The sequence below is a fragment of the Streptomyces flavofungini genome (assembly GCF_030388665.1).
Lineage (GTDB): Bacteria > Actinomycetota > Actinomycetes > Streptomycetales > Streptomycetaceae > Streptomyces > Streptomyces flavofungini_A.
Map to the genome: position 1 here is coordinate 7,008,672 of NZ_CP128846.1, position 114,238 is coordinate 7,122,909.

At 72.5% G+C, this 114,238-nt stretch carries 98 protein-coding genes and 1 tRNA gene (2 of these 99 only partly in view); 53 read left to right on the top strand and 46 right to left on the bottom strand.

From position 1 onward, the window contains the following. The 5 genes in view from rbsK to QUY26_RS30015 are tightly spaced (each overlapping or abutting the next) and all read right to left on the bottom strand, a layout consistent with a single transcriptional unit that may run on beyond the window. Window positions 1-446, bottom strand: the 5' end (the start) of a protein-coding gene (gene rbsK, locus QUY26_RS29995) for a ribokinase (protein ID WP_289952059.1). The gene continues 460 nt to the left of window position 1, outside the view; the window shows 446 of its 906 coding nt (coding positions 1-446); the start codon lies at window positions 444-446; the stop codon falls past the left edge of the window. Continuing rightward, the gene (locus QUY26_RS30000) at window positions 443-1,891 is read right to left on the bottom strand and encodes an ADP-ribosylglycohydrolase family protein (RefSeq protein ID WP_289952061.1); all 1,449 of its coding nucleotides are present in this window, start codon (window positions 1,889-1,891) and stop codon (window positions 443-445) included. The genes rbsK and QUY26_RS30000 overlap by 4 nt, the downstream gene beginning before the upstream one ends. After that, the gene (locus QUY26_RS30005; RefSeq protein WP_289952062.1) at window positions 1,888-3,084 is read right to left on the bottom strand and encodes an ADP-ribosylglycohydrolase family protein; all 1,197 of its coding nucleotides are present in this window, start codon (window positions 3,082-3,084) and stop codon (window positions 1,888-1,890) included. The genes QUY26_RS30000 and QUY26_RS30005 overlap by 4 nt, the downstream gene beginning before the upstream one ends. Then, window positions 2,981-4,486, bottom strand: coding sequence for an ADP-ribosylglycohydrolase family protein (locus tag QUY26_RS30010; protein ID WP_436840430.1), 1,506 nt, complete (start codon window positions 4,484-4,486; stop codon window positions 2,981-2,983). Before QUY26_RS30010 ends, QUY26_RS30005 begins: the two co-directional genes overlap by 104 nt. After that, a complete protein-coding gene (locus QUY26_RS30015; RefSeq protein WP_289952067.1) occupies window positions 4,483-5,487 on the bottom strand; it encodes an ADP-ribosylglycohydrolase family protein in 1,005 nt (334 codons plus the stop codon). Before QUY26_RS30015 ends, QUY26_RS30010 begins: the two co-directional genes overlap by 4 nt. A 327-nt stretch (window positions 5,488-5,814) precedes the next feature. Here QUY26_RS30015 and QUY26_RS30020 point away from each other — a divergent pair, with 327 nt between their 5' ends. From QUY26_RS30020 to QUY26_RS30065, 10 genes are all read left to right on the top strand, one after another. Continuing rightward, window positions 5,815-6,546, top strand: coding sequence for a VIT1/CCC1 transporter family protein (locus QUY26_RS30020; protein WP_289952070.1), 732 nt, complete (start codon window positions 5,815-5,817; stop codon window positions 6,544-6,546). 394 nt (window positions 6,547-6,940) lie between these two features. After that, the gene (gltB, locus tag QUY26_RS30025; protein WP_289956170.1) at window positions 6,941-11,497 is read left to right on the top strand and encodes a glutamate synthase large subunit; all 4,557 of its coding nucleotides are present in this window, start codon (window positions 6,941-6,943) and stop codon (window positions 11,495-11,497) included. After that, the gene (locus QUY26_RS30030; RefSeq protein ID WP_289952072.1) at window positions 11,490-12,950 is read left to right on the top strand and encodes a glutamate synthase subunit beta; all 1,461 of its coding nucleotides are present in this window, start codon (window positions 11,490-11,492) and stop codon (window positions 12,948-12,950) included. Before gltB ends, QUY26_RS30030 begins: the two co-directional genes overlap by 8 nt. 275 nt (window positions 12,951-13,225) lie before the next feature. Continuing rightward, complete coding sequence (locus QUY26_RS30035; protein ID WP_289952073.1) at window positions 13,226-14,536, top strand: sugar ABC transporter substrate-binding protein; 1,311 nt, start codon at window positions 13,226-13,228, stop codon at window positions 14,534-14,536. Window positions 14,537-14,567: 31 nt separating this feature from the next. Beyond that, entirely contained in the window at window positions 14,568-15,560 is a 993-nt protein-coding gene (locus QUY26_RS30040; protein WP_289956172.1) for a carbohydrate ABC transporter permease, read from the top strand. Further along, window positions 15,557-16,429, top strand: coding sequence for a carbohydrate ABC transporter permease (locus QUY26_RS30045; RefSeq protein ID WP_289952075.1), 873 nt, complete (start codon window positions 15,557-15,559; stop codon window positions 16,427-16,429). The genes QUY26_RS30040 and QUY26_RS30045 overlap by 4 nt, the downstream gene beginning before the upstream one ends. Before the next feature lie 188 nt (window positions 16,430-16,617). Next, on the top strand, window positions 16,618-16,836 hold the full coding sequence (locus QUY26_RS30050; protein WP_289952076.1) for a hypothetical protein: 219 nt from the start codon (window positions 16,618-16,620) through the stop codon (window positions 16,834-16,836). 18 nt (window positions 16,837-16,854) lie between these two features. Then, window positions 16,855-17,955, top strand: a complete 1,101-nt coding sequence (locus QUY26_RS30055; RefSeq protein ID WP_289952077.1) for a hypothetical protein — start codon at window positions 16,855-16,857, stop codon at window positions 17,953-17,955. Between the two features lie 379 nt (window positions 17,956-18,334). Further along, window positions 18,335-19,087 (top strand): alpha/beta fold hydrolase, encoded by a 753-nt coding sequence (locus QUY26_RS30060; protein WP_289956173.1) that lies wholly within the window; start codon window positions 18,335-18,337, stop codon window positions 19,085-19,087. A gap of 34 nt (window positions 19,088-19,121) precedes the next feature. Beyond that, complete coding sequence (locus tag QUY26_RS30065) at window positions 19,122-19,943, top strand: VWA domain-containing protein (RefSeq protein ID WP_289952078.1); 822 nt, start codon at window positions 19,122-19,124, stop codon at window positions 19,941-19,943. On the opposite strand, the gene QUY26_RS30070 is transcribed toward QUY26_RS30065, so the two are convergent. Continuing rightward, the gene (locus tag QUY26_RS30070) at window positions 19,874-20,803 is read right to left on the bottom strand and encodes a tyrosine-protein phosphatase (RefSeq protein WP_289952080.1); all 930 of its coding nucleotides are present in this window, start codon (window positions 20,801-20,803) and stop codon (window positions 19,874-19,876) included. The genes QUY26_RS30065 and QUY26_RS30070 overlap by 70 nt on opposite strands. A gap of 281 nt (window positions 20,804-21,084) precedes the next feature. On the opposite strand from QUY26_RS30070, the gene QUY26_RS30075 reads away from it, so the two are divergent. The 4 genes from QUY26_RS30075 to QUY26_RS30090 all read left to right on the top strand — a co-directional run bounded on the left by QUY26_RS30075 (window position 21,085) and on the right by QUY26_RS30090 (window position 23,630). Further along, window positions 21,085-21,312 carry a hypothetical protein gene (locus QUY26_RS30075; RefSeq protein WP_289952081.1) on the top strand — a complete coding sequence of 76 codons (228 nt, stop codon included), beginning with the start codon at window positions 21,085-21,087 and terminating at the stop codon, window positions 21,310-21,312. Window positions 21,313-21,318: 6 nt separating this feature from the next. Continuing rightward, window positions 21,319-21,477 (top strand): hypothetical protein, encoded by a 159-nt coding sequence (locus QUY26_RS30080; protein ID WP_289952083.1) that lies wholly within the window; start codon window positions 21,319-21,321, stop codon window positions 21,475-21,477. Window positions 21,478-21,736: 259 nt separating this feature from the next. After that, window positions 21,737-21,940: a cold-shock protein gene (locus QUY26_RS30085; RefSeq protein ID WP_030362889.1), complete on the top strand. Its 204-nt coding sequence runs from the start codon at window positions 21,737-21,739 to the stop codon at window positions 21,938-21,940. Between the two features lie 91 nt (window positions 21,941-22,031). Next, the gene (locus tag QUY26_RS30090; RefSeq protein WP_289952091.1) at window positions 22,032-23,630 is read left to right on the top strand and encodes a DEAD/DEAH box helicase; all 1,599 of its coding nucleotides are present in this window, start codon (window positions 22,032-22,034) and stop codon (window positions 23,628-23,630) included. Between the two features lie 113 nt (window positions 23,631-23,743). Here the strand turns inward: QUY26_RS30090 and QUY26_RS30095 are convergent, their stop codons facing one another. Next, window positions 23,744-24,664, bottom strand: coding sequence for a hypothetical protein (locus QUY26_RS30095; RefSeq protein WP_289952093.1), 921 nt, complete (start codon window positions 24,662-24,664; stop codon window positions 23,744-23,746). A 234-nt stretch (window positions 24,665-24,898) separates the two neighbouring features. Here QUY26_RS30095 and QUY26_RS30100 point away from each other — a divergent pair, with 234 nt between their 5' ends. The 4 genes from QUY26_RS30100 to QUY26_RS30115 all read left to right on the top strand — a co-directional run bounded on the left by QUY26_RS30100 (window position 24,899) and on the right by QUY26_RS30115 (window position 31,178). Beyond that, a complete protein-coding gene (locus QUY26_RS30100; RefSeq protein ID WP_289952094.1) occupies window positions 24,899-25,696 on the top strand; it encodes a S1 family peptidase in 798 nt (265 codons plus the stop codon). Between the two features lie 192 nt (window positions 25,697-25,888). Next, window positions 25,889-26,569 (top strand): response regulator, encoded by a 681-nt coding sequence (locus QUY26_RS30105; protein WP_289952096.1) that lies wholly within the window; start codon window positions 25,889-25,891, stop codon window positions 26,567-26,569. Further along, on the top strand, window positions 26,566-27,777 hold the full coding sequence (locus QUY26_RS30110; RefSeq protein WP_289952098.1) for a sensor histidine kinase: 1,212 nt from the start codon (window positions 26,566-26,568) through the stop codon (window positions 27,775-27,777). Before QUY26_RS30105 ends, QUY26_RS30110 begins: the two co-directional genes overlap by 4 nt. Window positions 27,778-28,070: 293 nt before the next feature. Next, entirely contained in the window at window positions 28,071-31,178 is a 3,108-nt protein-coding gene (locus QUY26_RS30115; RefSeq protein ID WP_289952100.1) for an endo-alpha-N-acetylgalactosaminidase family protein, read from the top strand. Between the two features lie 80 nt (window positions 31,179-31,258). Here the strand turns inward: QUY26_RS30115 and QUY26_RS30120 are convergent, their stop codons facing one another. The 4 genes from QUY26_RS30120 to QUY26_RS30135 form a co-directional block, all read right to left on the bottom strand. Then, window positions 31,259-32,113: an NAD(P)H-binding protein gene (locus QUY26_RS30120; protein WP_289952103.1), complete on the bottom strand. Its 855-nt coding sequence runs from the start codon at window positions 32,111-32,113 to the stop codon at window positions 31,259-31,261. A gap of 181 nt (window positions 32,114-32,294) precedes the next feature. Continuing rightward, entirely contained in the window at window positions 32,295-34,799 is a 2,505-nt protein-coding gene (pepN, locus tag QUY26_RS30125) for an aminopeptidase N (protein ID WP_289952105.1), read from the bottom strand. Window positions 34,800-34,925: 126 nt separating this feature from the next. Then, window positions 34,926-35,282, bottom strand: a complete 357-nt coding sequence (locus tag QUY26_RS30130; RefSeq protein ID WP_289952107.1) for a chorismate mutase — start codon at window positions 35,280-35,282, stop codon at window positions 34,926-34,928. An 11-nt stretch (window positions 35,283-35,293) separates the two neighbouring features. Next, entirely contained in the window at window positions 35,294-36,214 is a 921-nt protein-coding gene (locus tag QUY26_RS30135; protein WP_289952109.1) for a helix-turn-helix domain-containing protein, read from the bottom strand. Between the two features lie 158 nt (window positions 36,215-36,372). Between QUY26_RS30135 and QUY26_RS30140 the strand changes: the two genes are divergently transcribed. The 3 genes from QUY26_RS30140 to QUY26_RS30150 all read left to right on the top strand — a co-directional run bounded on the left by QUY26_RS30140 (window position 36,373) and on the right by QUY26_RS30150 (window position 41,343). Further along, window positions 36,373-38,169 (top strand): glycoside hydrolase family 35 protein, encoded by a 1,797-nt coding sequence (locus tag QUY26_RS30140; protein ID WP_289952110.1) that lies wholly within the window; start codon window positions 36,373-36,375, stop codon window positions 38,167-38,169. Between the two features lie 337 nt (window positions 38,170-38,506). Further along, window positions 38,507-39,898 (top strand): pyridoxal phosphate-dependent decarboxylase family protein, encoded by a 1,392-nt coding sequence (locus QUY26_RS30145; protein ID WP_289952111.1) that lies wholly within the window; start codon window positions 38,507-38,509, stop codon window positions 39,896-39,898. Then, entirely contained in the window at window positions 39,895-41,343 is a 1,449-nt protein-coding gene (locus QUY26_RS30150) for a lysine N(6)-hydroxylase/L-ornithine N(5)-oxygenase family protein (protein WP_289952112.1), read from the top strand. The genes QUY26_RS30145 and QUY26_RS30150 overlap by 4 nt, the downstream gene beginning before the upstream one ends. Here QUY26_RS30150 and QUY26_RS30155 read toward each other — a convergent pair. Beyond that, a complete protein-coding gene (locus tag QUY26_RS30155) occupies window positions 41,333-41,758 on the bottom strand; it encodes a hypothetical protein (protein WP_289952113.1) in 426 nt (141 codons plus the stop codon). The genes QUY26_RS30150 and QUY26_RS30155 overlap by 11 nt on opposite strands. Before the next feature lie 17 nt (window positions 41,759-41,775). Next, entirely contained in the window at window positions 41,776-43,587 is a 1,812-nt protein-coding gene (locus QUY26_RS30160) for a bifunctional metallophosphatase/5'-nucleotidase (protein ID WP_289956174.1), read from the bottom strand. A gap of 145 nt (window positions 43,588-43,732) precedes the next feature. Between QUY26_RS30160 and QUY26_RS30165 the strand changes: the two genes are divergently transcribed. Then, a complete protein-coding gene (locus QUY26_RS30165; RefSeq protein ID WP_289952115.1) occupies window positions 43,733-44,446 on the top strand; it encodes an SIMPL domain-containing protein in 714 nt (237 codons plus the stop codon). 198 nt (window positions 44,447-44,644) lie between these two features. Beyond that, entirely contained in the window at window positions 44,645-46,081 is a 1,437-nt protein-coding gene (gene pyk / locus QUY26_RS30170) for a pyruvate kinase (protein WP_289952117.1), read from the top strand. 14 nt (window positions 46,082-46,095) lie between these two features. Here pyk and QUY26_RS30175 read toward each other — a convergent pair whose 3' ends face one another. Both QUY26_RS30175 and QUY26_RS30180 read right to left on the bottom strand, forming a co-directional pair. Further along, window positions 46,096-46,881, bottom strand: a complete 786-nt coding sequence (locus QUY26_RS30175) for a helix-turn-helix domain-containing protein (protein WP_289952118.1) — start codon at window positions 46,879-46,881, stop codon at window positions 46,096-46,098. 86 nt (window positions 46,882-46,967) lie between these two features. Continuing rightward, window positions 46,968-47,051 (bottom strand) — tRNA-Leu (locus tag QUY26_RS30180). A 105-nt stretch (window positions 47,052-47,156) separates the two neighbouring features. Between QUY26_RS30180 and QUY26_RS30185 the strand changes: the two genes are divergently transcribed. After that, window positions 47,157-47,810: an ANTAR domain-containing response regulator gene (locus tag QUY26_RS30185; protein ID WP_030362911.1), complete on the top strand. Its 654-nt coding sequence runs from the start codon at window positions 47,157-47,159 to the stop codon at window positions 47,808-47,810. Between the two features lie 130 nt (window positions 47,811-47,940). Here the strand turns inward: QUY26_RS30185 and QUY26_RS30190 are convergent, their stop codons facing one another. The 8 genes from QUY26_RS30190 to QUY26_RS30225 all read right to left on the bottom strand — a co-directional run bounded on the left by QUY26_RS30190 (window position 47,941) and on the right by QUY26_RS30225 (window position 57,873). Next, complete coding sequence (locus tag QUY26_RS30190; RefSeq protein ID WP_030362912.1) at window positions 47,941-48,657, bottom strand: ABC transporter ATP-binding protein; 717 nt, start codon at window positions 48,655-48,657, stop codon at window positions 47,941-47,943. After that, window positions 48,654-49,610, bottom strand: coding sequence for an ABC transporter ATP-binding protein (locus tag QUY26_RS30195; RefSeq protein ID WP_289952127.1), 957 nt, complete (start codon window positions 49,608-49,610; stop codon window positions 48,654-48,656). Before QUY26_RS30195 ends, QUY26_RS30190 begins: the two co-directional genes overlap by 4 nt. Continuing rightward, a complete protein-coding gene (locus QUY26_RS30200; RefSeq protein ID WP_289952128.1) occupies window positions 49,607-51,451 on the bottom strand; it encodes a branched-chain amino acid ABC transporter permease in 1,845 nt (614 codons plus the stop codon). Before QUY26_RS30200 ends, QUY26_RS30195 begins: the two co-directional genes overlap by 4 nt. A 5-nt stretch (window positions 51,452-51,456) precedes the next feature. After that, window positions 51,457-52,386 (bottom strand): branched-chain amino acid ABC transporter permease, encoded by a 930-nt coding sequence (locus QUY26_RS30205; protein WP_289952129.1) that lies wholly within the window; start codon window positions 52,384-52,386, stop codon window positions 51,457-51,459. A 91-nt stretch (window positions 52,387-52,477) separates the two neighbouring features. Then, complete coding sequence (locus QUY26_RS30210) at window positions 52,478-53,710, bottom strand: branched-chain amino acid ABC transporter substrate-binding protein (protein ID WP_289952131.1); 1,233 nt, start codon at window positions 53,708-53,710, stop codon at window positions 52,478-52,480. Between the two features lie 713 nt (window positions 53,711-54,423). Further along, entirely contained in the window at window positions 54,424-54,825 is a 402-nt protein-coding gene (locus tag QUY26_RS30215; RefSeq protein ID WP_289952133.1) for a hypothetical protein, read from the bottom strand. A gap of 188 nt (window positions 54,826-55,013) precedes the next feature. Next, entirely contained in the window at window positions 55,014-55,511 is a 498-nt protein-coding gene (locus QUY26_RS30220; RefSeq protein ID WP_289952134.1) for a PaaI family thioesterase, read from the bottom strand. 82 nt (window positions 55,512-55,593) lie between these two features. Further along, window positions 55,594-57,873: an FdhF/YdeP family oxidoreductase gene (locus QUY26_RS30225; protein ID WP_289952136.1), complete on the bottom strand. Its 2,280-nt coding sequence runs from the start codon at window positions 57,871-57,873 to the stop codon at window positions 55,594-55,596. Between the two features lie 228 nt (window positions 57,874-58,101). Between QUY26_RS30225 and polA the strand changes: the two genes are divergently transcribed. The 4 genes from polA (at window position 58,102) to QUY26_RS30245 (ending at window position 64,391) form a co-directional block, all read left to right on the top strand. Continuing rightward, entirely contained in the window at window positions 58,102-60,771 is a 2,670-nt protein-coding gene (gene polA / locus QUY26_RS30230) for a DNA polymerase I (RefSeq protein ID WP_289956175.1), read from the top strand. Between the two features lie 495 nt (window positions 60,772-61,266). Further along, complete coding sequence (locus tag QUY26_RS30235) at window positions 61,267-63,054, top strand: lytic transglycosylase domain-containing protein (protein ID WP_289952138.1); 1,788 nt, start codon at window positions 61,267-61,269, stop codon at window positions 63,052-63,054. A gap of 192 nt (window positions 63,055-63,246) precedes the next feature. Then, on the top strand, window positions 63,247-63,381 hold the full coding sequence (locus QUY26_RS30240) for an SPW_0924 family protein (RefSeq protein ID WP_289952140.1): 135 nt from the start codon (window positions 63,247-63,249) through the stop codon (window positions 63,379-63,381). Window positions 63,382-63,392: 11 nt separating this feature from the next. Then, the gene (locus QUY26_RS30245) at window positions 63,393-64,391 is read left to right on the top strand and encodes a DUF3068 domain-containing protein (RefSeq protein WP_289952142.1); all 999 of its coding nucleotides are present in this window, start codon (window positions 63,393-63,395) and stop codon (window positions 64,389-64,391) included. Window positions 64,392-64,421: 30 nt separating this feature from the next. Here the strand turns inward: QUY26_RS30245 and QUY26_RS30250 are convergent, their stop codons facing one another. After that, window positions 64,422-67,232, bottom strand: coding sequence for an ATP-dependent RNA helicase (locus QUY26_RS30250; RefSeq protein ID WP_289952144.1), 2,811 nt, complete (start codon window positions 67,230-67,232; stop codon window positions 64,422-64,424). A gap of 125 nt (window positions 67,233-67,357) precedes the next feature. Then, window positions 67,358-68,191, bottom strand: coding sequence for a class I SAM-dependent methyltransferase (locus QUY26_RS30255; protein WP_289952146.1), 834 nt, complete (start codon window positions 68,189-68,191; stop codon window positions 67,358-67,360). Between the two features lie 389 nt (window positions 68,192-68,580). Between QUY26_RS30255 and rpsA the strand changes: the two genes are divergently transcribed. Next, complete coding sequence (gene rpsA, locus QUY26_RS30260; protein ID WP_289952149.1) at window positions 68,581-70,086, top strand: 30S ribosomal protein S1; 1,506 nt, start codon at window positions 68,581-68,583, stop codon at window positions 70,084-70,086. A 234-nt stretch (window positions 70,087-70,320) separates the two neighbouring features. On the opposite strand, the gene QUY26_RS30265 is transcribed toward rpsA, so the two are convergent. Then, window positions 70,321-71,295, bottom strand: a complete 975-nt coding sequence (locus QUY26_RS30265) for a NosD domain-containing protein (RefSeq protein ID WP_289952151.1) — start codon at window positions 71,293-71,295, stop codon at window positions 70,321-70,323. Between the two features lie 335 nt (window positions 71,296-71,630). Here QUY26_RS30265 and QUY26_RS30270 point away from each other — a divergent pair, with 335 nt between their 5' ends. From QUY26_RS30270 to QUY26_RS30285, 4 genes are all read left to right on the top strand, one after another. Further along, window positions 71,631-72,569 (top strand): PAC2 family protein, encoded by a 939-nt coding sequence (locus QUY26_RS30270; RefSeq protein ID WP_289952152.1) that lies wholly within the window; start codon window positions 71,631-71,633, stop codon window positions 72,567-72,569. Window positions 72,570-72,627: 58 nt separating this feature from the next. Continuing rightward, window positions 72,628-73,239, top strand: coding sequence for a dephospho-CoA kinase (coaE, locus tag QUY26_RS30275; protein WP_289952154.1), 612 nt, complete (start codon window positions 72,628-72,630; stop codon window positions 73,237-73,239). Window positions 73,240-73,280: 41 nt separating this feature from the next. After that, window positions 73,281-73,661, top strand: coding sequence for a DUF3592 domain-containing protein (locus tag QUY26_RS30280; RefSeq protein WP_289952156.1), 381 nt, complete (start codon window positions 73,281-73,283; stop codon window positions 73,659-73,661). Window positions 73,662-73,756: 95 nt separating this feature from the next. Beyond that, window positions 73,757-74,152: a tetratricopeptide repeat protein gene (locus QUY26_RS30285; protein WP_289952158.1), complete on the top strand. Its 396-nt coding sequence runs from the start codon at window positions 73,757-73,759 to the stop codon at window positions 74,150-74,152. Between the two features lie 72 nt (window positions 74,153-74,224). On the opposite strand, the gene QUY26_RS30290 is transcribed toward QUY26_RS30285, so the two are convergent. Further along, a complete protein-coding gene (locus QUY26_RS30290; protein ID WP_289952160.1) occupies window positions 74,225-74,482 on the bottom strand; it encodes a DUF6343 family protein in 258 nt (85 codons plus the stop codon). A gap of 78 nt (window positions 74,483-74,560) precedes the next feature. Here QUY26_RS30290 and QUY26_RS30295 point away from each other — a divergent pair, with 78 nt between their 5' ends. Beyond that, a complete protein-coding gene (locus tag QUY26_RS30295) occupies window positions 74,561-75,589 on the top strand; it encodes an acyltransferase domain-containing protein (RefSeq protein WP_289952162.1) in 1,029 nt (342 codons plus the stop codon). Between the two features lie 105 nt (window positions 75,590-75,694). Here QUY26_RS30295 and QUY26_RS30300 read toward each other — a convergent pair whose 3' ends face one another. After that, window positions 75,695-76,153 carry an RNA-binding S4 domain-containing protein gene (locus QUY26_RS30300; RefSeq protein WP_289952164.1) on the bottom strand — a complete coding sequence of 153 codons (459 nt, stop codon included), beginning with the start codon at window positions 76,151-76,153 and terminating at the stop codon, window positions 75,695-75,697. Between the two features lie 145 nt (window positions 76,154-76,298). Here QUY26_RS30300 and QUY26_RS30305 point away from each other — a divergent pair, with 145 nt between their 5' ends. The 4 genes from QUY26_RS30305 to QUY26_RS30320 all read left to right on the top strand — a co-directional run bounded on the left by QUY26_RS30305 (window position 76,299) and on the right by QUY26_RS30320 (window position 81,564). Beyond that, complete coding sequence (locus QUY26_RS30305; protein ID WP_289952165.1) at window positions 76,299-77,687, top strand: M20/M25/M40 family metallo-hydrolase; 1,389 nt, start codon at window positions 76,299-76,301, stop codon at window positions 77,685-77,687. Beyond that, complete coding sequence (locus tag QUY26_RS30310) at window positions 77,684-79,213, top strand: YfcC family protein (RefSeq protein WP_289952167.1); 1,530 nt, start codon at window positions 77,684-77,686, stop codon at window positions 79,211-79,213. The genes QUY26_RS30305 and QUY26_RS30310 overlap by 4 nt, the downstream gene beginning before the upstream one ends. A 103-nt stretch (window positions 79,214-79,316) precedes the next feature. After that, complete coding sequence (gene pip / locus QUY26_RS30315; RefSeq protein ID WP_289956179.1) at window positions 79,317-80,273, top strand: prolyl aminopeptidase; 957 nt, start codon at window positions 79,317-79,319, stop codon at window positions 80,271-80,273. Window positions 80,274-80,517: 244 nt separating this feature from the next. Next, a complete protein-coding gene (locus QUY26_RS30320; protein ID WP_289952169.1) occupies window positions 80,518-81,564 on the top strand; it encodes a glycoside hydrolase family 6 protein in 1,047 nt (348 codons plus the stop codon). Here the strand turns inward: QUY26_RS30320 and QUY26_RS30325 are convergent. The 5 genes from QUY26_RS30325 to QUY26_RS30345 all read right to left on the bottom strand — a co-directional run bounded on the left by QUY26_RS30325 (window position 81,546) and on the right by QUY26_RS30345 (window position 85,962). Continuing rightward, a complete protein-coding gene (locus QUY26_RS30325; RefSeq protein ID WP_289952176.1) occupies window positions 81,546-82,052 on the bottom strand; it encodes a GNAT family N-acetyltransferase in 507 nt (168 codons plus the stop codon). The genes QUY26_RS30320 and QUY26_RS30325 overlap by 19 nt on opposite strands. Continuing rightward, window positions 82,049-82,486 (bottom strand): RidA family protein, encoded by a 438-nt coding sequence (locus QUY26_RS30330; protein WP_289952179.1) that lies wholly within the window; start codon window positions 82,484-82,486, stop codon window positions 82,049-82,051. The genes QUY26_RS30325 and QUY26_RS30330 overlap by 4 nt, the downstream gene beginning before the upstream one ends. Window positions 82,487-82,567: 81 nt before the next feature. Next, window positions 82,568-83,578: a TolB family protein gene (locus QUY26_RS30335; RefSeq protein WP_289952180.1), complete on the bottom strand. Its 1,011-nt coding sequence runs from the start codon at window positions 83,576-83,578 to the stop codon at window positions 82,568-82,570. Further along, window positions 83,575-84,972, bottom strand: a complete 1,398-nt coding sequence (locus tag QUY26_RS30340; RefSeq protein ID WP_289952181.1) for an MFS transporter — start codon at window positions 84,970-84,972, stop codon at window positions 83,575-83,577. The genes QUY26_RS30335 and QUY26_RS30340 overlap by 4 nt, the downstream gene beginning before the upstream one ends. 21 nt (window positions 84,973-84,993) lie before the next feature. Continuing rightward, window positions 84,994-85,962 carry a metallophosphoesterase family protein gene (locus tag QUY26_RS30345; protein WP_289952185.1) on the bottom strand — a complete coding sequence of 323 codons (969 nt, stop codon included), beginning with the start codon at window positions 85,960-85,962 and terminating at the stop codon, window positions 84,994-84,996. Window positions 85,963-86,286: 324 nt separating this feature from the next. On the opposite strand from QUY26_RS30345, the gene QUY26_RS30350 reads away from it, so the two are divergent. The 3 genes from QUY26_RS30350 (at window position 86,287) to QUY26_RS30360 (ending at window position 92,145) form a co-directional block, all read left to right on the top strand. Further along, a complete protein-coding gene (locus QUY26_RS30350) occupies window positions 86,287-89,433 on the top strand; it encodes a DEAD/DEAH box helicase (protein ID WP_289952188.1) in 3,147 nt (1,048 codons plus the stop codon). Beyond that, the gene (locus QUY26_RS30355) at window positions 89,430-91,634 is read left to right on the top strand and encodes an SWIM zinc finger family protein (RefSeq protein WP_289952191.1); all 2,205 of its coding nucleotides are present in this window, start codon (window positions 89,430-89,432) and stop codon (window positions 91,632-91,634) included. The genes QUY26_RS30350 and QUY26_RS30355 overlap by 4 nt, the downstream gene beginning before the upstream one ends. 76 nt (window positions 91,635-91,710) lie before the next feature. Then, window positions 91,711-92,145, top strand: a complete 435-nt coding sequence (locus QUY26_RS30360; protein ID WP_289952193.1) for a hypothetical protein — start codon at window positions 91,711-91,713, stop codon at window positions 92,143-92,145. Window positions 92,146-92,242: 97 nt separating this feature from the next. Here QUY26_RS30360 and QUY26_RS30365 read toward each other — a convergent pair whose 3' ends face one another. Then, on the bottom strand, window positions 92,243-92,716 hold the full coding sequence (locus QUY26_RS30365) for a DUF3574 domain-containing protein (RefSeq protein ID WP_289952197.1): 474 nt from the start codon (window positions 92,714-92,716) through the stop codon (window positions 92,243-92,245). A gap of 363 nt (window positions 92,717-93,079) precedes the next feature. On the opposite strand from QUY26_RS30365, the gene QUY26_RS30370 reads away from it, so the two are divergent. Continuing rightward, entirely contained in the window at window positions 93,080-94,150 is a 1,071-nt protein-coding gene (locus tag QUY26_RS30370) for a phosphatidylinositol-specific phospholipase C domain-containing protein (protein WP_436840539.1), read from the top strand. An 18-nt stretch (window positions 94,151-94,168) separates the two neighbouring features. Here the strand turns inward: QUY26_RS30370 and QUY26_RS30375 are convergent, their stop codons facing one another. Continuing rightward, the gene (locus QUY26_RS30375; protein WP_289952198.1) at window positions 94,169-95,134 is read right to left on the bottom strand and encodes an endonuclease/exonuclease/phosphatase family protein; all 966 of its coding nucleotides are present in this window, start codon (window positions 95,132-95,134) and stop codon (window positions 94,169-94,171) included. Between the two features lie 234 nt (window positions 95,135-95,368). Between QUY26_RS30375 and QUY26_RS30380 the strand changes: the two genes are divergently transcribed. From QUY26_RS30380 to QUY26_RS30395, 4 genes are all read left to right on the top strand, one after another. Then, window positions 95,369-96,730 (top strand): amidohydrolase, encoded by a 1,362-nt coding sequence (locus QUY26_RS30380; RefSeq protein ID WP_289952200.1) that lies wholly within the window; start codon window positions 95,369-95,371, stop codon window positions 96,728-96,730. Window positions 96,731-96,799: 69 nt separating this feature from the next. Then, a complete protein-coding gene (locus QUY26_RS30385; protein WP_289952202.1) occupies window positions 96,800-98,008 on the top strand; it encodes a cytochrome P450 family protein in 1,209 nt (402 codons plus the stop codon). A gap of 162 nt (window positions 98,009-98,170) precedes the next feature. After that, window positions 98,171-98,881 carry a DUF899 domain-containing protein gene (locus tag QUY26_RS30390; RefSeq protein WP_289952203.1) on the top strand — a complete coding sequence of 237 codons (711 nt, stop codon included), beginning with the start codon at window positions 98,171-98,173 and terminating at the stop codon, window positions 98,879-98,881. Between the two features lie 196 nt (window positions 98,882-99,077). Continuing rightward, window positions 99,078-99,266: a hypothetical protein gene (locus QUY26_RS30395; protein ID WP_289952204.1), complete on the top strand. Its 189-nt coding sequence runs from the start codon at window positions 99,078-99,080 to the stop codon at window positions 99,264-99,266. Between the two features lie 58 nt (window positions 99,267-99,324). Here the strand turns inward: QUY26_RS30395 and QUY26_RS30400 are convergent, their stop codons facing one another. Both QUY26_RS30400 and QUY26_RS30405 read right to left on the bottom strand, forming a co-directional pair. After that, complete coding sequence (locus tag QUY26_RS30400; protein ID WP_436840431.1) at window positions 99,325-99,678, bottom strand: hypothetical protein; 354 nt, start codon at window positions 99,676-99,678, stop codon at window positions 99,325-99,327. A gap of 150 nt (window positions 99,679-99,828) precedes the next feature. Beyond that, window positions 99,829-100,296, bottom strand: a complete 468-nt coding sequence (locus QUY26_RS30405) for an ATP-binding protein (protein ID WP_289952208.1) — start codon at window positions 100,294-100,296, stop codon at window positions 99,829-99,831. Between the two features lie 327 nt (window positions 100,297-100,623). Between QUY26_RS30405 and QUY26_RS30410 the strand changes: the two genes are divergently transcribed. From QUY26_RS30410 to QUY26_RS30420, 3 genes are all read left to right on the top strand, one after another. Further along, a complete protein-coding gene (locus QUY26_RS30410) occupies window positions 100,624-101,484 on the top strand; it encodes a helix-turn-helix domain-containing protein (RefSeq protein ID WP_289952209.1) in 861 nt (286 codons plus the stop codon). 96 nt (window positions 101,485-101,580) lie between these two features. Continuing rightward, complete coding sequence (locus tag QUY26_RS30415) at window positions 101,581-101,796, top strand: DUF397 domain-containing protein (protein WP_289956183.1); 216 nt, start codon at window positions 101,581-101,583, stop codon at window positions 101,794-101,796. Window positions 101,797-101,957: 161 nt separating this feature from the next. Beyond that, window positions 101,958-102,785, top strand: coding sequence for an SAM-dependent methyltransferase (locus QUY26_RS30420; protein WP_289952211.1), 828 nt, complete (start codon window positions 101,958-101,960; stop codon window positions 102,783-102,785). 23 nt (window positions 102,786-102,808) lie between these two features. Here the strand turns inward: QUY26_RS30420 and QUY26_RS30425 are convergent, their stop codons facing one another. From QUY26_RS30425 to QUY26_RS30435, 3 genes are all read right to left on the bottom strand, one after another. Continuing rightward, the gene (locus QUY26_RS30425) at window positions 102,809-104,299 is read right to left on the bottom strand and encodes a glutamate synthase subunit beta (RefSeq protein WP_289952214.1); all 1,491 of its coding nucleotides are present in this window, start codon (window positions 104,297-104,299) and stop codon (window positions 102,809-102,811) included. Between the two features lie 100 nt (window positions 104,300-104,399). Continuing rightward, a complete protein-coding gene (locus tag QUY26_RS30430; protein ID WP_289952216.1) occupies window positions 104,400-104,879 on the bottom strand; it encodes an anthrone oxygenase family protein in 480 nt (159 codons plus the stop codon). A 366-nt stretch (window positions 104,880-105,245) separates the two neighbouring features. Further along, complete coding sequence (locus tag QUY26_RS30435) at window positions 105,246-105,971, bottom strand: DUF2293 domain-containing protein (RefSeq protein ID WP_289952217.1); 726 nt, start codon at window positions 105,969-105,971, stop codon at window positions 105,246-105,248. A gap of 43 nt (window positions 105,972-106,014) precedes the next feature. Here QUY26_RS30435 and QUY26_RS30440 point away from each other — a divergent pair, with 43 nt between their 5' ends. Both QUY26_RS30440 and QUY26_RS30445 read left to right on the top strand, forming a co-directional pair. Beyond that, window positions 106,015-106,647 carry a uridine kinase gene (locus QUY26_RS30440; RefSeq protein WP_289952218.1) on the top strand — a complete coding sequence of 211 codons (633 nt, stop codon included), beginning with the start codon at window positions 106,015-106,017 and terminating at the stop codon, window positions 106,645-106,647. A gap of 112 nt (window positions 106,648-106,759) precedes the next feature. Beyond that, window positions 106,760-107,179: a CBS domain-containing protein gene (locus QUY26_RS30445; RefSeq protein WP_289952220.1), complete on the top strand. Its 420-nt coding sequence runs from the start codon at window positions 106,760-106,762 to the stop codon at window positions 107,177-107,179. A 40-nt stretch (window positions 107,180-107,219) separates the two neighbouring features. Here QUY26_RS30445 and QUY26_RS30450 read toward each other — a convergent pair whose 3' ends face one another. Further along, window positions 107,220-108,374, bottom strand: coding sequence for a magnesium and cobalt transport protein CorA (locus QUY26_RS30450; RefSeq protein WP_289952221.1), 1,155 nt, complete (start codon window positions 108,372-108,374; stop codon window positions 107,220-107,222). Between the two features lie 110 nt (window positions 108,375-108,484). Between QUY26_RS30450 and QUY26_RS30455 the strand changes: the two genes are divergently transcribed. Next, on the top strand, window positions 108,485-109,279 hold the full coding sequence (locus QUY26_RS30455; protein ID WP_289952222.1) for a methyltransferase domain-containing protein: 795 nt from the start codon (window positions 108,485-108,487) through the stop codon (window positions 109,277-109,279). Between the two features lie 160 nt (window positions 109,280-109,439). Here QUY26_RS30455 and QUY26_RS30460 read toward each other — a convergent pair whose 3' ends face one another. Both QUY26_RS30460 and QUY26_RS30465 read right to left on the bottom strand, forming a co-directional pair. After that, window positions 109,440-110,513, bottom strand: a complete 1,074-nt coding sequence (locus QUY26_RS30460; protein WP_436840432.1) for a carbohydrate kinase family protein — start codon at window positions 110,511-110,513, stop codon at window positions 109,440-109,442. Then, window positions 110,498-111,436, bottom strand: coding sequence for a pseudouridine-5'-phosphate glycosidase (locus QUY26_RS30465; protein WP_289952224.1), 939 nt, complete (start codon window positions 111,434-111,436; stop codon window positions 110,498-110,500). The genes QUY26_RS30460 and QUY26_RS30465 overlap by 16 nt, the downstream gene beginning before the upstream one ends. Window positions 111,437-111,482: 46 nt before the next feature. Here QUY26_RS30465 and QUY26_RS30470 point away from each other — a divergent pair, with 46 nt between their 5' ends. Further along, a complete protein-coding gene (locus QUY26_RS30470) occupies window positions 111,483-111,851 on the top strand; it encodes a cupin domain-containing protein (RefSeq protein WP_289952226.1) in 369 nt (122 codons plus the stop codon). Between the two features lie 57 nt (window positions 111,852-111,908). On the opposite strand, the gene QUY26_RS30475 is transcribed toward QUY26_RS30470, so the two are convergent. From QUY26_RS30475 to QUY26_RS30485, 3 genes are all read right to left on the bottom strand, one after another. Further along, window positions 111,909-113,150: an MFS transporter gene (locus QUY26_RS30475; protein WP_436840540.1), complete on the bottom strand. Its 1,242-nt coding sequence runs from the start codon at window positions 113,148-113,150 to the stop codon at window positions 111,909-111,911. A 284-nt stretch (window positions 113,151-113,434) separates the two neighbouring features. Continuing rightward, a complete protein-coding gene (locus QUY26_RS30480; RefSeq protein WP_436840433.1) occupies window positions 113,435-114,025 on the bottom strand; it encodes a methylated-DNA--[protein]-cysteine S-methyltransferase in 591 nt (196 codons plus the stop codon). A gap of 103 nt (window positions 114,026-114,128) precedes the next feature. Beyond that, window positions 114,129-114,238, bottom strand: the end of a protein-coding gene (locus tag QUY26_RS30485; protein ID WP_289952228.1) for a glycerophosphodiester phosphodiesterase. Its footprint extends 793 nt past the window's final position; the window shows 110 of its 903 coding nt (coding positions 794-903); its start codon lies beyond the right edge, outside the window; its stop codon occupies window positions 114,129-114,131.

The following is a 114,238-nucleotide window of genomic DNA, read 5'->3' on the forward strand; positions in this document are numbered from 1 at the left end:
GCGGCGAGGACGCCCTCCAGCGGGACCTCCAGCTGGAGCAGGAGCGCGGCGGCGGAGGCGATCTCGGCCCTGTCGCCCGCGGAGAGCGTGGTGAGCGTGGCGTTCGCGCCGGGGATGACGACGATCGCGTTGCCGCCGTCGTCGTCCACGACGATGTGCGCCGTGCCGCTCGGGCCCTCGACGGTGCGCAGCAGGTCGGTGTCCACGCCCGAGTGGTCGAGGGCGGACCGCAGTCGGGAGCCGAAGACGTCGTTGCCGACCGCGCCGATCATCGCGACGGTGGCGCCCGCTCGGGCCGCGGCGACGGCCTGGTTGGCGCCCTTGCCGCCGGGGACGGTGCGGAACTCGCGGCCGGTGACGGTCTCCCCGCGCTGCGGGGCCCTGGCCACGTACGCGACGAGGTCCATGTTGGTGCTGCCGAGGACGGCGATGTGGGGACGGGTCATGGGCGGGGTGCCTCCTGGGGGGTGGGGTCGGCGGTAGGCGGCGCGGGTGCGGTGGTCAGGCGGGCCGTGAGCGCCGCGAGGGTGTCGAAGCCGGTGCCGTGGAAGCCGCCCACCGAGGTCGCGAGCCGGTTCCTGAGCGGCGCCGTCCAGCGTTCGGGGAGCGCGTCCGGGCGGCCGGCCAGCAGACCCGCGACCGAGCCCGCCGTCGCCCCGTTGGAGTCCGTGTCCCAGCCGCCCGACACCACGCGCGTGATGGAGGCGGTGAAGTCGCCGTCGGCGTGCGTGAGGGCGGCCGCGAGCAGCGCCGCGTTCGGGACGACGTGGACCCAGTGGTAGCCGCCGAACTCCGCGTGCAGCCGGTCCACCACCGCGTCGAAGTCCCGGTGCTCCCCGGCGAGCCGGATGCCGCGGCGGACCGCCCCGGCGAGGCGCGAGTCCGGCGGGACCGCGTCGAGGCCCGCCGCCAGGCTCGCGTGCACGTCGGCCGTGCCGGACGCCGCCGTCGCGACCGTCGCCGCCGCGAACATCGCCCCGTACACGCCGTTCCCCGTGTGCGTCAGGCACGCGTCCCGGTACGCCTGCTCGGCCGCCGCGTCCGGGTCGCCCGGGTTCGTCCAGCCGTGCACGTCCGCCCTGATCAGGGCGCCGATCCACTCGCGGAACGGGTTGTGGTGGCGGGCCGTTCGCGGCGGCGGTACGCCGTTCAGGAGGTTGCGGTACGCCACGCGTTCCGCCGTGAACGTCCTCGCGGCCGGCAGTTCCTCCAGCCACAGCGCGGCCACGTCGTGCGTCGTGAACGCCTTGCCGTGGCGCTGGAGAAGCAGCAGGTTCAGGAGGGGGTAGTTGAGGTCGTCGTCCTCCGGCATGCCGTCGATGTTCTCGGCGAGGGAGGTCGGGGCGGAGCGTCTGTTCCAGGGGTACGTGGTGAGGAGTTCCCGTGGGACGTCTCTTGCCGTGAACCAGGTGGTCAGGGGCCAGTTGCCGGTGGCTTTCGCGAGGGCGCGGATGCCTTCCAGGGGGAGCTTCTCGACCGGCTTGCCGAGGAGGCAGCCTGCGGCTCTGCCCAGCCAGGCGGCGTGGACGCGGGGCTGGTGCCCTGCCGGGGGCTCCCCGGGCCCGCCCCTTCCCGAACCGGGGGCTGCCGCCCCCGGGCCCCCGCTTGTCGGCGCTTCGCGCCTCGTCCTCAAGCGCCGGACGGGCTGGGGATGTGCCGGTGCGGTCTCGTCTTCCAGGTCCTGTCCGAGTTCGGTCAATAGATCTTCCGCAAGGGCCCGTAGCTGTGGCGAGGCCCGGGTCGGGGACGCGCCCGACCGGGGTGGGGCGGCGCAGCCGCCCGCTGCCAGCCAGCGGGTGACTGCCTCGGTGACGTCCCGGCCCTCCTCCTCCGCCTGGCGGAACTCGTGCGGGAGGAGGTCCTCGGGCTGGAGCCAGGTCAGGCGCATCATTCGACCGCGTCCGTCAGGGCCGTGAACGCCGACTCGTGGGTGCGGCGGCGGGCGCGGTCCTTGGTGAAGATCTCCCGGGCGACTTCCGTGAGGGCGCGGGCGGGGGCGTGGAGGTCGAGGCGGCTTGCCTCGGCGACCGTCGCCGACCAGTCCTCGGGGACGGGGGACGCGCCGTGCAGGGCGCCGGCGATCGCGCCGCTCATCGTCGCGGTCGAGTCGCAGTCGCGCCCGTAGTTCACCGAGCCGAGGACCGCCTGGCGGTAGTCGCCGTCGGCGATCAGGAGCATGGCCAGGGCGACGGGCAGCTCCTCGATGGCGTGCAGGCGGGAGGGGCGGCGGGCGCCGAGGGAGGGGGCGCGGTAGTCGGGGCCGACCGTGTCGAAGGGGGCGACGGCCGCCCGGACCGGGGCGAGGGCGGGCTCGAACTCGTCGTACCCGGACGCCACTTCGGCCACCGCCTCGATCGCCGCGCGCGTGCCGTCCTTCGCCAGGGCGAGGCAGGTGTCGACGACCGACGTGGGCGTCGCGCCGGGGACGCAGGCCGCCGCCACCGCCGCCGCGAAGACCCCGGCCGCCTCCCTGCCGTACGACGACTGGTGGGCGCCCGCGACGTCCAGGGCCTCGGCGTACGCGCCCGCCGGGTTCGCCGCGTTGACCAGGCCGACCGGCGCCATGTACATCGCGGCACCGCAGTTGACGATGTTGCCCGCGCCCGCCTCGCGCGGGTCGACGTGGCCGTAGTGGAGGCGGGCCACGAGCCACTTCTCGGCGAGGAAGAGGCGGTGCAGGGGGAGGGCGTCGGCTTCGAGTTCGGGGATCCAGCGGGGGGTCGTGATCAGGTCGGGGACCAGATGGTCGGCGATCGCGTACGCGTCGAGGTGGTCGCGGACCGTGGCGTACACGCGGATCAGCGCGTGCGTCAGCAAGGTGTCGTCGGTGATGTGGCCGTCGCCCTTGTGGTACGGGGCCACGGGGCGGGCCGTGCGCCAGTCGTCCCCGTGCCAGGGTCCGACGACGCCCCGGACGCGGCCGCCGTGGCGCTCGGTGATCTGGTCGGGGGAGTAGCCCTCGACGGGGCCGCCGAGGGCGTCACCGACCGCCGCGCCGACCAGGGCGCCCGTCACGCGGTCGGTGAGGGTCAGCGTCGGCCGGCTCGCCCGGGAGCTCCCCGGTGTCGGATCCAGTGGTGGCATGTCCCGAGTCCTCCTGTGGGGTGGGTGGTTCGGTGTGCGCCCGCGCCAACTGCCCGGCCAGCTCCACCAGATCGGTGCCCGCGAGGCGCGGCAGGGCACAGCCGGAGAGGGTGCGGCAGGTCTCCCGCCACGTGTACGGGATGGCGCTGGCCGTGGCCAGGGCGCCGGTCAGCGCGCCGGTGAGGGCGGGCGCGGAGTCCGCCACGCGGGACAGGCAGGCCGCCGCGGGCACCGCCTCGCGGATCCGGCCGCCGGAGGCGACGGCCAGGGCCAGGGCCACCGGGACGGTCTCGGCGGCGGCGATGCCGTAGCTGTAGACGTGGTCGACGATCTGGTGCTCCAGGAGCGGGACCAGGGCGAAGGTGGCGTCGCCGCGGTGCGGGTGCGGTGCGCAGTCGCGGGCCAGGCGCAGGGCGTGGCGGGCGTTGCGGCCGATCTCCGTGTGCGCGGGAAGCTGGGCGAGGGCCGCCGCCGCGGCCTCCTCGGGGGACGTGCCCGCGAGCGCGGTCGCGATCGCCGCGGCCATCGCGCGGGCGCCGTGCACGCCGTCGCCGTCCTGGGTGTAGCGGGCGTCGAACTCGGCCAGGTCGGCGGCCCGTTCGGGATCTCCGGGGTGGACCAGGGCGAGGACGCAGGCGCGTACGCAGGCGGCGTCGTCGAAGAAGTGCGGGTTGTCGTGGCCGGTGGCGGGTGGGTGCAGGCCCGCGGCCAGGTTGCCGAGGCCCGCGCGTACGGAGATGCGGGCGCGCAGGGGGAGCACGGCGGACTCCACCTCCGGGGCGCGGGCCGCTGCCGCGGCCACCTCGCTGGCCAGGGTGTTCCAGGCCAGGGCGAGGGTCGCGCGGGTGCGGCGGTCCCTGCTGAGGGTGCGGTCCAGGGTGCCGTCCGTCGCCTTCAGGACCGCCTCGGCGGTGAAGGCCGCCCACTCCGCGTCGTCCGAGGGGCCGAGGCGGAGGGGCTCGGGGGGCTGGTTCAGGGCGATGGGGACGGGGAGGGTGGTGGTCGCGTTGTGTTCGGCGAAGGTGTCCAGTTCGCGGGTGAGGCGGCGGGTCCAGGTGGGCATTCTCGCGGCGCGGTGGCGGGCCGAGGGCCAGCCCGCGGCGTCGCCTGCGGCCAGGCCCAGGAGGAGGCCTTCGGCGCGGTGCCTTGTCCCGGGGGGACATGGGTGGCCCGGCGCTGGGGCTGAGGTCAGGTCGAGTGCGTCGCGCGGCGCCGCGTGGTCCGCTGTGCCCACCCTTCCCCGGGCTCTCGGCTCCGCTCGCGCGGGGGATGCCCCTATCGCCCTCTGGGCGGACCAGCTGCCCACAGCGGGGGCGGGCGAGCCGCCTGCAGCGGGAGTGGGCGAGTCACCTGCAGCGGGGGCGGGCGAGCCGCCTGCAGCGGGGGACGCGGGTTTCATCATTCTTCCCCGTCCGGTGTGAGCAACTCCGCGATGTCCAGGACGTGATGGCCCCGCATCGAAGGCAGGCAGGTGCCGCGGGCCGGGCCGATGGGGGTGGACCAGGTCGGGGGGATCGCTGTCGCGCCGCAGGTCGCGCCTGCCAGGGCGCCCGCGACCGCAGCCGTGGTGTCGGCGTCGCGGCCCATGTTCACCGCCGTGAGGACCGCCGTCGCGAAGTCGCCCCCGGCGGCCGCGTACGCGCCGAAGGCCAGGCCGACCGCCTCGGGGGCGAGGTCCGTCCACGGGTAGCCGCCGATGACGACCGCCGAGCGGACCGCGCGTTCGCCGCGGTGGGCGACGGCGACGGCGCGGCGCAGTGAGCGGGCGGTCCAACTGTCGGAGGGGATGACGGACAGGGCCGCCGCGACCACCGACTCCACCGGCGCGCCCGCCATCGCCGCCGCCACGCCCGCCGCCACCGCCCGGCCGCCGTGGATGCCCTCGCCCTCGTGGCTGACGGTGCCGTCGACGGCGACGAGGCGGGCCGCCTCGGCGGGGGCGCCCGCGGCGAAGACGCCGAAGGGGGCGGCGCGCATCGCCAGGCCGTCGCTCCAGGCGTGCCGGTGCTGTGCGGAGATGGGCGCGGCGAGGCCGCGGCGCAGGTTCTCCAGGGTGCCGCGTTCGCTGAACCCCGCGCCGCGGAACGGGCCTTCGTCGAGGTCGGCGATCCACTGGTGCCAGGCCGCCTCGACGTGCGCGACGGTGAGCGCGGAGCCGTGCCGGGCGAGCAGGAGCCCGGAGAAGATGGCGTACTCGGTGTCGTCCGTGCCCGCAGGATGCTCGACCACGTACCCCGTGATGCGGCCCCAGCGGCGCCGGATCTCGGAGGGCAACATGTTCTCCGCGGGCGCGCCGAGCGCGTCGCCGACGGCGAGGCCGAGCATCGCCCCGCGGGCCCGCTCGCGCAGTCCGCCGGCGTCACCGGGGGCCGGGACCGAGGGAACACATGCGACCGATGCCATGCCGTGCCTCCCTGTCACGCTGACTGCCGGGTTGCAGTGCGTTGGACCATCCCTGCCACGCGACGGCACTCATGTGAGCATCCGTGCGCTCAGCGTCACCCCTTCGGCATGCCGGGGGCGTCGTGCGAGGGGGGCCGTGGGAGGGGTCGCCGAGGCGCGTTTTCGCAGGTAAGTACGGCCTTCCTTGCTGGCGGGCAAGATTTTTCGCGCGTACTTTCGAGGGTGTCCGAGGGGGAGGGGCCGGAGCCGGAGTGCTCTGTACCGGGGTGACGTGTGCCCCCGTCCACGTGTGTGCCCCCATTCGAGTGGGAGGAGCTGTTTTCCGTCATGGCGATCATTGAGGCCGAGGCCCCGCTGCACGAGGCGCACCGGGACAACCACACCCACCGCGATGTCAACGGCGGCTGGCTGCGCCCCGCCGTCTTCGGCGCCATGGACGGTCTGGTGTCCAACCTGGCCCTGATGACCGGTGTCGCGGGCGGGGCGGTGTCGCGGGAGACCATCGTCATCACCGGCCTCGCGGGGCTCGCGGCCGGCGCGTTCTCGATGGCCGCGGGCGAGTACACCTCCGTCGCCTCGCAGCGCGAGCTGGTCGAGGCCGAACTGGACGTGGAGCGACGGGAGTTGCGCAAGCACCCCCAGGACGAGGAGCGGGAGCTCGCCGCGCTGTACGTGTCGCGCGGCGTCGAGCCGAAGCTCGCCGGTGAGGTCGCCCGGCAGCTGTCCAAGGACCCCGAGCAGGCCCTGGAGATCCACGCCCGCGAGGAGCTGGGCATCGACCCGGGGGATCTGCCCTCGCCCCTCGTAGCCGCGGTGTCTTCCTTCGGCGCCTTCGCGCTGGGCGCGCTGCTGCCCGTACTGCCGTATCTGCTCGGGGCCAGTGCCCTGTGGCCCGCGCTGGTCCTCGCGCTGGTCGGGCTCTTCGCGTGCGGTGCGGTCGTGGCGAAGGTGACCGCGCGGTCGTGGTGGTTCAGCGGGCTGCGGCAGTTGGCTCTGGGAGGCGCGGCCGCGGGTGTGACGTACGCCCTGGGCAGCCTGTTCGGAACGGCCGTAGGATAGGCGGCCGTGCAGGTGTATGCAGGATTCTGCATAAGTAGTCGTTACCGTGCGGTTTCGATTCCTTGACCGCTGGGCATGAGCCGTAAGCGCTGCGGGCAATGAGGCTCCCGGCGCTCCGGACCCCCGCGGCCACCGATCTGTCCGCTCCGGGTCCCCTCCCCGGCCGCTCTTGACCCCCAGAGCGTGTCCACATGTTGGAATGAAGTATCCGCTTTTCGAGAAGCGGTCCATCATGTAACCTGCACGAAATTTAGCCAGGGCCAACGTCGTCCCTATCGCCGCTCGCGCCCCCGGAGCCCCAGTCGCCCGGGAGGTCGCCCCCATCACGACGACGGGAGTGCCGATGCGTTCCGACGCCTGGTCGCCCATGGACGGTCGCCCCGTCCCGCAAGGGATGTACGACCCCCGTAATGAGCACGACGCCTGTGGTGTCGGCTTCGTGGCCACCCTCACCGGTGAGGCGAGCCATGAGCTCGTCGAGCAGGCGCTGACCGTACTGCGCAATCTCGAACACCGCGGCGCCACCGGTTCCGAGCCCGACTCCGGCGACGGCGCCGGCATCCTGCTCCAGGTCCCGGACGCGTTCCTGCGCGAAGCGGCCGGTTTCAGCCTCCCCGAGGCGGGCGCGTACGCCGTCGGCATCGCCTTCCTGCCGCAGGAATCCACCGCCGAATCCGTCTCGAAGATCGAGACGATCGCCGCCGAAGAGGGCCTGACCGTGCTCGGCTGGCGCGAGGTCCCCGTCGCCCCGACGCTGCTCGGCGCCACCGCCCGCTCGACGATGCCGGTCTTCCGCCAGCTGTTCGTCGCTGGGGGCACCTCCCGGACGGAGCCTGGGGGAGGCGAGAGCAGCGGGCTCGCCCTCGACCGCAAGGCGTTCGTGCTGCGCAAGCGCGCCGAACGCGAGGCGGCCACCTACTTCCCCTCGCTCTCGGCCCGCACGATCGTGTACAAGGGCATGCTGACCACCGGCCAGCTGGAGCCCTTCTTCCCGGACCTGTCCGACCGCCGCTTCGCCACGGCCATCGCGCTCGTCCACTCGCGCTTCTCCACCAACACGTTCCCGAGCTGGCCGCTCGCGCACCCCTACCGCTTCGTCGCGCACAACGGCGAGATCAACACCGTGCGGGGCAACCGCAACTGGATGCGTGCCCGCGAGTCGCAGCTGGCCAGCACGGTGTTCGGCGGCGGCGACGGCACGGAGAAGCTGGAGCGGATCTTCCCGGTCTGTACGCCGGACGCCTCCGACTCCGCCTCCTTCGACGAGGTCCTCGAACTGCTGCACCTCGGCGGCCGCTCGCTGCCGCACTCGGTCCTGATGATGATCCCGGAGGCCTGGGAGAACCACGGCTCCATGTCGCCGGACCGCCGCGCCTTCTACCAGTTCCACGCCACGATGATGGAGCCCTGGGACGGCCCGGCCTGCGTCACCTTCACCGACGGCACCCAGGTCGGCGCGGTCCTCGACCGCAACGGCCTGCGCCCCGGCCGCTACTGGGTCACCGACGACGGCCTGGTCGTCCTCGGCTCCGAGGTCGGCGTCCTCGACATCGACCCGGCGAAGGTCGTCCGCAAGGGCCGCCTGCAGCCCGGCCGGATGTTCCTCGTTGACACCGCCGAGCACCGCATCGTCGAGGATGACGAGATCAAGTCCGCCCTCGCCGCCGAGAAGCCGTACGCGGAGTGGCTGGAGGCCGGCGAGATCGAGCTGTCCGACCTGCCCGAGCGCGAGCACATCGTGCACACGCACGCCTCCGTCACGCGCCGCCAGCAGACCTTCGGCTACACCGAGGAGGAGCTGCGCATCCTGCTCGCCCCGATGGCCAAGACCGGGGCCGAGCCGATCGGCTCGATGGGCACGGACACGCCGATCGCCGCGCTCTCCGAGCGCCCGCGGCTGATCTTCGACTACTTCACCCAGCTGTTCGCGCAGGTCACCAACCCGCCCCTGGACGCAATCCGCGAGGAGCTCGTGACCTCGCTGCGCTCCTCGCTCGGCCCGCAGGGCAACCTCCTCGACCCCACCGCGGCCTCCTGCCGCAGCGTCACGCTGCCCTTCCCGGTGATCGACAACGACGAGCTGGCCAAGCTCATCCACATCAACGCCGACGGCGACATGCCCGGCATGAAGGCCGCGACGCTCTCCGGCCTGTACCGGGTCGGCGGCGGCGGTGACGCCCTGACCGCCCGCATCGAGGAGATCTGCGCCGAGGCCGACGCCGCCATCGAGGCCGGCGCCCGCCTGATCGTGCTCTCCGACCGGCACTCCGACGCCGAGCACGCCCCGATCCCCTCGCTCCTGCTCACCGCGGCCGTCCACCACCACCTCATCCGCACCAAGCAGCGCACCCAGGTGGGCCTGCTCGTCGAGGCGGGCGACGTGCGCGAGGTGCACCACGTCGCGCTGCTCATCGGCTTCGGCGCGGCGGCCGTCAACCCGTACCTGGCGATGGAGTCCGTCGAGGACCTGGTGCGCGCGGGCACGTTCCTGGACGCCGATGAGAACGGCGGGGCCGAACAGGCCATCCGTAACCTGATCCTCGCCCTCGGCAAGGGCGTCCTGAAGGTGATGTCCAAGATGGGCATCTCCACGGTCGCCTCCTACCGCGGCGCCCAGGTCTTCGAGGCCGTCGGCCTGGAGGAGGCCTTCGTCGAGAAGTACTTCAACGGCACCGCCTCCAAGATCGGCGGCGTCGGCATCGACGTCATCGCCCAGGAGGTCGCCGCCCGCCACGCCAAGGCCTACCCGGCCTCCGGCGTGCCGTCCGCGCACCGCGCCCTGGACATAGGGGGCGAGTACCAGTGGCGCCGCGAGGGCGAGCCGCACCTGTTCGACCCCGAGACGGTCTTCCGCCTCCAGCACTCCACGCGCAGCCGCCGCTACGACATCTTCAAGCAGTACACGGACCGCGTGAACGAGCAGTCCGAGCGCCTGATGACGCTCCGCGGGCTCTTCGGCTTCAAGAGCGACCGGCCCTCGATCCCCATCGAGGAGGTCGAGCCGGTCTCCGAGATCGTCAAGCGCTTCTCCACCGGCGCCATGTCGTACGGATCGATCTCCCGCGAGGCGCACGAGACCCTCGCCATCGCCATGAACCAGCTGGGCGGCAAGTCCAACACCGGTGAGGGCGGCGAGGACGCCGACCGCCTCTACGACCCGGCGCGCCGCTCGTCCATCAAGCAGGTCGCCTCCGGCCGCTTCGGCGTGACCAGCGAATACCTGGTCAACGCCGACGACATCCAGATCAAGATGGCCCAGGGCGCCAAGCCCGGCGAGGGCGGCCAGCTCCCCGGCCACAAGGTCTACCCGTGGGTGGCCAGGACCCGGCACTCCACGCCGGGCGTGGGGCTCATCTCCCCGCCGCCGCACCACGACATCTACTCCATCGAGGACCTCGCCCAGCTCATCCACGACCTGAAGAACGCCAACCCGCAGGCCCGCATCCACGTGAAGCTGGTCTCCGAGGTCGGCGTCGGCACGGTCGCCGCGGGCGTCTCCAAGGCGCACGCGGACGTGGTGCTCATCTCCGGCCACGACGGCGGCACCGGCGCCTCGCCGCTCACCTCGCTGAAGCACGCGGGCGGCCCCTGGGAGCTCGGCCTCGCCGAGACCCAGCAGACCCTGCTCCTCAACGGCCTGCGCGACCGCATCGTCGTGCAGACCGACGGCCAGCTGAAGACCGGCCGTGACGTGCTCATCGCCGCGCTGCTCGGCGCCGAGGAGTTCGGCTTCGCGACCGCGCCGCTCGTCGTGTCCGGCTGCGTCATGATGCGCGTCTGTCACCTGGACACCTGCCCGGTCGGCATCGCCACGCAGAACCCGACGCTGCGCGAGCGCTTCAGCGGCAAGGCCGAGTACGTCGTCAACTTCTTCGAGTTCATCGCGCAGGAGGTCCGTGAACTCCTCGCCGAGCTGGGCTTCCGCTCCATCGAGGAGGCCGTCGGGCACGCCGAGCTCCTCGACACCGAGCGGGCCGTGAACCACTGGAAGGCCCAGGGCCTGGACCTGGAGCCGCTGTTCCACGTCCCGGACCTGCCCGGCGGCGCCGTGCGCCACCAGGTCGTCGCCCAGGACCACGGCCTGGAGAAGGCCCTCGACAACGAGCTGATCAAGCTCGCGGCGGACGCGCTCGCCGCGGACTCCCAGGCGGACGCCCAGCCGGTCCGCGCCCAGGTCGCGATCCGCAACATCAACCGCACGGTCGGCACCATGCTCGGCCACGAGGTGACGAAGAAGTTCGGCGGCGCGGGCCTGCCCGACGACACCATCGACATCACCTTCACCGGCTCCGCGGGCCAGTCCTTCGGCGCCTTCGTGCCGCGCGGTGTCACCCTGCGCCTGGAGGGCGACGCCAACGACTACGTCGGCAAGGGCCTGTCCGGCGGCCGGATCGTGGTCCGCCCCGACCGCGGCGCCGACCACCTCGCCGAGTACTCCACCATCGCGGGCAACACCATCGCCTACGGCGCCACCGGCGGCGAGCTGTTCCTGCGCGGCCGCACCGGTGAGCGGTTCTGCGTGCGCAACTCCGGCGCCCTCGTGGTGTCCGAGGGCGTGGGCGACCACGGCTGCGAGTACATGACCGGCGGCCACGCCGTCGTCCTCGGCGAGACCGGGCGCAACTTCGCGGCCGGCATGTCGGGCGGCATCGCGTACGTCATCGACCTGGACCGCGACAACGTCAACGCCGGGAACCTGGCGGCCGTCGAGCCCCTCGACGACACCGACAAGCAGTGGCTGCACGACGTCGTGCGCCGCCACCAGGAGGAGACGGGCTCCACCGTCGCCGAGAAGCTGCTCGCGGACTGGGACACGTCCGTGGCCCGCTTCAGCAGGATCATCCCCAGCACGTACAAGGCAGTGCTCGCCGCCAAGGACGCCGCCGAGCGAGCCGGACTCTCCGAGTCCGAGATCACCGAGAAGATGATGGAGGCGGCGACCAATGGCTGATCCCAAGGGCTTTTTGAACCACGGCCGCGAGGTCGCCGAGACCCGCCCGGTCCCCGAGCGGCTGCGGGACTGGAACGAGGTCTACGTCCCCGGCTCGCTGCTCCCGATCATCTCCAAGCAGGCCTCGCGCTGCATGGACTGCGGCATCCCGTTCTGCCACAACGGCTGTCCGCTCGGGAACCTCATCCCCGAGTGGAACGACTACGCCTACCGCGAGGACTGGTCCGCCGCCTCCGAGCGGCTGCACGCCACCAACAACTTCCCGGAGTTCACCGGGCGGCTGTGCCCCGCGCCGTGCGAGGCGGCCTGCGTCCTCGGCATCAACCAGCCCGCCGTCACCATCAAGAACGTCGAAGTCTCCATCATCGACAAGGCGTGGGAGACCGGTGACGTGGCGCCGCAGGCACCGGAGCGCCTGTCCGGCAAGACCGTCGCCGTCATCGGCTCGGGCCCCGCGGGCCTCGCCGCCGCCCAGCAGCTCACCCGCGCCGGGCACACCGTCGCGGTGTACGAGCGCGCCGACCGCATCGGCGGCCTGCTCCGCTACGGCATCCCCGAGTTCAAGATGGAGAAGCGGCACATCAACCGCCGCATCGAGCAGATGCGCGCGGAGGGCACCAAGTTCCGCACCGGCGTGGAGATCGGCCGCGACATCGACGCCGCGAAGCTGCGCAAGCGCTACGACGCCGTGGTCATCGCCGCCGGCGCCACCACCGCCCGTGACCTGCCCGTCCCCGGACGCGAGCTCAAGGGCATCCACCAGGCGATGGAGTACCTGCCGCTCGCCAACAAGGTGCAGGAGGGCGACTACGTGACCACGCCCGTCTCCGCCGAGGGCAAGCACGTCGTCGTCATAGGCGGCGGCGACACCGGCGCGGACTGCGTGGGCACCGCCCACCGCCAGGGCGCCGCCTCCGTCACCCAGCTGGAGATCATGCCCCGGCCGGGCGACGAGCGGTCCGCTGCCCAGCCCTGGCCGACCTTCCCCATGCTCTACAAGGTCACCTCGGCCCACGAGGAGGGCGGCGAGCGGGTCTACTCCGTCTCGACCACCCACTTCGAGGGCGACGAGGACGGGAACGTGCAGTTCCTGCACCTGGTCGAGGTCGAGTTCGTGGACGGCAAGCTCAACCAGAAGCCGGGCACGGAGCGGCGCATCCCCGCCCAGCTCGTCACGCTGGCCATGGGCTTCACGGGCACGGACCGCGAGAACGGCATGGTCGAGCAGTTCGGGCTCGAACTCGACGCGCGCGGGAACGTCGCCCGTGACGGCGAGTTCCAGACCAACGTCCCCGGTGTGTTCGTCGCCGGTGACGCCGGGCGCGGCCAGTCGCTCATCGTGTGGGCGATCGCCGAGGGACGCTCGGCCGCGCGCGGGGTGGACCGGTTCCTCACCGGTGCGAGTGATCTTCCCTCGCCCATTCGCCCGACCGACCGGGCGCTGACGGTGTAGTCCGTACGGCCCCTCACACGTCCCGTACAACGGCGTACGGAACTGGCGCGACGCCTGCCTTGTCCCCGACCGGACACTGGGTGGGCGTCGCGTTCTTTTGTGCGCCCCGTGCCCGGCGCGTCCACCGGAATTGCGTCATGCGCAACGCCGATTGCAAGCCGTAGCGCACCGCGCAACGGTGATTACGGTTCGGCCGCTTCGCCGAAAGGGTCTAGACCGCCCACACTCTGTGTGACCAGAATCGCTCTCACCACAGGAACCTGAAGGGGGCCGGCATGAAGCGACGTGTCATCGCGGCAGGTTGTATCGCCTTGGCGCTCGGTCTGACCGCAACCGCGTGCGGTGGCGATGACGGCGGCGACAGCGGCGACAACGGCGGCAAGGTCGACGGCAAGGGCAAGACGCTCACCGTGTGGATCATGGAAGGCACCAACCCCGATCCCCGGCCCTTCTTCAAGGAGGTCGGCGCGGCCTTCGAAAAGAAGACCGGCGCCAAGATCAAGGTCGAGTACCAGCAGTGGGCGACCGCCCAGAAGAAGTTCACGACCGCGATCGAGGGCGGCGAGGACCAGGTCCCCGACGTCGCCGAGGTCGGCACCACCTGGGTGCCGCAGTTCGCCGAGACCGAGGCGCTCGTCGACGTCACGGACGACGTGAAGAAGTCCGGCCTGGCGGGCGACCTGGTCGAGGGACTGAAGGACGCGGGCACGCTGGACGGCAAGCAGTACGGCATGCCGTGGTACGCGGGCGTGCGGTCCATCGTCTACCGCAAGGACATCTTCGAGAAGCACAAGCTGAAGCCGCCGACGTCCTGGAAGGAGCTCCAGGCCACGGCGAAGACGCTGAAGGACAAGGAGCCGGGCCTGATCCCGTTCCCGGTGGCGGGCGGCGCGGAGATGTTCGCGACCCCCTTCATCTGGGGCGCGGGCGGTGACCTCGCCACCCAGGACGGCGACAAGTGGAAGTCCGTCATCAACTCGCCCGCGGCCATCAAGGGCATCGAGTTCTACACCGGCCTCGCCACCAAGGACAAGGTCTCCCCGGCCAAGGTGAACACCTGGACCGAGAAGGAGGTCGGCGACGCCTGGAACAAGAGCCAGATCGCCATGGCGATCGGCGGCAACTGGACGCCCAAGGCCATCACGGACGCGAACCCCAAGCTCAAGGGCAAGCTCGGCGCCGTCCCGATCCCCGGCCCGACCGGCGGGATGAGCAAGTCCTTCCTCGGCGGCTCCTACCTGTCCGCGTTCAACACGGACAAGAAGGAACTGGCCTGGGAGCTGGTCAAGCTCATGACCACCGGTGAGTTCGCCGCGAAGTGGGCCAAGCAGACCAACTACTTCCCCGGCCAGAACTCCGAGCTGAAGAAGATCGAGGCCCAGAAGGACCCGCTGGTCGAGCCGTTCGCGAAGCAGATGATCGAGGCCGGCGCCACGGTGCCCAAGACCAAGGCGTACGGCGAGATCCAGGCCTCGCAGGTCGTCACCGGCATGGTCCAGTCGATCCTCACCGGCAAGTCGTCCGTGAAGGAGGCCGCGGACAAGGCGGCCAAGGACATGGACAAGATCTTCGCCGACGACAAGTAGGCACACAGGGACGAGTGACCACGTGAAAGACATGCTCGTCAGCGACGGCTCGAAGGACGGCTCGTCCGGCTCTTCGAGCCTTCGCTCCCACCGGTCCGACGACGGCGACGCCGCGCGCCGCCGCAAGAGACTGACCACCCTCACCCGCCCCTGGCTGCTCCTCGCCCCCGCGCTCGTCGTGCTCATCGGCCTGCTGCTGTGGCCGCTGATCCAGGTCGGCAAGCTGTCGCTGCAGGACTACGTCGTCAAGTTCGGCGGCGGCAAGGGCACCTACACCGGCTTCGACAACTACAAGGAGCTGCTGACCGGCGAACTGCTGTGGAAGACGGTCCTGCCCAACACGGTGTTCTTCGCGTTCGCCTGTGTCGGTCTGACCGTCGCCCTCGGCACGGCCGTGGCGCTGCTCCTGAACCGCCTCGGCCCGACCTGGAAGCTGATCTGCTCGGTGTCGATCCTGGCCGCCTGGGCGATGCCCGCGGTCACCGGCACCTACGTCTGGATCTGGCTGTTCTCGCCCGAGGACGGCATGGTCAGCCAACTCGCCGACTCCCTGGGCCTGATCGACGCCGAGACCACCAACTGGTTCACCGAACGGCTGCCGTTCTACGCCATCGCCACCATCAACGTCGTGCACCACGGCTTCCCGTTCGTGGCGATCACCGTCCTCGCCGGGCTCCTGACCATTCCCAAGGAGCTGTACGAGGCGGGGGAGATCGACGGCGCCAACGCCTGGCAGCGGTTCTGGAAGATCACCGTGCCGACCATCAAGCCCGTCTTCCTGGTGGTGACCATCCTCTCCACCATCTGGGACTTCAAGGTCTTCACCCAGGTCTTCCTGATGCCGGGAGGCAGCGGCTCCAACCCCGACGTCTACAACCTCGGCGTGTACTCCTACATCGAGGCGTTCGCCAAGAACGACTACGGCGCGGGCGCCGCGGCCGCCGTCCTGCTGACGCTGCTGCTGCTCGCCATCACCGTCGTCTACATCCGGACGCTGTTCCGGCAGGGGGAGGAGGACCTGTGAGCGTCTCCAAGCTCCCGGCTTCGCTCGGGCGGGGGAGGCCCCGTCGTCGTACCTCGCTCGCCGCGCGCGTCGGCCTGCCGCTCTCCGTGGCGGCCCTGCTGGTCTTCACGCTCTTCCCCGTCTACTGGATGGTCTCCACCGCCCTCGACCCGAAGGCGCTCACGCGCGGCTCGGACCTGCTGCCGAGCGGCATCAGCTTCGAGCACTTCGACTTCGTCTTCGACCGGGGCAACTTCGGCCAGTACCTGCTGAACTCGGCGATCGTCGGCCTCGCCACGATCCTGGCGGCGGGGCTGCTCTCGCTGTTCGCGGCGATCGCGGTGGCCCGCTTCAAGTTCAAGTTCCGCACCTCCGTGCTGATCATGATCTTGATCGTGCAGATGGTGCCGCTGGAGGCTCTCGTCATCCCGCTGTTCATCCAGATGCGGGACTACGAGATGCTCAACTCGCTGCTCGGCCTGTCGATCGTCTACATCGCCCTGTCGCTGCCGTTCGCCATCTGGACCCTGCGCGGGTTCGTCGCGGCGGTGCCCAAGGAGGTCGAGGAGGCCGCGTACATCGACGGCGCCTCCTGGTTCCGGATGTTCTGGTCGGTGCTGCTTCCGCTGGTCGCGCCGGGGCTCGTCGCCACCTCGATCTTCGCCTTCATCACGGCGTGGAACGAGTTCGTGTTCGCGTACACCTTCATGAAGGGCAGCGACAAGTACACGGCGGCCGTGGGCATCTTCCAGTTCTTCGGCGAGAACACCACGTCCTGGGGTCCCGTCATGGCCAGCTCCACGCTGGTCACGGTGCCCGTGATGCTCTTCTTCGTGGTCGTCCACCGCAGGCTCGGCTCGGGTCTCGCGGCGGGGGCCGTCAAGGGCTGAACCGCGCGCTGCGAGGGGGACGGGGAGGCTGCCCGGTTCGGGCCGTGCCTCCCCGTCCCCCTTCCGCTTGTGCGGGCCGTACCGGGCTGGCGCCCGGCTCCCGCTCCGACTCGCCCCCGCTATTGACTACTATTCAATTTCGCTCCACTCTCGGGACCTCGAAGCCCAGCGCACCTCCGGGAGGTCCCGTGAGCAACGAAGCACTGGAGAAACTGACGACGGAGCTGGGGGCCGCACCCCCGCAGTCCTTCGCCGGGCTGCCGCCCGAGCGGCTCGCGTCGCTCGCCGACGCGCTGCGCCGGGAGCGCGAGAGCCGGGCGTCCGGCCTGAACCAGGCCGCCGAGGAGGCCCTGAAGCTGGTGCCCGCGCTGGCCCGCGGGCCCGTACGCCGGATCCTCTTCCGGTAGGCCGGGGGCGAGGACACCATGGACAAGCTGCGCGGCAGGGCCGAGACCCTGAAGACCGCCCGCCTCCTCGACGTCGAGCCCGACGCGCTCGCCTTCCTCGGGGAACTGCCCGCCGACGACGTACGCCGCTTCCGCGCCGACTGCGTCGCGACGCTCTACGACCGGGCGCCCGACATGCTCGACCGCATCGCCTCCGCGACCAAGCTCGTGCCCGCCGGGGTCGCCGCCGCCATCTCCCAGAAGGCGCTCGGGCCCCGGCTCGCCGCCGCCGTCGCCGGGCGCCTCGAACCCGGCCGCGCCGCCGACATCATCGAGAAGCTGCCCGTCTCCTTCACCGCCGAGTCCTGTAGGCACCTCGACCCACGGCGCATCAGTGGCATCGTCGACCGCCTCGACGAGAACCTGCTCGTCCGCATCGCCGTCGCCCTCGCCGAGCGCGAGGACCACATCACGATGGGGCGGTTCGTCGGCCACCTGCGCGACAGCGCGCTCCGCCGGATCCTGCCGCAGGTCGCCGACGCGGTGGTGCTGCGCACCGGCTTCCTCATCGACGAGCCCGAACGACTCGGGTACATCGTCGAGTTGATGGGGGAGGAACGGCTCGCCGCCGTCATCGGGACGGCCGCCGCCGACGGACTGTGGCCCGAGGCGCTCGCCGTCGCCCAGATGGTGACCGGCGAGCAGCGCGGGCGGATCGCCTCCCTCGCCGCCGCGCAGCCGCCCGAGCGGCTCGACCCGCTCGTCGTGACCGTGGCCCGTGACGGGCTCTGGGAGTCGCTGCTGCCGTTGGTCGCGCTGCTCGGCGCTGACGAACTCCGTACGGTGGCGGGGCTGCCGTCCCTGCGGGACGCCGACGTCCTCGGCGGGGTCGTCCCCGCCGTCGTCGCCACCGGCCTGTGGGGGGAGTTCCTGCCCCTCGTCGAGGTGCTCCCCGAGGACTCCCGGAAGGTGGTGGCCGACCGGGCCGCGGAGCTGGCCGACGACGAACTCGACGCGCTCGTCCGTGAGGTGGGCAAGCGGGATCTCTGGGACCTTGTGCTGCCGTTGGTGGCGCTCATGTCCGACGACGCGAAGGTCAGGGTCTTCGCGCTGCCGGCCTTCGGGGATCGGCCCGCCTAGGCTCAAGGCGGCTTGGGGTGCTTCGTCTGTACGTTGCCCGGGGTGGGCACAGGTCGCGCTGCGCGCTCGTCCTCGAGCGCCGGACGGGCTGTGTTCCCCGCCCGTCCTTCTCCCTCCGAGAGCCGGGGCGGGCTGAATTCTTCCGCCCGTCCTTTTCCCACCCGGGACGGGGGTCGCGGTAGCGGAAGGGGCGGGTGGGTGGGGGGCGTGGGGGTGCGGGAGCATGGGGTGACGGTGGTCGTGAGGCTTGGGTGGAGGGGTCGGTGTGGGTGGGATGGGTCTGAGCCATGAGGGGACCTCGAGGCGTGGGCGGGGGGCGGGTGTTGCGCTGCACTACCACGAGGCGGGGCCCGGGGAGCCGGACGCGCCGGTGCTCGTGATGTTGCACGGGGGCGGGCCGGGGGCCAGTGCGTGGGGGGCGTTCGGGGGTCTCCTGGAGGGCTTCGCCGGGCGGTTTCGGACGGTGCTTGTGGATCTGCCGGGGTTCGGGCAGTCGGACAAGCCCGAGTTGGACAAGGACGTGTTCTCGTTCGGTGCGCAGGCCGTGGCCGGGCTGATGGACGAGTTGGGGGTGGCGAGGGCGCATTTCGCGGGTGCCTCGCTCGGGGGCGGGGTGTGCGCCCGGCTGGCGCTCGACCATCCGGACAAGGTCGACCGGCTGCTGCTCACGGCCCCCGCGGGCCTCGCGCTGAACCTGTTCACCGCCGAACCCACCGAAGGCGTCAAGCGCCTCATCGAGTTCAGCGTCGCCCCGGACCCGACCCGCGAGCACGTGCGCGCCTTCCTCACCTCCCTCGTCCACGACCCGTCCCGCGTGACGGACGCCCTCGTCGAGGAGCGGTACGCGCAGGCCCTCGACCCCGGCGCCCGCCTCGGCGCCCAGCGGCTCGGCGCGGCCTTCGCCAAGTGGCCCGAGGGCTCGATGCTGTGGCGCGAGGCGCACCGGATCACCCGGCCGACGCTCCTCACCTGGGGCCGCGAGGACCGCGTCAACCCCCTCGACGGCGCGTTCGTCGCGCTCAAGGCCATGCCGGACGCCCGCCTGCACGTGTTCCCGCGCTGCGGACATCTGGCGTACGTGGAGCGGGAGGCGGAGTTCCTGCGCCTGGCCGTCGACTTCCTCGAAGGCTGATCGAGGCGCACGGAGTCGCCCGTACGCTGGTGCCATGGGTGCGGCGATCAGTCTCGAAAAGGTGCGGGCCGTGGCGCCCGGTCTCGTCAGTCTCTACAAGACGGCGGGGGAGCGCCTGCGGGCCCACGGCCTGGAGGGCGAGCGCGCCGCCGTCTATCTGGTCGTCGACCACTCCGGCTCGATGCGGCCGTACTTCGACGACGGCAGCGTGCAGGCGCTCGCCGACCGCGTGCTCGGCCTGTCCGCGCACCTGGACGACGACGGAGTCGTGCCCGCCGTCTTCTTCTCCACGGACGTGGACGCGGTCGCCGACGTCGAACTGACCGGCCACCGGGGCCGCATCGGGGAGATCGTCGCCGGACTCGGACACATGGGACGGACGAACTACCACGCCGCGATGGACGCCGTCATCGACCACTACTTGGACTGCGGCGCCACCGCACCCGCCCTGGTGGTCTTCCAGACCGACGGCGGCCCGGTGAACAGGGCCGCCGCCGAGCACTACCTGTGCAAGGCGGCGAAGCTGCCGCTGTTCTGGCAGTTCATCGGCTTCGGCGACCCCGCGAGCAAGCAGTTCGACTATCTGCGCAGGCTCGACGAACTGCCCGTGCCCGACCGCCGCGCCGTCGACAACGCCGGGTTCTTCCACCTCGGCAAGGACCCGGCCGCCGTCTCGGACGACGTCCTGTACGACCACCTCGTCGCCGAGTTCCCGCAGTGGCTGGCCGCGGCCCGCGAGCACGGCATCGTCGCGCCCCGCACCGCGGCCCCCCAGGGCCTCGTGGCTCACCCCACCAGCGCCCGGCGCAGCTCGACCAGCGTGCCCGCGTCGAGCCCGAGCCCCTTCGTCAGATAGCCGCCGAAGCTCCCGTACCGCCGGCTCACCTCGGCGAGCGCCGCGTCCAGATAGCCGGTGCGGACCTCCTGGAGCGGGACGAGCAGGTCCGGGTTCTGCATCATGCCGGTCTGCCGCAGCGTCTCGCGCAGCTTCGCGTCGTACGCGGCACGGAAGGTGTTGGACGTCAAGTAGTCCTCCACGGCGGTGCGTTCGGGCACCCCCACCGCACGCAGCAGGACGTACGTCGTCCAGCCCGTGCGGTCCTTGCCCGACGTGCAGTGGTAGAGGAGGGGCGCGGCCGCGCCGCCGCCCGCGATGTCGCGCAGCGTCGCGCCGAACTGCGCGCGGTTCGTGGCGTCCGTGACGAACGTGCGGTAGACGTCCCGCATGAACGCCTCGGCCCTCCCGCCGCCGAGCATCTCCTCCTGCTTGACCGGGTCCCGGGAGCCGATCACGGTCATGAGCTGCCGGAACAGGCCGTTGTCGGTGACAGGCCGCGCGGTCGCGACCAGCCCCGCGGGCAGCCGGTCCCGGCCGTCGTACTGGACCTCCTCCGCGACCCGGAAGTCCACCACCGTCCGCAGCCGGAGCCCGGCCAGCTTCACCACGTCCCCGTCCGTGAGCTTGCTGAGCGCGTCGGCGCGGAAGACCCGGCCGTGCCGCACCCGCTCGCCGTCGTAGGTGCGGTAGCCGCCCACGTCACGGACGTTGACCGCCCCCTTGAGCGGGATCTGCCGGGGTGTCTCGGAGGTGAGGGGGTGCGTGGGCGAGGGCCGGGGCGCCGTCGGCGCGGCGTGCGCCGTCACCGCCGGTGCGGTGCCGAGGAGGAGTGTGAGGACCGCGACGGTGGCCGCCGTACGGGTGCGAGTGCTGCGCATCGGACCGCCTTTCCGTGCCTGGCGCCGTCCGGCCGGACTGTTGTCTGGCCGGGATCGGGTGGGACGGTAACGGCGGCTCCTCGAAGGGGGAAGGCGCGTACGAAGGTTATGTGACGGGGTGTCAATACGAGAGAGGCGGAGCGTGGCGGGTGGGGCGGGGGCGCCTTCTGGGCTCGCTGCCCCCGCCGCGCGCTCCGTACCGCGCGCTACTGCGCGAGCCGCGCCGCCGCCCGGCGCCGGCGGTCCGCCGCGCCGTCCAGGAAGCGGATGACCGTCTCCTGGTGCAGCTCTTGTTCTCCGTCGGCACGCAGGGCTTCTTCCTGGTCCTCGCGATCTGGCCGCAGGGCGGCGAGGGCTGCACGCCGACGCAGGCCGGGCTCGTCACCGTCGCCTTCTCCGCCGGCGGCTTCCTGACCGCGCCCGCCGCGGACGCGCTCGCCCTGCGCCTCGGACGGCTCGTGCTCGGCGCCGGGGCGCTCCTGATGGCGGGCGGGTTCGCCTGGGTGTGATCGGCGGTGGCGGCCGGGGGCACCGCGCACACCGGGGCGTGGCCGCTGGTGCCGGGGCTCGCCGACGCCCTCGGCGCCGCGATGCCGTGGGTGGTGGCCGCCTTCGTGCTCTGCGCCCTGCTGTGTCCCGCGCTGCCGCGACGGGCGGTGGAGCGGCCCGAGTGAGGGGCCGCGTTCCACGGCGGCCGGGTCCCCGGAAGGCTTTCGCCTGCGGGGGCCCGGCGCATGTTAGGGTTAAGCGTTGCAGTTTTGGTACCCATGAACTTTATGTGCGCCTGACGGGATGCTTCCGAGGGCGCATTATTTTGTTTTTCCGGCTCTTTTGCGGGCCGGACCCCGGTCTCTCCGGATGGGGGTCCTTGCAGCGCTGGGACGACCACAATTCCGTGGTTTTCCTTAATCTGCCCCTGTTGAGGAGATTGACATGGCAACTGGAACCGTGAAGTGGTTCAACTCGGAAAAGGGCTTCGGCTTCATCGAGCAGGACGGCGGCGGCCCCGACGTCTTCGCCCACTACTCCAACATCGCCAGCTCCGGCTTCCGTGAGCTCCTGGAGGGCCAGAAGGTCTCCTTCGAGGTGACCCAGGGCCAGAAGGGCCTGCAGGCCGAGAACATCGTTCCCGCCTGATCTCGCTTCTCGCGAACCTCGCAGCCGGGGCCCGCACCACCACGGTGCGGGTCCCGGCTTGTGTGCTGTCACCGGCCAGGAAGGCTTGCCCATGAATCGCCCCGACCGTCCCGCGCGCCCCGCCCGTCGGCGCTCATCGAACGACCGCACGGCAGGCTCGGCCACCCGCGGCTCGGCAGGACAGGGCACCCGCGGTGCCGCAGGCGGCACCCGGAGCGCCGGCGGCGGCAAGCGCCCGGTGAACGGCGGCGGCCGAGGCGGCCGCAAGACCCCCCGCCCCACCCCGGCACGCACCGCGCCCGCCGACTTCGCGCTGCCCGAGACCCACACCCCCGCGCTGCCCGCCGTCGAGGCGTTCGAAGACCTCGACATGCCCGAGGCGCTGCTCAAGACCCTCGCCGCGCAGGGCGTCACCTCGCCCTTCCCGATCCAGGCCGCGACCCTGCCGAACTCCCTGGCAGGCCGTGACGTCCTCGGCCGCGGCCGCACCGGCTCCGGCAAGACCCTCGCCTTCGGCCTCGCGCTCCTCGGCCGCACCGCCGGCCGCCGCGCCGAGCCCGGCAAGCCCCTCGCCCTGGTCCTCGTCCCCACCCGCGAGCTCGCCCAGCAGGTCACCGACGCCCTCGCGCCGTACGCCACGGCCGTGAACCTGCGCGTCGCCGCCGTCGTCGGCGGCCTGTCGATCAACAAGCAGGCCGCGACGCTGCGCCGTGGCGTCGAGGTGCTCGTCGCCACCCCGGGCCGCCTGAAGGACCTCATCGAGCGCGGCGACTGCGCCCTCGGCCAGGTCCGCGTCACCGTCCTCGACGAGGCCGACCAGATGGCCGACATGGGCTTCTTGCCGCAGGTCACCGCCCTGCTCAAGCAGGTGGAGCCGGACGGCCAGACGATGCTGTTCTCGGCGACCCTGGACCGGAACGTGGACCGGCTGGTGCGCGGCTACCTGAGCGACCCCGTCGTGCACTCCGTCGACCCGTCCGCGGGCGCGGTCAGCACCATGGAGCACCACGTCCTGTACGTCGCCGACGAGACGGACAAGAAGGCCGTGGCCCTGCGCATCGCCGCCCGCGAGGGCAACGTCATCCTGTTCCTGCACACCAAGCGCGCCGTGGACCGCTTCACCAAGCGGCTCCTCGCCAACGGCGTGCGGGCCTCCGGGCTGCACGGCGGACGGTCGCAGCCGCAGCGCAACCGCACCCTGGAGCAGTTCAAGAGCGGCGAGGTCACCGCGCTCGTCGCCACCAACGTGGCCGCGCGCGGCATCCACGTCGACGACCTCGACCTGGTCGTGAACGTCGACCCGCCCGTCGACCACAAGGACTACCTGCACCGCGGCGGCCGCACCGCGCGGGCGGGCGAGTCCGGGCGCGTCGTCACGCTCGTCCTGCCCGAGGAGAAGCGCGAGGTGGCCCGCCTCATGTCCGACGCGGGCATCAAGCCGGATGCCGTCGCCGTCCGCTCGTCCTCCGAGGAACTGGTCACGATCACCGGGGCGCGGGAGCCCTCCGGCGTGCCGGTCGTCATCGCGCCGCCCGTGCAGGTCGTGGCGCAGCGCAAGGCCCCCGCGCAGCGCAGGTCCGCGGGCTCGGGCACGGGCTCCGGGGCCGGGGGAGCGGGTGGCGCGGGCGGCGGTTCCCGGCGTCGCGGCGGCCGTGGCCGCAGGGGCGGCCGCAGCCGCAACCCCGCGTAGTCCGCGGGCCGTTCAGGGACACCTGAAGCAGAGGTGACGGGGTGGGCGCGCGCCCACCCCGTTCCCGTGTCCCGCCCGTTTCACCGTCGGCTCGCCCGCGTCACGCGGGCGTTTCACGTGTCGCAGTCCAGCACCGTCCCGCACAGCCCGCACCGCGCCCGCATCCGGCCCCGTGCGGGCACCCGGATGCGCTGACGGCAGGTCGGGCAGGGGAACGACACCCGCAGCGGGCCGGTGCCGTCCGGGCGCGAGAAGGCGTACGGGGCGTACGGGCCGCCGGGCCGCCGGGTGCCGGGTCCCGTGGCCGTGCCGTGCTCCTGCGCGTAGCGCCGGTCCTTGGCGTACCGCCGCCGGCCCGCCCAGCCCGCCGCCGTGAGCGGGGGCTGCTGCTCGTCCTGCCGGGCCCGGGCGAGGCCCTTCGTATACGCCGTGTACGCCTGCGGGCTGGTGAACCACGTCTCGGGCGCCTCGCCGAACGCGAGGGAGCGCTTGGCGAGGACGTAGCCGAACTCCTCCGGCGTCAGATAGCCGAGCTTCTGCGACGAGGCGCCGTCCTCGCGGTAGGCGTCCAGGAGCAGCCAGCCCGCGCCCAGGTACGTGGTCGCCGTGTCGGTCAGGATCTCGTTGGCGCGCGTGCCCGGGAACGACAGGTCGAGGCGGTGCAGGTAGACGTGCATCACCTCGTGCGCGAGGGCCGCGCCGATGTCCTTGCGGTGGGTGCGGAAGCGGTTGTTGAGCTCGATGAAGTACTCGGGCCCCGCGGCGAGTTCGACGGACGCCGCGTGCTGCATCTCCCGGAACGACACGATCATGCGGGCGTCCGGCAGGCGCAGGTGCCGCACCAGCTCGCGGGCCACCCGCTGCGCGCCCAGGTAGAGGTCGTCCTGGTCGCAGAAGGCCACGTCGGCCGGGGTGACGCTGGTGTCGAAGGTGTGCACGGTGTCGTACGAGAGCCGCCGGTACAGCGCGGTGATGGCCGCGTGCACCGTCTCCAGATGCGGATAGCCGTGCTCCACCGGACCGCCGTTCGCCACGCCCCCACCCCCTGAGCCCCGCCCGATTCGTCCCCACTGTACGGGGGTTGTTCGCGCCGGTAACCAGCCCCGGCTCCAACAAGTGGCCGAAAACCGGCCCTTGTCGCCCGCGCTGAGCCCTCCTCATAATCCAACAACGCTTGGCGGGCTCATGCCACGCAGCGCCTTCCGGCGCGTGCGGCATGGGCCCGCCGTGTGCGCAACCCCCCACAACTCCCACGAAGGGGCAAGAAGTTGAAGACGAAGTTCCGTGGAGTCAAGAGAGCCGCCGTCCTCGGGTCGGTCGCGCTCGGCGTCGCCAGCCTGCAGCCCGTCGTCGCGCAGGCGGCCCCGCACCCCGGCCCGAACCCCGGCGAGCGCGTCGTCGGCGGTGTGCGCGCCGCGCAGGGCGAGTTCCCGTTCATGGTCCGGCTCTCGATGGGCTGTGGCGGCTCCCTGCTCAAGCAGGACGTCGTCCTGACCGCCGCGCACTGTGTCGACGGGTCGGGCAACAACACCTCCATCACCGTCACCGGCGGCGTCGTCGACCTGCAGAGCTCCAGCGCGATCAAGGTCAAGTCCGCCAAGGTCCTGCAGGCCCCCGGCTACAACGGCAAGGGCAAGGACTGGGCGCTGATCAAGCTCGCCAAGCCGATCAAGCAGCCCACGCTGAAGATCGCCACCACCACCAAGTACAACAACGGCAACTTCACCGTCGCGGGCTGGGGTGCCAACCGCGAGGGCGGCGCGCAGCAGCGCTACCTGCTGAAGGCCACCGTGCCCTTCGTGAGCGACGCCGACTGCCAGGCCGCCTACAGCGGCGACATCATCCCGGGGGAGGAGATCTGCGCGGGCAAGCTCAACGTGGGTGGCGTCGACACCTGCCAGGGCGACTCCGGCGGCCCCATGTTCCGCAAGGACGAGGCCGGTCAGTACATCCAGGTCGGCATCGTGAGCTGGGGCAACGGCTGCGCCCGCCCGAAGTTCCCCGGTGTCTACACCGAGGTCTCGACCTTCGCGGCCGAGATAACCAAGCACGCCAACCAGCTCTGACGCCCCGGGCGTCCCGGACGCCCGTGAGGTGAACGGCTGAGTCGCCGCGGGGCCGGGTCACGACTGACCCGGCCCCGCTCCGTGCCCGCGCCCCGCCCGGCTCCGGCGCCCGCCCCGCCCCCGCTCCGTATGCTCATATATGGGACACTCGGGGGCGTACGAGACAGGCGTAGCAAGGGCGGACGGCAGCACATGGCGATCACGGTGGTCATCGCGGACGACCAGGACATGGTCCGCACCGGCTTCCGCATGATCCTTCAGAGCCAGCCCGACATCGAGGTCCTCGCCGACGTCACCGACGGCGCAGCCGCGCTCGACGCCGTCACCCGCCACGACCCCGACGTGCTGCTCCTCGACATCCGCATGCCGCGCCTGGACGGCCTCGAAGTCACCCGCCGCCTGGCCGCCCGCCCCGGGGTGCGCCCCCGCATCGTCATCGTCACCACCTTCGACCTCGACGAGTACGTGCACGCGGCCCTCGGCGCCGGTGCCAGCGGCTTCCTGCTGAAGAACGCCAGCCCCGCCATGCTGGTGGAGGCCGTGCGCGCGGCGGCCGTCGGCGACGCGCTCGTCTCGCCCGCGATCACCGTACGACTGCTGCGGGAACTGGCCGCCGGAGCCCCGGACACCACCGCCAGCCCCGCCACCCCGGCAGGGCGCGCCCCCAGCGAACCCCTCACCCAGCGCGAGCGGGACGTCGTGCGCGCCCTCGCCCGCGGCCGCACCAACAACGAGATCGCCGCCGAACTCCACGTCTCCCTGTCCACGGTCAAGTCCCACCTCGCGAACGTCCAGGCCAAGCTCGATGCCAGGAACCGCGTCGAGATCGCCGCCTGGGCCTGGGAGTCCGGCCTCGCCACCCGCACCCCGTGACCACCGCGATCCTCGACCGGTACGCGCGCCTCCTGGAGGGCCACCCCGCGCGCCGCACCGCCGCCCGCCTGCTGCTCGCCGCCGTCCTCGTCCTGCTCGTCAGCGTCGAGGGACTGACCCTCGCCCGCCAGCCCACCGGGCCCCGCGCCGCCGTCTGGACGGCGGGCATCCTCTGCTGCCTGTGCGCCGTCCCCTGGTCCCGCCCGCCCCTCGCCACCCGCGCCTGGCTCGCCGCCGGTGTCTCCTGGGCCGTCACCCTGTACGTGTTCGTCAGCGCCCGGCCGCAGATCGTCTGGGGCACGGGCGAGGCCATCGCGCTCCTCGTCCTGCTCACCGGCGTCCTGCTGCGGCTGCCCGCCCGCCGCGCCGCTGTGCTCGGGCCGCTCCTCGCGCTCGCCTGCGTGGCCGCGCCGGTGCGTGACGCCTCACCGGGCCGGTTCACGCTCCTGTTCTCCGCGCTGGCCGCCGTGGTGAGCGCCTTCTCCTTGCTTCTACGCGCCCAGCAGGCGCAGCGCGTCCGCGATCTGGAGGCCGTGCGCGCCGCCGAACGCCTCGAACTCGCCCGGGAACTGCACGACCTGGTCGCCCACCACGTCACCGGGATCGTCGTACAGGCCCGCGCCGCCTCCTTCACCGATGTCGGCGCCTCCGCCGCGACCAGCGCTTTCGTACGGATCGCGGATGCCGGGGACGAGGCGCTCGGCGCGATGCGGCGCCTGGTGCGGGTCCTGCGCGAGGGCGAGGCCCGCACCGTGCCCGTGGCCGGTCTCGCCGAACTGCGCGAGCTGTCCGAGACGTTCACCCGCACCGGCCCACCGGTCACCGTCCATGTGGAACAGGCGCTTCAGGAGCGGCTTCCGGCCGATCTCGCGGCCACCGCGCACCACATCGTCCGCGAGGCGCTGACGAACGTACGCCGACACGCCACCGGTGTCTCGGCGGTGCGCGTCGGCGTCCGCGCCGTCGAGGGCGGCGTGGAGGTGCGGGTGGCGGACGACGGCGGGCGGCGCGGCGCGGGGGCCGGGGCGGGGGCCGTGCCGGGCGGGGTGCCCGGGGCGGGACCGGGCGCGGGGGAGCGGGGCGGGTTCGGGCTCGTCGGCCTGGAGGAACGCGTCACGGCCCTCGGCGGCACGCTGACGGCGGGGCCCGGCACGGAGGGCGGCTGGGAGGTACGGGCCGTGCTGCCTCACGGGCAGGGGGCGGGTTAGCGGGGCGGGGGGCGCGTCGGGGGGGGGCGAGTCGGAGGGGGACGGGTCGGGGGGCGAGTCGGCGGGGGACGGGTCGGGGCGCGAGTCGGCGGGGGACGGGGGAGCGGAGCCCTTGGGAAGCGGAGTCCCGGGGACGTTAGTCCAACACCTCCGCCTCCTTTGTCCATGGGCGCCCTCGTCCCGCGCGGCGCATCGTGACCGTCACGAATTCACGTCACGGATTCACCTCGCGGAACGCGTCCCGCCACGCGTTCCGTCCCGTCACGAGTGCCGTCCCACGGAGGAGTGCGTTCATGCTGCCGTCACAGACGCCCGGGTCCGGACCGAGCCGCAGAGCCGTGGTCGCCTCGGGAGCGATCGCCGGGATAGGGGCCGCCGTCGGAGTCGGCACCGGCTCCGCGTACGCGGCCCCCTCCGCCTCGTCCGCCGCCCCCGCGGCGGACGAGGCGATCCTGCGCTCGGCCGCCCTTGAGGTGCGCGTCGCCACCGGCTTCCCCCGCGTCGTGTCGTACACCGACCGCGAGAGCCGCGCCGTCCTGCACGGACAGCCCGACCCCGTCAGCACGCTCCTCATCGACGACAAGGAGTACACGCCGAAGGTCACCGCGAGCGTCCGCGGCGACCGCGCCGCGTACGCCCTCACCCTCGACGGCGGCACCCGCATCGACGTGGAGATCACGGTGAAGGGCCGCCAGGTGCACTGGCGCGTCACGAAGATCGCCGACACCGCCGCCCTGCGCGTCGGCACCCTGCGCGTCCCCGGCCTCGCCCTGCTCTCCGTGCGCAGCGACCAGCCCGGCGCCGCACTGCTCGCCGCCAAGGTGCAGCTCGACAAGGCCAGGAGCGGCGACACCCTGGTGCGGCTCACACCGGACACCCCCGCCGACGCGGCCACCGGCTGCGCCTACGCCGTGCTCGCCCACGACAAGCTGGGCGGCGCCGTCGAGACCAACACCGTCTACGACAAGCCCACCGCGGAGACCAGCTGGGAGAACGGCCGCCTGTGGCGCCAGACCGTCCGCAAGGACTCCCACGTCGAGGCCCGCCTCACCCCCGGCCAGTGGACGCACCGCGCCGCCACCTCCCCGGTCGGCGCCACCGAACCCCTGCCGTACGCGACCGTCGTCATCACCGGCGACCGCAACGGCGACGGCAAGGTCGACTGGCAGGACGCCGCCATCGCCTTCCGCGACATCATGGTGAACCCGCTCGGCGCCGACGAGCAGCACCTGCGCGTCGTCCCGCACATCCCCTTCAACTTCGCCTCGCAGGCCACCAACCCGTTCCTGGCGACCCTCGACGACGTCAAACGGATCCACCTGGCCACCGACGGGCTGCGCCAGTACACGCTCCTCAAGGGCTACCAGTCCGAGGGCCACGACTCCGCGCACCCCGACTACGCGGGCAACTACAACCAGCGCGCGGGCGGCATCAAGGACCTCAACACCCTGGTCCGCGAGGGCTCCAAGTGGAACAGCGACTTCGGCGTCCACGTCAACGCCACCGAGTCCTACCCCGTCGCGAACGCCTTCTCCGACACGCTCGTCGACAAGAACAACGAGCAGTGGGACTGGCTCGACCAGAGCTACCGCATCGACCAGCGCCGCGACCTGGTCTCCGGCGACATCGTGCGCCGCTTCGCCGACCTGCGCCGCGACGCCCACCCGGCCCTGAACACCCTCTACATCGACGTGTTCCGCGAGTCCGGCTGGACCTCCGACCGCCTCCAGCGCACCCTGCGCGACCAGGGCTGGCAGGTCACCAGCGAATGGGGCCACGGCTTCGAACGCTCGGCACTGTGGTCGCACTGGGCCACCGAGACCGACTATGGCCCCGACACCTCCCGCGGCATCAACTCCCGCCTCATCCGCTTCATCCGGCACCACCAGAAGGACGTCTTCGCCGACAAGTGGCCCTCGCTGCTCGGCATCGCCCGCATGGGCAACTTCAGCGGCTGGACCGGCAAGACCGACTGGACGAAGTTCTACGAACTGATCTGGACGCACGCCCTGCCCGCCAAGTACCTCCAGGCGCAGCCCATCAAGACCTGGGACGAGCACGAGATCACGTTCTTCGGCGCCGGAGCCACCTCCGTGTCCGACGCCGACGGCGGCAGGCGGCGCATCACCACCGACGGCCGGCTCGTCTACGACGGCGGCACCTATCTGCTGCCCTGGGAGCCGCGCCGGGCCACCGACCCCGCGAAGCTCTACCACTTCAACCCCGACGGCGGGAAGACCAGTTGGACGCTGCCCCGGGGCTGGAGGGGCGCCCGCAAGGTCGCCCTGTACCGCCTCACCGACCAGGGCCGCGCCTTCGTCGCCGACGTCCCCGTACGCGCCGGGAAGATCACCCTCGACGCGGACGCCAAGCAGCCCTACGTCCTCCGCCGCACCCGCGCCCGCCGCGCCCCCGACCCCGACTGGGGCCAGGGCACCGCGCTGCGCGACCCCGGCTTCCACGCCGGTGACCTGGACGCCTGGCAGGTCAGCGGCCCCGCGTCGGTGGAGCGCAGCAAGCTCGGCGACTACGAACTCGTGGTGGCCGCGGGCGCCGCCGCCTCCGTCAGCCAGCGCCTGCGCCGCCTCAAGCCCGGCACCTACGTGGCGTCCGTACAGGTCGAGGTCGGGGAGCAGGCCGGACAGCGGCGCCGCGCCGCCCTGGAGGTCCGCACCGCCGACGGCGTCACCGCCGCCAACTGGACGCACACCTCCACCGCGGGCAACTTCGTCGCCGCCGACCGCAAGCACGGCACCCGCTTCCAGCGCCTGTTCACCCGCTTCACCGTTCCCGAGGGCGGCGGCCCGGTACGGCTCGCGCTGCGCGCCGTCGCCGGGGACGCCCGGGTGCGCTTCGACAACGTGCGCGTCGTCGCCACCGGCGCGCCGCCCGCGCTCGGCCGGGGCGTCCTCGTCCACGAGGACTTCGAGGACGTACCGCAGGGCTGGGGCCCCTTCGTGAAGGGCGACGCCGGCGGAGCCACCGACCCGCGCACCCACATCGCGCAGCGCCACGCCCCGTACACCCAGCGCGGCTGGAACGGCAAGGCCGTCGACGACGTCGTGGACGGCACCCAGTCCCTGAAGTCCCGCGGCGAGAACGACGGCCTCGTCTACCGGACGGTGCCGCACACGGTCCGCTTCGAGGGCGGCAAGCGCTACCGGGTGTCGTTCCGGTACGAGAACGAGAAGGCCGGGCAGTACGCGTGGGTGACCGCCGTGGACGAGCCCGACGCGCGCGAACTCTCCCGCGAGGCCCTGCCCGTGGCCATCACCCCCACCACCCTGTCCTACGAGTTCACCGCCCCCGCGGACGGCGAGGCCTGGGTGGGCCTGCGGAAGGTCGGCGACGACGGGAAGGCGGAGTTCGTCCTCGACGCGTTCGAGGTGCGGGAGGCCTAGGGCCCGCGCGGATCCGCCGGACAGGCCCTGGCCCGGCGGGCCCGCCGGACAGGTCCTGACGCCTGTCCGGCGGGCCCCGCTCAGGCGGACGCGCGGAATTCGTCCGCGTGGTCCTCGGCCCACCGCGCGAACGTCCGCGCCGGGCGGCCCGTGACGTCCGCCACCGTCGTCGTCACGTCCGGTCGCGTGCCGACGCTGTCACCGATGGACTTCAGCAGGGCGGGCAGCAGCTCCGGCGCGACGTGCGGGAACATCTCCGCGGGCACCTGGTCCGGCGCTATCTCCTCGAAGCGGAGCTCCCGCCCGACCGCCCGGCCCACCGCGTGGATCTGCTCCCGTGTGGTGATGCCCTCCGGGCCGGTCAGGGAGTACACGGCGCCGTTGTGCCCCGCGGGGTCCCGCAGCGCCACGGTGGCGACGGCCGCGATGTCGGCCTCGTGGACCGGCGCGGACACGGCATCGCCGAACGGCCCGCGGACCGTGTCGCCCGCGCGGACCTGCGGCGCCCACTGCAGCGAGTTGGTGCCGAACGCGCCGGGCCGCAGCATCGTCCAGCCGAGGCCGCTCTCCCGGACGTGCCGTTCCAGCTCGGAGTGCACGACGTGGATGGGGTGCTCGGCGGCCTCGTCGTGGTCGACGATGATCGACGACAGCACCACGACGTGCTCGACCCCGCCCTCCCGCGCGGCCGCGAGCAGCGCCGGCGCGCCCTCGCCCCCCGCCGCCAGATGCAGGAACAACGCCGAGGCGCCCGCGAACTGCGCGGCCATGGCCTCCGGTTCACCCGGCCCCGCGAACCGCACCACCTCGGCCCCCTCCGGCAGCCGCGCGCGGGCCGGGTCCCGCGTCAGGGCGCGGACCGGCACCCGGTCGGCGGTGAGCTGGGAGACGAGAGCGCGGCCTACGTTGCCGGTGGCACCGGTCACGACGATCACGGGGTGCTCCTTGAGGTCGGGACGACACCGGGCCGGGGGCACACGCCCCCGGCCCGGCTCTGATCACCACCGACCCTAGGCGGCACACGGGGCCCGCCGGATCAGCACCATGGAGTAGATGACCCACACGCCCCTGGTCCGACGGACCTAGGTCCCGGGACCGGGGCCCGCCGCACCCGCCTCACACCCCCTCGGCGCTCCGGCGCACCCGCAACGCCCGCTCCAGGTCGTCCAGTTGGTCCACGAGCCGGCGCCGGAGGGCGGGCAGCACATCGGTGCGCTCCAGGCACTGCCCGCCCAGGCGCAGCGTGTCCTCGTCGACGGCGAACACCGGGAACGCGTACCGTCCGGCGGCCTCGGCGATGGCGGGCCCGCGGCGGGCGGCGAGCGCCACCGCGTCCTCGAAGAACCGCGGCACGTACGTGCGGACGACCGCGTCCTGCTCGGGCTGCCAGAAGCCCTGCGCGGTCGCGGTGAACAGGTAGTTGGACAGCTCGTCGGAGCCGAACATCGCATCCCACGCCGCCCGCTTCGCGCCCGCGTCCGGCAGCGCCGCCCGGCAGCGCGCGGCCCCCTCCTGACCGGTCGCGCTCGGGTCCCTGCGGAGCTCGGCGGCGATGGCGTCCTCATCCGTCGCGCCGAGCACCGCCAGCCTGCCCAGGACCCGCCAGCGCAGCTCGGGGTCCAGTTCGGGCCCGCCCGGCACGGCCCCCTGCGACAGCCACGTCGTCAGCGGCTCCGGCTGCGTCGACGCGTCGATGAGCCCCCGCACCGCCACCAGCCGCAGCCCCGGGTGCGAACCGTCCTCCGTACGCCGGATCACGTCCTGGCACAGCGCGTCCAGGACCGCCAGGGCGGCGCCGCGGCCGTCCGGCGGGGTGTAGCGCCCGGCGACGACAGCCGACGCGAACGGCAGGACACCGGAGACGAGGGCCAGGTCGCTCTCCGCGGGCAGATGCGCCCGCGCCGCCGCCAGGAACACACCGGGCGCCAGATCGCCGTCGCGCACCATGTCCCGCAGCGTGTTCCACAGCACCGCCCGCGTCAGCGGGTCCGGCACCCCCGACAGGGACGTGAGGACGGTCTCCTGGGACACCGCGTCGAGCCGGATCTTCGCGTACGTCAAGTCGTGGTCGTTGGGCACGATCAGGGCGGGCCTGCCCCCGTCACGCGCCACCGGAGCCCCCTGCTCCGGCACGTCCGTCTCGTACCGCTCGCGCAGCACCAGCGCCTTCCCGTCCGACAGATCACGGTCGAACACCCCGACCGCCACCCGGTGCGGACGGCTGCCGTCCCGCTCCAGGGACAGCGTCCACTCCCGGCCGCCGTGTGTGACGGTCGGCGTGAACACGTCCACACCGGTCGTCCGCAGCCACGACCGCGCCCAGCCGTGCACGTCACGGTCCGTGGTCGAGGCGAGGTTGTCGATGAAGTCGGCGAGCGTGGCGTTGCCGAACCTGTGCCGCGCGAAGTGCGCGTTGATGCCCGCGAGGAAGTCCTTCTCGCCCAGCCACGCGACGAGCTGCCGCAGCGCGCTCGCGCCCTTGGCGTAGGAGATCCCGTCGAAGTTGAGCATCGCCGACGCCGTGTCGGGCACCGCGTCCGGATCCGGCGCCACGGGGTGCGTGGACGGGCGCTGGTCGGCGTCGTAGCCCCACGGCTTGCGGGCGACGGCGAAGTCGACCCAGGTGTCGGTGAAGCGCGTCGCCTCGCTCAGCGTCTGATAGCCCATGTACTCCGCGAACGACTCGTTCAGCCAGATGTCGTCCCACCACCGCAGCGTCACCAGGTCGCCGAACCACATGTGCGCCATCTCGTGCGCGACGACCATGCCGCGGAGCTGCCGCTCGGTATCGGTGACCGCCGAGCGGTACACGTAGTCGTCGCGGAAGGTGACCAGACCCGGGTTCTCCATGGCACCCGCGTTGAACTCGGGGACGAACGCCTGGTCGTAGGAGTCGAAGGGGTAGGGCTCGGTGAACTTCTCCTCGTACCGGTCGAAGCACGCCCGCGTGATGTCGAACAGCTCGTCGGCGTCGGCGTCCAGGTGCTGCGCCAGCGAACGACGGCAGTGCAGGCCGAAGGGCAGCCCCCGGTGCTCGGTGCGCACCGAGTGCCAGGGCCCCGCGGCGACCGCCACGAGATACGTCGAGAGCGGCGGCGTCGCGGCCGCCCGCCACTCGCCCCCGCCCACATGCTCGGTCACGCCGTTCGCGAGCACCGACCAGCCCTTGGGCGCCCGCACGCCGAGCTCGAACACCGCCTTCAGATCGGGCTGGTCGAAGGCCGCGAACACCCGCTGCACGTCCTCCATGAACAACTGTGTGTAGACGTACGTCTCACCGTCGCTCGGGTCCGTGAAGCGGTGCATGCCCTCGCCGGTGCGGGAGTAGCGCATCGACGCCTCGACCCGCAGCTCGTGCTCACCCGCCGTGAGCCCCCGCAGCGGCAGCCGGTTGTCGGCCAGGTCCGCGGGGTCGAGGGGAACGCCGTCGAGCGTGACGGAACGCAGGCGGGCGGGCTTCAGCTCGACGAAGGTGTCCCCGTCCGCGGCGGCCCTGAACGTGATCACCGTGCGGGAATCGAAGGTGTCCTCGCCGGTCGTGAGATCCAGGGCGATCTCGTACCGCCGGACATCGAGGAGCCGGGCTCGGGTCTGCGCTTCGTCGCGCGTCAGTACGGGCATCTGGCCATGGTGCCTGATCGGGCTGGGCGGCTGGCAGTGGGTGTCCCCACGCGCACCCGGCGCGCACAGCCCGCGAAGCGGCGCGCGCACCGCCGGGGCGCCCCCCGCCCCGCGCGGGCCACGACCTCAGCGGGCGCCGTCCGCGATGCTCTCGTGATGGCGGATGACCTCCGCGATGATGAAGTTCAGGAACTTCTCCGCGAACGCCGGATCGAGCTTCGCGTTCTCCGCCAGCTCCCGCAGCCGCGCGATCTGCCGGGCCTCCCGCGCCGGGTCGGCGGGCGGCAACTGATGGTTGGCCTTGAGGTGGCCGACCTGCTGCGTGCACTTGAAGCGCTCGGCGAGCATGTGGACGACGGCCGCGTCGATGTTGTCGATGCTGTCCCGCAGCCGCGAGAGCTCCGCGCGCACCGCGGGGTCCACGGCGTCCCCCGCACCGGCCCCGGCCGCGCCGCTGTCGTCACTGGTGTGGCGTGTGGTCATGGCAGCCGAGCCTACGTGCCCGCACCCCCGCCCCCCGAAGCGGCCGTGCCGTCGAACGAAGAGAGCGTCGGCGGCCGCTCCGGATCCGGCACCTGCTGCGACCAGCCACCCGGCACCGCCCGCCCCTGCTGCTCCCGGAACCGCACCGGCGCCATCCCGACACGACGCGTGAACAGTCGCGAGAAGTACGCCGGATCGTCATACCCCACCCGCCGCGCCACCGCGGCCACCGGCAGCTCCGTCGCCGCGAGCAGCTCCTTGGCCCGGCCCAGCCGGATGCCGAGGAGATAGTCCTTCGGACTGCACCCGGCGCCCCTGCGCACCGCCGTGCGCAGCTCCGCGGGCGTCATGCCGTGCCGGGCCGCGTGCTCCGTCACCGAAAGCGCCTTGAACGCGTCCCTGGCCAGGGACTGGAGCACCGGGTCCCCGTCCGGCGCGATGTCCGCCCGCGCCCGGCGCAACGCCACGAGCAGCTCGTGGACGGCCGCGCTCGTCTCGACCTCGAGCAGCGGATTGCCCCGCCGCGCGGCACGGGCGATGCGCCCGACGACGGCCCGCGCCCCGTCCGGGTCGGCGAGCGGCACCACCGGCCGGTCCGGCTCGATGTAGCCCAGCTCCGTGTACGTCGTCGTGGCGGGCCCCGTGAAGTCCACGAAGCACTCGTCCCAGCCCGTCTCCGGATCGGCGCCGTAGTGGTGCGGCACCCCCGGCGACAGCCAGATCAACGCGGGCGCCGTGACCGCCCTGCGGCGCCCGTCCGGCGCCCGGAACCAGCCGCTGCCCGAACTGATCACCAGGGCCACGTGGTGATCCAGGGCGCGGGGCCCCACGGCGGGCAGCGTGCCGTGCTGCAGGCCCACGCCCAGACAGACCAGGCCGAGGCGGTGATGGACCGGGCTCGGCGTGAAATACCGCATCCAGGTGTGGTACATCCGCTGCTGCCCCTCTCGTCCCCGCGCTCCGCCCGCCTCCGCGCCCGACGCGCCGACCGGCACCGGATCGCTGCGTCCAACCCGGCTCGATCTTTGTCCATGGACCGTGCCGCCCGCCAGAGGCAATCGTGGCCGCAGTGATGATCGGGAGGGACACGATGGACGCCAGGCACCACGTGGCAGACGACGGCACCGGCACGCGCGGCGACAGCTTCCGGGTGGGCGCGGACGACTTCGAACTCGACGGACGGCCGGTGCGGCTGCTCTCGGGGGCGCTGCACTACTTCCGGGTGCACGAGGCCCAGTGGGGGCACCGGCTCGCGATGCTGCGGGCCATGGGCCTCAACTGCGTCGAGACGTACGTCCCCTGGAACCTGCACGAACCCCGCCCCGGCGAACTCCACGACGTCACGGCCCTCGGCCGCTTCCTCGACGCCGCCCACGCCGCGGGCCTGTGGGCCATCGTCCGCCCCGGCCCCTACATCTGCGCCGAGTGGGACAACGGCGGCCTGCCGCACTGGCTGACCGCCGAGGCCGGCAGCCGCGTCCGCACCCGCGACGCGGCCTACCTCGCGCACGTCGAACGCTGGTTCGCCCGCCTCCTGCCCCAGGTCGTGTCCCGGCAACACGACCGCGGCGGCCCCGTGATCATGGTGCAGGTCGAGAACGAGTACGGCAGCTACGGCTCCGACCAGGTCTATCTGCGCCGCCTCACCGACCTCCTCCGCGCCCACGGCGTCACCGCGGAACTGTGCACCTCCGACGGCCCCGAGGACCACATGCTGACCGGCGGCAGCGTCCCCGGCGTCCTCGCCACCGTGAACTTCGGCTCCGCCGCCCGCGACGGCTTCGCCACCCTCCGCCGCCACCGCCCCAAGGGCCCCCTGATGTGCATGGAGTTCTGGTGCGGCTGGTTCGACCACTGGGGCGCCGAACCCGTCCTGCGCGACCCCGCCGACGCCGCGGCCGCCCTCCGCGAGATCCTCGACCTCGGCGCCTCCGTCAACCTCTACATGGCCCACGGCGGCACCAACTTCGCCGGCTGGGCGGGCGCGAACCGGGCCGGCGGCACCCTCCACGACGGCCGCCTGCAACCCGACGTCACCTCCTACGACTACGACGCGCCCATCGACGAACGAGGCCGCCCCACGGAGAAGTTCTGGCTCTTCCGCGACATCCTCGCCGCCTACGCCGACGGCCCCCTGCCCGAGGTCCCGGCCACCCCGGCCGCACTCGCCGCCCCCGCCACGACCCGCCTCACCGACCGGGTGCCCCTCGACACCCTCGCCGACCACCTCGGCACCCCCGAGACCGACCACGCCGTCCCACCCACCTTCGAGGAACTCGGCGTCGACCGCGGCCTGGTCCGCTACACCCTCGACCTGCCGGGACCCCGGCAGCCCTACCCCCTGTCCGTGCGCGGCCTGCGCGACCGCGCCGTCGCGTACGTCGACGGGACCCGGGCCGGAGTCCTCACCGAGGACACCCCCACCCTCCCCGACCCCGTCCCCGGGCCCGCCCGCGTGACCCTCTGGACCGAGTCGCTCGGCCGCGTCAACTACGGGCCCCGGCTCGGCGAGGCCAAGGGCATCACCGGGGGCGTCCTCCACGAACGGCAGTACGTGCACGGGGTGCGGGCCGTCGGGCTGCCCCTGGGCGCCTTCGACGACGCCGACGCCGTCCGCCGCCTGCCCACCGACACGGCGGCCCCCGGGGCGGCCGGGCTCTACCGCGGCACCCTCGACGTGCGCGGGCCCGGCGACGCCGCCCTCGAACTCCCCGGCTGGGGGCGCGGCTTCGCCTGGATCAACGGCTTCTGCCTCGGCCGCTACTGGAACGCCGGGCCGCAGCTCGCCCTCCATGTGCCCGGGCCCGTGCTGCGGGAGGGGACCAACGAGGTGTGGGTGCTCGAAGTCGAGGGGGAGGCGGGGGAGAGGCTGGTGCGGCTGACCTGACCTGCGCGGGGCGCCCCGGCCCCACCCTCTCCCCGAAACCGGGGGCCGCGCCCCCTGGACCTCCCTGGTCGGCGCGAAGCGGCGATTCGGCGCCAGGCTGTCCCACGCGACGGGGGCACCCACTCCGGTGCCCGGGGCGCAGCCCCGATTTCGGGAAGGGGTGGGACGGGGGAGCGCCCCCGCAAGGCCCCGCCGCACCCCTAACACCCACCCCGCCCCACCACCAAACTCCCCACCCCCCAATACCCCTTTCGGGTTTCGATCGTTGCGCTTTCCGGGCATGCCGTCCACCGTCCGTACAGGCTGGTGACCCCACCCGCACACCCGGAGGACAGCCATGAGCAGCCCCCCGCCCCTCGCCGGCGGACCCCGAGGCCCCGACGCCCTGCGGCCGCTGCTCGCCACGGTCCTCGACGTGCTGGCGGCCGGCGCCCAGGCCCGCGGCGGCCCCCTGCCGCCCGGCGGTCCGGGCGCCGTGGCGGCCAGGGTCGGACAGGCGGCGGGCGACCTCCTGCCGGAACACGGCACCGGCGCCGAGGAAGCGCTGCGCGCACTCGTGGGCGCCGTGGGCGAGGGCGCGGCGGACCCCGCGAACCCCCTGTGCGCCGCACACCTGCACTGCCCACCCCTGGCCCTCGCCGTAGCGGCCGACCTCGCCGCGTCCGCCCTGAACCCGTCCATGGACTCCTGGGACCAGGCCCCCGCCGCGTCCGCCCTCGAAGCACTCCTCACCGAGACGATCGCCACCGAAGTCCACGGCGACGGGGGCGACGCCCTCGTCACCACCGGCGGCACCGAGTCCAACCAACTCGCCCTCCTCCTGGCCCGCGAACAGGCCGCCGCCCACGGCCACCCCCTGCACCTCCTCGTCGGCGCCAACGCCCACCACTCCCTGCGCCGCGCCGCCTGGCTCCTCGGCCTGCCCGAGCCCGTCACCGTGCCCGCCCCCGCCGGCGTACTCGACCCGGCCGCCCTCGACGAGGCACTCAGTGAACTCCCCGGCGGGCGCGGCCACTTCCTCGTCACCGCCACCGCGGGCACCACCGACGCCGGCCTCATCGACCCCCTCACCGACATCGCCGACCTGTGCGCGAGCCACGGCGCCCGCCTGCACGTCGACGCCGCCTACGGCGCCGGCCTGCTCTTCAGCGACACCCGCCGGAACAAGCTCCACGGCCTCGACCGCGCCGACAGCGTCGCCCTCGACCTGCACAAACTCGGCTGGCAACCAGCGGCAGCCGGACTCCTCACCGTCCGCGACCCCGCCGACACCGCCGTCCTCACCCACCGCGCCGACTACCTCAACGCCGACGACGACACCGAAGCCGGACTGCCCGACCTCCTCGGCCGCTCCCTGCGCACCACCCGCCGCCCCGACGCCCTGAAGATCGCCGTCACCCTCAAGGCCCTCGGCCGCGCCGGGCTCGGTGACCTGGTCGACCAAGTCTGCGACCATGCGAGGGAGTTCGCCGACCTCGTCGCCGACCACCCCGGCTTCGAGCTGTACGACAAACCGGCCATCAGCACCGTCCTGTTCCGGCCCACCGACGCCGACGACGACCACATCGCCCGCGTACGGAGGAAACTCCTCGGCGACGGCACCGCCGTCCTCGGCCGCGCCCAGCTCGACGGCCGCCGCTGGCTCAAAGTGACGCTGCTCAACCCCTACACCCGCACCGAAGACCTCGCGGCCCTGCTCGCGCTCGTGGAAGGAGCCACTCCCCGATGACGGCGACGCCCGAACTGCCCGACCGGCCGCCCCAGGCGCCCACCGCCCCCACCGCACCCCGCGACCTGGTCGGCATCGGCATCGGCCCGTTCAACCTGTCCCTCGCCGCCCTCGCCCAGCCCCTGGAAGGACTCGACGCCGCCTTCTACGAACAGCGGCCCTCCTTCCACTGGCACCCCGGCCTCCTCATCGACGGCGCCACCCTCCAAGTCCCCTTCCTCGCCGACCTGGTGACCCTCGCCGACCCCGCGAACCCCTGGTCGTTCCTCAGCTACCTGCGCGCCCGCGAACGCCTCTTCCCCTTCTACTTCGCCGAGCGCTTCCACATCCAGCGCGCCGAATACGACGCCTACTGCCGCTGGGTCAGCGAGAACCTGCCCGCACTCCACTTCGGCCACCAGATCGACGCCGTCCGCTGGAACCCCGAACGGAACTTCTTCGAAGTCGACTTCACCCAGCTCGACGCCGACGGCGAAGCCGAAGCACTCGGCCGCACCCACGCCCGCAACATCGCCATCGGCGTCGGCACCGCACCCTACGTACCCGAACCCCTGCGGCCCCTCGCCGACGCCCCCACCGTCCCCGTCATCCACGCCGCCGACTACCTCCTGCACCGCGACCGCTTCCTCGCCGCCGACCACATCACCGTCATCGGCTCAGGACAGTCCGGCGCCGAAGTCTTCCTCGACCTGCTCCGGCACCGCCCACCCGGCGCCGAACGACTCCACTGGCTGGCCCGCACCCCCGCCTTCGCCCCCATGGAGTACTCCAAGCTCGGCCTGGAACACTTCACCCCCGACTACACCCGCTACTTCCACGCCCTGCCCGAACCCGTCCGCGACCGCCTCGTCCCCGGCCAGTGGCAGCTCCACAAAGGCATCGACACCGACACCATCGCCGCCATCCACGACGAGCTGTACCAACGCACCCTCCACGGCGGCTGGCCCGACGCCACCCTCACCCCCGGCGTCGCCGTCCGCACCGCGGGACGCGTCGGCGCCACCCGCGTCGAACTCCACCTCGAACACCTCGAACAGGGCAGCCGCTCCCGCATCACCACCGACGCCGTCATCCTCGCCACCGGCTACCAGGAACGCCCCCTCGACCAACTCCTCGCCGGGCTCGACCCCTACATGCGCCGCGACTCCTCCGAGCGCCCCCGCATCGACGAGCAGTACCGCCTCGTCCTCGACCCCTCCGTCACCGGCACCGGCAGCAACATCTACGTCCAGAACGCCGAACGCCACACCCACGGCGTCGGCGCCCCCGACCTCGGCCTCGCCGCCTGGCGCAGCGCCACCATCCTCAACACCCTCACCGGCAAGAACCCCTACCCCCTGCCGGACCGCACCGCCTTCACCAGCTTCGGCCTCGCCGACCCCCGCCCCCGCACCCCGGACCGGCCCACCACCACCCACCCCAACCTCGTACGCCTCAAGAACTGACCCCGCGCCGCTTCACCCTCGCCCCCGGCGCACCCAGCTCCCTGAGCGCACCCACCGGCGCCACCACCCGCCGCGACCGGGGGCACGACCACACGGCCACACCCCCGGCCACCGACGCGTCCAACGGATGCGACGCCGGATGATCCGGACACTCCGGCCACGTCGCGGGCAACAACTGCGCGGCCAGCGCCTCCACCGCCCAGTCCTTCACCTGCTCCGCCAGACTCGCCACCTGCTCCGCCGGACCCGCGTACTCCGGCACCGAGACCCCCACCCCCGAACCATCGGCCTCGTACAGCACGACCAACGGCTCGTCGTCGAAGTCCAACTCCTCACGGACGATCGGCTGCACCGCACACGTCGCCTTCAGATCGCGCTCCACGACGGCCAGCGCCACGGCCAGTTCCTCGTTCATACGGCCGAGGCTAGACCTCAGAACACCGGCGTGCCCTCACGGGTCAGCCGCCAGCCCACCGCCGCGAACTCCGCCGGATCCACCGTCCCCTTCGCCTTCACCCACGAAATGATCGTGTTGCGGATCTCGTCGGAATTCGCCCACACCTGCTTCGCCGCCGCCACATGCGGGAAATTGCCGCCACCACTCGCCCGGTAATTGTTCACCGCGAGCACGAACTCCGCCTTCGGATCGAGATCCTTCCCTTCGAACCGCAGATTCGTGATGCGGGACCCGGCCGGCCGCGCGATGTCGATGTCGTACGTCACTCCGTACAGCGCGTCGTAGTTGTAGTCCGGAATGCTGTCCGCGTTCGTCAGCTTCGCCGGATCCACCGGGGCACCCACCGCCGTCCGCACGTAATAGCGCGCCGAGAACTCCAGATAGTCCTTCAACTGCGCACCCGTGATCAGCCGCGCCTCCAGGGTGTTCTCGAACGGATACAGGCCCGCCGCGTCCCGGATCGTCACCTCACCCGCCGGGATCTTCGCCGTCCGCGAGAAGCACGACGCCTGCGAGAGGACCGGCAGCTTCGCGTACGCTCCGCCCGCGAGCGCCGCCCGCACCGTCTCCGCCTGCACATGACTGATCAGATCGATGATCGCGACATCCTTGTACGGGCCCTCGGCCGTGCTCATCGCCTCCTTCGAGATACCGATGACCTGGTTCACGTACGCCACGACCTTCTTGTGCTCGTCCCCGAGCAGCCGCGTGATCCGCCGGTCCTCCGCCGCGGTGTTGGAGTTCAGGACCTTCGCCCCCGCCTTCACCACCCGCCAGCGGCCCTTCGACCACTCCACGTCGAAGTCGAACAGCGTGAGGCGCTGCCCCCACTTCAACGGCTCCGACAGCACCACCTTCCTGCCCGTCTCCTTGTTCTCCACCAGATACTCGGGAATCTCCGTGTGCGCGTGCCCCACCAGAATCGCGTCGATCCCCGGCACCTGCTCCGCCACCAACGCCGCCGCGTTCTCGATGTACGGCAACTGATCCCCGTACGACGACGTACCACTCGACCCCGAATGCGCCGACACGATCACCACGTCCGCACCCATCGAACGCAGCCGCGGCACCCACTTCGCCGCCTGCTCCTCAAGCCCCGGGAACGTCATCTTCCCCTGGACGTTCGCCCTGTCCCAGATCGCTATCCCCGGATTCGTCAGACCGAGCACCGCGACCCGCACATCACGGCCGTGCGGAGTGCGAAGGCGGTGCATGCTGTACGGCGCGAACGCGGGCCGCTGCGTCTTCGCGTCCAGCGCGTTCGCGCCGAGCAACGGGAAGTCGCACTGCTCCTCGAACTTCCGCAGCACCGGAATGCCGTAGTTGAACTCGTGATTTCCCAGCGCCGCCGCGTCGTAGCCGATCGCGTTCATCGCCTGCGCCATCGGATGCACCGGACCCCGCGCGGCCGTGATCGGGTCGACCTTCGCGTAGTAGTACGACAGCTGGGTGCCCTGGATCGTGTCGCCCGCGTCGATGAGCAGCGTGTTCCGACGCCCCTTCTCCTTGCGGACCTCGTTCACCAGCGTGGAGATCTTCGCCAGGCCCACGTCGTTGTGGTCCTTGTCGTCGAACTCCTTGTCCGTGAAGTAGTCCCAGTTGAAGACATTGCCGTGCAGATCGGTCGTGCCCATCACCGTGAACGAGTAACGCCGAGGCCGCTTGCCCGGACGGGCCGCGCCCGGCGCCACGGCCGCGGCCGCCGGCGCCACCGCCGCACCCGCGAGCGCCACCCCCGCACCCGTCGCGGCGGACCGACCCAGGAACTTCCTGCGGTTCAGTGGCATCTCGGCTTCCTCCAACACGTCGTACGACATCGGCGAACAGGGTTAACGCGCGTAGATTCTGACCCGCCCGAACGCCTGGCGACAGACCCGCCAGGTTTCGATCCGATGACTGTCCGCCACCCCCCACCGATGCGAGAGTGGGCCCATGACCACCGACGAGCCGCAGCAGAGCGTCCCCTACGGCACCCCCGAAGCCCCCCGCCTCGCCGTCCGCGGCGAAGCCCACCTCGAAGTCGACCCCGAGATCGCCCGCATCGGCATCACCGTCAGCGCCCGCGGCACCGACCGCCGCGACGCCCTCGCCGACCTCACCCGCCGCAACGCCACCGTCATCGACCTCGTCAAGACCTACGGCGAAGCCGTCGAACGCGTCGAGACCGGCTCCTTCTCCATCACCCCCGAACTCACCAAACGCGGCAAGGGCGAACGCGTCCGCACCTACCACGGCCGCGTCCACATCACCGCCGAACTCAGCGACTTCACCGCCCTCGGCGAACTCACCACCCGCATCGCCGACTTGGACCTCACCCACGTCAACGGCCCCTGGTGGTCCCTGCGCCCCGACTCACCCGCCCACCGCCGCGCCCGCCAGGAAGCGGTCAAGGAAGCCGTCCAGCGCGCCCGCGAATACGCCGACGCCCTCGGCACCGCCCTCGCCGCCCTCGTCGAGATCGCCGACATCGGCGCGGACAACGCTCCCTACCCGCCGTTCGGCGGCGGCCCCGCCGCCCCCGGCATGGCCCGCGCCGCCTACGGAGGCGCCCCCGAAGCCGCCGCCCCCCTCGACCTCGAACCCCAACGCCAGTCCGTCTACGCCCAGGTCAACGCGCGCTTCACCATGAACCCGCCGCGCCTGTGACCACCACGGCACTCCACCACGCTGAGCAACCGCAACCATCGCAACTGTGACTCCCCGACGTCCCGTTGACCTCTGAACGCGCTCATCAGAGCGAGCACGCGCACACTTCAACACTTGTCAAGACCCTTTCATGCAAAGGTCGTTGAGTAGTCACGCGCAGCCAAACCTCTACCCGCCAGTAAGGCCTAGGCTCGAAGCATGCGCCGAGCGAAAATCGTTTGCACCCTGGGACCCGCCACCGACACCTACGACCAGATCAAGGCCCTGGTCGAGGCCGGAATGGACGTGGCACGCTTCAACCTCAGCCACGGCTCCTACGCCGACCACGAGGAGCGCTACCAGCGCGTGCGCAAGGCCGCCGACGAGCTCGGCCGCAGCGTCGGCGTCCTCGCCGACCTTCAAGGCCCGAAGATCCGCCTCGGACGCTTCCACGAAGGACCCGTACTCCTCGAACGCGGCGACGGGTTCACCATCACCGTCGAACCCGACACCCAGGGTGACCGCCAGCTCTGCGGCACCACCTACGCCGGCCTCGCCGACGACGTCACCCCCGGCGAGCGCATCCTCGTCGACGACGGCAAGGTCACCCTCGAAGTCACCGCCGTCGAAGGCCCCCGCGTCACCACCACCGTCATCGAAGGCGGCATGGTCTCCGACCACAAGGGCCTCAACCTCCCCGGCGTCGCCGTCTCCGTCCCCGCGCTCTCCGACAAGGACGAGGCCGACCTCCGCTGGGCCCTGAACACCGGCTTCGACGTCATCGCCCTCTCCTTCGTCCGCAGCGGGCGCGACATCCAGGACGTGCACCGCATCATGGACGAGGAGAACCGCCGCCTCCCCGTCATCGCCAAGGTCGAAAAACCCCAGGCCGTCGACAACATCGACGACATCGTCGCCGCCTTCGACGGCATCATGGTCGCCCGCGGCGACCTCGGCGTCGAAATGCCCCTGGAACAGGTCCCGATCGTCCAGAAGCGCGCCATCAAACTCGCCAAGCGCAACGCCAAGCCGGTGATCGTCGCCACCCAGATGCTCGACTCGATGATCGACAACTCCCGGCCCACCCGCGCCGAGGCCTCCGACGTCGCGAACGCCGTCATCGACGGCACCGACGCCGTGATGCTCTCCGGCGAGACCAGCGTCGGCAAATACCCCATCGAGACCGTCCGCACCATGGCCCGCATCGTCGAAGCGGCGGAAGAGGACATCCTCGCCAAGGGCCTGCCCCCGCTCACCGAACGCAGCAAGCCCCGCACCCAGGGCGGCGCCGTCGCCCGCGCCGCCGCCGAGATGGGCGACTTCCTCGGCGCCAAGTTCCTCGTCGCCTTCACCCAGTCCGGCGACACCGTCCGCCGCCTCTCCCGCTACCGCTCACCCATCCCCCTCCTCGCCTTCACCCCCGTCGCCGCCACCCGCTCCCAGCTCAACCTCACTTGGGGCGTGGAGACCTTCCTCGGCCCGCACGTCGAGTCCACCGACGCGATGGTCCAGCAGGTCGACGAGCAGCTCCTCAAGATCGGCCGCTGTCAGAAGGGCGACATCGTCGTCATCACGGCCGGCTCACCCCCCGGCGTGGCGGGCTCCACCAACCTGGTCCGCGTCCACCGCATCGGTGAGGACGACAGTACGCGGTAGCGGGAGGGACGGGGTCAGTACTTCGGGCCCACGTGGGTGTCCATGAGGGCTACGGAGGCTTTGCGGGCGACGGAGATGTTGTACGGGTTGCCGTGGCGGGTGCAGTGCGTCCAGATGACACCGAGTGTGTCGAGAGTGTCGGTGTAGAGCTGACGGATGTCGTCGGACTTGTTGGTGAAGAAGTACCGGGGGTACTCGTAGCGCTTGCGCTCACCGGCGACGAGCCGGGTGGTCCAGTTCGTGAGGCGGCAACCGTCGGAGTGGATGAGCCCCCGGACGAACTCCCACGGGTGGGCGTCGACGGTCTCCTGTTGCCAGGGTTCGAGGGCGATGGTGCGGTCGTGCTTTTTGCCGGGGCCGTGCTGCGGGAACAGGCACGGCCAGTGCTTGCTGGAGCTGGTGACGTACTGGCAGCCCTGCCGCTGGACGCGGCACACCTTGTTGGCGGGACACACGCGCCTCATTGCTTCCATGCAAGCGTCGATCAGGCCCGGCCAGTCGTCTGCACACGCGATGCGTAGGTAGTAGACGCCCCGGCGATGATGGTTGACGCAGCCGTCGCCGAGATAGAGACCCAGTAAGTAGGCGTACGCGGCCTCGTCAAGATCGCGGCCGTCGCAGCGCGGGCAAAGCGGGATCGGTTTGCCCGGACACTCGCCTCGTTTCGCGCGGTCCAGGTGCCGCCAATAGCTGATGGTGCCAGCGGGCACGTTCAGCTTGCGTGCCACGTCCGCATTGCGGGCGCCGCCGCGCAGCAGGGTCAGCGCCTTCTGTCGCACGTCTGTGCCGTGGAAGTTCATGCGACCACTCTGTGCTACTGCTCGTGGCGCCATGTAGCAGAATGCGGAGGTTCACGGGAACGTGTACCTCCGCTATTACCTGCAAGTGCCCGGTGTGGGATTCGAACCCACATGCCCAAAGGGCACGGCATTTTGAGTGCCGCGAGTCTGACCAGTTCCTCCAACCGGGCAGGGTGGGGGCGCTGTGCGCTGCCGGAAGCATACCGGGTCTCCGTGCGGCGTCGCAGCTAGGTACCCTGACGAGGCAGTGCACCTGCCATGAACGAGGAGCCCCCGTGACCACCCCCGAGTCGCCCGAGCCCGCTGACGTGTCCGACGAGCAGTCGCACGTGCCGCCGCTGACGACCCGTGTCGTCATCGCCGAGGACGAGGCCCTCATCCGGCTCGACCTCAAGGAGATGCTGGAGGAGGAGGGCTACACCGTTGTCGGTGAGGCCGGTGACGGTGAGAAGGCGATCGAGCTCGCCCGTGAGCACAAGCCGGACCTCGTCATCCTGGACGTGAAGATGCCCGTCCTCGACGGCATCTCCGCGGCGGAGAAGATCGCCGAGGAGTCCATCGCCCCGGTGCTCATGCTCACCGCGTTCTCCCAGCGCGACCTGGTCGAGCGGGCCCGCGACGCCGGTGCCATGGCGTACCTGGTGAAGCCGTTCAGCAAGAGCGACGTGGTGCCTGCCATCGAGATGGCGGTGTCCCGCTTCACGGAGCTGAAGGCCCTGGAGCAGGAGGTCGCGGACCTCACCCAGCGCCTGGAGACCCGCAAGCTGGTGGACCGCGCGAAGTCGATTCTCCAGACGGAGTACGGCCTGACGGAGCCCGCCGCCTTCCGCTGGATCCAGAAGACGTCGATGGACCGCCGCCTGTCGATGCAGCAGGTCGCGGAGGCGGTCATCGAGGACGCGGAGGAGAAGAAGGCAGCGAAGGGCTAGGCCCCGTAAGGGGCGCGGGGAACTGCGCGACCGGCCCCCACAGGCCGGTACCCGAAGAACCGACGAAGAGGGCGGTCACCCCGACACCGGGGTGACCGCCCTCTTCGCTGCTCAGGGACCAGGGGCCAGGTCAGTCCTCGCCCAGATAGGCCTTGCGGACCGACTCGTCGTGCAGCAGGTCCTGCCCCGTACCGGACAGCACGATGTTGCCGACCTCCATGACGTGACCTTGGTCCGCGAGGGACAGCGCGGCCTGGGCGTTCTGCTCGACGAGCAGGATGGTGGTGCCCTGGGCCTTGAGTTCGCTGATGGTCTGCATGATCTTCTGCATCATGATCGGCGAGAGCCCCATGGAGGGTTCGTCGAGCATGAGGAGCTTGGGCCGGGACATCAGGGCGCGCCCCATGGCGAGCATTTGTTGTTCGCCGCCGGAGAGGGTGCCCGCGGCTTGCTTGCGGCGTTCTCCGAGGATGGGGAAGAGGTCGTAGGCGCGTTGGATGTCTTTCTCGATGCCTGCCTTGTCGTCGCGGAGGTAGGCGCCGAGCTGGAGGTTCTCGGTGATGGTGAGCCGGGGGAAGATGTGTCGGCCTTCGGGTGAGTGGGCGAGGCCGAGTGCGACGATCTTGTGGGCGGGGATGCCGTTGAGCGGCTGCCCGTCGAACATGATCTTTCCGGCGAGTGGTTTGAGGAGGCCGGAGAGGGTGCGCAGGGTGGTGGTCTTGCCGGCGCCGTTGGTGCCGATGAGGGTGACGACCTGCCCGGCTTCGACGCTGAAGGAGATGCCCTTGACGGCTTCGATCTTGCCGTAGGCGACCCTGAGGTCCTCGACCTCGAGCAGTGTGGTCACAGGCTCTTTCCTTCCGAACCGGTGGTGCGGGTACCGGAGTTGTCGGTACCGGTGGTGCCCGGCGCGTCGTCCGGTTCGTCGCTCGGCGCGTCGCTCGGCGCGGTCGCCGCTTCGGCTTCCGCCTCGGCCGCTTCGACCTCGGCGACTTCCGCGGCGCCGGGGGCGCCTTCGAAGGGGGTGCCGAGGTAGGCGGCGACGACGCGTTCGTCGGCCTGGACGGTTTCGGAGGTGCCTTCGACGAGTTTCTCGCCCTGGACGAGGACGGCGACGCGGTCGCAGAGGTTGAAGATGAACCGCATGTCGTGCTCGATGACGAGGACGGCGATGCCTTGGTCGCGGATGGCGAAGACGAGTTCTTCGGCGGCGCGGGTTTCTTGCGGGTTCATGCCCGCGGTGGGCTCGTCGAGGAGCAGGAGGCCGGGTTCGCTGGCGAGTGCGCGGGCGATTTCGAGCTTGCGTTGTTCGCCGTAGGGGAGGTTGCGGGAGAGGTGGTCGGCCTTGTGGGCGAGGCCGATGAATTCAAGGAGCTCCATGGCCCGTGCGTGGGAGGCGGCCTCGGCTTTCTTGAATCCGGGGCCGCGGAGCAGCGCCGACCAGAGGCCTTCCTTGGTCCTGGTGTGGCGTCCGACGAGGACGTTTTCCAGGACGGTCATGTTGGCGAAGAGCCGGATGTTCTGGAAGGTGCGGGCGATGCCGGCGTCGGTGACGAGGTGGGGTTTGGCGGGCAGGACGGTGCCCTTGTAGGAGACCTTGCCCTCGGTGGGGACGTAGAGGCCGGTGAGGCAGTTGAAGAAGGTGGTCTTGCCGGCGCCGTTGGGTCCGATGAGGCCGACGATTTCGCCGCTGTTGACGGTGAGGTCGACGGAGCGGACGGCGGTGAGGCCGCCGAAGCGCATGGTGACGCCGCTGGCTTCGAGGACGGTGGTGGTGGTTGTGGTGGTCATGGTGGTCACGCCCCCGCCTTGCTGGCGCCGACGGTTCCTTCGGGGAGTTTCTGTGCGTCGGGTACGTCGAGCTGGTCGGTCTCGTGGTATTCGAGCTGGGCGCGCTTGTTGGCGACGAGGCCTTCGGGCCTGAAGCGCATGAGCAGGATGAGTGCGAGGCCGAACAGCAGGAGTTGGTAGTCCTCGAGGAACTGGAGTTTGGCCGGGATGAGGTAGAGCAGGGCCGCGCCGATGAGGGGTCCGCTGATGGTGCCCATGCCGCCGAGGATGACGGCGGCGAGCAGGAAGGCGGAGTTCGGGGGCACGGTGTTGGCGAAGAGGTACTGCTCGGGGGTGATGCTGTAGGAGACGTGTGCCTGGACGGTGCCGGCGAATCCGGCGAGGGTGGCGCCGAGGGCGAAGGCGATGAGCTTGACGCGGAAGCCGTTGATGCCCATGGCGGTGGCGGCGGTCTCGTCCTCGCGGATGGCGACCCAGGCGCGGCCGATGCGGGATTCCCCGGAGCGGCGGAAGACGAGGACGACGACGGCGGTGAAGAACAGCATCAGCAGGTAGTAGTTGGCGGGCCTGCTGAGGGTGAAGCCGAGGACTTCGTGTTCGACGCCGAGGTTCCAGCCGAGGATCTCCAGGTCGGGGATGTTGGGGATGCCCTGGGCGCCGTTGGTGAGGTCGGGGCCCGCGCTGCCGTTGAGGTTGTTCATGGTGATGCGGAAGATCTCGCCGAAGCCGAGGGTGACGATGGCGAGGTAGTCGCCGCGCAGCCGCAGGGTGGGGGCGCCGATGACGATGCCGAAGACGAGGGATGCGGCGGCGCCGGTGAGTACGGCGGCCCAGAAGGGGAATTTGACGTCGAAGGTGGAGGCGGGCGATCCGGAGACGAGGGCGGCGGTGTAGGCGCCGACGCCGAGGAAGGCGACGTATCCGAGGTCGAGGAGTCCGGCGAGGCCGACGACGACGTTCAGGCCGAGGGCGACGGTCGCGAAGATGAGGATGTTGACGCCGATGAGGGCGTAGCTCGCGTCGCTCTGGGTGAAGGGGAACATGGCCGCGGCGATGATCGCCGCGGTCAGGGTGACGTTGCGGTGCTTGGCGGTGAGCGCGTTGAGCCGGGGGATGAGGCCTGCCCGGTTGAGCGCGGTGGCGCCGAGGACGGTGGTGATGAGGAAGCCGATGAAGAGTTCGGAGTAGGCCTCGATGCCGTACGCGAAGACGTAGAGGCCGATGCCGAAGGAGGCGGCGATGATGAGGATCTCGACCCAGTCGGGCAGGGTCTTGGCGCGCTTGGGCGCGGGTGCTTTGAGGCTGGCGCGGAAGCGTTCCCAGTGGTTCTGGTGGGGTTCGTCGGCGGGCAGGTCGGAGGGGAGTCCGAGTGCGCCGATGGTGGCGACGAGTGCGCCGATGCCGGAGATCCAGGCGCCGGGTTCGAGGTTGACGATGCCGCCGAGGTGCTCGGCGATGGCGCCCATGGTGTAGCCGGTGGAGCCGAGGACGCCGAGGCTGAGCAGGACGACGGGGCTGTTGGTGCCGCCGGGGGTGAGCCAGCCGAGGCCTCGGATGCCCTGCCCGGAGAGGGCGAAGAGGAGGGTGAGGGCGGCGCCGACGAGGGTGATGATCTGGAGGCCGCCGGGGTAGCCGGTGACGGTGAGGTCGCCGGGGAAGGCGGTGGTCCAGGTCCAGGCGAGGAAGGTGCCGATGAGGGCCGCGGCGGATCCCGCGTAGACGGCGATGCGGGCGATGTGGGGCGGGAGGGGGAGGGTGGAGGTGGGGAGGGCGGCGGGGGTCTTGGCCGTGCCGCTGGTGCTCCCCGTGCTTCCCGGGTTCCCGGAGTTCTTGGTGGTGTCGGTGGTCATGGGTATCACGCCCGATCCGCGACGCGTTCGCCGAGCAGGCCTTGTGGCCTCAGGAGCAGGACGAGGATGAGGAGGGCGAAGGCCCACACGTCCTTCCAGGCGCCGCCGCCGAACTGTTCCATGCCGGGTACGTCGGCCATGTAGCCGGTGGCGAGGGCTTCGGCGACGCCGAGGACGATGCCGCCGAGCATGGCGCCGTAGATGTTGCCGATGCCGCCGAGTACGGCTGCGGTGAAGGCCTTGAGGCCCATGATGAAGCCCATTTTGAAGCCGACCTGGCCGTTGTGGAGGCCGTAGCCGACGGCTGCGATGGCGGCGAACGCGGCACCGATGGCGAAGGCCATGACGATGATGCGGTCGGTGTTGATGCCCATGAGCTTGGCGGTGTCGGGGTCCTGCGCGGTGGCCTGCATGCCGCGGCCGGTGCGGGTCTTGTTGACGTAGTAGGCGAGGGCGAGCATGCACAGCGGGGCGGCGAGGATGAGGAAGAAGTCGCCGCGTTGGATGTCGGCGCCGAATATGTGCACGGGGTCGCCGCTGAACTGCGGGAACGTGCGGTCCTTCTTGGCTTCGGGGTACCACTTCCAGACGGCCTGCTGGAGCAGGATGGACAGGCCGATGGCGGTGATGAGGGGTGCCAGGCGTGGGGCGCCGCGCAGGGGGCGGTAGGCGAAGCGTTCCGCCGCGGTGCCGACGGCGACGGAGACGATGATGCCGCCGATGATCATGAGGGGGATGGCGGTGAGCAGGGAGAATCCGTCGGGGAGCCACAGGAAGACGGTGAGGGCGCCGAAGCCCCCGACCATGAAGATCTCGCCGTGGGCGAAGTTGATGAGCTGGACGATTCCGTAGACCATCGTGTAGCCGATCGCGATGAGACCGTACATCGCGCCGAGGATGAGTCCATTGGCCAGCTGTTGCGGCAGTTCGTTCACCGCAGGGCCTCCGTTGGTTCGGATATGGCACCGCGCGGGAGCGCTGGTAGCGCTTCCCGCGCGGTCTTGAGTCAATGGGTGTGCGTGGGATTTACCGGGGCTTGTATGCCTCGCTGAACTTCGACTCCCACTTGTTGTTCTTGATCTCGTACGCGGTCATCATCGTGTTCGTCGTGTCGCCGTACTCGTCGAAGGAGACGCTGCCGGTGACGCCGTCGAACTTGACCTTGCTCATGCTGGCGAGGACCTTCTCGCGAGCGTCGTCGGGGAGCTTTCCGTCGTTCTCGGAGACGGCGATCTTCACGGCTTCGATGATTGCCCAGGTGGCGTCGTAGGTGCCGCCGCCGTAGGCCTCCATGTTTTCCTTGTAGTTCTTGTTGTATTCCGTGATGAACTTCTTCGCGGAGGGGAGTTCCTCGACGGGTTTGCCGACGGAGGTGGCGAGGTCGCCTTCGGCCTTCTTGTTGAGCTTCGGGAACTCTTCGCTCTTCATGCCGTCGCCGCCCATGAGGGGGATGTCGGCGCCGGATTCCTTGAGCTGCTGGCTGAGCGGTGCCGCGGCGGGGTACTCACCGCCGTAGTAGACGGCCTGGGCGCCCGTGCCCTTGACCTTGGAGGCGACGGACTTGAAGTCGCGGTCCTCGGGGTTGACGTGGTCGGTGCCGACGATCTTGCCGCCGAGGTCGGTGAACGTGTCTTTGAAGGACGCGGCGAGGCCGGCGCCGTAGGTCTTCTGGTCGTCGATCAGATAGACCTTCTTGATCTTCGCCTTCTGGAACAGGTACTGGGCGGCGAACTGGCCCTGGACCTGGTCGGTGGTGGCGGTGCGGAAGAAGGTCTCGAACTGGCGCTTCCTGTCGCCCTTCTTCCAGCCGTCGCCCTGGGTCAGTTCGGTGCCGGTGTTGGCGGGCGAGACCTGGGTGAGGTCGGCGTCGTTGAGGGGTTTCTGCATCGACTGGGAGACGCTGGAGTTCAGCGGGCCGATGACGCCGATGACGTCCTTGTTGCTGATGAACTTCTGGGCGTTCGTGCCGCCGACGGAGGGCTGGGCCTGGTCGTCGAGGGGCTGGAGCTTGAACTCGACGCCGTCGACCGTGTTCTCCTTGTTGGCGGTCTTGACGGCGAGTTCGGCGGAGTTGCGCATGCCGATGCCGAGGGCGGAGAGGTCACCGGTGAGCGGGGCGTCGAAGCCGATGGTGACGGTGGTCTTGTCGCCGCCGTTGTCGCTGGAGTCCTTGTCCTTGTCGCGCGACCCGCAGGCGGTGAGGGTGAGTGCCCCCGTGGTCAACACCGTGGTGAGGATGAGCGCGGAACGGTTTCGCACGATGGGTCCTTTCCCTGGCGCGGTCCCCTCTGCGGAGGAGCCGTGAAGATCGCCGGGCCGTACTGGTGGTGGTACCGGGCCGTGCAATTCAGTTCGCGCCCGGCGGCGCGGTGACTGGCCGTGACTCTAAGGGGGCAATTGATCCAGGTGGAGTGGTCGGGCCAAGGCTGTGACGCTCTTGTTATGACACGGAGTATTCCGCGCTGGAACGCAGGGGTCGGTTGTGGCGGAATATGTACGCTTCGGCAGATGTCGCCCCCGGAAACCGGCAGGACCGTTAAGCGGTTTCGCTCATGACAGCCGTGTTCGGGGCGTATGTGGAGTCGAGCGCCCGGAAATGATCTTTTGCGTTGCGTGGCGTGCTTCCGGCGGGTCGCGAGGAGATTGCGCGCGCATTACGCAGCGTTACTCCGACAAAAAGGGAGCCCGACATTCCGTGCCACTTTTCCGCTTTCGCGAATGTGCGCGGTCAGGAGTGTTTTTGCGTAGCACTCCTGTTTTTGAGGTGAAGACCACGGTGTGCGCACGGCCGCGCCTGGGTGCGCACGGCCGACTCTGGTGCGGCGCGCTCTGGATACGGTTGGTGACGACTCGTGTCCGCTATCCGGGCGGCGGCGGGGCGGGGGGTCGGTTCCCTCGGGCCGTACGGGGGCGGGGAGTTGGGCGGGGCAGGGGCCGGCGGAACGGGCGGAGCGGGCGCGTCCGCCCGGGCGCTACCAGGGATTGCCGCCGGGGCCGCCGTCGCGATAGCGAACGGCGCACTTCTCCCGTGCCTGGCGCTGCATCAGTTTCCGGCCCGCGGCGGCCCCGTGGCGCTCGCGTTCGGCCCGCGCGGCCTTCAGGACGTCCAGGAGGATCGTGTACTGGCCGTTCGACAGGCCCATGTTCTGGTAGTCGCCGTAGGGCTCCTTGCCCAAGTCGTAGACGTCGCGCCCCCACTTGACGATGAGGATCGCGCACAGGTCCGCGGGGGAGGTGGTGCGCGCGGCGGGGGACTGCGGTGTACGGGAGGCGTGGCCGTGGGCGGCGCCCGGGTCGGAGCAGCCGGCGGCGACGGGCAGGGCGCAGAGGGCGGCGGCGAGGGCGAGCGCGCGGCGGAGCCTGCTGGGCCTCATGCGGCGACGCTAGGGCGGGGGCGCCCGCTCCGGCAACGCCCGGGCGCCCCCTTGTGACGCGAGGTTCCAGACCCGAGGCCCTGGCTGTGATCGAGTTTCCAGACCCGAGGCCCCGGCCTCAAGCCTCGGACATCGGACCCCGGAACCCGGACCTCGGACCACGAACTTCAGACCTCGGACCTCGGACCTCAGGCCGGGGAGTCGCCCTCCGCCCCTGCGATGCCGGGCATCGCGTCGACCGGCCGCAGCAGGCACGTCAGGCGCGCGGTGCACACCCGCTTGCCGTCCTCGTCGCTGATGACGATCTCGTACGTCGCCGTGGACCGCCCCCGGTGCACCGGCGTGGCCACGCCCGTGACCAGGCCCGAGCGGGCGCCCCGGTGGTGCGTGCAGTTGAGGTCGACGCCCACGGCGATCTTCGTGCTGCCGCCGTGCAGCATCGAGCCGACCGAACCGAGCGTCTCGGCGAGGACCGCGGACGCGCCGCCGTGCAGCAGGCCGTAGGGCTGGGTGTTGCCCTCGACGGGCATGGTGCCGACCACGCGGTCGGCGGCCGCCTCCAGGATCTGCACACCCATGCGCCGGCCGAGGTTCCCGGCGGAGAACAGGGCGGGCAGGTCCACGCCGAGCGCGGCGTACTCGTCGATGACCTCTTGCGGGAACTTCGTCGTGTGCTGCTCACCCATCGGGCCGTGCTCCGTTCGTCGACGACACCTGACAACAACCGCGGCGGCCGCCGAGGCGGCGCGCCGGTCGCTGAGCGAACGCTCAGTCGGTCGCCGATTGTTCCAGGCGTACGACCACGGACTTGCTGGCGGGGGTGTTGCTGGTGTCGGCCGTGGCGTCCAGCGGCACCAGCACGTTGGTCTCCGGGTAGTACGCGGCCGCGCAGCCGCGCGCCGTCGGGTAGAGCACGACACGGAAGCCCGGCGCGCGCCGCTCGACGCCGTCCTGCCACTCGCTGACCAGGTCGGTGTACGAGCCGTCGGCGAGGCCGAGCGCGCGGGCGTCGTCGGGGTTGACCAGGACGACGCGGCGGCCGTTCCTGATGCCTCGGTAGCGGTCGTCGAGGCCGTAGATCGTGGTGTTGTACTGATCGTGGGAGCGCAGGGTCTGGAGCAGCAGGCGCCCCTCGGGCAGGGCCGGGTACTCGACGGGCGCGGCCGTGAAGTTGGCCTTGCCGGTGGCCGTGGGGAAGCGGCGCTCGTCTCGCGGGGCGTGCGGAAGGGCGAAGCCGCCCGGATGCGCCACGCGGGCGTTGAAGTCCTCGAAGCCGGGGACCACGCGTGCGATGCGGTCGCGCACCGCGGCGTAGTCCTTCTCGAACTCCTCCCAGGGCGTGGCCGACTCCGGGCCGAGGACGCGCCGGGCGAGGCGGCACACGATGGCGGGCTCGGACAGCAGGTGCGGGCTCGCCGGGGCGAGGCGTCCGCGCGAGGCGTGCACCATGCCCATGGAGTCCTCGACCGTCACGAACTGCTCGCCGCTGCCCTGCAGGTCGCGCTCGGTGCGGCCGAGGGTCGGCAGGATCAGGGCTCGCGCACCGGTGACCGCGTGCGAGCGGTTGAGCTTCGTCGACACGTGCACCGTGAGCCGGGCGCGGCGCATCGCCGCCTCCGTGACCTCCGTGTCGGGCGACGCGGACACGAAGTTGCCGCCCATCGCGAAGAACACCTTCGCGTCGCCGTCGCGCAGCGCCCGGATGGCACGGACGACGTCCAGGCCGTGGTGGCGCGGCGGCGCGAAGCCGAACTCCTTCTCCAGGGCGTCGAGGAACGCGGGCGCGGGCCGCTCGAAGATGCCCATCGTGCGGTCGCCCTGCACGTTGGAGTGGCCGCGCACCGGGCACACGCCCGCGCCGGGCCGTCCGATGTTGCCCCGCAGGAGCAGGAAGTTGACGACCTCGCGGATCGTGGGCACCGCGTGCTTGTGCTGGGTGAGGCCCATCGCCCAGCACACCACCGTGCGCTTCGAGGCGAGCACCATGCGCAGGGCCTCCTCGATGCGGGCGCGGTCCAGGCCGGTCGCCGTCAGCGTCTCGTCCCAGTCGGCGGCGCGCGCGGCGGCGGCGAACTCCTCGTACCCGTGGGTGTGTTCGCGTACGAACTCCTCGTCCACCGCTCCCGCTGTCTCCAGGACGAGTTTGTTGAGGAGGCGGAAGAGGGCCTGGTCGCCGCCGAGGCGGATCTGCAGGAACAGGTCGGTGAGTGCGGTGCCCTTGAGCATGCCCTGGGGGGTCTGCGGGTTCTTGAAGCGCTCCAGGCCCGCCTCGGGCAGCGGGTTCACCGTGATGATCTTCGCGCCGTTGTGCTTCGCCTTCTCCAGGGCGGAGAGCATGCGCGGGTGGTTCGTGCCCGGGTTCTGCCCGGCGACGATGATCAGGTCCGCCTTGTAGAGGTCTTCGAGGAGGACGCTGCCCTTGCCGACGCCGAGGGTCTCCGTGAGGGCCGAGCCCGACGACTCGTGGCACATGTTCGAGCAGTCGGGGAGGTTGTTCGTGCCGAGCTCGCGGGCGAAGAGCTGGTACAGGAACGCCGCTTCGTTGCTGGTGCGTCCCGAGGTGTAGAAGAGTGCCTCGTCGGGGGAGCCGAGGGCGGCCAGCTCCTCGGCGACGATGTCGAAGGCCCGCTCCCACGGCACCGCCTCGTAGTGGTCGGAGCCCTCCGCCAGATACATGGGGTGGGTGAGGCGGCCCTGCTGGCCCAGCCAGTACCCGCTGCGCGTGGCGAGGTCGGAGACCGGGTGCGCGGCGAAGAAGTCCGGGGTGACCCGGCGCAGCGTCGCCTCCTCCGCGACCGCCTTCGCGCCGTTCTCGCAGAACTCCGCCTTGTGCCGGTGCTCCGGCTCGGGCCAGGCGCAGCCGGGGCAGTCGAAGCCGTCCTTCTGATTGACGCGCAGGAGGGTCAGCGCCGTGCGCCGCACGCCCATCTGCTGCTGCGCGACGCGCAGGGTGTGACCGATGGCGGGCAGCCCGGCCGCGGCGTGCGGGGCGTCCGTGACCTGCGGCGCGTCCTGGACCGGATCACCCTTGGGCGGCTTGCTTGCCATGGCCTGCTCCTCTTCGAGCGCATGCGTGACGTAGGTCTCCGATCCTCCCACGCAGGGCTGACACGGCCTCCGGCCGGGCCGCGGATGGCCGGAGTGTCAGTGGGGCGTGGCAGGATCGGGTGCGTGGCAGAAACAGCAGCGAAGAAGAAGTCCGCGGCCCTCGAGAAGACGGCGAAGACGGCGAAGAAGGCGACCCCGGCCGGCGGCGGGCGTCCGCGCCTGCTCCTCATGGACGGGCACTCCTTGGCGTACCGGGCGTTCTTCGCGCTGCCCGCCGAGAACTTCACGACGGCGACGGGCCAGCCGACGAACGCGATCTACGGCTTCGCTTCGATGCTGGCGAACACGCTGCGCGACGAGGCGCCCACGCACTTCGCGGTGGCCTTCGACGTCTCGCGCAAGACCTGGCGCTCCGAGGAGTTCACGGAGTACAAGGCGAACCGCTCCAAGACCCCCGACGAGTTCAAGGGCCAGGTCGAGCTGATCGGCGAGCTGCTCGACTCGATGAACGCCGTGCGGTTCGCCGTCGACGGGTTCGAGGCGGACGACGTCATCGCCACCCTCGCCACGCAGGCCGAGGCGGCCGGCTTCGAGGTCCTGATCGTCACCGGTGACCGTGACTCCTTCCAGCTGATCACCGACCACGTGACGGTGCTGTATCCCACCAAGGGCGTCTCGGAGCTGACCCGCTTCACGCCGGAGAAGGTCGAGGAGAAGTACGGCCTGACGCCCGCCCAGTACCCGGACTTCGCGGCACTGCGCGGCGACCCGTCGGACAATCTCCCGGGCATCCCCGGCGTCGGCGAGAAGACGGCCGCGAAGTGGATCAACCAGTTCGGTTCGTTCGCGGAGCTGGTCGAGCGCGCCGACGAGGTCAAGGGCAAGGCCGGGCAGAACTTCCGCGACCACCTGGACGCCGTGAAGCTCAACCGCCGTCTGACCGAGATGGTCCGCGACGTGGAGCTGCCCAAGGGCGTCGACGACCTGGCGCGCGCTCCGTACGACCGCAAGGCCCTCGCGATGGTCCTGGACACCCTGGAGATCCGCAACCCCTCCCTGCGGGAGCGCCTCCTCGCCGTCGACCCGGGCGCCGAGGAGGCCGAGGAGGCACCGGCCGCCGAGGGCATCGACCTGGACGGCTCGATGCTCGGCGCGGGCGAGCTCGGGCCCTGGCTCGCCGAGCACGGCAAGGCGGTCCTCGGCCTGGCCACGGTCGACAGCTGGCAGCTCGGCACCGGCTCGGTCACCGAGGTCGCGCTCGCCGCGGCCGGGGGAGCGGCCGCCTGGTTCGACCCGGCGCAGCTCGACGAGGCCGACGAGAACGCCTTCGCGACCTGGCTCGCCGCCGCGGACAAGCCCAAGGTCCTGAACAACGCCAAGGGCGTGATGCGGGTCTTCGCCGAGCACGGCTGGAGCGTCGCCGGCATCACCATGGACACCGCCCTCGCCGCGTATCTGGTCAAGCCCGGGCGTCGCTCCTTCGACCTGGACGCGCTGTCCCTGGAGTATCTGGGCCGCGAGCTGGTGCCCGCGGCGGCCGACGGGCAGCTCGCCTTCGGCACCGAGGACCTCGAGGACCCTGAGGGCGCCGAGGCCGAGGCGCTGATGGTGCGGGCCCGCACCATCCTCGACCTGGGCACGGCCTTCGGCGAGCGCCTCAAGGAGGTCAACGCCGCCGGTCTCCTCACGGACGTCGAGCTGCCCACGTCCACGCTCCTGGCCCGCCTGGAGCGGCACGGCATCGCGGCCGACCGGGCACATCTGGAGTCCATGGAGCAGCAGTTCGCGGGCGCCGTGCAGCAGGCCGTGAAGGAGGCGCACGCGGCCGCGGGCCACGAGTTCAACCTGGGCTCGCCCAAGCAGCTCCAGGAAGTCCTCTTCGGCGAGCTGGGCCTGCCCAAGACGAAGAAGACGAAGACGGGGTACACCACGGACGCCGACGCCCTCGCCTGGCTCGCCGCCCAGACGGACAACGAACTCCCCGTGATCATGCTCCGCCACCGCGAGCAGGCCAAGCTGCGCGTCACCGTCGAGGGCCTGGTCAAGTCCATCGCCGCGGACGGCCGCATCCACACGACGTACAACCAGACGGTGGCCGCCACCGGCCGCCTGTCGTCGACGGACCCGAACCTGCAGAACATCCCCGTGCGCACCGACGAGGGCCGGGCGATCCGCCGCGGCTTCGTCGTCGGCGAGGGCTTCGAGTCCCTGATGACCGCCGACTACAGCCAGATCGAACTGCGCGTCATGGCGCACCTGTCGGAGGACGAGGGCCTCATCGAGGCGTTCACCTCCGGCGAGGACCTGCACACCACCGTCGCCTCGCAGGTGTTCGGCGTGGAGCGCTCCGGCGTCGACGCGGAGATGCGTCGCAAGATCAAGGCCATGTCGTACGGCCTGGCGTACGGCCTCTCCGCCTTCGGCCTGTCCGGGCAGCTCGGCATCGAGGCGGGCGAGGCGCGCGCCCTGATGGACACCTACTTCGAGCGCTTCGGCGGGGTGCGCGACTATCTGCGCCGCGTCGTCGACGACGCCCGCGCGACGGGGTACACGGAGACGATGCTCGGGCGCCGCCGCTATCTCCCCGACCTCAACAGCGACAACCGGCAGCGGCGTGAGATGGCCGAGCGGATGGCGCTGAACGCGCCGATCCAGGGCACGGCCGCCGACATCGTCAAGATCGCCATGCTGAACGTGGACCGGGCGCTCAACGACGCGGCGCTGAGCTCGCGGATGCTGCTCCAGGTCCACGACGAAATCGTGCTCGAGATCGCTCCGGGGGAGCGGGCGGCCGTGGAGGAGCTGGTGCGGCGGGAGATGGCCGGAGCGGTTTCGCTGCGAGCGCCGTTGGATGTGTCGGTGGGTGTGGGGCCCGACTGGGAGTCGGCCGCGCACTAGCCTCCGGCCGGGTCTGTCTCGGGGGCCTCTGGGCGTGGGGCTTCTGGTTCCGTTGCACGGGGGCGCCCCCGGTCGCGCTGCGCGCTCGTCCTCAATCGCCGGACGGGCTTGATGCGGGTCGACCTTGGTCGTGCTGCGTGCTCGTCGTCGATCGCGGGGCGGGCTCGATTCGGGCTGCCCCGGTCGCGCTGCGCGCTCGTCCTCAATCGCCGGGCGGGTGCAACAGTCGGCCGGGCGGGCTGGAAATTCGTTGTGCAAGTCGCATCCGGGGGCAAAGGGTGCGGCCTGGAAAATCTCCCGGTGAACGAGAAGTGTCCTGAGCGGGACCGTGCGGGACCGGGACAGGGCTGTGACACGCCAAGCCGGGAAAATCGGTCACGAACGGGTGTCTGGGCTCTGGAAGTTGTCGTAGTGTCGCCTGAGTCGTTCCGTCAAGGGTGCGCGGATGCGCCGGGACGTCACGGGCCGGGTCGTCAAGGGGAGGGGTTCACGGACATGGCGGCGGTATTCGGCAGTCGGGTGCGCAGGACCGCGGTGACCACCGCGGTCGCCGCCGCCGCGGTGGCGGCGCTGGCAGCCTCGCAGGCTCCGGGCGTCACCAACGACCAGGCCCGGGACGACAGAGCGGGCGCCGCGGACAGCACGCCCTCGCCGGACGGCGACTCCGCCACCGGTGACTCGCCGTACTACACGGACCTGCCGCCGCTGAAGAGCCCCGTACCGCCGAGCTCCAAGCCCGGTGGCGGCGTGGCCATCGGCGACAAGGAAGCGGGCCTTCCGGCCACGGTCCTCGACGCGTACAAGAAGGCCGAAGCGGCCGTGCGCGAGTCCCGGCCCGGCTGCAACCTGCCCTGGCAACTGCTCGCCGCCATCGGCAAGGTCGAGTCCGGCCAGGCCCGCGGTGGCCGCGTCGACGCCGACGGCACGACCCTCACGCCCATCCTCGGCCCGGTCCTCGACGGCAACGGCTTCGCGAAGATCACCGACACCGACAAGGGCGCCTTCGACGGCGACACCACGCACGACCGTGCCGTCGGCCCGATGCAGTTCATCCCCTCGACGTGGGCGAACTGGCAGCAGGACGGCAACGGCGACGGCGAGAAGAACCCGAACAACATCTACGACGCCGCGCTCGGCGCCGCCCACTACCTGTGCGCGGGCGGCCGCGACCTCGCCGACAAGGACGACCTGCGCGCGGCGATCCTCAGCTACAACCGCTCCACGGAGTACCTGAACACGGTCCTGTCGTGGCTGGAGTACTACCGCAAGGGCACCCACGAGGTCCCCGACGGCAGCGGTGTCCTGCCCGACGACCGCAGCGACGAGAACCGCCCCTCGCCCGGCACGTCGAACCCGCCGCTGCGGCCCACGCCGCCGCCGAGCACCACCCCGCCGAAGCAGCTGCCCAAGCCCCAGGTGCCCGGCAAGACGCCCGGCGGGGACAAGCCCGGTACCCACCCCGGGACCCCGAAGCCGCCGGACAAGCCCGGCAAGCCCGGCAAGCCCGACAACCCCAAGCCCCCGAACCCGCCCAAGCCCTCGCCGTCCGAGCAGGTCAGCCGCCTGAAGAACGCGGGTGCCGCGGAGCTCACGGCGACCGCGGGCGATGCCTTCGCCGGGCGGGTCGCGGTCAAGGCGGAGAACCGCACCGGCCTCGGCGTGCCCAAGGTCAAGGTCCGGTTCACCATCTCCGGTGACACGGACACCCGGTTCGAGGGCGGCGCGCGCAGCGTCACCGTCACCACGACCGGCACCGGCACGGCCACGGCGCCCGTCATCGAGGCGGGCGAGCGGACCGGTGAGTTCACCGTCCGCGCCCGGGTCGTGGACCGCTCCCTGACCGCCGTCGAGGTGCCCGCGACCGTCACCGCCCGCAAGGCCGACAAGCTGGCGCGCACCAGCGACAAGGCGCTCGTCTGCGAGGCCGGCAAGGAGTTCGCCGACCAGGTGGAGGTCAAGGCGACGTACAAGGGCGAGAGCGCCGCGGGCGTCGCCGCCACCGCCACGATGGTCAAGTCGGCGCAGGACGGCACCGCCGCCGACAAGGGCCCCTACTTCAAGGGCGCGGACGACAAGCCCGTGCGCACCCTCAAGGGCCTCAAGACCGACGAGGACGGCAAGCTGCTGCTGCCGAAGATGTACGCCGACGACACCGCGGGGACGTACCTCCTGCGGATCGTCACCAACGGCGGCGCCACGCTCACCCTCGAACTGAAGGTGGCCTCGCCCACCGCGCCCGCCTCGCCCACCGCGCCCGCCGCGTCCGCCTCGCCCACGGCGTAGCCAGCCAGCCACCCGCCCGCGCCCCGGCGCGAGCAGCGCCGCCCGCACGCGGCACCCGACCGCCCCCGGCCCACGAGGCCGGGGGCGGTCGTCGTGTGCGCGACGTGTTCTCATCTGGCCTGTCCGTTGCTACGGTGCCCCCCGCCCTGACGCATAGTCAGTTACCGGTTCCAGCCGCCTCGGGAGGCCCGCATGCGTGCCCTCATCGCCGCCGCCACCGGCCTCGCCGTCGCCTTCGCCCTGGTCCTGACGATCACGGCCATCGGCGCCCCGGCCGGCGAGACCTCGCCCAAGCCGCTGCTCACCACCGTCCCCGAACATCCGTAGGGAGGGCCGAGATGCGCCGCAAGGCCAGCCTGGTCCTGCTCGCCGTCGCCGTGTTCTGCGCGGCCATGTCCCCGCTCGTGCGCTGGTACGCCTTCCCGCGCCTCGCCAAGGTCCCGCCGAGCCAGTACCAGGAGGCGGTCCTGGAGGCGAAGAACCCGACGCTCATCGACTACGGCACGATGAAGGCCAAGAAGGTCCCCAAGGTCACCATCGTGCAGACGCTCAAGGGCAACGTGGAGGCGTCGGAGAAGATCGAGAAGAGCGCCGACCGCGACGTCGTGGTCTGGGACGCCCTCTCCTACGTACAGGACTCCGAGGGCAAGATGGTCTCCAAGATCCCCGAGCGGTACATCTTCGACGCGCACAGCCAGGAACCGGTGCACGCCACCGGCGAGATGGTCGACGGCGACCCCGTCAAGCGCCAGGGCATCGAGTTCAAGTGGCCCTTCCTGACCGAGAAGCGGGACTACGAGTACTTCGACGCGCAGGCCCGCATCACCCGGCCCATCCACTACAAGGGCACCCAGGACTTCCGCGGCGTGAAGGTCTACTACTTCGAGCAGACCATCCCCTGGACCAAGGTCCCCTTCCCCAAGACGATGCCGGTCAAGGGCATCACACCGGAGTCACTCGCCAAGACCGGCACCACCCGCTGGTACACCACGGTCCGCAAGTTCTGGGTCGACCCGACCACCGGAGCACCCGTCTACGGCGAGGAGATCCAGCGCAACGAACTGCGCGGCGGCACCCTGCTCGGCGGCCGCGACAAGGTCACGGTCTTCGCCGGACACGTGAAGATGCGCGAGGACTACATCGCCCACACGGTCGACCTGGTCAAGTCCCAGCGCGTCCTGGTGCTCCTGATGACCGCCTACCTCCCCTGGGGCTTCCTGATCCTCGGCGCGCTGCTGCTCGCGCTGTCCCTCTGGCTGGAGGCCCGCAGCCGCAGGCCGGGCGACCCGGCGCCGTCGGCGGAAGCGGAGCCGCAGCCGCAGCCGGCCAGCGCCTGAGGCCGGGCCGGGGCGGCGGGCCGCCCCGGCTCACCCCCGCTGGGCGCGCTCCTGCCGGGCCTTGGTGTACCGCGTCGGCGCCGCCCCGGCCGGGTCCTCGGGCCACGGGTGCTTGGGGTAGCGCCCGCGCAGCTCGGCGCGGACCGCGCGGTAGCCGTCGCGCCAGAAGGAGGCCAGGTCGGCGGTGACGGCCGCCGGGCGCCCCGCGGGCGAGAGGAGATGGACGAGCAGCGGTACGCCCGCGACCCGCGGGGTGTCCTCCAGCCCGAACATCTCCTGCAGCTTCACGGCGAGGACGGGCTGCTCGGGGTCGGTGTAGTCGACCCGCACCCGTGACCCGCTCGGCACCTCCACCCGCTCCGGCGCGAGCCCGTCGAGCCGGACCGCCTCGCCCGTGGCCCACGGCAGCAGCCGCGTGAGGGCCTGCCCGGCGTCGATCCGGCCCAGGTCCGCGCGGCGCCCGGCCCGCCCCAGCTCCGGTTCGAGCCAGTCGTCGGCGCGCTCCAGGAGCGCCCCGTCCGACACGTCCGGCCAGGGCTCCCCGACGTGCCGCCGCAGGAACCGCAGCCGATCCCGCAGAGCGACGGCGTCCCGGCTCCACCGCAGCAGCCCGAGCCCCTCCCGCCGCAGCCCCGCAAGCAACGCGTCCCGTACGAGACCGGGGTCCGGCTCCCTGATCGGCCGCACCACGAGCTCCACCGCGCCGAGCCGCTCCACCCGCCGCGCCACGAGATCCCCGTCGGCCCACGCGACCTCGTCCCGCTCGGCGTACGTCGACGCGGCGGCACTCCGCGCGACCCCCTCGTCCACGACGGCCCCCAGCCGCACCCGTGCATGCCCCGCCCCCGCGGCCCGATCAGCCACGGCCACGGCGACCCAACGGGCCCCCGCGAGCCCCGACCCGCCCCCGACCTCGGCCCGGGTCCCCCCGACCATCAGGTACGTCCCGTCGTCTGTGCGGCGGGCGACGCGCTCGGGGAAGGCGAGGGCGGCGACGAGGCCGACGACGAGGTCGTCGGGGGCCTGGTGCCGGGGAGCGTCGGCGCTCGGTACCCGCGGTTCCGGGTCTCGGGCAGGTGGGCGGGAGATGCCCCGCGCCGGAGGCGCGGGCGCCGACGCGGCGTCGAGGCCGACGGTGCCGCCGGTGCGGGGCGTGGCGCGGGTCGGCGGAGCCCCGGCGCGACCGGGGTCGCCCGGTTCCGCGTGCTGGGCGGGCGCCGACGCGGCGGTGGCGTCCACGGTGCCCCCGGCGAGGGGCCCGGCGCCGCCGGAGGACGCGGCGGCCGACGCGAGGCGCCTCACCTCGCCCCGCCAGCGCGCGGCATAGGCGTCGGCGCCCCGCCGGGCGGCCCGCAGCCCAGCCGCCAGGTCGTCCCCGTACTCCCGGGGAGGCTCCTCGCTGAGCAGGGCGACGGCTTCCGCGGCCCGGTGCGCGCCGACCCGGGGCGCGGCGTCCAGGAGCGCACGGGCGAGCCGCGGATGCACCCCGGCCCGCGACAGCTGTACGCCCCGCTCGGTGACCCGCCCCGTCACCCCGTCCACCGCGCCGATCGCCACGAGCACGTCCCGCGCGGCGGCCATCGCCCCGGCGGGCGGCGCGTCGAGCAGCGCGAGCCCCGCCGCACCGGGGTCGCCCCAGACCGCGGCCTGGAGCGCGAACGCCGTCAGGTCGGCCACCTTGATCTCCGGCGAGGGGAACCGCGGCAGCCGCCCGTCCTCCGCCTCGGCCCAGCACCGGTACACCGTCCCCGGCGCCTCCCGCCCGGCCCGCCCCGCCCGCTGCCGCCCGGCCGCCTGCGAGGCCCGCACGGTGATGAGGGAGCCGAGCCCGCGGGCGTGGTCGACCCGCGGCTCCCTGGCGAGCCCGGAGTCGACGACGACCCGCACCCCGGGCACCGTCAGGGACGACTCGGCGACGGACGTGGCGAGGACGACGCGGCGCCGCTCCCCGCCCGCGAGGACCGCGTCCTGCACGGCGGCCGGAGCACGCCCGTGCACCTGAAGCACCTCGACGCCGCCCAGATCCCCCAACTGCCCGGCCACCCGGCCGATCTCGCCGACCCCGGGCAGGAAGCACAGCACGTCCCCGTCCCGCTCCCGCAGCGCGCGCCGCACCACCGACGCCGTGTGCGTGAGCAGCGCCGGATCCACGCTTCCCCAAGCTCTCGACTGCGCTCGAGCAGGGGAGACCCCACCCCTGTGCGGCGGCCGCACGGGCCGCGCGGGCGGCGCCCACACCACCTCCACGGGGTGCGCGGTGCCCGCCGCCTGAACCACGGGAGCGCCGCCGAGGACCCGCGCCCACCCCTCGGCGTCCGTCGTCGCCGACGCGGCCACGAGCCGCAGCTCGGGCCGCAGGGTCTCGCGCACATCGACCAGGAAGGCGGCGACGGTGTCCGCGTCCAGATGCCGCTCGTGGCACTCGTCGATCACGACGGCGTCGACCCCGCCGCCACCCGCGAGCTCCTGGTCCCGCTGCAGGCGCTGGAGCAGCACGCCGGTGGTGACGACCTCCACGCGCGTGTGCGGCCCCACCACGCGCTCGCCGCGCACCGTGTAGCCGACGCTCCGGCCGACCTTCTCGCCGAGCAGCCACGCCATCCGCCGCGCGGCGGCCCTGGCGGCGATGCGCCGCGGCTCGGCGACCACGACACGGCGCAGCGCACCGCCCCCTCCGGCACCGAGGCCGGGCACGAGACCCGCGAGCGCCAGCGGCACGAGCGTCGTCTTGCCCGTGCCGGGCGGCGCGCACAGCACGGCGCACCCCGGCCCCTCCAGGGCATCGCGCAGGGCGGGCAGCGCCTCGCGCACGGGCAGTCTCAGGGCGTCGTCACGGATCACGCCCCCAGTCTCGTACGCCACCACGCGCCGCCGGAACCGAGGCCCGAGCCGGGACCGGGGCCCGAGCCGGGACCGGGCCGAGGCCGGGGGACGGCCTCAGCCCTGCCTCCGTACCAAGGGCAACCTCAGTCCCGCTCGCACACGAAGATCGCCGTCCCGGGGATGAGGTTCCCGCGCAGCGGGGACCAGCCGCCCCACTCCTGGGTGTTCCACGTCGGCCACTCCGGCTCCACCAGGTCCACCAGACGGAACCCGCCCGCGACCACGTCCCGCACGCGGTCCCCGACCGTGCGGTGGTGCTCCACGTACACCGCGCGCCCCTGCTCGTCCTGCTCCACGTACGGAGTGCGGTCGAAGTAGGAGGCCGCCACCGAGAGACCCTCGGGCCCCGGCTCGTCCGGGAAGGCCCAGCGGATCGGGTGCGTGACGGAGAAGACGAACCGGCCGCCGGGACGAAGCACCCGGTGCACGTCCCGCAGGACCCGCACCGGGTCGGCGACGAACGGCAGTGCCCCGTACGCGGAGCAGGCGAGGTCGAAGGAGGCGTCCGCGAACGGCAGCGCGCCCGCGTCGGCCTCCACCAGCGGCACCCGGGCCCCGAAGCCCTCCTGGATGCGCAGCGCGTGCTGGAGCTGGCGGTGGGAGAGGTCGAGGGCGACCGGCCGGGCGCCCTGCGCGGCGAGCCAGCGCGAACACTGGGCCGCGCCCGCCCCGATCTCCAGGACGTCCTTGCCCTTCAGCTCCTCGGGCGGGCCGAGCAGCTCCGCCTCCACCTCGTCGAGCCCCTCGGGGCCCCACACGAATCGGTCGTCCCCGAGGAACGTGCCGTGCTCGATCTGGTAGTCGTCCGCGTTCCGGTCCCACCAGCCGCGATTCGCGCGGCTGCTCTCGGTGACGTCGGCGTCACGCCGGGTGGCTTCCGGTTCGGGTGCGTCGGGCTCTTGGATGATCCGCTCCATCGTCGTTACTGTGCCGTCTGGCGTCGTCGTTGCGGTGGCGTCCGGCGTCGGCGTGTGCGTCGCGCAGGGCGCGATGCGGCCGGTGTGGCCTCATGCGACACGTTTTGTGCCGGGTATGCGGCGATCCGCCCCGGGTGTGCGCCTTCGCGCATTGACCCTGTACGGCAGCCCCCGTATGCTACAAGTTGCGCTGCGAGCTTGCGTTCCTCAGACATAGCAGGTTGCGCTCGCGTCTGTTGTATGTCCCCTCGGTTGTCGAGGCGCTTTCCGTTTCCTTCGGGAATCCAGGAAGCGGCGTCTCCTAGGCTGTCCGGCTTCTGCAGAGCGAAACGGGCTCCGGCGTAAGCAGTACCTACGACTTCAATGTCCGTACCGGAGCCCTTTCCCACATGACGAGCAGCACCGAGACCACCGCCACCACCCCGCAGGTTGCGGTCAACGACATCGGTAACGAGGAAGCCTTCCTCGCCGCGATCGACGAGACGATCAAGTACTTCAACGACGGCGACATCGTCGACGGCGTCATCGTGAAGGTCGACCGGGACGAGGTCCTGCTCGACATCGGTTACAAGACCGAAGGCGTCATCCCGAGCCGCGAGCTCTCCATCAAGCACGACGTCGACCCGAACGAGGTCGTCGCCGTCGGTGACGAGATCGAGGCCCTTGTTCTCCAGAAGGAGGACAAGGAAGGCCGCCTGATCCTCTCGAAGAAGCGCGCCCAGTACGAGCGTGCCTGGGGCACCATCGAGAAGATCAAGGAAGAGGACGGGATCGTCACCGGTACCGTCATCGAGGTCGTCAAGGGTGGTCTCATCCTCGACATCGGCCTCCGCGGCTTCCTCCCGGCCTCCCTGGTCGAGATGCGCCGTGTCCGCGACCTTCAGCCCTACGTGGGCAAGGAGCTCGAGGCCAAGATCATCGAGCTGGACAAGAACCGCAACAACGTGGTCCTGTCCCGCCGTGCCTGGCTCGAGCAGACCCAGAGCGAGGTCCGCCAGACCTTCCTCACGACCCTGCAGAAGGGCCAGGTCCGCTCCGGCGTCGTCTCCTCGATCGTCAACTTCGGTGCGTTCGTGGACCTCGGCGGCGTCGACGGTCTCGTCCACGTCTCCGAGCTGTCCTGGAAGCACATCGACCACCCCTCCGAGGTTGTCGAGGTCGGCCAGGAAGTCACCGTCGAGGTCCTCGACGTGGACATGGACCGCGAGCGCGTCTCCCTGTCGCTCAAGGCGACCCAGGAAGACCCGTGGCAGCAGTTCGCCCGCACGCACCAGATCGGGCAGGTCGTTCCCGGTAAGGTCACCAAGCTCGTTCCGTTCGGTGCGTTCGTGCGCGTCGACGAGGGCATCGAGGGCCTGGTCCACATCTCCGAGCTGGCCGAGCGCCACGTGGAGATCCCGGAGCAGGTCGTCCAGGTCAACGACGAGATCTTCGTCAAGGTCATCGACATCGACCTCGAGCGTCGCCGGATCTCGCTGTCGCTGAAGCAGGCCAACGAGTCCTTCGGCGCCGACCCGTCGGCCGTCGAGTTCGACCCGACCCTGTACGGCATGGCCGCGTCCTACGACGACCAGGGCAACTACATCTACCCCGAGGGCTTCGACCCCGAGACCAACGACTGGCTCGAGGGCTTCGAGTCCCAGCGTGAGGCTTGGGAGGGCCAGTACGCCGAGGCGCAGCAGCGCTTCGAGCAGCACCAGGCCCAGGTCATCAAGTCCCGCGAGGCCGACGCCCAGGCGGCGGCCGAGGGTGGCAACGAGGCTCCGGCCGGTGCGGCTCCCGCCGCCTCCGGCGGTGGCTCCTACTCCTCCGAGGGCCCGGACAACTCCGGTGCGCTTGCTTCGGACGAGGCGCTTGCCGCTCTGCGCGAGAAGCTGGCCGGCGGTCAGAGCTGACCGCGCGCCGCTCTCCTAGGCGGTAGCTGAGCACGGTGGGCCCGCACCTTTTGGTGCGGGCCCACCGTGTTTTTCGCGCTCCGCGCGGGATCTGTTGTCTCTGCGGGTGTGTGGGGGCTGGGCGCGCAGTTCCCCGCGCCCCTTACGGGGCTCGGTGCCCCGGCGCCCCCTTGCGGGGCTCGGTGCCCCGGCGCCTCTTACGAGGCTTGGGGGCCGTGCGGCTCGTGGGCCCTCTTACGGCGTGACCGGGACGTTGGTCAGGCCCTTGCCGCCCTTTACCGTGTTGCTCGCGTGGACCGTTGTCCTGCAGCTTGAGCTGTTGTTCGTCACGTTGATCGCCAGTTGCCTGTCGCCGGAGGCGCCCGTCAGGTCGGACTTGTTGGCGCGGAAGACCGTGCCGCAGCCCCAGCCGGACCGCTGGGTGTGGGTCTCGAAGCCGTTGTTCGTGGTGTTCTTGCCGGTGTTGCCCTCGATGACGTAGTTGTTGCCCTTCACATCGACCCACGAGTCGTCGTAGTTGTTGCCGGTCAGGCCCCTGCCGTCGAAGGTGTTGCCGGAGACCCTGCCGTTCTTCGTACCCTCCTTGAGGTCGATCGCCTCGCCGCCGACGTCCGGGCCGATGACGTTGTTCAGGATCTGTACGTTGTCGCTCTTGTCGGAGAGGCCGCCCGCGCTGCCGACGTACACGCCCTCGCCCATGCCGCGGTTGTCGTTGCCCGTGTCGTAGATCTTCGAGTTCTTGATCACGCCGTCGGGGCTCGACTTGCGGAAGTGGACGCCCTCCATGTCCAGGCCGTGGACCGTCACGCCGTCCACCACGACCCCCCTCGCGGAGTCGATCATGATGCCCTTCTGGCCGCCGGTCACGGTGATGCCCTTGACGGTCCAGTACGAGGCGCCGTTCAGATGCAGCCCGTAGCCGCCGCCCGCGGTGAGCACGGCCTTCGACGAGCCGGTGAGCGTGATGCGGGAGCCGGAGCTCGCGGCGATCGAGGTCTTGAAGTTCCCCGAGTACGTGCCGTCGGCGAGGCGGATCGTGTCGCCCGGGCCCGCCGAGCCGAGCGCCGACTTCAGCTGGGCGGCCGTGGAGACCTCGATGGTGGCGGCCGGGCGGGGCGCCGGGGGCGTCGGCGTCGCGTACGCGGCCGCGGTGAGGGCGCCCGTGGCGGTGGCGGCGGCGAGCGCGGCGATGAGGAAGCGGGTGCGCATCGTGGGGTTGCCTTCCCGTGGGGGGAGGTGCTCGGACGGAGTGCGAGGCGAGTTCCCGTACATGAATTGCGGACTTCGATGTGAACTCCTTGTTGCTTCGTGACGGTAAGGGTGGGGCATGTTCGCGTCAAGGTCTGTGTCTGGAGGGGTGGGAACGAGGTGGCGGGGGCCGGGCGCGTCCTGAACTTGCTGTGATGTCCGGGGAGTTCAGGGATGCGAACCGCGTCGCCGGTCCGGTAGGAAACGGATCAGTCGCGGCTGTGAATGCGCGGTGTGGGGAATGCCCGCTCCGCGAGGCGCGTTCTGCTCAATGAACACGAGGAGGAGCGGTCACAGTGCTAGATCCGCAGGGTTTGTACGCGTGGGAGCCGAAGGGCCTCGCTGTTGTCGACATGGCGCTCGCCCAGGAGTCGGCAGGCCTGGTCATGCTCTACCACTTCGACGGATACATCGACGCGGGCGAGACCGGCGACCAGGTCGTCGAGCGGCTCGTGGACAGCCTTCCCGGGCAGGTCGTCGCGCGCTTCGACCACGACCGGCTCGTGGACTACCGCGCCCGGCGCCCGCTGCTCACGTTCCGGCGCGACCGCTGGAGCGACTACGAGGTGCCGACGCTGGACGTCCGGCTCCTCCAGGACGCCACCGGAGCGCCCTTCCTGCTGCTCTCCGGCCCCGAGCCGGACATCGAGTGGGAGCGCTTCGCCGCGGCCGTGAGGGAGATCGTCGAACGGCTCGGCGTGCGGCTCTCGGTGAACTTCCACGGCATCCCCATGGGCGTACCGCACACGCGTCCCGTGGGCCTCACCCCGCACGGCAACCGCACCGATCTGGTGCCCGGCCACGCCAGCCCCTTCGACGAGGCGCAGGTGCCGGGCAGCGCGGAGGCGCTGGTCGAGTACCGCCTCGCGGAAGCGGGCCACGACGTGCTCGGCGTCGCCGCGCACGTCCCGCACTACATCGCCCGCTCGACCTACCCGGACGCCGCCCTGACCGTCCTGGAAGCCATCACCGCCGCCACCGGCCTCGTGCTTCCCGGTGTCGCGCACGCGCTGCGCACGGAGGCGCACCGCACCCAGACCGAGATCGACCGGCAGGTCCAGGAGGGCGACGAGGAACTGGTCGCGCTGGTCCAGGGGCTTGAGCACCAGTACGACGCGGCGGCGGGCGCGAACGCGCGCGGCAACATGCTCGCCGAGCCCGTGGACATCCCGTCCGCGGACGAGATCGGGCGCGAGTTCGAGCGCTTCCTCGCCGAGCGCGAGGGCGACGGCTGACGGACGGGGGCCGGGGTTCCGGCAGACACGGGGAAGGCGGGCGCATAAGCTGCCGGGCATGCTGAAAGTGGGGCTGACCGGCGGGATCGGTGCCGGCAAGAGTGAAGTGTCACGGCTGCTCGTCGAACGGGGAGCCGTCCTCGTCGACGCCGACCGCATCGCCCGCGAGGTGGTGGCGCCGGGCACCGAGGGCCTGGCCGCGGTCGTCGAGACCTTCGGTCCTGAGATCCTCGCCGCCGACGGCTCGCTCGACCGTCCGAAGCTCGGCGCCATCGTCTTCGCCGACCCGGAGAAGCTGGCCGCGCTCAACGCGATCGTGCACCCCCTGGTGGGCGCCCGCTCCGCGGAACTGGAGCGCGCCGCAGCCGCGGCCGCCGACGACACGGTGGTCGTGCACGACGTGCCGCTGCTCGCCGAGAACGGCCTCGCGCCCCTGTACGACGTCGTGCTCGTCGTCGACGTCCGCCCCGAGACCCAGCTCGACCGCCTGGTGCGGCTGCGCGGCATGACCGAGGACGACGCCCGCGCCCGGATGACCGCCCAGGCGACCCGCGAGAAGCGGCTTGAGATCGCCGACCTCGTCATCGACAACGACGGGCCCCTGGAGCGGCTCGTGGCGCGCGTCGACGAGGTGTGGCGGGAGCTGCGGCAGCGGGCCCGGGCCGCGTAGCGCGCGACGGGGCCGGGAGAACGGCGAGAAGGGCGGGTCTTGTGGTCGTACTGGCGGCGTTCACCACCCTGGGCGGGTTCGTCGCGCTGCTCGCGGGCGCGTACGGGCTGCACCGCACCCGACAGCTCACCGAGGCCGGCGAGATCACGGAGGCGCTGGTCAAGGCGGTGCTGCAAGGGGCCGACCGGCCGACCTTGCAGTTCGAGACCACCGACGGGCGGGTCCTTGAGGTCGTCTCACCGGTGCCCGCCAACCGGCGGCGCCCCCTGCGCGCCGGGGAGCGCGTGCGCATCGCCTACGACGCCGACGACCCGCGCGAGGTCGTGCTCATCGGCCGGGAACGGCGCGGCCTCGACCGGGCGTTCGTGGCGGCGGGGGCGAGCCTGGTGATCGTGGGACTCGCGCTGGGAGTGACGGGCTGACCCGGGACGCGCCCGGACGTGGTGTCCCTTCCGGCCTCGGAATATGCCGGATCGGGTGGTGTGTTGACGCTGAGGAGTGAGGGAAGGAGTCCGGCGTGCCCGAAAGCAGCCCGGAAAGCCATGTCATCGACTTCCGCGCGGCCGAGCAACTGCTCGCCGCCCGGGATCCGCGGGGTGCGGTGAAGCTGCTCGACTCCGTCATCGCCGCGCACCCCGAGAACACCGCGGCGCGGCTCCTGCGCGCCCGCGCCTTCTTCGCCTCCGCCCAACTGCGCGCCGCCGAGCTGGAGTTCAGCATCGTCCTGGAACGCGAGCCGGACAACGCGTTCGCGCACTTCGCCCTCGCCCGCACCTACGAGCGCGCCGCCAAGCCCGACCAGGCCCGCCGCCACTTCCGGCTCGCCGCAGCGCTCGACCCGCAGCCGGAGTACCTGGCCGCGGCGCGGTTCGACGAGGACGCGGGCGGGGCCGGGGGAGCGGGCGGGGGCTGAGCCGCGCAGGCCGGGCCGCGGGGCTGCCGGGTCCCGGGCCGGGGCGGTGGGCTGTGTGCGGTGTCGGCGGTGTCAGGTCCTCGGCGGGTCGTACGGCGGTACGTCCCGGCCCGGCTGGTAGTGCGAGCCCTGACGGATGTGCCGTACGACCAGCGTCATGTCGACGACCACCACCAGCCACAGCACCCCGCACGCCACCGCCCACGCGGTGCGCCCGGCGAGCGCGAACGCCACCGTCCCCGCGGTCGCCCACACCAGGCCCCATACGCTGAACCAGAAGCGCATGCGCAGCGGACTGCGCGCGGTCACCGGTTCACTGCCTGTGCGCATGGACAACGTCATCTCCTCCTTCCAGGATCCACCCGGTACGGGGCGAACGGAAGGGCCGACCGAGGGGCAGGTGGAGCCGTGCTGGACGTACTGCGGGCCGAGGGCGAGCACGACGAGGCGCTCGCCGCCTGGCTGAAGGACCTCGACGACGCGGCCGCGCCCGTCGCCGACGTCGTCCTGCCGGAGGCCGACGAACTGCCCGACGTCCTCCTCGATCTCTCCGTGCCGCACGAGGACATCAACGCGCTGCTCGGCCTGCGGGCGCGGATCCTCGGTGACCCGGACGCGCGCCGGCTCCTCGAACGGTGCGTCGGCGCGCTCCTGCGGGACCTGGGCCGGCCCGGGACCGGTGTGCGGCTGCCCGTCCTGCCCGCCGGCCTCGGTGAGCTCGGCAGCTGCTTCCACGTCTTCGTCTTCGTCGCCGCGCTGCCCGCCGTGCGGGACTACCACCGGCGCCACGGCGTCCCCGCCGACATCTCCCGGCGCACCCTCGCCGACCTGGGACGGCACATGGCCGTTCACCGCAGGCGCCACGGCCGCCGGGGCGTGCCCGTGCCCGGCTGGCACGCGCTGCACTTCCGCGGTGAGCTCTACCAGTTGGGGCGGCTGCAGTTCCAGCGGTCCGTGCTCGGGGAGCGGATGGCGGCCGACGTCGCCGCCGCGGGGCTCGGGCTCGGCGTCGGCGATCCCTGTCTGAGCGTGCACATCCCCGACTTCCTCGGGCCGATGTCCGATGCCGCGTGCGAGCGGTCCGTGGAGCTGGCCCGGGAGTTCTTTCCCCGGCACTTTCCCGAGGAGCGGTACGACGTGGTCGTGTGCCACTCGTGGCTGCTCGACCCGCAGTTGAAGCGGTATCTGCCGAAGGCGGCCAACATCGTGCGGTTCCAGGAGCGGTTCCGGCTCGCGGAGACGTATGCCGGGCAGGAGCCCGACGACGGGTTGCCGGTGGGGTTCGTCTTCGGGGATCCGGGGCTCGACGTGGCGGGGTTGCCCCGGCGGACCCGGGTGGAGCGGGCCGTGGGGGATCACTTGCGGGGTGGGGGGCATTGGTACGAGGGGCACGGTTGGTTTCCGCTGGGGCGTCCCCAAGCCCGCCCCTTCCCGTGACCAGGGACGCTGCGCCCCCTGGCCCCCGCGTTCGCCGACGTCCCGCGCGGGTGGGACGGGCCGCCGCCGATCGGCCCGCGGCCTCGTCCTCGAACGCCGGACGGGCTAAGAATCCTCGCTCGCGTCCGAGGGCTTCGGCGTGGCCGAAAGGGCCGGGCCCGTGCGGGAGTTGAGGGCGCGCAGGCGGTCCATGTCGCGGCGGTCGCGCTTCGTGGGGCGGCCCGTGCCGCGGTCGCGGATGCCCGCGGGGGCGACGGCCTCGCGCGGGGGCGGGGGCGGGCTGTTGTCCACGTAGCACTCGACCGCCACGGGGGCGCCGACGCGCTTGCGGATGAGGCGCTTGACGATCACGACGCGCTCGCGGCCGCCGGTCTGGCGCAGGCGGACCTCGTCGCCCTCCTTCACGCCGTACGCGGGCTTCACGCGTTCGCCGTTGACCCGGACATGGCCGCCCTTGCAGGCCGCCGCGCCCGCCGAGCGGGTCTTGACCAGCCGCACGGACCAGATCCAGCTGTCGACGCGCACGGTGCCGCCGCCCGTACCCGGTGAAGTCTCCGAAGCCATGGGTCGACCTTAGTGCGGCATCGGTGCGGGCGGCCCGGCTGATCGGCGAGCCGTCCGGAATCCGCGACCCGCCGCACTCGATAATTCGGGCCATTCAGGATAAATCGCTGAATTCATCCGCCCTCAGATCGCAGAGGTGCCGCCCATGACGCCCGAAGAGCTCGCCAGCACGGTCGACGGACTGATGGACGGCCTGCGCGCCGACCTCGTCCGGCTCGCCGAGATCCCCTCCATCGCCTTCCCCGGGTTCCCGGACGGACCGGTCCAGGAAGCGCACGACCTGGTCGCCGAGCTGCTGCGCGACGCCGGTGTGCCGCACGTCGAGCGCCTCGACCTGCCGGACACCGCGCCGGTGGTCTACGGCGAGATCCCGCCCCCCGATCCCGGCGCCCCGACCGTGCTGCTCTACGGGCACTACGACGTCCAGCCGCCCGGCGACGAGAAGCTGTGGCGGTCGCCGCCGTTCGAGCCGACACCCATGGGCGGGGACGGGGACGGGCACGGCGACGGGCTGCGGGCGCGCGGCATCGCCGACGACAAGTCCAACGTCATCGCGCACATCGGGATGCTGCGGGCCTACGGCGGCCGGCCGCCCGTCGGCGTCAAGATCGTCATCGAGGGGCAGGAGGAGTACGGCAGCGCCTTCGACGGCTATCCGCCCACCGACCCCGACCGCTTCGCCTGCGACGCCATGGTCATCGCCGACCTCGGCAACCTCCGCCCCGGCACCCCCACCCTCACCACCGGCCTGCGCGGCGCCGCCGAGGTCGTCGTCGAGGTGCGCACCCTGGACGAGCCCCGGCACAGCGGCGAGTTCGGCGGCGCCGCGCCCGACGCGCTCCTCGTGCTGCTCAAGGCGCTCGCCACGCTGCACGACGTGCACGGGGACGTCGCCGTGGAGGGGCTGCGGCGGGAGGCGTGGGCCGGGACCTCGTACACGGAGGAGGAGTTCCGGGCACTCGCCGGGGTGCGCGAGGGGATGCCGCTCATCGGCAGCGGAGGGCTCGGGGAGCGGCTGTGGAGCGGGCCCGCGATCACCGTGATCGGCCTGGACGCGCCGGGCGTCGAGCACGCGGCGTCGGCGGTCGTGCCGTACGCCCGCGCCAAGCTGAACCTGCGCTTCCACCCCCGGCAGGACCCGGTGGAGGCGCGGGACCGGCTCGTCGACCACCTGCGCTCACTGCGCCCCTTCGGCGTCCCGCTGACCGTCACCCCCGGCGACACCGGCCCCGGCTACGAGGCCGAGACCGGCGGCCCCGCCTACCGCGCCGCGCTCACCGCCCTCAAGGAGGCCTGGGGCAAGGAGGCCGCGTACGTGGCGACCGGCGGGTCCATCCCGCTCGTCAACGGGCTCGCGCAGGCGGCACCCGGCGCCGAGGTCCTGCTGTTCGGCGCGCAGGACAGCATGTGCAACCTGCACGCGCCCAACGAGCGCGTGCTGCTCTCGGAGCTGCGCGACACGGTGGTCGCGATGGGCGCGTTCGTACGGGAGTACGCGGCCGCCGCGCACGGCAGTGACGGAGGCCGCGCGTGAGCACCACCACGACCGAGCCGGGCACCGAAGAGCCCGCGCCCAAGAGCCGGTTCACCTTCCCCAGCGCCCTCACGGTGCTCGCGATCGTCACCGTCGCCGTGTGGCTGCTCGCCTTCCTGGTGCCGCCGGGCGCCTACGACCGCAACGACAAGGGGGCGCCCGAACAGGGCAGTTACCACCGCGTCCCGGACGACCAGTCCTTCGTCGACCGCCTCAACGACCTCTTCCTCGCCCCCGTCAACGGCCTGTACGGCGTGCAGGACACCGAGTCGGGCCAGGTCGGCCCCGACCTCACCGGCGAGCTGTACGGCAGCGCGGGTGTCTTCCTCTTCGTCCTCGCCATCGGCGCGTTCATCACCGTCGTGTTCGCCACCGGCGCCCTCGACCGGGGCATCGGACGGCTCGCCCACCGGCTGCGCGAACGCGGCGCCATGCTCATCGCGGGCGTCATGGTGGTCTTCTCCGTCCTCGGCACCGTGGAGGGCTTCGCCGAGGAGACCCTCGGCTTCTACGGACTGATCGTGCCGCTGATGCTCGCCCTCGGCTACGACCGGATGACCGCCGTCGGCACGATCATCCTCGGCGCGGGCGTCGGCGTCCTCTGCTCGACCGTCAACCCCTTCGCCACCGGCGTCGCCTCGTCGGCGGCGGACATCTCGCTCGGCGACGGCATCGTCCTGCGCTTCGCGATGTGGCTGGTGCTCACGGGCGTCACGGTCGCCTACGTCATCCGCTACGCCCGGCGCGTACAGCGGGACCCCGAGCGGTCCCTGAGCGGGTTCCTGCCGGGCGACCGGGACGGTGCCGCCGCCGAGCGGTCGGGGGAGGTGCCCGAGCTGACGGGGCTGCACAAGGCCATCCTGGTCGTGGTCGCCCTGGTCTTCGCCTTCATGATCTTCTCGGTGGTGCCGTGGTCCAGCGCGCTCACGGGCGACGCGGACGCGGAGCCGTACGGCTTCGAACTCGGCTGGTCCTTCCCGCAGTTGGCCGCCCTGTTCCTGTGCGCGGCGGTCCTCGTGGGCCTGGTCGCGCGGATGGGCGAGCAGAAGCTCAGCGCCACCGTCGTCCAAGGGGCGGCGGACTTCATCTCGCCCGCCCTGGTCATCGTCCTCGCGCGCGGCGTCACGGTGATCATGAACAACTCGCGGATCACGGACACCGTGCTGCACTCGATCGAGGGGGTGGTGAAGGGAACCTCGTCGGGCGTGTTCGCGGTGATCGTGTTCCTGGTCAACCTGCCGCTCGCCTTCCTCATCCCCTCCACCTCCGGACACGCCACCCTCGCCATGCCGATCCTCGCGCCCCTCGCCGACTTCGCGGGCGTCTCGCGGTCCGTGGTCGTCACCGCCTGGGCGGCCGCCAGCGGCTGGATGAACCTGTGGGTGCCGACGACCGCCGTCACCATCGGCGGGGTCGCGCTCGCCAAGGTCGGCTACGACAAGTACCTGCGGTTCGTATGGCCGCTGCTCGCCCTTCTGTTCGTGCTGATCTGTGGCTTCGTGGCCGTGGGCGCGGCGGTGACCTGAGGGCGGTTACCGTGCCGGGATGAGTCGCTACTCAGGTTCACCTCGTGATGTCCGTGCCCGTGAATCCGGCCGGCCCGCTCGTCCGGCTGGGGGTCCGGGGGGCATCCCCCGGGAGACGCGGTATCCGGAGATCGAGCCGTACGACCGCGGCATGCTCGACGTGGGCGACGGAAACCGCGTGTACTGGGAGGTCTGCGGCAATCCGCTCGGCAAGCCCGCCGTGCTCCTGCACGGCGGGCCCGGGTCCGGCTGCACCCCCGGATTCCGGCGCTGCTTCGACCCCGACGCCTACCGGATCGTGCTGCTCGACCAGCGCGGCAGCGGACGCTCCACGCCGCACGCCGGTGACCCCGACACCGACATGTCCGTCAACACCACCAAGCACCTGCTCGCCGACCTCGAACTGCTCCGGCGGCACCTGCGCGTCGAGCGGTGGCTCGTCTGGGGCGTCTCCTGGGGGTCGGCGCTCGGCCTCCGGTACGCCCAGACCTACCCCGACCGGGTGTCCGAGCTCGTCCTCACCGGCCTCGCCACCGGGAGCCAGGCCGAGGTCGACCTGCTCACCCGGGGGCTCGGGCGGGTGTTCCCCGAGGCCTGGGCGGCCTTCAGGGACGGGGTGCCGGAGGCGGCGCGGGACGGCGATCTCGCCGGGGCCTACCTGCGGTTGCTGTCGTCAGGGGACGCGGAGGTGCGGGTCCGGGCCGCGCGGGCCTGGACCGACTGGGAGACCGCCATCGCCATGGCGGCGCCCCGCTCCGTCGCCCGGTACGAGGACCCGGTGTTCCGGGCCGGGTTCGCCCGGACCGTCACCCACTACTTCGCCAACGGGCACTGGTTGGGGGAGGACGAGGTGGTGCTGCGGGACGCGGGGGCGTTGCGGGGGATTCCGGGGGTGGTGGTGCAGGGGAGCCTCGACTTCGGGAACTTGCTGGGAGTGCCCTGGCGCTTGCAGCGGGGCTGGGGGGACGGGGAGTTGGTCGTGGTGGGGGATGTGGGGCATGACGCGGGGGCCGCGGGGATTGTCTCCGCGGTGGTTCGGGCTACGGACGGGTTCCGGTAGGCCCTGCGGGGCTTTCCCCGGTCCCGCCCCTTCCCGGAACCCTGGGCTGCGCCCCTGGAGCGTGCCCGCCGTCGGGGTGATCTTCCGGGGGCCGGGGGAAGTTCGCGTGACCGGGTGGGCACGTTGTGCGCAATGTGCCGGGAGCGCCGGTGCCTGGTGAGTGGAGCGGCCTGTGGTGCGCGGGAGACTGTCGCGGGGGCTTGTCTGGGGTGCCGCTCTTGTCGGGCTCGCCGTCTGTGGTGGGGTGGCCGCCCGTGCGGACGGGCGGGAGGCGCCGGGGGACGTCGAGTTCTGGGTGAACCCGGACACCCCGGCCGCACGGCAGATGGTCGCGTGGCGGCAGCAGGGGCGGCTCGCCGACGCCTGGTTCATGGGGCGCATCGCCGGGCGCGCCCAGGCCGAGTGGCTGTACGAGGACGCGGCGGCGGGGGCGGACGGCTCGGGCGGGACCCGGGACGTGGTGCGCGGGTACGTCGAGAAGGCCGCCGCCGCCGGGCGTACCGCCGTGCTCGTCGCCTACTTCGTGCCGCACCGCGACTGCGGGGACTACTCGGCGGGGGGCGCACGCGACGCCGCGCACTACCGCGCGTGGATCGACGCCTTCGCCGAGGGGATCGGCACGCACTCCGCGTACGTCGTCGTCGAACCGGACGCCGTCGCCCAGGAGGTCGCCGGGTGCGCGGGCGTCGACGCCGCCGAGCGGTACGCGCTGCTCGCCCACGCCGTCACCCGGCTCAAGCAGCAGCCCGGCGCCAAGGTCTACCTCGACGCGGGCAACGCGAGCTGGATCCCCCAGGAGAGCCGCCTCGTCGAGCCGCTGCGCCAGGCAGGTGTCGACCGGGCCGACGGCTTCGCGCTCAACGTCTCCAACTACCGCACCACCGAGGAGACCGCCACGTACGGCCACCGCCTCGCCCGCGCCCTCGGTGGCGGCAAGCACTTCGTCATCGACACCAGCCGCAACGGCAACGGGCCCTACACGGGGGACGACAAGGCCTGGTGCAATCCGCCGGGCCGCGCCCTCGGCACCCCGCCCACCACCCGCACCGGCGACCCCGCCGTCGACGCCTTCCTGTGGATCAAGCGTCCGGGCGAGTCGGACGGCACGTGCCGGGGCGGGCCCGCCGCCGGGACGTGGTGGCCGGAGTACGCCCTCGGACTCGCCGTCCGGGCGCGCGCGGCGCACCTGGTGGCTCCGGCCACGGGCGTTCCCGGCGTGCGGGATGTTCCGGGAGGGCCCGACGATCCGGGAGCGCGGGACGCATCCGGTGGTCAGGGGCGCCAGACGTAGCGGACGTCCGGCTCGCGTTCCTCGTTGTCCGCGCCGTCCGTCCAGGCGTCCGCGGTGAAGCCGTGGCGTTCGTAGAAGCGGTGCGCGGGCTCGTTGACCTGGAAGGTACGCAGGCAGAGGCCGGTGGGGGCCTGATCCTTGGCCAGGGCGACGAAGCGGTCGCCGATGCCGCGCCCGCGCCACTCGGGCGCCAGGTACAGCTGGCTCAGTTCGGCCGGCGGGATCGGTGGCGCCGGTGCGCAGGTCTCGTGCGGTCCGGGGGCCTCGATGACCATCATGCCCACGACCTCGCCCGCCGCCTCCGCCACCCACGTGCCGCCCCGCCCCACCACCACGTACCGGAAGAAGTCCCGGACCTCGTCGTCGGAGTGGGCGCGGCGCACGGTCGGCAGCGCCGCGTCGTACGAGCGCAGGTACACGTCGGCCACGGCGAGCGCGTCCGCGTCGGTGGCGGGGCGCAGGACGACGGTGGCGGCCGGAGGGGTCACGCGCCGGACCCGGTGGGCACGACGGCCGTGGCGGTGATCTCCACCAGTTGGCCGGGGTAGCCGAGCACGGTCACGCCGAGGAGCGTCGAGGTGTGCGGGCGTTCGGCGAGGAGCCCGGAAGCGCGGACCACGTCCCACACCCGCGACAGCGCCCCGGGCTCGTCCCCGACGACGTACACCGTGCTCGCCACCACCTGCGAGAGATCGCTGCCGATGGCGCGCAGGGCCTCGTCGAGGTTGGCGATGACCTGCTGTGCCTGGAGGACCGGGTCGTCCGCGCCGACGAGGTTGCCTTCGGCGTCCAGAGGGACGGAACCGGCCATGAACGCGAGGCGCGTACCGGCTTCCACGACGGCCGCGTGGGCGTATCCGGGGGGCGGGAAGAGGCTGGGGACGACGGTTCGGTGGACAGGGTCGGTCGGGTCGAGAGTCATGAGGGCATCGTGCGGTGCCGGGCAGTGGGGGCGCATCCGGATTTCGGGGGCGCCCACCGCCGACAGCCGCCCGTGCGGGGATCAGCGCACCTGTGCCGGTGAACTGGCGCCCCGCACCCGCAGCTCGGGCGTGCCCGTGCCGTCCGCCCGCGCCGTCCAGATGTCCTGCTTGCGGCCCCCCTCGCGGGCCGGCAGCGCGTACGCCAGCGTGTCGTTGTCCAGCCAGGCCGCCTGGTCGTCGACGCTGTGGCGTTCGGCGAGGGGCTGTTCGCGCATGGTGCGCAGGTCGAGGACGTACAGGCGCCAGGGGTCCTTCGTGCCGCCGCGGACCCGCTTCTTGAAGGCGAGGCGGGTGTTGTCGGGGGACAGGGACGGGCACTCCACGTTCTCGCGCAGGGCGCGGGCCGACCACTTCCGCATGTCGCCCTGGACCAGGTACGTCCTGCCCTTCGTCGAGACGGTGGCGTAGAAGCGGTTGTCGTCGCGGGCGAAGGTGACGCCCCAGTAGTTGACGTCGGGGGAGTGGTAGCGGCGGCCGTCGATCGTGAGGGGGATCTCCTCCATGTTCTTGACCAGGTAGCCGGTGCGGGTGTCCAGGATCGAGGTGCGGGTGGAGAAGGACGAGTCGCCGCCCGCGTAACTGTCGCCGGTGGTGAACATCGTCCACGACAGCATCCGGCCGGACGCCGACACGCGTGCCCGGTTCGGGATGCCGGTGAGCGCCACGCGCCGCTTCTCGCGCAGCCGCTCGTCGAGGACCACGGCGTACGACTTCGGCGGGATGCCGGGGCGGCGCAGCAGGCACAGGGCGGTGCCCCCGGCGGCGTAGAAGCGTTCGCAGGAAGGGCCGCCCGGGGTGCGGGGGCCGGTGCCGGACGCGGACAGGCGGGCGACGCGGCCCGCGCCCGCCTGCGTCGAGCGGAAGTAGAGGTGGCCGGGGTCGAGGGCGAACTCCGAGCGGGAGGCGATCGGTTCGGCCCGGTGGACGGCGCGCACGGTGTACGTGACGGCCACGGCGGCGAGCAGGGCCGCGGCCGCCACGACGGAGACGACGCGCAGGCGGGTGGACGCCCCGGGCGGGGTGAGGGTCATGGGGTGCCTTCCGGGGGTGCGTGGGGTTTCTCCGGGGGCGCGTGCGGCTCTTCGGGTACGGGGGTGGGGGCGAGGGCCGGTGCCGTGGTCTGCGGCGTGCCCTCCGTCGACCGCAGCAGCACCGCCCCGCCCGCGAGCGCCACTGTCAGCGCGAGCGCCGCGCACGTCAGGGCCGCGCCGATGCCCCACAGCGTCCAGGCCGCGCCGAACCCCGCCGCGGCGAGCAGCCGGCTGAGCGCCTGGCCCGTCTGGAGCACCGCCATGCCGCTCGCCCGCCGCCCCTCCGGCAGGCACGGTGTGGCCAGGGCCATCAGGACGCCGTCGGTCGCCGCGTAGAACACGCCGAGCGCGAGCAGCACCCCGACGAGCAGCGTCCGGCCGCCGGTGGGCAGGAGCAGCAGGACGTACGCGGCGAGCAGCGCGCCGTGCCCCGCGAGGAACGGGCCGCGGCGCCCGACGCGGTCGGCGAGCCGTCCCACCGGCACGGCGAGCAGCAGATACACCGCCGCCGTACCGAGCGGAAGCAGCGGGAACCAGCTCTCCGCGAAGTCCAGGCGCCGCTGCAGCAGCAGATAGAGGAAGGCGTCCCCGACGGTCGCCGCGCCGAGCAGCGCGGCGGCGGCGCAGACGCGGCGGAAGGCGGGGACGCGCAGGAGCGTGAGGGCCTTGCGGGGGCGGGACGCCGGTGCCGTGGCGGGCGCGGTGGGCAGTGCCCCCCGGCCCGGCACGAACGCCACCAGGAGCAGCACCCCGAAGAGCCCGAAGCAGAAGCTGACGACGAACACCGCGTCGTAGGCGTCCGCCGTCACCCACAGCAGCGCGAACGCCGCCAGCGGGCCGAGCAGCGCGCCCGTCGTGTCCATCGCCCGGTGCACGCCGAACGCCCGGCCGAGGCCGTCCGGCGGACTGCTCAGCGAGATCAGCGCGTCCCGGGGCGCGGTCCGCACGCCCTTGCCGAGGCGGTCCGCGGCGATCGCCGCCCCGATCCCGGCCGTGGCGCCGCCCGCGAGCAGCAGACCGAGCCGGGACAGCGCGGACAGCAGGTACCCGGAGCCCGCGACGAGCTTGTGCCGCCCGCCGCGGTCGGCCGCGTACCCGCCGAGGAGCCGTACGAACGCCGTGGCGCCGTTGTAGAGACCGTCGAGGAAACCGAACGCCAGCGGGGACAGGCCGAGGCCGAGGACGAAGTACAGCGGGAGGATCGCCGCGACCATCTCCGAGGAGATGTCGGTGACGAGGCTGACGGCGCCGAGCGCGAGGACGGGTCCGGTGACGCGACCGCGCCCCTTGCCCTTGCGCCCGTCGCCCTTCCCGGCGTTCCCGCCCTCGCCCGCGCCCTTGCCCTTCTTCTTGTCCTTGGCCGTGGCGACGGCGTCCGTGGTGGCCAGATACATCTGCGCGACACCCGGGCCGGGTCAGCGGCAGCTGTACGACGGGCTGGTGTCCTTCGTGGACCCGTCCGTGCCGATCAGCTTCCAGGAGAAGCCCGTGTCGGTGAAGTCGAGCTTCACGACGCCATAGGTGTTGGTGATCCGCTTCTGGCTGTTGGGCTGGACCTCCTCGATCTTGTACGGGTTCGCTCCGCCCGTACCGGCGAGGATCTCCACGATGCCGCTCGAACTCGCCGAGCCGTTCGACTTCTGCGGCGCGAACCGCTCGTAGTGGTGGTCGTGGCCGCCGAGGACCAGCTCCGCCTTCGCGGCTTCGAGCAGCTTCCAGACCTGCTTGCCGACGGGGTTGTTGCCGTGCTCGCCGGAGGAGAACAGCGGGTGGTGCCAGTACGCGGCCACGCACTTCTTGGAGTTCGCGGCCAGGTCCTTCTTCAGCCACTCGATCTGCGAGCTGCTGTCGAAGCTGTTGGAGTCGAGCGCGATGAAGTGCCAGTTGTCCTGGTCGAAGCTGTAGTAGCTCTTGCCGTTGGGGTAGGCGACCGAGCCGAAGTAGGACTTGTAGCCCTTGAGCGGGCCCGCCGGGTCGTACGTCTCGTGGTTGCCCGGCACCGGCTTGGTCTTGTCCTTGAAGGCGCCCCAGGTGGTCGCGTAGTACTTCTTGAAGTCCTTCAGGCGGGCGTCGTCGTACTGGTTGTCGCCCATCGTCAGCACGAACTTCGGGTCGAGCCGCTGGACGAGCGCGGCCGTCTTCGGGTGCGCGCAGTCGCTGTCGCTCTTGGTGCACTGCTCGGCGATGTCGCCCACCGCCACGGCGGAGAAGGCGGCCCGCGGCGACGCCGCGGCGTCGGCCTCGTCGGCCGGCGACCACAGGAGCACGCCGCCGACCACGGCGAGTGCGGTGGCCGAGGCGGCCGGAATGACCCAACGGGCCTTGGGTGTACGGGAGTTGGGGGTCGAGCCGGAGGTGTTGGTGGTTCGGGGGATGAGCGGCATGTCCGTCTCCTGATCGCGTGGGGGTGGCGCGTGGGGGGTGCGGGAGATGCGTCCGGTGGTGCTGTCCCAGGAATGGTGGCGAGGGGGCATGTGCGCGTCAAGATTGTTGACCAATAATTGTTAGGAAAGTTTCCTACCGTGGGGTGGGGCGGCCGCGTGGAGTACGGCGACGCGGTGGTCGCGCGGGGCTAGCGGCGGGGCGAACGCACAGGTCCGAAGGGTGCGCGGGGCGCGCGGGCGGACTCGACGCCGAGGTGGGGTGGGGGGTCGCCTTAGGGTGGCGGTGGGAGCTGACGGGTGCGTGCGCGAGTGACGGGTGAAGTGATGGCGGTGACGGCTGGCGGTGCCGCGGTGGCCTCTGCCGGTGTTCGCCGTGCCGTGGCCGGGGGTCCTGCCGACGAGGGTCCCGCCGCCGACGGCGCCGCCCGCGCCGTTCTCGTGCGAACCTGCGCTGCCGTCTTTCTGCCCGCCGAGGTGCCCCGCGACGGCGTGCTCGCGTGGTGGCGGCCGGACGGCGGGGAACTGCCCGACGTGCCCGGCGCTGGGGGCACGGGAGGCACGGGAGGCACGGGAACGTGGGGGCGGGGGGAGCTGACCGTCGTGCGCCGTCATGGCGCGGGGGTGCGCAGGCGGGTCGTGCCCGCGCTGTTCGCGCCGGTGGGGGAAGGGGTGGAGGTGTTGCTGGGGGGTGCTGGTGGTGAGGTGGCCCGTGCCGAGGCCCAGGGCCGCGCTCGCGCCGACGGCTCCGCCCGCCCCCATCGTCGCCCGGCCGTCGTCGCTCGCCCCGCCGCGCACCCCGCCGCCGCGTGCTGGGAAGCCGCCGCCCGGCACGCCCTGCACCTCGCCGCCCGGGGCAGGCTGCTGCCCGGCCTGACCGATGCCGACGTGGACGCGTGGCGGGCCGGGCCGCTCGGCGCCGAGGACGTCGCGCACCTGCGGGCCATCGCCGCCGCCCTGCCTCCGGAAGCGCATGCCGCGCCCCTGCCCGGCGCCCGCGCGCCGCTGCTGTTGCCCGAGCCGTACGCGCTGGTCAGGGCATTCGTCGACGCGGTCCTCGACGTCCTGCCGCGCACCCCGGCCGCCGCGTACGCCGTCGGCGCGCCCTTCGCCGCCCGTGCCCCGCAGTCGCTGCCCGGTGCGCGCGAGTGGGCGGCGGAGGTGGCGGCCGGGCAGGACGCGGGGGTGCGGGTGTCGCTGCGGGTGGATCTGCGGGCGCACGACCTGTTCGACGGGGAGGAGGAGGGTGCCGGGGCGGGCGAAGGGCTCGCCCCGGCCGGGGCCGGTGGGGGTGCCGGGGTCGGCGAGGGTGCCGCCGCCGGGGCCGCTGCCGCCGTCCTCCAGGTGCACAGCCTCGCCGACCCCACCCTCGTCGTCGACGCCGCGCGGCTCTGGGAGGGCGCCGAGCACTTCGGGCCGCGCGCCAAGGCCCAGACGCTGCTCGCGGTACGCCGGGCCGCCCGCGTCTGGCCGCCGCTCGGGCGCCTCGCCGACCGGCCGCGCCCCGACGTGCTCCCGCTCACCGAGGCCGAGCTGTACGACCTCCTGGGCGCCACCGCGACCCGGCTCGGCGCGGCCGGGGTCGACGTGCACTGGCCGCGGGAGCTGTCGCGGGAGCTGACCGCGACCGCCGTGGTGCGGCCCGCTCCGGGCACGGCCGCTGACAACTTCGACTTCTTCAAGACCGAGCAACTGCTCGAATTCCGCTGGCAGTTGGCGCTCGGCCCGCACAGGGGCGAAAGCGGGGACGGTGACCCCGGCACCGAGGAGGGCGGCTCCCCGCTCACCGAGGCCGAGATGGACGCCCTCGCCGAGGCCCACCGCCCCATCGTGCGACTGCGCGACCAGTGGGTCCTCGTCGACCCCGATCTCGTCCGCAAGGCCCGCAAGCGCGACCTGGGCCTGCTCGACCCCGTGGACGCCCTCACGGTCGCGCTCACCGGCGCCGCCGAGGTGGACGGCGAACGCGTGCCCGCCGTACCCACCGGCGCCCTCGCCCACCTGCGCGAACGCCTCACCGGCGACCCGCACCCCGTCCCGCAGCCACCCGCGCTCAAGGCCACCCTGCGCGACTACCAGCTCCGCGGCCTGGCCTGGCTCGACCGCATGACCGCGCTCGGCCTCGGCGGCTGCCTCGCCGACGACATGGGGCTCGGCAAGACCGTCACCCTCATCGCCCTGCACCTGCACCGGGCGCGCCCCGAACCGACCCTCGTCGTCTGCCCCACCTCCCTCCTCGGCAACTGGCAGCGCGAGATCGAACGCTTCGCGCCTGATGTCCCCGTACGCCGCTTCCACGGCGCGGGCCGCAGCCTCGACGACGTACCCGACGGCGCCCTCGTCCTCACCACGTACGGCACGATGCGCACCAGCGCCGCCGAACTCGCCGCCCGCGACTGGGACCTGGTCGTCGCCGACGAGGCGCAGCACGTGAAGAACCCGCACGCGGCGACGGCCCGGGCGCTGCGCACCCTTCCCGCCGCCGCGCGCGTCGCCCTCACCGGCACGCCCGTCGAGAACAACCTCTCCGAGCTGTGGGCCCTCCTCGACTGGACCACCCCCGGGCTGCTCGGCCCGCTCAAGGCGTTCCGCGCCCGGCACGCCCGCCTCGCCGAGGCCGGCGGCTCCCCCGAGAGCGACGAGGCCGTGGCCCGGCTCGCCCGCCTCGTCCGCCCCTTCCTCCTGCGCCGCAAGAAGTCCGACCCGGGCATCGCCCCCGAACTGCCCCCGAAGACGGAGACCGACCACCCCGCGCCCCTCACCCGCGAGCAGATCGCGCTCTACCAGGCGGTGGTGCGCGAGACGCTCGCCCGCATCGAGGCCGCCGACGGCATCGCCCGCCGCGGCCTGGTCATGAAGCTGCTCATGGCTCTCAAGCAGATCTGCAACCACCCCGCGCAGTACCTCAAGGACAGCGCCGCCCTCACCGGCACCGGCCGCTCCCGCTCCGGCAAGCTGGAACTCCTCGACGAGCTCCTCGACACGATCCTGGCGGAGGACGGCTCGGTCCTGGTCTTCACGCAGTACGTCGAGATGGCGCGGCTCCTCGAAGCCCACCTGACCGCGCGCGGCGTACCCACCCAACTCCTGCACGGCGGTACGCCGGTGGCCGCGCGCGAGACGATGGTGGACCGCTTCCAGGCGGGCGAGGTCCCGGTCTTCCTGCTCTCCCTCAAGGCCGCGGGCACCGGCCTGAACCTGACCCGCGCGAGCCACGTCGTGCACTACGACCGCTGGTGGAACCCCGCCGTCGAGGACCAGGCCACCGACCGCGCGTACCGCATCGGCCAGACCCAGCCCGTCCAGGTCCACCGCCTCATCACCGAGGGCACGGTCGAGGACCGCATCGCCGAACTCCTCGCCGCCAAGCAGGCCCTCGCGGACGCGGTGCTCGGCGACGGCGGCGACGCGGCCCTCACGGAGCTGTCGGACGCGGAGCTGTCGGAGCTGGTGACGTTGCGGAGGGTGCGATGAGCCCCGCCATGGACGAGGGGGCATCCGCCCGCGCCGAGGCCCGCCCGGGCGGCGGGCCTTCGCGAGCGGGCTCCGGGTTGGGCCGCGGTGCTGCCTCCGGGACGGGCGGCGGGGCGGGCGGCGGTGCTGCCTCCGGGACGGCCTCCGGCCCGAGCGGCGGCGTGCCCTCCCGGACCGCCCTCGGCCTGGGCGGCGGAGCCCGCTCCCGCGTCTTCCCCGCCCTCCCGCCCCGCACCGGCCTCGACGCCCCCTTCGCCTCGACGTGGTGGGGCAACGCGTGGATCGCCGCGCTGGAGGACTCGGCCCTCGACCCGGCCCGCCTGGCCCGCGGCCGCGCGTACGCCCGCGAGGGCCACGTCGACACGATCACCGTCGCGCCGGGCCGCATCGTCGCGTACGTCCACGGCAGCCGCCCCCGCCCCTACCGCGCCGAACTCCGCATGCGTACCCTCACGCCCGCCGACTGGGACCGCCTCCTCGACGCGGCCGTCGCCGACCCCGCCCACCTCACGGCCCTGCTCACCCGCGACATGCCCGAAGCCCTCGCGACCACCGCCGACCGCACCGGCGTCCCCCTCCTCCCCGGCCACGGCGACCTCGTCCCGTCCTGCGCCTGCCCCGACCGCGGCCACCCCTGCAAGCACGCCGCGGCCCTCACCTACCAGACGGCCCGCATCCTGGACGCCGACCCCTTCGTGCTCCTCCTCGTGCGGGGTGCCGACGAGACGCGCGTACTGGACGAACTCGCGCGCCGCAACGCGCACTTCGCGGCCAGGGAGGCGACGCCGCGCCCTCCGGCGGCTGCGTACGGGGAGAGGCGGACGCCGAGGGTTCCTTCGGGCGACACCGCTCGCACGGAGGCCGCCGCCGGCGGTGCCGTCAGCCGCGAGGCGGAGACGGGGGCGGGGGCTGCTGAGGCCGACGAAGTGCTGCGTCGGGTGCCGGGGACGCACGACGGCTCCGGTACGGCGACCGGGGCGGACGACGCCTTCCGTACGCCGGCGTCCGCACAGGGCGACGCCGCCCGTCCGGCGACCGGGGCGGACGACCCACCCGGGACACAGAAGGCCGCGCGCCCGTCGGACGCGGTGCGAAAGGCCATCCGCTCGGCCGCCCGAGCGGGGGAGGCGGCTCGTCCGGCACCGGAGGCGGGTGACAGCGCGTACCCGACGGCTGCGCCCCACACCACCCCTCGCCCCTCCGACGCGCCCCGATCCACCACCCCCCGCCCCTCCGACGCGGCCCGCAACGCCATCCGTCGCCCGGCCACCGCCGACCAGGGCGTCCCTCCGGCCCACCGACAGCCGGACAGCCCGCACCACCCCCTCCAGCACCCGGAGAACACAAGCCCCTCCGCGCAACGGAGCCCCTTGCCCTCCGCGCAACGGAACCCTCTGCCCTCCGCGTCCGAGAGCCCCCTGCCCTCCCCGCCGAGAAGCCCCCTCCCCGCCGACCCGACGACGGCTGCCCCCGCCTCCCCCTCCTCCCCCTCCTCCCCGAAGTCGGCCACCCCGGCCCTCCACCCCGAACGGCCCGTAGCAGCGCCCCTCACGCCTCCGCCGCTCCCCGGCGTCCCCGCCCGGGACGTCCTCAGCAGCGACCACCGTCCCCCGCTCCCGCCCCCGTTCCCCGTCCCGCAGCACCCCGGTGAGCCGCCCGTCCTGCCCGCCGGGCCGGGTGCGCCCGACGCGACGGCGTTGGAGTTCCTGGCGACGGACGCGGCGGTGCGGGCCCACGCGCACCTGCGGTGGGGGGAGTCCCCGTTCGCGGTCGACGCCTGGCTGGACGCGGTGCGGCTCGCCGCGTCGCACCCCGGGCTCACGGGCCGCCGGACGTTCAGCCGTCAATTCGCTGCGCTGGCCGCGTCGGTGGGCCGCGCCCCCGCCGACCTGTCCCGCGCGGCGGCGGCCTGGCGGCAGGGCGGCGAGGAGGGCCTCGCGGTCCTGGAGTCCCCCTGGGACCCGCCGGCGGGTCCCTTCGACCGCGCCAGGGGCGCCCTCGCCGCCGCGCACCTGCCCCGCATGACGATCCACCACAATCACCTCACGGACCCCACCGCCAGCCATCAGATCCGCTACGGCCACGACGGCCGCTGGTACCCCTACCGGGGCGAGACCCACGCGGGCCGCACCGACTGGTGGCCGGACGGCTCCGCCGACGAGGACCCGGTCGGAGCCCTCACGGGTCTGCTCGGCCCCTGACAGCCACGGCCGCTACCGTGGAACCTCCAGCGGCGGCAGCGGAAGCAGCGGCGGCAGCGGCGATGAAGGAGACCTCGTGGACGCAGAGTTGACCGCCCTCGCGGCGGCCGGAGCCACAGCGCTCGTGCAGTCGATGGTGGGGGACGGGTGGGCGCACGCGCGGGATCGGGCCGTCGGGTTCTTCACGCGGCGGCGCGCGGCGGACGGCGACGGTGCCGCGCTCGCCGTCGGCGGTGAACTCGACGAAGCGCGCGCGGAGTTGGTCGCCGCACGTGACGCCCAGGACGCGGACACCGCCGCCGACGTCCAGGCCGAGTGGCGCAACCGGATGCGGCGGGCCCTGCGGGACGACCCGGAAGCCGCAGCCGAACTGCGTTTGCTCCTTGACGAGTTGGCGCCCGATGAAAGCGAGGACGGGCGGAGCGGGAACGTGCGCAACACCATCAGCGGTGGCGTGCAGCACGGCAACGTCATCCAGGCCCGCACCGTGGGCGACGTCACGCTCGGCTGAGCCCTGGGCGGCCGAACGGCCGGATTGGCCGCAGGAGCCGGGGGCAGCGGCGTGCAACCGGCTCCCGGCACCCGGTGAACGGCCTGACCGGCGTGGCTCAGAAGTCCACCCGCGCCCGGTCGTCCAACCGGCCCACCGAGTCCTGCTTGAACTTCTTCTCGTAGTCGGAGCGGATCTCCTCGATGAGGACGTCCCGCTTCTTCGCCTCGGCGGTGGGGTACAGCAGGATCAGCTCGTACGACCGCTCCCGCTCGATCTTGCCGTTGCTGTCCTTCCACTGGCCCCGGCCCTGCTGGATGGTCAGGCCGTCGGAGAAGCCGGGCGTGACCTCGGTGTCGATGAACTTCATGAACTGCTTGTCCGTCACGGCCGGGCCGCCGTCGGGGCGTTCGGTGCCGAAGAACAGGCGGGTCTCGACGAAGGGCTCGCCGCGCGAGGCCGTGGCCCGCGTGCGGGGCGCCGAATCGTCGGAGTCCAGGGCCGCGTACGCTGTCGGCGCGCCGATCGCGAGGACCGCCGCCGTGGCGGCCAGGGCGATGCGCGGGCCGGTGAGGGTGAGCGTGAGGGCCATGAGGGCCGCCTTTCGTGCGGGCGCGCGGCCGCGCGGGCCGGGCGACGGGTGCGACGGGGTGCGGGGCGCCGACGGCCGGGTGCGGAGCGGCCTCGACGGGCGTAAACAGTAGAGGACCCGGGCCCCGTGGACGTGTCGGCGCACGGGGCCTGTCCGTAAGTCGCCGTCTTCCGTTCCGTCACCCTCATCCCTTACCTTTCCCAGGACTTGACGGGTGTGGCGGAGGGGACAGCGGTGCGTGCGGTGACGGATCGGTCGGTGGGTGCGGGAAGCACGTTGAGTGCGGACAGCGCGGAAGCTGCGGACAGTGGGGGAGGGGCAGGGGGTGCTGTAGGTGTCGGGCGTGCCGGAGCCGGGGCGCCGCTGTGGCGTGGCAGAGCCCTCGGGCTCGCCCTCGTCTGCGCCGTCGCCGGTGCCCTGGCCACCGCCCCGTCCGCCGTCGCCGACGGCGGCCCCGCGTCCGAGCCCGCCGCCGCGTCCTCCGGCGCCTCCTCTTCGTACGCCGCCACCACCGGCGTCGGTGTCCACAACGCGTACGAGAAGTCCAAGTACCCCTACTTCGCGGACGCCCTGGACTCCGGCGCGGCGATGCTCGAGATCGACGTGTGGACCAATGTCTTCGGCGGTGGCTGGCGCGTCTCGCACAGCAACCCCGTCGGCAACGACAACAACTGCGAGAACGCGCAGCGGCCCGAGGAACTGCGCACCAAGGCGCGCAACCAGCGCCTCGACGGCTGCCTCGCCGACATGAAGGCCTGGCACGACGCCCACCCGGGCCACCGGCCCGTCCTCGTGAAGGTCGAGCTGAAGGACGGCTTCCAGGCGAAGAACGGCCGCGGCCCCGCCGAACTCGACGCCCTGCTGCGCAGCAAGCTCGGCGACGCCCTCTACCGGCCAGGCCAGCTCGCCGAGGGCAGCGCGAACCTCGACGAGGCCGTCCAGAAGAAGGGCTGGCCCGACCGGTCGGACCTCGCGGGCAAGTTCGTCGTCGAGCTGATCCCCGGCACCGTCGAGCAGAACAACCCGGCCGACAAGCTGTGGACCGACCGCGAGTACGCCACCCACCTGCGCGACCTCGCCGCCGCCGGCCGCCTCGCGGACGCGGGCGCCTTCCCCGCCGTCCTCGGCGCCGCGTCCGGCGACCCGCGCACGCGCTACACCGACGCCTCGACCCGGCCGTGGTTCGTGCTGTTCGACGGGGACGCGTCGGTGTACGCGGGCGGGTCCGTCGACACCAAGTGGTACGCCGACCGGCGCTACCTCGTCGTCATGTCCGACGCCCACAACGTGCCGCCCGCCATCAGCGCGACCAACCCGACCGAGGCCCAGGCCCGCGCCCGCGTCACCCTCCTCGCGGGGCGGCACGCCAGCATCGTGTCGTCCGACTGGTATCCGCTGCCGGGGGTGCTCTCCACGGTGCTTCCGCGCGGGTAGCGGCCGTCGCCGGGGCCGTCAGGGCTGGAAGCGTATCCACACCGGCGCGTGGTCCGACCCCGGCGCGTCCCGCCGCTCCTGCGGGTCCGCCCCCACCGAGGGCAGGTCGAGCCCCGCCGGGTCGTCCGGCAGCCCCGTGTTCGCCTCGCCGTCGGCCACCACCCGGGCGGTGAGGCGGTGGCTCAGGAGCACGTGGTCCATCAGTTCCCGGCGGCCGAAGCTGACGCGGGAGAAGCGGCGTTCGGGCGGTATCAGCGGCGCCACGTTCCACAGCCGCGTCGCATCGCCCTTGTCCGGCCTGGCGTACCCGGGCGTGCCCAGCTCGGAGCCCGGCGGGCCGAGCAGGATCTGGGTGGTGGCGGCCGCCGCCTCGTCGTTGAGGTCGCCGAGGACGGCCACATCGCGGGACTGGCCCTTCCGGTCGATCAGTTCGTCGGCGAGGGCGCGCAGCGTCGCTGCCTCGGCGGTCCGGCGGTAGAGCGCGTACGCCCCGACGCGGGCCCGTTCGCCCTCGTCACGCGGCTGGAACCGGCCGCCCGGATACGTCAGGAGCTTCGACTTCAGATGGCAGACGGCCGCGTCCAGGGTGATCGCCCGGCTGACGACACGTACGGCGAACAGGCCGCGGCCCGTCGTGCCGACCCGCCCGCCCGCGTCGTCGCCCTGCACCGGCCGCAGCTTCGGCGGGAACGCCTCGACGTCGGCCAGGACCTCCAGGTCGAGCCGGCTGAGGAAGCCGACGCGGATGCCCCGGCCGTCCGCGTGCCGCGACACCGCCGTGTGCCAGTCGCCGTCGAGCATCGCCGCGAGGTCCGCGAGGGCGGCCGGATCGCCGACCTCCTGCACGCCGAGCAGGCTCGGGTCGAGGGCGCGCACCGTCTCCGCGAGCGCGGCCAGCTTCGCCTCGTACGCCGTCTTGTCGGTCGGGCCCGACGGGCCGCCGGGGCGGAAGAGGTTCTCCAGGTTCCAGGTGCCGAGGAGCATGCCGGGCTCCTTCGCCGTCGTGAGGTGACGGGAGGTGAGGTGAGGTGACGTGAGGTGTCGGGGGCGACGTGAGGTGGCGAGGGGTCGCGTGAGGCTGGTGCGGCGTGCCGTGCGGGCGGTGTCCCACTGGAGGCCGCGGGCCCGAGAACGGCGGCGCGCGGCTGCCGCCAGAGTGCCTCCGAAACGCCTGCCGCGACAGGCCTACGGCGGACCCACTCCCCGTACCGTGAACAGATGACCGAGCCTGCCGCATCCGGCCCCGCCGACCTCATCATCATGGGCTGCACGGCCCTCGTCCACGACTCGGCCGAGCGCGTCGGCTTCGCGGCGGACACCGCGATCGTCGTACGCGACGGGGTCATCGCCGACGTCACCACGACCGCCGCCGCGGCCCCGCTCGCCGCCGTCGAACGCATCGACGCCCGCGGCCAGGCGGTCCTGCCCGGCCTGATCAACTGCCACACCCACTCCCCGATGGTGGCCCTGCGCGGCATCGCCGAGGACCTGCCCGTGGAGGAGTGGTTCAACGACTACGTCTGGCCCATCGAGTCCAACCTCGAAGAGCGTGACGTGGAGCTCGGCGCGCGCCTCGCCTGCGCCGAGATGATCCGCGGCGGCGTCACCACCTTCGCCGACCACTACTTCGCCATGGACACCGTCGCGGACGTCGTCGCCGGGACGGGCCTGCGCGCCAGCCTCGGCCAGGCGTACTTCTCCTCCCAGGGCCCCGAGGGCCGGGAGGCGTCCCTGGACTTCGCGCTGCGCCGCGCCGGATCCGCCGACGGCCGCGTCACCACCTGCCTGGCCCCGCACGCCCCGTACACCGTCGACGACGCCGACCTCGCCGCGACCGCCGAACTCGCCCGCGAGCACGGCCTGCTGGTGCATCTGCACGCCGCCGAGAGCCGCGCCCAGACCGAGCACAGCCTGGAGCGGCACGGCGCCACGCCCATCGAGATCCTGCACCGCGCGGGCCTGTTCGACGTCGACGTCCTGATCGCCCACGGCACCGGCATCGTCGAGCGGGACCTGCCCGTCCTGGCCGGAGCCACCGGCCGCGTCGGCGTCGCCAGCGCGCCCCGCGGCTATCTGAAGTTCGCCTGGGACCCCACACCCGTCCGGGAGCTGGCCGGCCTCGGCATCCCCGTCGGCCTCGCCACCGACGGCGCCGCCTCCAACAACTCCCTCGACGTCTGGGAGGCCATGGCGCTCACCGCCCTCGTCCAGAAGTCCGCGACCGGCGACCCGCGCTGGCTGACCTCCCGCCAGGCCCTGCACCACGCCACACTGCAGAGCGCGCGAGCGGTCGGCCTCGGCGAGTCCATCGGCTCGATCGCCGTGGGCCGCCGCGCCGACCTGATCCTCGTCGACCTCACCGGACCCCACACCCAGCCCGTCCACGATCTCGCCGCCACCCTGGTCCACAGTGCCCGCAGCGGGGACGTGCGGACGACCGTCGTCGACGGCCGTGTCCTGATGCGGGACCGGGAACTTGTGACCGTCGATGTGACCTCCGTGGTACGGGAGCTGGGGGAGCGGATGCCCGCCCTCGTGGAGCGCGGGCACGGGAAGCGGATCCAGGAGTACGACGCCTGAGGACGCCGTAGGGGTCGGCGGCGCGGGGCCCGCCGCTCACCGGGGCGGCGCGTTCCCTAGGGTGGGGTCATGGCGATTCCCGCGGCACCCGAGCCTCTCGACGGGCTCATGACCGACCCCTACGGCACCTACGCCCACCTGCGCGAGAGCGCCCCCGTGCGGCGGATCGCCGGGCCCGACGGGACCCCGGCCTGGCTCGTCACACGCTACGCGGACGTCCGCGCGGCACTCACCGACCCGCGCCTCTCGGTGGACAAGAGGCACGCGCTGCCGGGGAGTTACCGGGGCTTCTCGCTGCCGCCCGCGCTGGACGCCAACATGCTGAACATGGATCCGCCCGACCACACCCGCATCCGCCGCCTGGTCGTCAAGGCGTTCACGAAGCACCGGGTCGAGAGCCTGCGCGCACCCGTCCGGCGCACGGCCGACGAACTCCTCGACGCCATCGAAGGCACGGCCCGCGGCGAGGGTACGGGCCGCGCCGACCTCGTGGCCGCGTACGCCACGCCGCTGCCCGTCATCACCATCTGCGACCTCCTCGGCGTGCCCGCCGACCACCGGCGCGACTTCACGGACTGGACCGACGCGCTCATCGCGCCGGACCCCGCGAAGCCCGACCGCGCCAAGGAGACGGTCGTCGAGATGCTCGGCTTCTACACCGCGCTCATCGCCGACAAGCGTGAGCGGCCGGGCGAGGACCTGCTCTCCGACCTGATCGCGGTCCGTGACGACGGTGACCGGCTCAGCGAGGACGAGCTGACGTCACTCGCCTTCCTGCTCCACTTCGCCGGGTACGAGAACGCCGTACAGCTCATCGGCAACGCCGCGCTCGCCCTGCTCCGCCACCCCGAGCAGCTCGCAGCCCTGCGGGCCGACCCGGCGCGACTGCCGGGCGCCGTCGAGGAGTTCATGCGGTACGACACCTCGGCGGTGTTCTCCATCCGGCGCTTCGCGCGCGAGGACGTCACGATCGGGGGCGTGCGCGTCCAGGCCGGGGAGACCGTGTTCCTCGGCCTCGGCTCCGCGGGCCGCGACCCCGACCGCTTCGCCGACCCGGACCGCCTCGACCTCGACCGGGACGCGAGCGGCCATCTCGCCCTCGGTCACGGCATCCACCACTGCGTGGGCGCGCCCCTGGCCCGGCTGGAGCTGACGACCGCGATCGGCGCGCTCCTCGAACGCTTCCCGGACCTCGCGCTCGGCGTGCCCGAGAGCGAGCTGCGGTGGCGGCCCTCGATCCGGGCGCGGGGGCTTCTCGCGCTGCCGGTGGTGTTCTGAACGGGCCCTCGGGGGGCCGCCGGAGGGGCCGGGAACCCTTCCGGCGGCCCGGCTGAGAAAAAACCCGGGAAATCCCGTACGGGACCGATGAGTTCTTGTGAGACATCGAGTCAGCCCTCCCGAGAACCCGCGAACCGCGGACCGGATCCGGAGGAATGCGCCATGGGACTGCCGCAGATCGTCACGCGCGCGGAGTGGCTGGCCGCCCGCGAGAAGCTGCTCGTCAAGGAGAAGGCCGCCACCCGCGCCCGCGACGAGCTGAACGCCGACCGGCGCGGGCTGCCCATGGTCGAGGTGGACACGGACTATCTGTTCGACGGCGCGGACGGGAAGGCGACCCTGCTCGACCTGTTCGACGGCCGTGTCCAGCTGATCGTGTACCACTTCATGTTCGCCCCCGAGTGGGACGCGGGCTGCCGCAGCTGCTCGGCGTTCCTCGACCAGATCGGGCACCTCGCGCACCTGCGGGCACGCGGCACGACCTTCGTCGCCGTCTCGCGCGCCCCCTTCACCCGGATCCTGCCCTTCAAGGCCCGCATGGGCTGGGTCGTGCCCTGGTTCTCCACGTGCGGCGGCGATTTCAACCGCGACTTCGCCGCCTCCTTCACGGGGCCCGACGGCCGCGTCAAGGACCGCCCCGGCCTCAGCTGCTTCCTGCGTGACGGCGACCGCGTCTTCCACACGTACTCCACGTTCGACCGGGGCCTGGACGGCCTCGGCTCCACCACCAGCCTGCTCGACCTCACCGCGCTCGGCCGGCAGGAGGAGTGGGAGCGGCCCGAGGGCCGGGCGTCGGCGCTCGGGGCACCGGCGGGCAGCGACCGGGTGCGGTACCACGACGAGTACGAGGAGTACGACGGGTACGGGTACTGACGGCGCGCACGGGCCGCGTGTGCTGCGCCACGGCCCCAACTCTGTGTCGTTTAGGTCACGTTGCGAGTCAAATGGGGTGCGGTGCGCGTTCTCCTCGGTGCAGGGTCTTTGTTTTCGAGGGCCGCGGGGGACGCACAGTCTCCGAGGGCCTCGGCTTCGTACCGCACGACTGAGTCGCACACGGGGGAACGTGAACATGATGAACGGACGAGTGGTGCTCGAGAGCTTTCCGGCGGGCGGACCGCGCGGGTCGTGGCCCGCGGAGGAGTTCGCACGGGACCGGCGTCGTGAGGGACTGCGCGCGGAGGTCGTGATGGACCTGTCGAGCGACGCGTTCCTGGTGATCGTGCGCGGTCAGGAGGCGAGCGGGCGCTCCGCGGCCTGATGTCGCGACGTGGCGGGCCGGGAGCGAGACGCTCTCGGCCCGCTCCGGTGTCCCGGCCTCAGGCCCGGACGGGCCCCGCCCACCCGGGGACGGCCCCGGCGAGGCGGCACAGGCCCAGATACAGGGGGATCGGCGGGGTGTAGGGGACGGAGCCCTCGGGCCGGTGCACGAGCACCGGCTCACGGGTCGCGTCCGGCACCACGGCGCCGGGCGAGTAGAACGTCGACGGCGGCCACTGCAGGGCCACGTCCGAGTCCGCGGGCACGATCCACCACCAGCGCGGCCCGTCCTCGTACACACAACCCACCCGGGGCAGTCGCTCCAGGAGGCGCGGACCGAACTCCGCGGGCATGGCGACCGCGTCGCAGCCGAGGGGTTGCCGCATTCCGGCGGGGACGGCGAGTCGTGCCACTGGCTGCACACTCACGACTCGCCGTCCGACCGCCCGCTCCCGCTCTCGCGAGAGCCGTACCAAGGTGCCAAGGTCGAGCAGTCGCGCTGTCCTCGTGCTCACATGTCCCCCGACCGCATCACTGTCGCACTCGCATCCCCGTCAGTCGGCTCACAGGCCGTCGGTCAAGGCCTCGACGCCCTCGACGTCCTCGACGTCGAGGACGTCCGTATCGAAACCGTGGACACCGGCCTCCGCCGTGCCGAAGCACGTAGCCGGATCAGGTGATCTGGGCAGCTCCGCCCACACCGAAAGGCCGGATCCGGAGTCCTGGACACCCCATGCGCTGCTCACGGCGCTCACGAGAAGCAGTCCCCTCCCATGCTCCTCGTCAGGTCCCCGCAGCCCTGTCGGCCGTGGCACCCCGCAGCTCTGTCCCTCGTCGCGTATGGCTATCCGCACGGTGTCGGCTCCCGTGCAGATCTCGCAGACGACGGTACGGCTCCCGGTGTGCACGATCGCATTGGTGACCAGCTCCGATACGACGAGCGCCGCCAGGTCGCAGGCGTCGTCGCCGACCGCGAGGGAACACAGCCGATCACGCGTCAGCCGCCTTGCCCGCGCCACGGAACTCGGCATCGCGGCCAGGGTGAAGGTGACGCAAGGCTCGCCGGCCTCCGCTCGACCCTCGGCGGAATCGCCAAGTCGGGCTCGGGTGGCTTCGGTTCCTAACGATGCGGGCGGAGTCACGCTCTCCACTATCGCCCCGCCGCGAACACCTTGGCAAGACCCACTCTGAAAAGTGCACAGTGGCGTGTTCCTTTGAGACGTCCCATGGCACACTTCTCGCAACGCCTCACCAAGCGGCGTGACGTGCGCGACACGTGGTGAAGTGCGGTGACGCACGGTAACTCGATGGGCGCGACGGCGATGCAGAGAGCGACGCGAAGTGGGTGGAGGTAGGACGTGAGCGAACCGCGGTCGGCGCCGACCGTCGGGCAGGTCGTTCTCGGTCGTCGCCTGCAGGACCTGCGCGAACGAGCCGGTCTGAAACGCGACGAGGCCGCGCGGGTGCTGCGCGTGGCCCCCGCCACGGTCCGCCGCATGGAGACGGCCGAGGTCGCGCTGAAGATCCCGTACCTCCAGCTGCTCCTGAAGGCGTACGGCGTCACGGACGAGGAGGCCGACGCCTTCGTGCTGCTCGCCGAGGAGGCGAACAAGCCCGGCTGGTGGCAGCGTTTCCACGACATCCTGCCCGGCTGGTTCAGCATGTACGTCAGCCTGGAGGGCGCCGCGAGCCTCATCAGGTCCTACGAACCGCACTTCGTGCCCGGGCTGCTCCAGACGGAGAGCTACGCGCGTGGCGTGCTGCGTTCCGGGGCCATCGGCCAGACCCGGCCCGAGGACATCGAGCGGTACGTGGCCCTGCGGATGGAGCGCCAGGCGCTGCTCACCCGCGAGGACGCGCCGCGGCTGTGGGCCGTGATGGACGAGACCGCGCTGCGCAGGCCCGTCGGCGGCCCCGACGTGATGCGCGCGCAGATCGACCGGCTCCTCGAAGCCGTGGAGATGCCGCACGTGACGCTCCAGGTCGCGCCGTTCGCCTCCGGGCCGCACCCGGGCACCTTCGGGCCGTTCGTGCTCTTCCGCTTCGCGATGGCGGAGCTGCCGGACATGGTCTACAGCGAGTACCTGACCGGTGCCGTCTATCTGGACGCGCGCACCGAGGTGGCGACGCATCTCGAGGTCATGGACCGCATGGCGGCCCAGGCCGCCACCGCACAACGCACGAAGGAGATCCTCCGGGATGTCCGCAAGGAGCTGTGAATGGACCGAGATCGACACCGTGCGGGCACGGGCCCTGCGTCCCGGCCCGACACCCGCGCCGACTCCCGGCCCCCAGGGTCCCGGATCTACAACGGCATGCCCGCGCGCGAACTGGGCGTCGAGGGCTGGCACAAGCCGTGGAGCGGCGGCAACGGCGGCAACTGTCTCGAAGCCATGAAGCTCGACGACGGCCGCGTCGCCGTCCGCCAGTCCTCCGACCCGGACGGACCCGCGCTCATCTACACGGACGGTGAGATCCGGGCGTTCATACAGGGCGCGAAGGCGGGGGAGGCGGACTTTCTGCTGTCGTGACCGGGTACGTCACCGGCGGGTGAGCGGACGCGCCGCCGGCCCGCAGGGGATACGCCACCGGCCGGCGCGGCGGGTGCCGCAGCCGCCGGTGAACTCGTACGTCGTGCGCGCACCCCGACCACGGTGCGCGGGACCTCGGTGAAGGGGCAAGGGAGCCACAGATGACCGGGACGGGGCAGGCCCAGGGGGGCGAGGGCGGCTCGTCGTACATCGACACGAGCAAGCCGCATCCCGCGCGGATGTACGACTGGTGGCTCGGCGGCAAGGACAACTACCCCGTCGACGAGGAGATGAGCCGCCAGCTCGTCGCCATGGACCCGCGCATCCCCGCCGTCGCGCGCGCCAACCGCGCCTTCATGCAGCGCGCCACGCGCTGGCTCGCCTCGGCCGGGATCCGGCAGTTCCTCGACATCGGCACCGGCATCCCCACCGAGCCCAACCTGCACCAGATCGCGCAGGGCATCGCACCCGACACCCGCGTCGTCTACTGCGACAACGACCCCATCGTCCTCGCCCACGCCGAGGCGCTGCTGCGGTCCACCCCGCAGGGCGCCACGGAGTACATCCAGGCCGACGCCCGCGAGCCCGCCGCCATCCTCGCCGAGGCCCGCAAGACCCTCGACTTCACGCGCCCCGTCGCCCTGTCCCTGGTCGCGCTGCTGCACTTCGTCCCGGACGAGGACGGCGCGTACGAGATAGTGGACGAACTGGTGTCCGCGCTGCCGTCGGGGAGCTTTCTGATGCTGTCCCACGGCACCGGGGAGTTCACCCCCGAGCAGGCAAGGACGGCCGGCGACCTCTACAGGTCCCGTGCCCTCAATCTCGCCCTGCGCGACCGCGCCGAGGTCCTCCGCTTCTTCGACGGCCTCGACCTGGTGGAGCCCGGCGTGACGGTGGCCGACGCGTGGCACCCGGAGCTGGGCGAGGGGGCGGAGCCCGTCGGGGAGGGGCCGCTGCCCATCTATGGCGGGGTCGCCCGCAAGGGGTGAGGGGGCCGTCGTGTGCAGGCCGGTCAGGGCCGGAGGGGACCGTCGTGTGCGGATACCGGTGACGGGAGCGACGTCGCGCCCATGAGGTGGCGGTCCACGGCCGCCGCGGCCGCGCGGCCCTCCGCGATCGCCCACACCACCAGGGACTGGCCGCGCCCGGCGTCCCCGGCGACGTACACCCCGGGAACACTCGTCGCGTAGCCGCCGTCCCTGGCGACCGTCCCGTCCGGGGCCACCGTCACACCCAGCTCCGCGATCGCGCCCCCGACGGTCACCTCCGGCCCTCGGAACCCCAGCGCCAGCAGCACCAGGTCGGCCCTGAGGACCCGCTCGGCGCCCGGCACCGGGCGTCGCCGCGCGTCCACGGCGGCCAGGTGGACGGCGCGCACCCGCCCCTCCGCGTCCCCGGCGAGCCGCAGTGTCGAGGCCGCGAAGAGCCGCGCGTCGACGTCCGGATTCTGGCCGAAACCCAACGCACCGGCCTCCTCGTGCGCGGGGGAGACCCGGTACACCGCGGGGTACGTGGGCCACGGGTCGGTGATCTCGTCCCGCTCCGCCGAGGGCAGCGCGCGGATGTCCACCTGGGTCACGGACGCGGCGCCCTCCCGGACCGCCGTGCCGAGGCAGTCCGCGCCGGTGTCGCCGCCGCCCACGATCACCACGTGCTTGCCCGCCGCGGACAGCGGGGAGACGTCGAGGTCGCCCTCACCCACGCGGTTGGCCTGCGGCAGGTACTCCATCGCCTGGACGACCCCCGCCAACTCCCGCCCCGGAACCGGAAGTTCCCGCCAGGCCGTGGCGCCGACGGCGAGCACGAGGGCGTCGTGGCGGGCCCGCAGCGCCGCCGTACCGATGTCCCGGCCGACCTCCGTCGACGTACGGAACCTCGTGCCCTCGGCCTCCAACTGCGCGAGCCGCCGCTCCAGGTGGTGCTTCGCCATCTTGAACGCGGGGATCCCGTACCGCAGCAGCCCGCCCGCCCGGTCGTCCCGTTCGTACACCACGACCGTGTGCCCCGCCCGCGTCAGCTGCTGCGCCGCCGCGAGGCCCGCGGGACCCGACCCGACGATCCCCACCGACTTCCCGGTCAGCCGCTCGGGCGGCATCGGCGGCGCGAGGCCGTCCGCCCAGACGCGGTCCGCGATGGCCGCCTCGACGTTCTTGATGGTCACCGCGGGCTGGTTGATGGCGAGGACGCAGCCCGCCTCGCACGGCGCCGGGCACAACCGGCCGGTGAACTCGGGGAAGTTGTTCGTCGCGTGCAGCCGGTCGGCGGCGGTGCGCCAGTCGGCCCGCGAGACCAGGTCGTTCCACTCGGGGATCAGGTTCCCCAGCGGACAGGCCTCGTGGCAGAACGGCACCCCGCAGTCCATGCACCGGTCGGCCTGCTCCTCGATCAGGGGCAGCAACGCCCCGGGGACGTACGCCTCGTCCCAGTCCTTCACCCGCTCGCCCACCGGCCGCCGCGGCCACTCCCGGCGCGGGTGCCGCAGGAATCCCTTGGGGTCGGCCATGGCCGTCTCCCTACGCGTACGGCGCGTCTTCCAGCCACCACGGTATGCCGGGGAGACGGGGTCGGCATGTGCTCGCGCGGGCAAGGCCGGTCGCGAAAGCTCAGGTCAGGCCGAGGATGAAGGAGACCGTGGCGGCGGTGGCGGCACCGGTGCGGATGTGGTTCCACCTGGTCCATTCGGCCACGTACGTACGCCAGTACTCCGCGCCGGACGCCGAGGCCGCGTCGACCTTCGCCAGCTCGTTGTTGCGCGGCACGTTAGCCACCACCGTCACCCCGAAGCAGCCGAAGAGATACAGCGCGCAGCCGAGCAGCAGCTCCACCGTCCCCTCGTCCGGCCAGACCACGAAGGTGACCACGGCGAGCACCACGCTGACGGCGGTCGCCCCCATGAACACGGCCATGAACGGCGGTCTGACCGCCGTGACGTTGATCGCGTTCATCGCGGCGATGCCCTGGGACGACGGCAGCGCGGCGAGGCCCCGCATCACGAAGGTGGAGAAGCCGATGAACACTCCGGCGACCAGGGCGCAGGTCACCGCACCGAGCACGGTGAGCACGAAGTACGGTCCGTCGATCATGGCAACTCCCTGGGTGGGCCCGGCCACCGACGGCCGGCTCGGCGCGCCCGATCCTGCCCGGCGCGGTGTGTCTGTGACCAGTCAATGGCCACGCCGCCCCGGACGCCATACGCGGACCCCGCACCCCCATAAGCCCGCGTCTCACTGGCCCGGGGGCCTCGGGCGGGGTGAGTCGTCCGTCCGGGACGGCATGCCCCGGGGCGCTCTGCCCGGGAGCCTGCCCTGGCCCGGGAGCCTGCCCTGGCCCGGGGGCCTGCCCTGGCCCTGGGGCGCTGCTCACGTCTTGGTGCCCAGCCCTGGTGCCGGGACGGGGCGGCTGCTCAGGCACCGGGGCCCGCCCTGCCCCCCCCGGGACCGGCCGGCTCCTCACGCCCCGGTGCCCCGCCCGGCCCCGTGCTCCCCGTGCTCCCTGCCCCCCGGACCGTCCGTCCGCCACGTCCGCAACCGCTCCTCCAGCGCCGCCGCGATGCGGCGCCGTGCCTCACCCCGCGGCACCCCCCGCATCAGCAGCTCGTCGTACTCCGTGTCCGTGTGCCGTACCGCGGCGATCACGGCCGCCGTCACCGCCGTGGAGGTCAGGGCGCGGCCCGCCGCGCTCCGGCCCACGCGGCCGCTGCCCCGGGCGCCCGCGTGCGCGGCGATCTGCCGGGCACGCTCCGGAGGGCAGCGCGGGAACAGCCGACGGATCTCCGCCGCGAACTCCCCGACGAACCGCACGTCCTCCCCGGCCCGCCGGGCCGCGTCCCGCACCCGCCGCCGCGCCCGCGCTTCCGCGTCCGCCAGGCACCGCTCCTCGGCCCGGACGAGCGCCGCCTCCTCGACCAGGACGCCCTGCCGTTCGTACCGGCTCTTGCGCCGGTTGAACCGCACGACCACCGCGGACAGACCGCTGCCCTCCCGCGCCCGCCGCGTCAACGCCGTGTCCCCGCGCGGCAGATACACCAGATGCCCGAGGTCCGCGCAGTCCAGACAGCGAGGCCCCCCGCCCTCGGAGACGAGCAGGGACAGCGGCCCGCCCCGGCACTCCGCGCAACGCCTGCGCTTCAGCGGCTGGACGACGACGGGCCCGGTGCGCACGGGAGGAACTGCCATGCCCGGTTCATGCCCGCCCACCGGCACCCCGCATCATGGGCTCGTGCGACTCGAAGCGATCACCTGGGAACGCCTCACGGACACCCTCGCCGACCGGCTGCTCGACCTGGCGCCGAGGGACGGCGGGGCCTGGCCGCGCGTCGCCTTCGACGGCGCCCCCGCCGCCCGCCCCGGCGAACTCGCCGCCGCCGTGGCCGAGGCGCTGCGCGTGCGCGGGCGGCCCTCGCTCGCCGTCGGCACCGAGGGGTTCCTGCGGCCCGCCTCGCTGCGCTTCGAGTACGGACACGAGGACGTCGAGGCGTACTACAGCGGCTGGTTCGACACCGGTGCCCTCTGGCGCGAGGTCCTCGGGCCGCTGGACCCCGGCGGCACCGGCCGGGTCCTGCCCGACCTGTGGGACCCGCACGCCGACCGCGCCACCCGCACCCCCTACGTCCAACTGCCTCCCGGCGCCCTGCTGTTGCTGCACGGCCCCCTGCTGCTCGGCCACTGGTTCCCCCTCGACCTGACGGTGCACCTGCACCTCTCCGCCGGCGCCCTGCGGCGGCGCACCCCGCCGGACGAACAGTGGACCCTGCCCGCCTTCGACCGCTACGAGACGGAGACCGACCCCACCGCCACGGCCGACGTCGTCGTCCGCGCCGACGACCCGCGCCATCCGGCGTGGACGGGCTGACCTGCCCCGCGGCGGCTGCGGGTGCGGCCCGTGGGCACCGCGACGAGAATGAGGACGCCGGGACTGGCGGCGCCTCCGCGCCGCGCCGGCCGTCCGGCACCGGGAGGTACCCATGACCACCGCCGGAGACATCATGCACCGGGGTGCCCGGTGGATCCCCGCGCACGAGACCCTGGACCGCGCGGCCCAGCTCATGCGCCAACTCGACGTGGGTGCCCTGCCCATCAGCGACCAGAACGAGCGGCTGTGCGGCATCCTCACCGACCGCGACATCGTCGTCGGCTGCGTCGCGATGGGGCACGACCCCGCCAAGGTCACCGCGGGCGACATGGCCAGGGGCACACCGCGCTGGGTCGCCTCGGACGCCGACGTCGAGGAGGTGCTGCACGAGATGCAGGGCCACCAGATCCGCAGGCTGCCCGTGATCGAGAACAAGCGCCTCGTCGGGATGATCAGCGAGGCCGACCTCGCCAAGCACCTGACCGACGAACAGCTCTCCGGCTGGGTCGAGAGCGTCTACGCCAAGTCCTGACCCGTCCCGCGCGTGCCCCCGCGCCGGTGCGGCCTTCCCCCTACAGCCAGCCGCTGCGCCGGAAGCCTCGGTAGAGCAGCACACACGCTGTCGCTATCACTCCCATCACCAGTCCGTATCCGTACTGCCAGCGCAGCTCGGGCATGTGGTCGAAGTTCATGCCGTAGACCCCGCAGACCATCGTGGGCACGGCGACGATGGCGGCCCAGGCCGTGATCTTCCGCATGTCCTCGTTCTGGGCGACCGTCACCTGGGCGAGATGCGCCTGGAGGATCGAGTTCAGGAGCTCGTCGAAGGCCGCTATCTGTTCGGTGACCCGCTTGAGGTGGTCGTCCACGTCCCGGAAGTACGCCTGTATCTCCGGGGCGACGAGCCGCATCGGCTTGGCGGCGAGGATCTGGAGCGGGCGGCCGAGCGGCACCACCGCCCGCTTCAGCTCCAGGAGCTCGCGCTTGAGCTGGTAGATCCGGCCCGGGTCGGTCCCGCGGGCACCTTCGGGCGCGAACACCTCCGCCTCGACCTGGTCGATGTCGGCCTGCACCGAGTCCGCCACCACCAGATAGTCGTCCACGACCTGGTCCGCGATGGCGTGCAGGACCGCCGCCGGGCCCTGTGCCAGCTGGTCGGGCGTCCCCTCGAGCTGCTCGCGCAGCGGGCCCAGCGAGCCGTGCCTGCCGTGCCGCACGGTGATCACGAACTCCTTGCCGACGAAGACCATGATCTCGCCGGTGTCCACCACCACGCTGGTCGCGGTCAGCTCGGCGTGCTCCACGTAACAGACCGTCTTGAACACGGCGAACAGCGTCTGGCCATAGCGCTCGACCTTCGGCCGCTGGTGGGCGTGGACCGCGTCCTCGACCGCCAGCGGGTGCAGGTCGAAGAGCTCGGCGATGCCCGCGAACTCCCGCTCCGTCGGCTCGTGGAGCCCCAGCCAGACGAAGCCGTCGTCGTGCTTGCGGACGTGTCCCACGGCCTCGACGAGATCGCCGTCGCGCTCCAGGGTCTGGCGCACCCCCTTGCGATAGGTCACGCACTTCACCACCGACGAGCCCAGCGGGGAACGGGCGGGGTGGCTCAGGTCGACGCGAGGGCCGCGTCGGGTCAGTCCCGCGACCTTGCGCAGGCCGCGGACGCTCCGCAGACTCCCGACCCTGCGGAGGCTTCCGACCTTCCGCAGGTTGCCCGACATCGACATGTGCAGCTCCTCGTGCTGGACTTGATGGGCAAGTCTGCCAGTCCGGTCCGACACCACGGCGAGGCCTGTGGGAACGGAATACTCCGCTCCGGAACTGTAATGATCGCCACATGACGCGAACCGACGGACATCTCCTCGACGGCAGGACCGGCGAGTCGGCGACCTGCTCCAGCGCCTTCGCCGCCCTCTTCGACCCCACCACCTTCCGGCACATCGAACGGCTGGGCATCGGGCCCGGCTGGCGCTGCTGGGAGGTCGGTGCCGGCGGCACGTCCGTCGTGTCCTGGCTCGCCAAGCGGGTCGGCCCCACCGGCCGGGTGCTCGCCACCGCCACGGACCCGGCGCCGCTGACGTCGGCCGCGCGCCCGCCCGTACAGGTGCGTACCCACGACGTGGCCGCAGACGCGCCGCCCGCCGAGGCGTTCGACCTGGTGCACGCCCGCCTAGTGCTCACCCACGTGCCGGACCGCGAGCGGGCGCTGCACTCCATGATCAAGGCGCTGCGCCCCGGCGGCCGGCTCCTGATCGAGGAGTCCGACCCCGCCCTGCAGCCCCTCGCCTGCCCCGACGAGCACGGCCCCGAGGAGGAGGCGGCGAACCGGCTGCGCGGGGGTGTGCGCTCCCTGCTCGCCGACCGCGGCGCCGACCTCGCGTTCGGGCGGGTGCTGCCGCGGCTGCTGCGCGCGGCGGGACTGCGGCAGGTGGAGGCCGACGCGTACTTCCCGCTCGTCTCCCCGGCGTGCGCGGCCCTGGAGTCCGCCACCGTCGAGCAGGTCCGCACCGACCTGGTCGCCGCGGGCCTCGCCTCGCACGACGACATCGAGCGGCACCTCGCCCATGTCGCCGACCGCGTCGTCGTCCCGGCCACGGCCCCGCTGGTGTCGGCATGGGCCCGCAAGGCTTGACCGGGGCGGGAGGCTTGGCTGGGGGGTGGGTTGGGAGGCTTGGCTGGGGCGTGAGGACGGACTGGGGTGCGGGCCGGGGCCGGGGCGCTCCAGCCCTCGCCGGAAGCCCGGTGTTCCAGCCCTCGCCGGAGACCGGGTATGCTCCCCCTCGCCGAGCACCTCACGCCCTAGGCGGAACCCCCGCAAGTCCCCCCGGAAGCGGGGCTCGCAGCTCCGGCCGGGCCCCCACCCGTGACACCGCCCGCGCCCCCGCCCGGCACCCCTCGCTCACGGCCTCCCGCAGCCCCGCACCCGCCAGCCGCGACGCGACGTACGCCCCCGTGAACGCGTCGCCCGCGCCGGTGGAGTCCCGCGCGTCCGCCCGCACCGCCGGGGCGCGGACCCGTACCCGCCCGTCCCGCGCGGCCAGTGCGCCGTCCCCGCCCAGCTTGACGACCACCTCGGGGAACCGGCGGCTCAGCTCGGCGGCCGCGTCGGCGGGCTCGGTCGGGTCGGCCGCTCCGGCAGGATCGGTCGGCCCCGGTGGCCCCGTCAGGAGCAAGGCCTCGTCCCGGCTCGGCAGCAGTACGTCCACCCCGGCCGCGTCGGCCAGGAAGCGGTCCACCCCGTACCGGCGGAGGAACCCCGTGGACGCGGGGTCCACGCTCACCGTCACTCCGCGCGCGCGTGCCGACGCCAACGCCGCCCGCGCCGCCGCGCGGCTCGGCTCGGCGAAGAACAGGTAGCCGGACAGGTGGAGCCAGGTCACGCCGTCGAGCAGGGACGGCGTCCAGTCGGCGGGGGACAGGCGCAGGCAGGCGCCGCTGTCCGTGAGGAACGTCCGCTCGGCCGCCGAACCGGCCGTGTCGACCAGGCTGATCACCGTGCCCGTAAGCGCTTCGGGGTCGACGGCGATGTGGGGGCGTACCGAGGCGCGGAGCAGCATCTCCTCGTGCCATGCCGCCGCGTCGGCACCCGCGCGCCCGAGGAACCGCACATCGCGGCAGCCCCAGTGGGCCGCCCAGCAGGCCACGTTGGCGCCCGCGCCGCCCGGCACGGTGCGGATCGCCGCGACCGTGTCGGTGCCGGGTGCGAGGGGCCCCCGGTGCCGCGCGACGATGTCCGTGACGACGTCACCCACGACCAGGAGCGCGCCGGATCCGTTCGGAGTGGGCTCTGCGGAGCGGCCCGCCCTGCCGGGTGCCGCCGCCCTGGCGTCCGGTGGCTCGCCGGACGCCGTCACGCCCGCGTCCACGCCGCCGCGATCCGTGCCGCGAGCCGCACGTTCCCCCGCACCGCCGCGAGGTTGGCCTCCAGGGAGGCTCCGTCCGTGTGCCGCATCAGGTGGTCGAGAAGGAACGGGGTCACCGCCTGGCCGTGCACCTCCCGCGCGGCGCACTCCCGCAGCGCCTCGTCGAGCACGCGCGCGTGGAGGGCGGGTTCGAGCTGTTCGGCCTCCGGCACCGGATTGGCCACGACGAGCGCCGACTCGGGTCCGGACAGCGCGTCCTGGGCGCGCATGACCGCTGCGACCTCGTCCGGCGTGCGCAGCGTCCAGTCCACGTCGTGCCCGGAGTCGGAGAGGTAGAAGCCGGGGAAGCGGGACGTGCCGTAGCCCGCCACCGCCACGCCCAGGGTCTCCAGGCGCTGGAGCGTCGCGGCCACGTCCAGGATCGACTTCACGCCCGCGCACACGACCGTGATCCGGGTCCGCGCGAGCAGCCCCAGGTCGGCCGACTCGTCCTGGGTGAGGGTCCACTCCCGGTGCACCCCGCCGAGCCCGCCGGTGGCGAACACACGGAGTCCCGCACGGGCGGCGAGCAGGGCTGTCGCGGACACCGTCGTCGCCCCGCTCGCGCCGGCCGCGACGGCGAGCGGCAGGTCCCGGTGGCCCAGCTTGCGGATGCCGTCCTCACCGGCGACGCGCTCCAACTGGTCCTTGCCCAGGCCGACGTGGGGGCGCCCGTCCAGGACAGCGATCGTGGCGGGCACAGCGCCCTCGTCGCGTACGACCTGCTCCAGTTCGAGGGCGACGCGCAGATTGCGGGGGCGCGGCAGCCCGTGCGCGATGATCGTGGACTCCAGGGCCACGACCGGGCGCCGTCGCGCGAGAGCCGTCTGTACCTCGTCGGACACCACCAACACGGTCAGCCTCCTGCCAGTCGGGTCTTCCTTCATCCCTGGCGGGCGGGGCCCCGCGGCAAACCCATTAAGGTGACCGGCCATGACCACGAATGATCAGAACGCGCCCTCTTTTGCCGTGCACATTCCGGACGTCGAGCTGGAGGAGGAGCCGCTCGACCCGCAGCAGATCGTCTCCGGAACGCCCGTCGTCACCGGCAAGGTCCTCTGGGAGTCCGCCGACGGCAAGCAACTGCGCGGCATCTGGCAGATCACCCCGGGAGTGGTGACCGACACCGAGGCCAACGAACTGTTCGTGGTCGTCAGCGGCCGCGCCACCATCGACGTGGAGGGCGGCGACGTCCTGGAGGTCGGCCCCGGCGACGCGGCCGTGCTGCGCGAGGGCGACCGTACGACGTGGACCGTGCACGAGACGCTGCGCAAGGCCTACCACATCACCCTCGGCGGCTGAACGCCCGCCCGGCCGCGGGCGTCCGGCGCGTGCGGTGCGCGGTGCGGCACGCCCGGGTCAGTCCTCCGGTACGGCCCCGGCCCCGGCGTCCTTGCGGCCGGGGCCGCGCGTGAACAGGGCGAACGCCGCGAGCGGCAGCAGCAGGAGCGCCGCGATCAGGTTGAGCCACCCGTAGCTCGCCCGCGCGACCACCAGGCCCGCCACCGCGCCGCCGGCGCCCGCCGCCGTGTTCATGGTCAGGTCCGAGAGGCCCTGCGCGGCGGCCCGCGCGGCCTGCGGCACCGAGTCGGTGAGCAGCGCGGACCCCGCCACGAGCCCCGCCGACCAGCCGAGGCCGAGCACGAACAGGCCCGCCGCCGTCTGCCCGTGGTTGCTCCCGGCCGTCCCCGCGAGCAGCGCCGCCAAGGCGAGCAGGCTCACCGAGAGGGCGATGACGGCGAGCCGCCCGATCCGGTCCGCGAGCCGCCCCATCACCGGCGAGAACGCGTACATGCCCGCGATGTGCCCGCTGATGACCAGGCCGATCAGATCGATGCTCGCCCCGTGGTGGCCGAGGTCGACCGGGGTCATCGACATGATCGACACCATGGCGGTGTGCGCGATGGCGACCGTCACCAGCGCGAGCCGCGCCTGCCGCGAGGCGGCCACGGCGGCGAACCCGGCCCGCAGGGACCGGCCCGCCGCCGTCCGGTCACCGGCTGGTTCCAGCGCGCGGGCGGTCAGCAGCGGATCGGGGCGCAGCAGCAGCGCCACCACGACCGCCGAGATCAGGAAGATCCCGGCCGCCCAGACGAAGGGCCCGGCTTCCTTCGGAACGCCGAGCCCGGAGACGCTGCGGCCCGCGGGCGCGGCGATGTTGGGGCCGAGGACCGCGCCGATCGTCGTGGCCCACACGACGTTGGAGATGGCGCGCGCCCTGGCCCCCGGCTCGGCCAGGTCGGCCGCCGCGAACCGGGCCTGCAAGTTGGCCGACGACGCCGCGCCGAACCCGGCCATGCCCACCAGGAGCAGCGGGAAGTTCCCGACGGCCGCGGCCACGACCACCACTCCCGCGCCCAACGCGCCGATGAGGTAGGCCAGGACGAGACCGGGGCGGCGGCCCCGCGCGGTCATCAGGGCCGCGAGGGGCACCGAGAGCAGCGCCGTCCCGGCGACGGTCGCGGTGGGCGCGAGCCCGGACAGCGACTCCGTGCCGCTGACCTCCTTCGCGAGCACGGCGGCCAGCGCGATCCCGATGGCGACGCCGAGCCCGCCGAGTATCTGGCTCGCGATCAGGACCGCCGTGATCCGCCGGCGCAGCGCGGGCAGTTCCTCGACGCCGACGGGGGACGGCGAGGGGGAGGGTGAGGGCGAGGCGGAGGACGAGGGGGATATGACCACGCCGGAAGTGTGTCAGGACATGTGGTGTTCATGTACATGCAGTGCGGGGCGAAGCCGATCCGAGGGCTCGCCGTACGAGGGAGTGGCGCACGAGGCACACGTACGGAGGCACGCCCTACGACGGCGCTCCGTGCCGAGGAACGACGCGCGACGGCACCTGCGCCCACCGACACCACCCCAGACCCGCGCTGCGCTGCCGGAGGTCAGAACAGCGGCTCGGGAAGCACCCCCTCCAGCGCGAGCAGCTGCCGCTTCGTCTCCAGGCCGCCGCCGAACCCGCCGATGCCGCCGTCGCTCTCCACCACCCGGTGGCAGGGCACCACGACCGGCAGCGGATTGGCGCCCATCGCCATGCCCACGGCCTGGGCCGCGCCGGGCTGGCCGACGCGGCTGGCCAGGTCCCCGTAGCCCACGACCGTCCCGAAGGGCACGCCTGCCGCGAGCTCACGGAGCACCTGGCGGTTGAAGCCGGAGATCAGCGACCAGTCCAGCGGCAGCGCGAAGTCGCGCCGCTCCCCGGCGAAGTACGCCCGCAACTGGCGTATGGGCTCGGCGAGCAGCGGCGAGCCGGGATCCTCGACCGGCGCGGCGCCGAGACGGGAGGCCAGGCGCTCCAGTGCCTTGTCGCGCACGCCGTCCGTGGCGTGGAAGACGACCGTGACCAGGCCCGCTTCGGTCGCGGCAAGCAGCAGTGGGCCGATGTCGCTGGCGACGACGGCCCACACCGCGCCGGACCGCGCGTCCGGCTCCGGACGCTCGTCCCGGTCCTGCTCGTCGTGCCCCATGGCGTTCATGGAAACCACGGTACGTCCGGGCACTGACAACGCCGCGGGACGAGTCGCCCCGCGGCGCCGGCAGGCGAGGGGCCCGCCCTCGGTCGAGCCCTCGGCCGTCGTGTCAGTCGTTGATCGCCCTGCGCACCACATCGGGCTTGTTGGTGATGATGCCGTCCACCCCGAAGCCCGCGACCCGCCGCGCAGCGGCGGCCTCGTCCACGGTCCACGTGA

Excerpts from the sequence above, each read along its gene's own strand:
- QUY26_RS30000 (WP_289952061.1), bottom strand. The coding sequence starts at position 1,891 with ATGATGCGCCTGACCTGGCTCCAGCCCGAGGACCTCCTCCCGCACGAG.
- QUY26_RS30005 (WP_289952062.1), bottom strand. The coding sequence starts at position 3,084 with ATGCCACCACTGGATCCGACACCGGGGAGCTCCCGGGCGAGCCGGCCG.
- QUY26_RS30010 (WP_436840430.1), bottom strand. The coding sequence starts at position 4,486 with ATGATGAAACCCGCGTCCCCCGCTGCAGGCGGCTCGCCCGCCCCCGCT.
- QUY26_RS30015 (WP_289952067.1), bottom strand. The coding sequence starts at position 5,487 with ATGGCATCGGTCGCATGTGTTCCCTCGGTCCCGGCCCCCGGTGACGCC.
- QUY26_RS30020 (WP_289952070.1), top strand. The coding sequence starts at position 5,815 with ATGGCGATCATTGAGGCCGAGGCCCCGCTGCACGAGGCGCACCGGGAC.
- gltB (WP_289956170.1), top strand. The coding sequence starts at position 6,941 with ATGTACGACCCCCGTAATGAGCACGACGCCTGTGGTGTCGGCTTCGTG.
- QUY26_RS30030 (WP_289952072.1), top strand. The coding sequence starts at position 11,490 with ATGGCTGATCCCAAGGGCTTTTTGAACCACGGCCGCGAGGTCGCCGAG.
- QUY26_RS30035 (WP_289952073.1), top strand. The coding sequence starts at position 13,226 with ATGAAGCGACGTGTCATCGCGGCAGGTTGTATCGCCTTGGCGCTCGGT.
- QUY26_RS30040 (WP_289956172.1), top strand. The coding sequence starts at position 14,568 with ATGCTCGTCAGCGACGGCTCGAAGGACGGCTCGTCCGGCTCTTCGAGC.
- QUY26_RS30055 (WP_289952077.1), top strand. The coding sequence starts at position 16,855 with ATGGACAAGCTGCGCGGCAGGGCCGAGACCCTGAAGACCGCCCGCCTC.
- QUY26_RS30060 (WP_289956173.1), top strand. The coding sequence starts at position 18,335 with ATGTTGCACGGGGGCGGGCCGGGGGCCAGTGCGTGGGGGGCGTTCGGG.
- QUY26_RS30065 (WP_289952078.1), top strand. The coding sequence starts at position 19,122 with ATGGGTGCGGCGATCAGTCTCGAAAAGGTGCGGGCCGTGGCGCCCGGT.
- QUY26_RS30070 (WP_289952080.1), bottom strand. The coding sequence starts at position 20,803 with ATGCGCAGCACTCGCACCCGTACGGCGGCCACCGTCGCGGTCCTCACA.
- QUY26_RS30085 (WP_030362889.1), top strand. The coding sequence starts at position 21,737 with ATGGCAACTGGAACCGTGAAGTGGTTCAACTCGGAAAAGGGCTTCGGC.
- QUY26_RS30090 (WP_289952091.1), top strand. The coding sequence starts at position 22,032 with ATGAATCGCCCCGACCGTCCCGCGCGCCCCGCCCGTCGGCGCTCATCG.
- QUY26_RS30105 (WP_289952096.1), top strand. The coding sequence starts at position 25,889 with ATGGCGATCACGGTGGTCATCGCGGACGACCAGGACATGGTCCGCACC.
- QUY26_RS30115 (WP_289952100.1), top strand. The coding sequence starts at position 28,071 with ATGCTGCCGTCACAGACGCCCGGGTCCGGACCGAGCCGCAGAGCCGTG.
- pepN (WP_289952105.1), bottom strand. The coding sequence starts at position 34,799 with ATGCCCGTACTGACGCGCGACGAAGCGCAGACCCGAGCCCGGCTCCTC.
- QUY26_RS30130 (WP_289952107.1), bottom strand. The coding sequence starts at position 35,282 with ATGACCACACGCCACACCAGTGACGACAGCGGCGCGGCCGGGGCCGGT.
- QUY26_RS30135 (WP_289952109.1), bottom strand. The coding sequence starts at position 36,214 with ATGTACCACACCTGGATGCGGTATTTCACGCCGAGCCCGGTCCATCAC.
- QUY26_RS30140 (WP_289952110.1), top strand. The coding sequence starts at position 36,373 with ATGGACGCCAGGCACCACGTGGCAGACGACGGCACCGGCACGCGCGGC.
- QUY26_RS30145 (WP_289952111.1), top strand. The coding sequence starts at position 38,507 with ATGAGCAGCCCCCCGCCCCTCGCCGGCGGACCCCGAGGCCCCGACGCC.
- QUY26_RS30150 (WP_289952112.1), top strand. The coding sequence starts at position 39,895 with ATGACGGCGACGCCCGAACTGCCCGACCGGCCGCCCCAGGCGCCCACC.
- QUY26_RS30155 (WP_289952113.1), bottom strand. The coding sequence starts at position 41,758 with ATGAACGAGGAACTGGCCGTGGCGCTGGCCGTCGTGGAGCGCGATCTG.
- QUY26_RS30160 (WP_289956174.1), bottom strand. The coding sequence starts at position 43,587 with ATGCCACTGAACCGCAGGAAGTTCCTGGGTCGGTCCGCCGCGACGGGT.
- QUY26_RS30165 (WP_289952115.1), top strand. The coding sequence starts at position 43,733 with ATGACCACCGACGAGCCGCAGCAGAGCGTCCCCTACGGCACCCCCGAA.
- pyk (WP_289952117.1), top strand. The coding sequence starts at position 44,645 with ATGCGCCGAGCGAAAATCGTTTGCACCCTGGGACCCGCCACCGACACC.
- QUY26_RS30175 (WP_289952118.1), bottom strand. The coding sequence starts at position 46,881 with ATGAACTTCCACGGCACAGACGTGCGACAGAAGGCGCTGACCCTGCTG.
- QUY26_RS30200 (WP_289952128.1), bottom strand. The coding sequence starts at position 51,451 with ATGACCACCGACACCACCAAGAACTCCGGGAACCCGGGAAGCACGGGG.
- QUY26_RS30215 (WP_289952133.1), bottom strand. The coding sequence starts at position 54,825 with ATGAGGCCCAGCAGGCTCCGCCGCGCGCTCGCCCTCGCCGCCGCCCTC.
- QUY26_RS30220 (WP_289952134.1), bottom strand. The coding sequence starts at position 55,511 with ATGGGTGAGCAGCACACGACGAAGTTCCCGCAAGAGGTCATCGACGAG.
- QUY26_RS30225 (WP_289952136.1), bottom strand. The coding sequence starts at position 57,873 with ATGGCAAGCAAGCCGCCCAAGGGTGATCCGGTCCAGGACGCGCCGCAG.
- polA (WP_289956175.1), top strand. The coding sequence starts at position 58,102 with ATGGACGGGCACTCCTTGGCGTACCGGGCGTTCTTCGCGCTGCCCGCC.
- QUY26_RS30235 (WP_289952138.1), top strand. The coding sequence starts at position 61,267 with ATGGCGGCGGTATTCGGCAGTCGGGTGCGCAGGACCGCGGTGACCACC.
- QUY26_RS30240 (WP_289952140.1), top strand. The coding sequence starts at position 63,247 with ATGCGTGCCCTCATCGCCGCCGCCACCGGCCTCGCCGTCGCCTTCGCC.
- QUY26_RS30245 (WP_289952142.1), top strand. The coding sequence starts at position 63,393 with ATGCGCCGCAAGGCCAGCCTGGTCCTGCTCGCCGTCGCCGTGTTCTGC.
- QUY26_RS30255 (WP_289952146.1), bottom strand. The coding sequence starts at position 68,191 with ATGGAGCGGATCATCCAAGAGCCCGACGCACCCGAACCGGAAGCCACC.
- rpsA (WP_289952149.1), top strand. The coding sequence starts at position 68,581 with ATGACGAGCAGCACCGAGACCACCGCCACCACCCCGCAGGTTGCGGTC.
- QUY26_RS30265 (WP_289952151.1), bottom strand. The coding sequence starts at position 71,295 with ATGCGCACCCGCTTCCTCATCGCCGCGCTCGCCGCCGCCACCGCCACG.
- coaE (WP_289952154.1), top strand. The coding sequence starts at position 72,628 with ATGCTGAAAGTGGGGCTGACCGGCGGGATCGGTGCCGGCAAGAGTGAA.
- QUY26_RS30290 (WP_289952160.1), bottom strand. The coding sequence starts at position 74,482 with ATGCGCACAGGCAGTGAACCGGTGACCGCGCGCAGTCCGCTGCGCATG.
- QUY26_RS30300 (WP_289952164.1), bottom strand. The coding sequence starts at position 76,153 with ATGGCTTCGGAGACTTCACCGGGTACGGGCGGCGGCACCGTGCGCGTC.
- QUY26_RS30305 (WP_289952165.1), top strand. The coding sequence starts at position 76,299 with ATGACGCCCGAAGAGCTCGCCAGCACGGTCGACGGACTGATGGACGGC.
- QUY26_RS30330 (WP_289952179.1), bottom strand. The coding sequence starts at position 82,486 with ATGACTCTCGACCCGACCGACCCTGTCCACCGAACCGTCGTCCCCAGC.
- QUY26_RS30335 (WP_289952180.1), bottom strand. The coding sequence starts at position 83,578 with ATGACCCTCACCCCGCCCGGGGCGTCCACCCGCCTGCGCGTCGTCTCC.
- QUY26_RS30340 (WP_289952181.1), bottom strand. The coding sequence starts at position 84,972 with ATGTATCTGGCCACCACGGACGCCGTCGCCACGGCCAAGGACAAGAAG.
- QUY26_RS30345 (WP_289952185.1), bottom strand. The coding sequence starts at position 85,962 with ATGCCGCTCATCCCCCGAACCACCAACACCTCCGGCTCGACCCCCAAC.
- QUY26_RS30350 (WP_289952188.1), top strand. The coding sequence starts at position 86,287 with ATGGCGGTGACGGCTGGCGGTGCCGCGGTGGCCTCTGCCGGTGTTCGC.
- QUY26_RS30355 (WP_289952191.1), top strand. The coding sequence starts at position 89,430 with ATGAGCCCCGCCATGGACGAGGGGGCATCCGCCCGCGCCGAGGCCCGC.
- QUY26_RS30365 (WP_289952197.1), bottom strand. The coding sequence starts at position 92,716 with ATGGCCCTCACGCTCACCCTCACCGGCCCGCGCATCGCCCTGGCCGCC.
- QUY26_RS30375 (WP_289952198.1), bottom strand. The coding sequence starts at position 95,134 with ATGCTCCTCGGCACCTGGAACCTGGAGAACCTCTTCCGCCCCGGCGGC.
- QUY26_RS30380 (WP_289952200.1), top strand. The coding sequence starts at position 95,369 with ATGACCGAGCCTGCCGCATCCGGCCCCGCCGACCTCATCATCATGGGC.
- QUY26_RS30385 (WP_289952202.1), top strand. The coding sequence starts at position 96,800 with ATGGCGATTCCCGCGGCACCCGAGCCTCTCGACGGGCTCATGACCGAC.
- QUY26_RS30390 (WP_289952203.1), top strand. The coding sequence starts at position 98,171 with ATGGGACTGCCGCAGATCGTCACGCGCGCGGAGTGGCTGGCCGCCCGC.
- QUY26_RS30395 (WP_289952204.1), top strand. The coding sequence starts at position 99,078 with ATGATGAACGGACGAGTGGTGCTCGAGAGCTTTCCGGCGGGCGGACCG.
- QUY26_RS30405 (WP_289952208.1), bottom strand. The coding sequence starts at position 100,296 with ATGCCGAGTTCCGTGGCGCGGGCAAGGCGGCTGACGCGTGATCGGCTG.
- QUY26_RS30415 (WP_289956183.1), top strand. The coding sequence starts at position 101,581 with ATGCCCGCGCGCGAACTGGGCGTCGAGGGCTGGCACAAGCCGTGGAGC.
- QUY26_RS30420 (WP_289952211.1), top strand. The coding sequence starts at position 101,958 with ATGACCGGGACGGGGCAGGCCCAGGGGGGCGAGGGCGGCTCGTCGTAC.
- QUY26_RS30425 (WP_289952214.1), bottom strand. The coding sequence starts at position 104,299 with ATGGCCGACCCCAAGGGATTCCTGCGGCACCCGCGCCGGGAGTGGCCG.
- QUY26_RS30430 (WP_289952216.1), bottom strand. The coding sequence starts at position 104,879 with ATGATCGACGGACCGTACTTCGTGCTCACCGTGCTCGGTGCGGTGACC.
- QUY26_RS30435 (WP_289952217.1), bottom strand. The coding sequence starts at position 105,971 with ATGGCAGTTCCTCCCGTGCGCACCGGGCCCGTCGTCGTCCAGCCGCTG.
- QUY26_RS30445 (WP_289952220.1), top strand. The coding sequence starts at position 106,760 with ATGACCACCGCCGGAGACATCATGCACCGGGGTGCCCGGTGGATCCCC.
- QUY26_RS30450 (WP_289952221.1), bottom strand. The coding sequence starts at position 108,374 with ATGTCGATGTCGGGCAACCTGCGGAAGGTCGGAAGCCTCCGCAGGGTC.
- QUY26_RS30455 (WP_289952222.1), top strand. The coding sequence starts at position 108,485 with ATGACGCGAACCGACGGACATCTCCTCGACGGCAGGACCGGCGAGTCG.
- QUY26_RS30465 (WP_289952224.1), bottom strand. The coding sequence starts at position 111,436 with ATGAAGGAAGACCCGACTGGCAGGAGGCTGACCGTGTTGGTGGTGTCC.
- QUY26_RS30470 (WP_289952226.1), top strand. The coding sequence starts at position 111,483 with ATGACCACGAATGATCAGAACGCGCCCTCTTTTGCCGTGCACATTCCG.
- QUY26_RS30480 (WP_436840433.1), bottom strand. The coding sequence starts at position 114,025 with ATGAACGCCATGGGGCACGACGAGCAGGACCGGGACGAGCGTCCGGAG.